Origin of the sequence: Arthrobacter sp. NPDC092385 (assembly GCF_044755105.1) — a bacterium.
Classification (GTDB): domain Bacteria; phylum Actinomycetota; class Actinomycetes; order Actinomycetales; family Micrococcaceae; genus Arthrobacter_D.
This window is the reverse complement of the sequence record NZ_JBIVQL010000001.1, coordinates 1-114,115: the sequence shown is the minus strand read 5'-3', so window position 1 is coordinate 114,115 and position 114,115 is coordinate 1. Positions and strand designations below refer to the sequence as shown.

Here is a 114,115-nt window from a genome sequence, read left to right as displayed (position 1 = left end):
GTCCGCGAACACGTAGATGCGCCACCGGCCGTCCGCCGTCGCGTGGTGGCCCAGGTGCATCGGCACGCCGTCGCAGACGCGCACCACGGGAGCGGACTTGAAGCGCTTGCCGATCGGGAAGCCCCCCGCGAGGTCCTGGTGCGTGGGCTCGGCGATCAGCACGGACGGCGCGTACTGCGTCCTGAATCCCGCCGGGAACTCCGCCGTCTGCACGTAGAAGTCCTCGAGCTCCGAGGGGTCGGCGAACTCCTCGGGCTTCTTCGCCATCAGCGTGGACCACTCCCGGTCGAACGCGATGAGGTCCTTCGCGACGACCTGGCGCTCGGCGGAGTAGGTTGCCAGCAGGCTCTCCGGGCTGCGGCCCTCGAGCACGTGACCGAGCTTCCAGCCGAGGTTGAAGCCGTCCTGCATCGAGACGTTCATGCCCTGGCCCGCCTTGGCGCTGTGGGTATGGCAGGCATCGCCCGTGATGAAGACACGCGGAGTGCGCTCTCCCATCTGCTCCGGCAGGACGTCGTCGAACCTGTCCGTGAGGCGATGGCCCACCTCGTAGACGCTGTGCCAAGCGACGTTGCGCACGTCGAGCGTGTACGGGCTGAGGATCTGGTTCGCCTTTGCGATGATCTGTTCCACCGTCGTGCTGCGGACGGCTCCGTTGTCCTCGGGGTCCACCTTGCCGAGGTCCACGTACATGCGGAAGAGGTGGCCGCCCTCGCGGGGGATGAGCAGGATGCTGCCGCCCGCCCCGGACTGGATGGCGCACTTGCGGCGGATGTCGGGGAAGTCGGTGACCGCGACGGCGTCCATGACGCCCCACGCGTGGTTGGCCTGGTCGCCGGCGAGCGTGCATCCGATGGCCTGCCGCACCTTGCTGCGGGCGCCGTCGGCCCCGACCACGTACTTCGCGCGCACCGTCCGCTCCGCACCCTGGCGCTCGCCCGCCGTGCGCACGAGCGTGACCGACACCGGGTACTCGTGCTCGTCGTCGACCGTCAGGCCGGCGAACTCGAAACCGTAGTCCGGTTCCATCCGGGTGGGTGCGTTCTTCATGAACTCGGCGAAGTAGTCGAGGACGCGGGCCTGGTTGACGATGAGGTGGGGGAACTCGCTGATGCCGGTCGGGTCGTCGTCGGGACGGGCCGTGCGGACGATGCGCGAGGAGTCCTGGGGGTCCGGCTTCCAGAACGCCATCTCGACGATCCGGTAGGCCTCGTCGATGATGCGGTGGGCGAACCCGAAGGCCTGGAACGTCTCGACGCTGCGGGCCTGGATGCCGTCCGCCTGGCCGATGACGAGCCTGCCCGGGCGTCGCTCCACGATGCGCGTGCTGATGCCAGGGAACTGCGAGAGCTGCGCTGCGGCGATCATGCCGGCTGGTCCGGTGCCGATGACGAGGACGTCGACCTCGTCCGGGAGTTCCTCGGGACGGTCGAGGCCGACGCCGGCGGCCGGTTGGACGCGGGGGTCGCCGGACACGTAGCCGTGGTGGTGGAATTGCACGGGCTGGCCTCACTTCATTGTGGTTGTGCCGCTGCCTGCTCGTTCGATAATCGAACACGCCGTTCTTCTTTTGTAGGGCGATGGTAGCCCGCAGGGAGGCGGTACTCAACGGCCGGCTGAGGCTCTCAGCGTCGGATGCCCTTCCAGAAGTACGCCACCGGGCCGGCGAAGTTGATCGCGATGATCGCGGCCCACATGCCCTTGGGGCCGTTGACCGTCTCCCGGGGGCGGGTTGCCAGGTCCGCCCAGGCGGTGGCCGCGAGGGACAGTTGCACGGAGGCGAGGATCATCACCCTCGTCTTCTGTCCGGCCGTCAGGTCACCCCACCGCTTGCGGGTGCCGCGCTTCGAGTGGTGGGTGCGTGCAGTGCGGTCGGCCATGGGTGTCTCCCAAGTCGGAGCCCGTGCCGGAAGCGGAGCTGAAGCCTCGCCCCGGTGAACGGGCCGGGCGGAACTTCGGGTGCCAATTCCACCACGAAACGGGGCCCACCACCATGGCCCCGGTGAGACCGGTCCGCGCTCCGGAGCTCAGCCGGGTGCAGGGACCACCGGACCGGCGCCGCCCTTGACGTGCCGGGGACGCCCGCCTACTCTTCGTATACGATTTCGTACTCGATGAGGAGCAACGGGTGGATCTGCTCGACGACGGCGTCCTGGCCGCAGCCCGCAAGGTGATCGCCGTCCACCTCAACTACCCCAGCCGGACCGCCCAGCGCGGACGCACGCCCGAGCAGCCGTCGTACTTCCTGAAACCGCCGTCGTCCCTGGCCCTGTCCGGGTCGACCGTGGAACGTCCCGCCGGCTGCGAGCTGCTCGGCTTCGAGGGGGAGATCGCCCTCGTCATCGGCGCCCCCGCCCGCGGGGTCCCCCTCGAGACGGCCTGGAGCCACGTCCGCTGGGTCACGGCCGGCAACGACCTCGGCGTGTACGACCTGCGCTACGCGGACAAGGGATCCAACCTGCGGTCCAAGGGCGGGGACGGCTTCACCCCGGTGGGTCCCCGCCTGATCCCGGCGTCCGACGTCGACCCCGCCGCGCTCCGGATCCGCACCTGGCACAACGGCACGCTGGTGCAGGACGACACCTCCGCCGACCTCCTCTTCCCGTTCGCCCGGCTCATCGCCGACCTGTCGCAGCTCCTCACGCTCGAAGCCGGCGACATCATCCTCACCGGCACGCCGGCGGGAGCGTCCGTCGCCGGTCCGGGCGACCTGCTGGAGGTCGAAGTGGCCGCCGCCGGCCTCTCCACGGGGAGGCTGGCCACCACGGTCACCGAGGGCACGACGCCGCTGGCGGCGTTCGGCGCCCGCCCGAAGGTCGACGACCTCCAGCGCGAGGAGGCCTACGGCTCCCGCCAAGCGGCAGGGCTCGGCGAACCGGCAGGGCCGGGTAGGGTCCTCACGCCCGAACTCAGGGAGAAGCTCGGGCAGGTCTCCACCGCGACCCTCTCCGCCCAGCTCCGGAAGCGCGGGCTGAACAACGTCAGCATCGACGGCCTGACCTCCACGCAGCCGGGCCGGCGCGTCGTCGGCCTCGCCCGCACCCTCCGCTACGTACCGAACCGCGAGGACCTCTTCGCTGCCCACGGCGCGGGCTACAACGCCCAGAAGCGCGCCATCGACGCCATCGGTGAGGGCGAGATCCTCGTCATGGAGGCCCGCGGGGAGAAGGGCACCGGCACCGTGGGGGACATCCTGGCCCTCCGGGCCCAGGTCCGCGGCGCTGCGGCGATCATCACCGACGGCGGCGTCCGCGACGTCGCGGCGGTCGCGGCCCTGGACATGCCCACCTTCTACGCCAACCCGCACCCTGCCGTGCTGGGCCGGCGCCACATCCCGTGGGACACCGACGTCACCATCGCCTGCGGCGGCACGACCGTCCAGCCCGGCGACATCATCGTGGCCGATGCCGACGGCATCCTCGTGATCCCGCCCTTCCTCGCGGCGGAACTGGCCGAGGACGCCGCCGTGCAGGAACTCGAGGAGGCGTTCATCGCCGAGATGGTGGCCGGCGGCCACGGCGTGGACGGCCTGTACCCGCTGAACGCCGCCTGGCGGGAGCGCTACGACCGGTGGCGCGAAGGGCACGCCCATGACTGAGCCGGCCTCGATCTCCAACGACGCGCCCGCAGGGGCCAGCAAGTCGCAGCAGGCCTACGACGCCGTCAAGCAGCGGATCGTGGGGGGCAGCTATCCGCCCGGGCATCGTCTGGTCCTCGCCGCGATCGCCCAGGACCTGGGGGTCAGCGTGGTGCCCGTGCGTGAGGCCATCCGCCGCCTCGAAGCCGAGGGCCTGGTCACCTTCCAGCGGAACGTCGGCGCCACCGTCGCGGGGATCGACCCCACCGAATACCTCTACACGATGCAGACCCTGAGCCTTGTCGAAGGCGCCGCGACCGCGCTGTCCGCACCGCTGATCGGCGCCGGGGACATCGCGCGTGCCCGTGCGGTCAACGAGGAGATGCGTGCCTGCCTGCAGGACTTCGACCCCCTGCGCTTCACCCGCCTGAACCAGGACTTCCACGCCATCCTCTTCGAGCACTGCCCCAATCCGCACATCCTGGACCTGGTGCACCGGGGATGGAACCGGCTCGCGTCGCTGCGGTCCTCGACCTTCCGTTTCGTGCCGGAGCGCGCCCGCGAGTCCGTCGAGGAACACGAGGAGCTGCTGGCCCTGATCGGCTCGGGAGCCGACGCCACCACGATCGAGTGGGCGGCCCGGCGCCACCGCGGTGCCACCCTCGACGCCTACCTCGCGCACCACAGCACCCACGACGGCACGGCGCACGCGACCCCGCCCACCCCCACGGTTAGGACCACCCCATGACGATCCCCGGTGCACCAGCAGCGGCAGCGAACCCGCAGCACATCCCGGAGGGACTGCCGTCCTCCCTCCAGCACTACATCGACGGCCGCTTCGTCGACTCCGTGGGCGGGGAGACGTTCGAGGTCCTGGACCCCGTGTCCAACACCGCCTACGCCACTGCGGCGGCCGGGCAGCAGGAGGACATCGACCTCGCGGTGGCCGCTGCCAGGGAGGCCTTCACGAACGGACCGTGGCCGAGGATGAAGCCTCGCGAGCGTGCCCGTGTGCTCAACCGGATCGCCGACGCCGTGGAGGCCCAGGAGGAACGGCTCGCCGAACTCGAGACCTTCGACACCGGGCTGCCCATCACGCAGGCCAAGGGCCAGGCACTGCGGGCCGCGGAGAACTTCCGCTTCTTCGCGGACCTGATCGTGGCCCAGTTCGACGACGCCATGAAGGTACCGGGCTCGCAGATCAACTACGTGAACCGGAAGCCGATCGGCGTCGCGGGACTCATCACGCCGTGGAACACGCCGTTCATGCTGGAGTCCTGGAAACTCGCGCCCGCCCTGGCCACCGGGAACACCGTGGTGCTCAAGCCCGCCGAGTTCACGCCCCTCTCGGCGTCCCTGTGGGCGCAGATCTTCAAGGACGCGGGCCTGCCCGACGGCGTCTTCAACCTCGTCAACGGCCTCGGCGAGGAAGCCGGCGACGCCCTCGTGAAGCACCCGGACGTGCCCCTGATCTCCTTCACGGGCGAGACCACCACGGGCCGGACGATCTTCCGCAACGCCGCCGCGAACCTCAAGGGCCTGTCCATGGAACTCGGCGGCAAATCGCCCTGCGTCGTGTTCGCCGACGCGGACATCGACGCCGCCATCGACTCGGCCCTGTTCGGGGTGTTCTCCCTCAACGGGGAGCGCTGCACCGCCGGCTCCCGCATCCTGGTCGAGCGCCCGGTCTACGACGAGTTCTGCGAGAAGTACGCCGCCCGGGCGAAGACCATCGTCGTCGGCGACCCGCACGACCCGGCCACGGAGGTCGGGGCCCTCGTGCACCCGGAGCACTACGACAAGGTGGCCTCCTACGTGGAGATCGGCAAGACCGAGGGCCGCCTCCTCGCCGGCGGCGGCCGCCCCGAGCACCTCCCGCAGGGGAACTACATCGCGCCCACGGTCTTCGCGGACGTAGCCCCGGATGCGCGGATCTTCCAGGAGGAGATCTTCGGTCCCGTCGTCGCCATCACGCCGTTCGACACCGACGCCGAGGCCCTGGAACTGGCCAACAACACGCGCTACGGGCTCGCGGCGTACATCTGGACGAAGGACCTGACGCGCGCGCACACCTTCGCGCAGGACGTGGAGGCCGGGATGGTGTGGCTCAACAGCCACAACGTCCGCGACCTGCGCACCCCCTTCGGCGGCGTCAAGGCCTCGGGCCTCGGCCACGAGGGCGGGTACCGCTCCATCGACTTCTACACCGACCAGCAGGCCGTGCACATCACGCTCGGCACCGTCCACACCCCGAGGTTCGGCAGCGTCGAGGCCTCCGCCGCCAACGAAGGCTGACCCGTCCCCGTTCGCTCGACGAAGAGAGATTCCCATGTCCCATCCCGTGCCCACGCCGTCGGTCCCCGCCCCGGACATCGTCCGCTGCGCCTACATGGAGATCGTGGTCACCGACCTCGCCCGCTCGCGTGCGTTCTACGTCGACGTCCTCGGCCTGCACGTCACCGAGGAGGACGGCGACGCGATCTACCTGCGCTCCCTCGAGGAGTTCATCCACCACAACCTCGTCCTGCGCCGGGGGCCGGTGGCCGCCGTCGCCGCCTTCGCCTACCGGGTGAGGTCACCCGCGGAGGTCGACGCCGCGGAGGCCTACTACCGGGAGCTGGGCTGCCGGACGGAGCGCCGTGCGAACGGTTTCACCAAGGGTGTCGGCGATTCCGTGCGCGTCGAGGACCCCCTGGGCTTCCCCTACGAGTTCTTCCACGAGGTCCAGCACGTGGAGCGCCTCACCCAGCGCTACGACCTGTATTCCGCGGGGGAACTGGTGCGCCTGGACCACTTCAACCAGGTCACCCCCGACGTGCCGCGTGGACGGGCGTACCTCGAGGACCTCGGCTTCCGCGTCTCGGAGGACATCCAGGACTCCGACGGCGTGACCTACGCCGTCTGGATGCACCGCAAGCAGACGGTGCATGACACCGCGCTCACCGGCGGCAACGGACCGCGCATGCACCACGTCGCGTTCGCCACCCACGAGAAGCACAACATCATCCAGATCTGCGACAAGATGGGCGCGCTGCGCATCAGCGACCGCATCGAGCGCGGGCCCGGGCGCCACGGCGTGTCCAACGCCTTCTACCTCTACATCCTCGACCCGGACGGTCACCGCATCGAGATCTACTGCCAGGACTACTACACGGGGGACCCCGACAACCCCACCATCACGTGGGACGTCCACGACAACCAGCGCCGCGACTGGTGGGGCAACCCCGTGGTCCCGTCCTGGTACACCGAGGCGTCCCTCGTGCTGGACCTCGACGGCAACCCGCAGCCCGTCACCGAGCGGGACGAGCGCAGCGAGATGGCCGTCACCGTCGGCGCGGACGGCTTCTCCTACACCCGCAGGGACGACGGCGGCGCGGCCGAGGGCTTCAAACTCGGCACGCAACTCTGACCACCCGCCCAGGCCCAGCGAAGGAACCCGATGCTCGATTCCCTCACCATCAGCCGGATCGCCGATGAACTGCTCGACGCCGCCCGAACGCGCGCGCCCGTCCCCCTGCTCACCGCACGCCACCCGGGCATGACGGTGGAGGACTCCTACGCCGTCCAGCGGTTGTGGCGGCAGCGCAACGAGGAAGCGGGCCGCCGGCTCGTCGGGCGCAAGATCGGCCTCACCAGCAGGGCCATGCAGGCGGCCACCGGGATCACCGAGCCCGATTACGGCGCCATCTTCGACGACATGGTCCTTGAGACGGGCTGCTCGGTCGAGTGGAGCCGGTACTCGCACCCCCGGGTCGAGGTCGAACTCGCGTTCGTCCTCAAGGCCGACCTCGCGGGCCCCGGCTGCACCATCTTCGACGTCCTCAACGCCACGGACCACGTCGTGCCGGCCCTCGAGATCCTGGACTCACGGATCGAGATGGAAGGCCGGACCATCGTGGACACCATCGCGGACAACGCCGCCATGGGCGCCATGGTGGTCGGCGGGCGCCCGGTCCGGCCCGACGCCGTCGACCTGCGCTGGGTGTCCGCCATCCTCTACAGGAACCAGGTGGTCGAGGAGACCGGCGTGGCGGCCGGCGTGCTCGACCACCCGGCCGCCGGCGTGCACTGGCTCGCCAACAGGATCGCCGCCCACGGCGACGGCCTCAAGGCAGGGGACATCATCCTCGCCGGCTCCTTCACCCGGCCCCTGTGGGTTCATCGGGGCGACACCGTCCATGCCGACTACGGACCCCTGGGAGCCGTCACATGCCGCTTCGTCTAGGACCCGCTTTCGCCGAAGCCCTTGCCGCCGCGGATCGGCCGCTCGCCGGCATGTGGGTCTGCTCCGGCAGCCCGCTCGTCGCCGAGATCTGCGCCGGTTCCGGGCTGGACTGGCTCCTCATCGACGCGGAGCACAGTCCCAACGGGCTCGAGTCCATCCTCGCCCAGCTCCAGGCCGTCTCCGGGTATCCGGTGCAGGCCCTCGTCCGGCCGCCGGTCAACGACACCGTGCTGATCAAGCAGTACCTCGACCTGGGCGTCCAGAACCTCCTGATCCCGATGGTCGACACGGTGGCCGATGCCGAGGCGGTGGTCGCCGCCACCCGGTATCCGCCCGAGGGCGTCCGCGGGGTCGGCTCGGCGCTGGCCCGCGCAGCCCGCTGGAACAGGATCCCCGACTATCTGGCGGATGCGTCCTCCACGATCAGCGTGACCGTGCAGATCGAATCGGCGACCGCCGTCGACGCGGTGGAGGACATCCTCGCGGTCGACGGCGTGGACGCGATCTTCCTGGGCCCCTCCGACCTCGCCGCGTCCATGGACCTGCTCGGGCAGCAGGAACATCCGGACGTGCGCGCCGCCGTCGAGCACTGCCTCGCAGCAGCCCGGCGCGCCGGGAAACCGGCAGGAGTCAACGCCTTCAACCCGGTCACGGCGCGGGGTTACCTGGACGCCGGCGCCCGCTTCCTCCTCGTCGGCGCCGACGTCGCCCTCCTCGCCCGCGGGTCCGAGGCCCTCGCCGCCACGTTCGTCCCGCCGTCCGGGGGGTCCCCGGCGAGCTACTGACGGGCCAACCGTTGCGCCTTCACCTGCAGGCGTGCCCGGCTGCCGCCCGGGCGATCGACGGCCGCTGGGTCCAGGCGACGCGTCGATCCGGCGTCGGCACGGCGCGGGTCGGTACGATCCGAGCATGACCCGACCTCCTTCCCCCGCCCCGGCACACCAGGGCGTCACCGTCCTCGCTGCCCTCCTCCTCACCGTCGTCGCGGCGTTCCAGGCGGCGCTGGCGTTCGGAGCACCGTGGGGAAGAGCCGCCTATGGCGGCATCCACCCGGGTTCCCTGCCCGTCAGGTACCGGACGGCAAGCACCATCTCCTCGGTCGCCTATGCCGCACTGGCCCTGGTCACGCTCGGCAGGGGCCCCGGCGCGACGACGAGGCGTCGCGTCCTGACGGGCGCCTCGGGCCTGATGGCCGTGGGCACCCTGATGAACCTGGCATCACGATCCCGCCTGGAACGGCGTCTGTGGAGCCCGGTGGCGGGAATCCTTGCCGTCACCCTGCTGCACGTGGCACGGCGGGTCCCGGCCGACCAGGACGGATGACGATAAGCGCAAGGGCCATCAGCCGGTGGGATCGCAGGTACACCGAAGGCTAGACTGAGCCTTCCAGGGCCATTCCCCGTTCAGGCGGATCCGTGAAGGATCCCCTGCCCGGCGCCGGCCCTCACCTTTCCCCTCCTCGTCGATGGCGACCGTCCTCGACCCGTTCTTTCCGCGCGCGGAAACAATGCCATCACCCCTCCTCGGAAAGCTGTCGTGCCGTGTCCCGATCCCCAGCCTCGACCCGCCTCGCATCCCTCCGGGCGCTGCTCTTCGACCTCGACGGCGTCCTCACCCCCACGGCCGACGTCCACCGGCAGGCCTGGTCGCGGCTGTTCGGCGCATTCCTGGAGTCGAGGGGGAACCACCAGGCCTACACGGACGAGGACTACTTCACCTACATCGACGGCCGGCCCCGCTACGACGGCGTGCGGGCATTCCTCGCCTCGCGCGGCATCTCCCTGCCGGAGGGACATCCCGAGGACGGACCGGAGCTCGAGACCGTCTTCGGACTGGGCAACCGGAAGAACAGGACCTTCAACGAGACGCTCCGGGACCAGGGCGTCACCGCGTATCCGGGCTCCGTCAAGCTGCTCGACGCCGCCGCAGCGAGCGGCCTGATGATGGCGGTGGTCACGAGTTCACGCAACGGCACCGCCGTCCTGGCGGCCGCCGGGCTCAGCGATCGCTTCGGAGTCGTCGTCGACGGCCTGCTCTCGGTGGAACACGGCGTGGCAGGCAAGCCCGCACCGGACACCTATCTCCACGCCGCGGGCCTCCTGGGGCTTCCCGCCTCCGCCTGCGCGGTCGTCGAGGACGCACCGTCGGGGATCGACGCCGGGAGGGCAGGTCAGTTCGGACTCGTCATCGGCGTCGATCGCGGCGTGGGCGCGGAGACGCTGCTGGCCCACGGCGCCGACCTGGTGGTCGAGGACCTCGCCGAGCTGGTCCCCCTCCTCCCCGCCCGCTGAGTTCTGCCACCACCCCCGCACCCCCAGGACACCCAGGACCTCCCATGAACCTCATCACCGCAGACCCCGTCGACCGCAACCGCTTCCCCGTCGACGAGTGGGCACTCGTCGAGACAGGATTCGATGCCGGGAAGCAGGGCCACAACGAGACGCTCTTCGCCGTGGGCAATGGTTACCTCGGCATGCGGGGCAACCTCGACGAGGGCAGGGACGGGCACGCCTACGGCACGTTCATCAACGGTTTCCACGAGACGTGGCCCATCCAGCATGCGGAGGAAGCCTTCGGTTTCGCGCGGGTTGGACAGACGATCGTCAACGCCCCCGATGCGAAGATCATCCGCCTGTACGTGGACGACGAACCCTTCGTCCTGACGGAGGCCGACATCCTGCGGCACTCACGCCGCCTGGACTTCGCCGACGGCGTCCTGACGCGCGAGGTCGAGTGGCGGACCCCCTCGGGCAAGCGCGTGCTCATCCGGTCCCGCCGCATGGTCTCCCTCACCGACAGGCATCTCGCGATCATCGAGTACGAGGTGGAGATGCTCGACTCCGAGGCGTCCATCCTCCTCTCCAGCCAGATCCTCAACCGTCAGGACGGCGTGGACGAGTATCAGGTCAACCTCCTCCCGGAGGGCGGGGCATTCGATCCGCGGAAGGCCGAATCGTTCCGTGACCGGGTCCTCCAGCCGCGCCTCAAACGCGTTGTCGGCTCCCGTTACCTGCTGGGCTACAGCACGACGAACTCGCAGATGACCATCGCCTGCGGGATCGAACACGACCTGGACACGGACAACGAGTGGGATGCGACGTCCCACATCGAGGACGACCTCGCGAAGCATGTGTACCGGGTCAAGGCCAAGCCGGGCCGGCCGGTCCGCCTCGTGAAGCACATCACCTACCACACGGCGCGCGCCGTACCGGTGCGTGAGCTCGCCGACCGCTGCAGCCGCACCCTCGATCGCGCGCGTGAGACCTCGCTTCCCGAGCACTTCCGGAAGCAGCGCGACTGGCTGGCGGACTACTGGCACCGCTCGGACGTCGAGATCGAGGACCAGCCGGTCATCCAGCAGGCCGTCCGGTGGAACCTCTTCCAGCTCGCCCAGTCCACGGCCCGCACCGATGGCGGGGGCATCGCCGCGAAGGGCGTCTCCGGCTCCGGGTACGGCGGGCACTACTTCTGGGACACCGAGGTCTACGTCCTGCCCTTCCTGAGCTACACCGCGCCCGTCGTCGCGCGGAACGCCCTCCGCTTCCGGCAGTCGATGCTCGAGCCTGCACGGGCGCGTGCAGCCGAACTGAACCAGCGCGGCGCACTGTTCCCCTGGCGCACGATCAACGGCCAGGAGTCGTCGGCGTACTACGCGGCGAGCACCGCCCAGTACCACATCGACGCGGACATCTCCTATGCCCTGATGCAGTACGTGGCCGCGACGGGTGACAGCGACTTCCTCAACCGCGGCGCGATCGACATCCTCGTGGAGACCGCGAGGATGTGGGCCGACCTGGGGTTCTGGCGCAGCAACGGTGATGACAACTTCCACATCCATGGCGTGACGGGCCCCGACGAGTACACGACCGTCGTGAACGACAACCTGTACACGAACGTGATGGCGCGAGCCAATCTGCGTTCCGCGGTGCACGCCGTCGAATCACTCCGGGCCGTCGATCCCGCCGCCTACGAACTGATGGTCGCGCGCCTCGACCTGCAGGATGACGAGCTGTCCGAGTGGACGCACGCCGCGGCCAGGATGCACATCCCCTTCGACGAGCGAGCGGGCATCCACCCCCAGGACGCGGCGTTCCTCGAGAAGGAGCTGTGGGACCTCGAGAACACTCCTCCGAGCAAGCGGCCCCTGCTGCTGCACTACCACCCGCTCGTGATCTACCGCTTCCAGGTGCTCAAGCAGGCCGACGTCGTCCTCGCCCTCCACCTCCAAGGGCACGAGTTCACCATGGCGCAGAAGCGCTCGGACTTCGAGTACTACGAGGCCCTGACCACGGGCGACTCGACCCTGTCCGCCGTCGTCCAGTCGATCATCGCCGCGGAGGTGGGGTACCACGACCTCGCCCTCAAGTACTTCATGTCCGCCCTGTTCGTCGACCTCGCCGACCTCCACCGCAACACGTCGGACGGCATCCACGTCGCTTCGACCGGCGGGGTCTGGAGCGCCCTGGTCTACGGTTTCGGCGGCATGAGGGATCACGGCGGCCGGATCACGTTCGAACCGCGGCTGCCGGAGGGCTGGACACGCGTGAGCTTCCACATCACCCTCCTCGGGACCCGGGTGCGCGTGGATGTTGCGCAGGACGCCCTCACCCTGACGGTGGAGACGGGCGATTCGGCGACGGTCTCGGTGCGGGGCCGCACGGTCCGGGTGACCGCCGGAGCGCCGGTGACGGTCGGTCTCGACGGCCAGGGACCGCGCCTGACCGGAACGCCCACCACCAGTGACATCGAAGGAAGCCGCCGCGCCGACGGTTCACTGGTCACGGCGTCGATCCCGAGGATCACCGTCAACCCCTGACCCGGCGAGGGGAGCGGGCGGTCGAGGGCGGGCTGCTCCCCTCGGCCTAGAGCTGGTCCTCGAGGTGGAAGACCTCGTCCAGCCGCAGGAAGCCCTCGTCAGGCCGCCCCTCGAGCGACACGAAGAACGGCCCCATCTCCGCCTGCCACCGGGCATTGACCTCGGTGTCGGCCATGGCCGCCTGGGACGCCGCGAAGTCCTCGCACTCCACGTATCCGATCAGCAGTCCGTCCGGGCGCAGGAACAGGGAGTAGTTGTTCCACCCGGTGTCCTTGAGGGCACGCGCCATGTCCGGCCAGATCGCCGTGTGGCGCTTCCGGTACTCGGGGATGCGCTCGGGCCGGACCTGCAACTGGAAGCACACGCGTTCCATGGATATCTGTTCCTTCGCTGGTGGGTGTGGTTCAGAGGGAGACGTGGCGGTGCTCGACGCCGAGGAGTGACGCCGCGGCCTTCACCCCGGCGGCACGGTGCCCGACGCACAGCGCCCAATGGTGGCCGATGCCGGTCTGGCTCCACTCGTCGACCCAGAGCCCGGGGTCTCCCCCGAAATCCACGCGCGACGTCGTGTTGCCGATCGACAGCAGCGGCCCGGGAACCACTGTCCCCTCGGACGTGATGAAGACGTAGGAGCCGTCCGGGTCCTGTCCGATGCCGAACGTCGTGACCGGCCCGTGCCGCACATCGAACTCCACCGAGACGCCCCAGCCGCGCTTGCCGTGATAGACGCCGAGCCCGCGCAGCAGCGGGTCCGCGGCGCTGACGGCGAGATGGGCCGGACCGTCGTGGCCCATCTCCACCACGCCGTCGGAGAAGTTCAGCGCCTGGATCTCGGTGAAGGACCCGCCGGCGCCCATGGCCTGTGCGGCGAGCATGGCGATCGACGTCCGCAGCTCGTATTCGCCCGCCATCGGTACACCTCGGGCGGTGAGGATGGAGGCGCCGAGGATCATCCCTGCGCCGAGGCGCTCGTGCTGCTCACCGGCGAGGCCCCGGTGGTAATAGGCGAGGGAGTCGAGGTCGAATTCGCTGACGAGTCGGTCGAGTCCGACGGACACCTTCGCACCCCAGGCGAAGTCCTCGTCGAGCACGGAATCGTCCACGACGAACAGGCTCCGGGCCAGGGCCATCCGCTCGCGTACCTGCTCATCGGTCACCTCCCCGACGAACTCGCGCAGGTCGTCGAACTCGACCACCTCCACGTGCGAACCGAACGTCGTCGACACCGTGGTGAGATCGGTGGAGACGTCGAGCATGCCCGGGTAGACGTGACCCATGAGCCCGTGTCGGGCGTGCCGCAGCCTCCCGCGGACCCCGGCCGCGTGGACCCACTGGCTGATGCGCTGCCACGCCGATTCCTGCTTCAGGTGGCCCGAGACGGACCGGAAGGGGATGCCGGCACGTTTGAAGACGTTCGCCACCTCGGGCACCGGGCACTGGCCGCAGTAGGCGAGCCATCTCCCGGTGTCGAAGTTCGCATGGTCCATGGCCTCGGTGGGCTGCAGGTCGATCACGAGGACCGGTGTCATCGACCGCTGGGCGATCGGCAGCACCATCGAGGATGTCAGGTAGGTGGTGAGGAAGATGACGATCAGGTCGCAGTCCGCGCGGCGCAGCTCCTCCGCGGCGAGCGCCGCCTCCCGCGCGTCGGAGACGAAGCCGACGTCGGTCACCTCGGCATCGAGCCCGTTGAACCTGGCCGTGACGTAGCGCGCCGATTCCTGCAGCTGGGGCAGCAGGGCGGGGAACTGTGGCCAGTACGCAGCGAGGCCGCCCGAGACGAGGCCGAGGCGCGTCGGGCGGCGGCGGATCGGCTCGAGGAGGCCCGCGAGGGCCCGGGGTGCGGTTGCTTCCACCGGAGGATCGGCGGTCATGGCTGCTCCTGGAAGGTCGAGTGGACGTGGGCGGGACCAGGAAGGGGCGGGGCGCCCGTGAGGGCACCCCTCCCCTTCTGGACGACTAGAAGTCGTAGTCGTCGATGTTCTCGGCGTTGAACTGCGTGGGCGGACCCACGAGGACCACTCCGCCGTCGCCGACCTCACGCTCGCCGAGCTCGCCGGCCTCGAAGGTGTCACCGGGTGCGCCGGTGATGTCGCCGTCGGCGAGTGCCTTGCCCGCGAAGGCCGCCACGTAGCCGAGCTGTGCCGGGTCCCAGAGTGCGAACTCCGTGACGGTGCCGTCCTTGACGAACGGGCGCATCTCGTTCGGCAGGCCCAGGCCCGTCAGTGCGACCTTGCCCTTGTACTCCGAGGTGGAGAGGTACCGGGCGGTCGCGGCGATACCGACCGTGGTGGGCGAGATGATGCCCTTCAGGTCCGGGTAGGCCTGCAGGAGTCCCTGTGCCTCCTGGAAGGACTTGGTGTCGTCGTCGTCACCGTAGACCTTGGCCACGAGTTCGATGCCGGCGTAGTCCGGGTTGGACGCCAGCTCCTCCTCCATGAACTTGATCCACTCGTTCTGGTTGGTGGCGTTGGCGGTGGCGGAGAGGATGGCGATCTCCCCTTCTCCTCCGATCTGCTCGGAGATCAGTTCGAGCTGGATCAGGGCCACGTCCTTCGCGTTGACCTGGCTGACGAAGAGGTCGCGATAGTCCGGGTTGGTGTCGGAGTCGAAGGCCACGATCTTGGAGCCCGCCGTGCGGGCCTCCTCGAGGGCGGGTCCAACGGCGTCGGGATCGTTGGCCGCGATCACGATCACGTTGGTGCCGCGCTGGGTCTCGGCGTTGATGAAGGACACCTGGCTGGAGGCGCTGGCATCGAGCGGGCCGACGACCTCGGAGGAGGCGAAGCCCGCTTCGGTCGCACCGTCCTCACCACCGCCCAGCACCACGTCGGTGTAGGGGTTGTTGAGCTGCTTGGGGATGAACGTGATGGTCTGCTCGCCGTCCGACCCGCTGCCACCCTCGCTGCCGCCGCCCTCGGTGGCAGCGCCGCCGCCGCACGCGCTGAGGACCAGTGCGGCGCTCGTTGCCAGGGCCGCGAAAGCCGCCCGCCGTCCGGTGGATCCGGAGTGAATAAACCTCATTGTTTCTTCCTTTCGATGGGCGCTGGGAACCAGGCGCCGGGTGCAACCCCAGGGGAACGGCCTAGGGAAGTGGAGCAGTGCGGACACGCCTGGCATGGCGGGCCCCCTTGATGGCGGACGCGATGTTCGGCGCCACCACCGAGATGATGAGCAAGGAGCCCGTCACGATGATGAGGACCACCTCGGAGACGCGATCCAGCTTCAGGGCGTAGTTGATGGTGCCGATCAGCAGCACACCGGCGAGCACGCCCGGGATGGAGCCCTTGCCGCCGAAGATCGAGACGCCGCCGAGCAGCACCGCCGCGATGACCGCGAGTTCGAGGCCGCTCGCGTTGTCGCTGCGGGCGCTGGAGTACCGCAGGGTCCAGTAGATGCCCGCGAGCGCCGACACGGTCCCGGTGGCCAGGTACAGCAGGAACTTGGAGCGCGCGACGTCGATCCCGACGAACGTCGCGGCTTCCTTGCTGTAGCCGAGGGCGAAGAGGCCGCGGCCGAAGGGCGTGAAGTGCAGGACGACGGCGAACGCGATGATGAGCAGGACGACGCCGACCATGACGGTGGGGATGCCCGTGCCGCCGATCTTCGAGGTGAAGAAGGCGGTGAGGCCGGGAGGGAAGTTCGCCACGGCGTTGTCGCCGATCACCACGAGCGCGAGGCCCCGGAAGAGCGCGAGCGTACCGATGGTGACGGCGAGGGATGGCAGGCCGAGATACGCGATGAGCACCCCGTTGAAGGCGCCCGCGACGAGGCCGGCCAGCACGCAGACCACCAGGACGAGCGCGATCGGCATGCCGCCCTGCCAGAGGACCCCCATGAGGGCGCTGGTGAGGCCGGCGATGCTCGCGACCGAGAGGTCGATCTCCCCCGAGATGATGACGAGTGTCATCGGCAGGGCGATGAGCAGGGTCGGGATGACGTCGAGGAGCAGGAAGCCCACGGTGACCGGTGAGGCGAAGCGCGGGATCACGAGGCTCGCGTAGATCACGACGACGAGCAGCACGTAGATCATCACGGCGTCGCGTCCGAGCAGGATGCGCGCGGCACCGGTGCGACCCTTGGGGACCGCCAGGACCGTGGAGGTGTCGGCCGCGGCCCGCCCCTGCTTCGGGCGCTTCTCCGCTCGCGGCCTGGTGCTTCCGGGTGTTGCGGCCATGCGCCTGCCTTTCGTTTCGGAGCCGCTCTCCGGCTCGTGCCCTTCGTGCCGGACGACGGCCGGTGCGCCGGTGGGATCAGACATTGCGGGCCTCCGCGATCCGGAGTTTGCGGGCCGACCGCACACCGGCGATCCGGTCGATGACGACGGCGGCGAGGATCAGGATGCCCACGATGGCCTGCTGCCAGAACTTGTCCACGCGCAGCGCGGTCAGGGCGCTCGTGATGGTGGTCAGCAGCAGGGCACCGATGGCGGCCCCCACGACCGTGCCGCTGCCACCGAAGATCGCGACACCGCCCACCACCGCGGCGGCGACGACATCGAGCTCGAGGCCCGATCCCGTCGTCGCGCCCACCGAGTTGAAGCGGCTCGCGTACAGGACGCCGGCCAGGCCCGCCAGCAGGCCGTTCACCACGAAGGCGAGCAGGACCCGGCGCGTCACGGGGATGCCGAAGAGCCGGGCGGCGTCGGGCTCGGACCCGATGGCGTAGAGGTCGCGGCCCGGCCTGGTGCCGAGCATGTAGACGGCCACGATCGCCACGACGACCACCGCGATCAGGGTGATCACGGGGAACCCGAGGACGGTGTCCACCGAGAGGTTGCCGAACGCCTCGGGGCGGTCGCCTGCGAAGTACTGGGTGCCGCCGGCCCAGGCGTTGTTGATGCCGCGGAAGATGTAGAGCGTCCCCAGCGTGATGACGAGTGCAGGGACCTTCGCGATGGTGATGAGCAGGCCGTTGAGCGCACCGAGCACCGCGCCGAAGAGCATGCCGAGGACGAACACCGCGATGATCGGCAGGCCCGGTGCGGCGACGAAGATGCTCCCCGTCCCGAACGCCACGAGCCCGAGGATGGACCCGACGGAGAGGTCGATGTTCCGGGTGATGATCACCAGTGTCTGTCCGACGGCGAGGATCATGAGGATGGTGGCGTTCAGGAGCAGGTCCTTGATGCCCTGCTCGCTGAGGAAGAGCGGATTGATGGCCGCGGTCACGGCGATGAGCACCACGAGGGCGAGGATCACCGGGAGTTCGCGGAGCCTCAGGAAGGACGCGAACGCCGAGGGCCGCTCGTGGGCGGTGGGGTGCGCGGGGGCCGCGCTCTTGCTGTCGAGGCTCATCGCGAGGACTCCAGGGATGCGGTGGCGGCGTGCATGACGGTTTCGGCGGTCGCGTCGGCGCGGTCGAGGCGGGCGGTGATCCGGCCTTCCCGCATCACCAGGACGCGGTCGGCCATGCCGAGGACCTCGGGGAGCTCGGACGAGATCATGAGGATCGCGATCCCCCGCCCGGCGAGCTCGGAGATGAGGCGGTGCACCTCGCTCTTGGTACCCACGTCGATACCGCGCGTGGGCTCGTCGATGATGAGGAGCTTGGGGTCCGTGGCGAGCCACTTCGCGAGGACGACCTTCTGCTGGTTGCCGCCGGACAGGGTGGAGACGGCGTGCTCGGGCGAACCCGCCTTGACCTGGAGCCGCTTGCCCCAGGTCTGGGCCGCCTCACGCTCCGCCCGGCCGCTGATGATGCCGAACCTGGCGAGCGAGTGGCGAAGCGTGAGGGCCGCATTCCGCTCGACGGACAGCTCCATGACCAGGCCCTGCTTCCTGCGGTCCTCGGGGACGAAGCCGATCCCGGCGTCGATCGCGGCCCGGGGATCCTTGCGGCGCAGGGGACGACCGGACATCTCGACGCTGCCCGACTCGTAGCGGTCGATGCCGAAGACGGCCCGGGCCACCTCCGTGCGTCCGGCCCCCACCAGCCCGGACAGGGCGACGATCTCGCCTGCCCGCACCTCGAAGTCGACGTCGTGGAAGACGCCGGGGCGTGTCAGGCCGCTCACGCGCAGGACGACGTCGCCGGTCTCGGTCTCGGTCTTGGGGAACAGGGCGTCGATGTCACGGCCGACCATCTCGCGGACGATCGCCTGGACCGACGTCGCCCCCGTCTCATGGGTGGCGATGTAGGTGCCGTCCCGCATGACCGTGATGCGGTCGCACAGGCCGAAGACCTCCTCGAAGCGGTGCGAGATGAAGAGGATGCCGCTGCCGGCATCGCGCAGGCGGCGGGCGACGGCGAAGAGGCGGTCCACCTCGACGCCGCTCAGTGCGGCGGTGGGTTCGTCCATGACCAGGATGCGCGCATCGAGGGAGATGGCCTTCGCGATCTCGATGATCTGCTGGTCCGCGATCGACAGGCCCTCTGCTACGCGGTCGGGGTCGATCGGGACGCCGAGCTGGTCGAAGAGGTCCTTCGCCCGGCGGCGCATCTCGGTCCGGCTGATGAGGCCCAGGCGCCCTTTCGGCTGGCGGCCGATGAAGATGTTCTCGGCGACCGTGAGATCGGGGAAGAGCGTGGGCTCCTGGTAGATGACCGAGATGCCGGCCGCCTTGCTGTCGGCGACGCTGCGGAAGCTGACGGGCTGCCCCGCGACGAGGAACTCTCCGGCGTCGGGCTGGTGGACACCGGCGAGGATCTTCACGAGCGTCGACTTCCCGGCGCCGTTCTCCCCCACGAGTGCGTGGATCTCGCCGGCGGCGAGATCGATGGTCCCGTCCGCCAGGGCGACGACCGGACCGAACGTCTTCAGTGCCCCTCGGAGCGTCAGCACGGGCGTGCGGACCGGTGCGGCGGGGTCCGTGGCGTCACTGCCACGGCCATCAGGATGCGTCACTGCAATCTCCTCGGGAAAAATGAATCGTTTCAGAGGAACGGTTCATACCGAATAGTAGGCGTGACCCGGATCACCGTCAACAGCCCCGGACGGAGGCGGAACCTCCCCGTCAGACCGGCGTGGGCCCTGCCGCGACCCGAGCGGGTGCGGTCGTGCTTCCGCGCTCCACGAGCTCGGGGTCGAAGATCACCTGACGCCGCCGCGAAGCCGGCCGCTCGATCTCCTCGAGGAGGAGTTCGACAGCCGTGCGCCCCATGAGCTCCGTGGGCTTGCGGACGCTCGTCAGCGGGACGACGGCGGAGGCGGAGAAATCGATGTCGTCGTACCCGATGAGCGCCAGGTCCTCGGGGATCCGGAGGCCGCGGATCAGCAGGACCGCCTGCATGACGCCGATGGCGAGGAGATCGTTGGCGCAGAAGATGCCGTCGGGGAGCTCATCCGCCCGGCGCTGGGCGATCACCTCCCCGACGTCGCGGCCCGCGAGGACCGTCATGGCGTCCGCCTCGACGACCTCCAGTACCGCGCCGTCGTGCTCCTCCACGGCCTGGCGCGCGCCCGCCAGCCGGTCCGCCACCTGGCGGTAGTCCGCCCTGGTCCCCACGAAGACTATGCGCCGCCGCCCTGCCGCGAGCAGGTGCCGGACCGCCATGTAGCCGCCGGCGACGTCGTCCACGGACACCGAACTGCAGTGGCGCTGCGGGTCGACGCGGTCCACGAGCACCACGGGCATGCCACGCCTGCGCAGCGCATCGACGCGGGGGCCCACGTCTCCGACCGGCGAGATGAGCATGCCCTGGACGCGCTGCTGCTCGAAGACGTCGATGTACCTCGCCTCCCGCCCGGCATCCTGGCCGCTGTCCCCCAGCACCACCGTGCTGCCGTTCTCGGCGGCACAGTCCTCTGCGGCACGCGCCAGGGACGAGAAGAAGGGGTTCCCGACGTCGAGCACGATCAGGCCGATGGTGCGGCTCTGGCCCGCCCGCAGTTGCCGGGCGGCGTCGTTGCGCACGAAGCCGAGTTCGTCGATCGCCCCCTGCACGCGTTCCCTCGTGGCAGCGGAGACGCGCGCGGGGTGGTTGAGCACGTTGGAGACCGTGCCGATCGCCACACCTGCCCGGTCGGCGACGTCCTTGATGCTGACTGGTCGGCTGTCCATGGATTCCTCGAAGCTCGTGTCCGGTCTCGGCTGCGGCACCGGCAGGACTGTTGACACTCGTCTAGGGCAAGGATAACTTTGAAACGTGCCAATGAAACGATTCAATGGCGCGGCAATTCTGCTTCCCTCTCCCGACCCGTCCGGGGCGGAGGAAGACCCCCGAGAAATCGCCGCCCGAGGTGTGATGGAGCACCCGGTCGCCATCCGAGCTGGAGAGAGTACATGACTGTCATCGACGACATCTCGGCGGAGCTGGAGCAGCTCGCCATCGAAGTGCCCTCGTGGGCCTACGGCAATTCCGGCACCCGCTTCAAGGTCTTCGCCACCCCGGGCACGCCGCGCACGGTGCAGGAGAAGATTGCGGATGCGGGCATCGTCAACAAGCTGACCGGCCTGGCCCCGAGCGTCGCCCTGCACATCCCGTGGGACAAGGTGGACGACTACGGCATCCTCGCCGACCACGCGGCGGAGCACGGCGTGACGCTGGGAACCATCAACAGCAACACGTTCCAGGACGACGACTACAAGTTCGGCAGCCTCACGCACAGCGACGCCGCGGTGCGGAACAAGGCGATCGACCACATGTACGAGTGCATCGAGGTCATGAACGTCACGGGCTCCCGCGACCTCAAGATCTGGCTCGCGGACGGCTCCAACTACCCCGGCCAGGCCGACATGCGATCCCGCCAGGACTGGCTGCAGGAATCCCTGCGGAAGGTCTACGACCGCCTCGGCGAGGACCAGCGCCTGGTGCTGGAGTACAAGTTCTTCGAGCCGGCGTTTTACCACACGGACGTCCCCGACTGGGGCACCTCCTATGCGCACTGCCTGCAGCTCGGCGAGAAGGCGCTCGTCTGCCTCGACACCGGCCACCACGCCCCCGGGACCAACATCGAATTCATCGTGGCGCAGCTGATCCGGCTCGGGAAGCTCGGGTCCTTCGACTTCAACTCGCGCTTCTACGCGGACGACGACCTGATCGTCGGCGCGGCGGACCCGTTCCAGCTGTTCCGCATCATGGCCGAAGTGGTCCGTGGCGGCGGCCTCGACCCGTCCAGCGGGATCGCCCTCATGCTCGACCAGTGCCACAACCTGGAGGAGAAGATCCCCGGCCAGATCCGCTCCGTGCTGAACGTGCAGGAGATGACGGCGCGTGCCCTGCTCATCGACCGGCCTGCGCTGGCCGCCGCACAGGAATCCGGCGACGTCCTGGCCGCGAACGCCATCCTGATGGACGCCTTCTACACCGACGTCCGCCCGGGCCTCGCCTCCTGGCGTGGATCGAAGGGGCTCCCCGCGGACCCCATGGCGGCATTCCGCGAGAGCGGCTACCAGGACCGGATCAACAGCGAGCGACAGGGCGGCCAGCAGGCCGGATGGGGAGCATGACGATGACCACGACGACGGGGCCCATCACCGCCTCCACCAATCCGACCGTGAACGACCTCATCGAGCGCTCGAACAGGCTCGGCGCGGACAAGCGGAACACGAACTACGCCGGCGGCAACACGTCCGCCAAGGGCACGGGCTTCGACCCGGCGACCGGCGAGGACGTCGAACTCCTCTGGGTCAAGGGCTCGGGCGGAGACCTCGGCACCCTGAAGGAGTCGGGCCTCGCCGTCCTGCGGCTCGACCGGATGCAGGCCCTGCGCTCGGTGTACCCGGGGGTGGAGCGCGAGGACGAGATGGTCGCGGCCTTCGACTACACGCTGCACGGCAAGGGCGGCGCCGCCCCGTCCATCGATACCGCCATGCACGGCCTCGTGGACGCAGCGCACGTGGACCACCTGCACCCCGACTCGGGCATCGCGATCGCGACGGCGACCGACGGCGAGGCCCTGACCTCCACGATCTTCGGATCCAGGGTCGTCTGGGTGCCCTGGCGCCGTCCCGGTTTCCAGCTCGGACTCGACATCGCCGCCATCAAGGAGGCCAACCCCGAGGCCATCGGCACCATCCTCGGCGGACACGGCATCACGGCCTGGGGCGACACGTCCGCCGAGGCCGAGGCGAACTCGCTGGAGATCATCGAGACGGCCGAACGGTACATCGCCGAGCACGGCAAGGCCGATCCCTTCGGCCCCGCCCTCGAGGGCTACGCGGCGCTGCCCGAGCAGGAGCGCCGCGCCAAGGCCGCAGCCCTCGCACCGACCATCCGTGGCCTCGCCTCCACGGACAAGGCACAGGTGGGCCACTTCACCGACGACCCCAGGGTGCTCGACTTCCTGGCATCGACCGCGCACCCCCGCCTCGGCGCGCTCGGCACGAGCTGCCCGGACCACTTCCTGCGCACCAAGGTCAAGCCGCTCGTCCTGGACCTCCCCGCGGACGCCGACATCGAGAGCTGCCTGCTGCGCCTGCGCGAACTGCACGCGGAGTACCGGGAGGACTACGCCGCGTACTACAACCGCCACGCCACGCCGGACTCCCCCGCGATGCGCGGCGCGGACCCCGCAATCGTGCTGGTGCCGGGCGTCGGAATGTTCTCCTTCGGTGCCAACAAGCAGACCGCGCGGGTGGCCGGGGAGTTCTACCTCAACGCGATCAACGTGATGCGAGGCGCCGAGGCCATCTCGACCTACTCGCCCATCGACGAGAGCGAGAAGTTCCGCATCGAGTACTGGGCCCTCGAGGAGGCCAAGCTCGCGCGGATGCCCAAGCCCAAGTCCCACGCCGGGCGGATCGCCCTGGTGACCGGCGCGGCATCGGGCATCGGCAAGGCCATCGCCACACGCCTGGCCGCCGAAGGTGCCTGCGTGGTCATCGCGGACCTGAACATCGACAGCGCCAGCGCGGTGGCCGAGGAGCTCGGCGGTCCCGACGTCGCGATCGGCGTGCAGGCCGACGTCACCGACCCCGCCCAGGTGCTCCAGGCCGTGAAGGCCGCCGTGCTGGCCTTCGGCGGGCTCGACCTCGTGGTCAACAACGCCGGCCTGTCGATCTCCAAGCCGCTCCTGGAGACCACCGAGAAGGACTGGGACCTGCAGCACAACGTCATGGCGAAGGGCTCCTTCCTCATGTCGCAGGCCGCGGCGAAGGTGCTGATCGAGCAGGACATGGGCGGTGACATCATCTACATCTCCTCGAAGAACTCCGTGTTCGCCGGTCCCAACAACATCGCGTACAGCGCCACGAAGGCGGACCAGGCGCACCAGGTACGCCTCCTCGCGGCCGAACTCGGCGGGTACGGCGTCCGCGTCAACGGCATCAACCCCGACGGCGTGGTCCGCGGCTCCGGCATCTTCGCCGGTGGGTGGGGCGCCAAGCGCGCCGCCGTCTACGGCGTGGAGGAGGAGAAGCTCGGCGAGTACTACGCGCAGCGCACCCTCCTGAAGCGCGAGGTGCTGCCGGAGAACGTCGCCAACGCCGTCGCCGTCCTGACGTCCGCCGAACTCTCGCACACCACGGGCCTGCACATCCCCGTGGACGCGGGCGTGGCCGCCGCGTTCCTGCGCTGACATGGCCGGTGATCAAGGGCTGGTCTTCGCCGCCGTCGACATCGGGGCGTCCTCCGGCCGGGTGATCCTCGGGAAGCTGACGGATGCCGGTCCGGAACTCGTCACGGTGCACCGGTTCCCCAACGGCGTGCAGTTCCTCGGCGGCGCCCTGCGCTGGGACGTCGAGGCGTTGTTCGGCGAGGTCCTCGTGGGGCTCAGGGCGGCTGCCGAGGCGGCCGCCCTGGCCGGGGATACCGTCGCGAGCATCGGGATCGACACCTGGGCGGTGGACTACGGCCTGGTCGACGACGCCGGTACGCTCCGCCACCTGCCGTTCAGCTACCGGGACGGACGCACCGAGGCGAGCGTCGGCGTCGTGCACGCCGCGCTGCCGCCGGAGCGGCTGTACGCCCGGACGGGCCTGCAGTTCCTGCCCTTCAACACGGTGTACCAGCTGGCGGCCGAGCGGTCCCTGGACGCGGTCCAGGCATTGCTCATCCCCGACCTGCTCGCCTACCGGTTGACCGGCGAGCGCCGCACCGAGGCCACGAACGCGTCGACCACGGGGCTGCTCGACGCCGCCACCGGCACCTGGGCCGCCGATCTCTTCGCACCACTCGGCCTGGCGCCGGACCTCTTCCCTCCGCTCGTGGAACCCGGCGCCGTCGTCGGTACGCTTCTTCCGGAGATCGCCGGAGCCACGGGACTGCCCGGGTCCACGCAGGTGGTCGCCGTCGGATCACACGACACGGCATCGGCCGTCGCCGCGGTACCCGCGAGCTCGCCGGACTTCGCCTACATCTCCTCGGGGACCTGGTCGCTCGTGGGTGTCGAACTCGACGCCCCCATCCTCACCGACGAGAGCCGCGCGGCGAACTTCACGAACGAGCGCGGCGTCGACGGCACCATCCGGTACCTCCGCAACACCGGCGGCCTCTGGCTCCTGCAGGAGTGCCTGCGGGAGTGGGGCATCGAGGGCCCCGCGCCGGACCTGGCGAGCCTGCTCGCCGCCGCGGCGGAACTGCCCGGGGGCGGACCCACCATCGACGCCGACAGCACCGGGTTCCTCGCACCGGACGGCATGCCTGCTCGGATCCGCCGGGCTGCGCTGGCAACGGGGCAGGAGGCGCCGTCCTCACGGGAGGCCGTGGTGCGGTGCATCCTGGACAGCCTCGCCGAGGCCTACGCCCGCACCCTGCAGGACGCCGTCCGGCTGTCCGGCCAGGCCATCGACGTCATCCATGTGGTGGGCGGCGGGTCGCAGAACGCGCTGCTGTGCCAACTGACGGCGGACCGGACCGAGGTGCCCGTCCTCGCGGGCCCCGTGGAAGCCACGGCACTGGGCAACATCCTCGTCCAGGCCCGTGCGGCCGGCCTGGTGGCCGCCGGCCCGGGGCTGGCCGGGATCCGTGAAGCCGCCCGCGCTGCCGCCAGCCCGGTCCGTTACGAGCCCTCCGGACGGGTGACACCGCCGACAGGTGCGCCTTCCGCCCCGATGGGCTATCTTCATGACGCCCCGGCTCGCTGAGAACTCCCCTGCCTTCCCCCCCTCCTCAGCACCTCGACCGACGCCGAAAGGATCACTCCGTGACCAAGCGCCAACTTCCCGTTCCAGCCGAGATGCTCGAGCTGATGCAGTTCAAGAAATTCGAGCTCAATGGCAAGAAGCGGCGCCTGCAGTCGGCGCTCACCATCGCGGACCTGCGCACCATCGCGAAACGCCGTACCCCGAAAGCCGCCTTCGACTACACCGATGGCGCCGCCGAGGGTGAGCTGTCGCTGACCCGCGCCCGCCAGGCCTTCGAAGACGTCGAGTTCCACCCGTCGATCCTCCGTCCCGCCGAACACGTCGACACCTCGGTGGAGATCCTGGGCGGGCCCAGCGCGCTCCCCTTCGGGATCGCACCGACAGGATTCACGCGGCTCATGCAGACCGAGGGGGAGGTCGCCGGCGCATCCGCAGCCGCCGCAGCGGGGATCCCCTTCACCCTCTCCACCCTCGGCACGACCTCCATCGAGGGCGTGAAGGCGGCGAACCCGAACGGGCGGAACTGGTTCCAGCTCTACGTGATGCGGCAGCGGGAGATCTCCTACGAGCTCGCACGCCGAGCAGGGGAAGCCGGCTTCGACACCCTCATGTTCACCGTCGACACGCCGGTCGCGGGCGCCCGGCTCCGCGACAAGCGCAACGGATTCTCGATCCCTCCGCAGCTGTCGATCGGCACCATCCTCAACGCGGTCCCCCGGCCGTGGTGGTGGGTCGATTTCCTCACCACTCCGAAGCTGGAATTCGCGTCCCTGACCGACACCGGCGGCACCGTGGGCGATCTGCTGAATGCCGCGATGGACCCGACGATCAGCTACGACGACCTCGCCGTCATCCGCGACCTGTGGCCCGGCAAGATCGTCATCAAGGGAGTCCAGAACGTCGAGGACTCGGTGCGCCTCGTCGACCTGGGTGTCGACGGCATCATCCTGTCCAACCACGGCGGCCGCCAACTGGACCGTGCCCCCATCCCGTTCCACCTCCTGCCCCAGGTCGTCCGGGAAGTCGGCCGGGATGCCACGATCATGGTCGATACGGGCATCATGAACGGAGCCGACATCGTCGCCTCCATCGCCCTGGGGGCGAAATTCACGCTCATCGGCCGCGCCTACCTCTACGGGCTCATGGCCGGCGGACGCGACGGCGTGGATCGTGCGATCGCGATCCTGCGGGACGAGATCGAGCGCACGATGCGCCTCCTCGGCGTCTCGAACCTCGGCGAGCTCGAACCCCGGCACGTCACACAGCTCACGCGCCTCGTACCGGTGGCCGCGCAGGCCGATCAGCGTGTGGAGGCCCAGGGACGATACTGACGCCGGGGAGCACGCCGACGGCCCAGCCGGCATGCGGTCCCGGTCCACGGGCCGGCGGGCAGCACGTGATCCGGCGTTCCGCCGGCCGTGCCGTCGTCCCCGCCAGGGGCGTCACATGCGGCCGAAGACGGAGCGGATGATGGCGAACACGCCGTAGCAGACGAGTCCCACCGCGATCGCCGTGAGGACGTACACCCCCACGGGGTGGTACTGGAGAGCCTTGAGGCTGCCGTCGAGTCCGGTGGCTTCCTGTGGGTCGCGGTCCAGGCCCGCGATCACGAAGAGCCCTCCGACGAGGAGGAGGGCGAGGCCCTTGGCCACATGCCCCACGACCCCGAAGACCTCGATCACGCGCCCGCGTGCCGTGTCCTCGAAGGTGCGGAGTTCCGGCCGGAATCCGCGACGCGCTCCCTTGACGACGAAGTGGACGCCGATCCCGAGGACGATGCCCGCCGTCGCGAAGACGAGCAGCACCCCGAAGGTCGAGGACAGGAGCGACCGGGTGAAGTCCACGGTGGACTCGGAGGAATCGGGGCCGTCCCCGAGCGCGAAGCGCGCGAACGTCCCGGCCATCGACCCGTAGATGAGGACGAGCGATCCGGAGGAGATGTGCTTGCCGAGCCTCTCACCCGTACCGAGGTGGCGTGCACGCAGGGTCGCCTCGCTGAGCTGCCACAGCGCAAGGCCGGCGCACCCCACCGCACACACCCACATGATCAGCGGCCCGAACCGTCCCTCGGCCACCTCCTCGAGGGCGCCGGTCGGCTCGGCCTCGCCGTTGCCGCCGAAGGCGAGGCGCAGGGCGATCATCCCGATCAGGATGTGCACCACCGCGAGCGCAGCGAACCCGAGCCGCGCGGCGACGTCCAGGGCCCGGGTGTCCGACGCCTGCTCGACGGCGTCTGCGGCCCGGCTCACCACGTTCTGCTGCTCCGCGCTGCTGTCCCCGGTCACGGCACCGTCCTCCCGATGTCCTCACCGAGCCTGCTGTCAGGGGCGGACAGTCAGCTGTACCAGAACCACTGCGGCGGGCGCCAGGATGCGGGCACCGCGTGGGCGTTGAACAGGCCGCACTCGGAGCAGGTGTAGCTCGCGCTCGCCGGGATGAGATCGGTCGAGTGCTCCGCCTGCCGGGCGGGGACGAACTCCTCGAAGATCAGGTATTCGTCGGTGCGGCACCGGGGGCAGAAGGGTGCTTCGCCCTTGTCCGCGGGGATGAGAGGGGAACCGCTCGTGCGCAGGCTCCGCCCGTGATCGATTGTCGTCATGAGATTCACCGTTCCAGTCTTGCAACCGACGCTGGGTGCAAGTAGTAAGGGTACTGATACCTAGAATATAGACGCCCCCTACCCATAGTGGAAGCAACCGTTCGCGTCATCCGTCGGTGGGTACTCGGACGCGTGCAGGCTGGCACAATGGCCCTATGACGGCCAGGGCTCCGAGATCCGCAGCGGCACTTCCGCCCGAGCAGGCGGGACCCCTCCGGCGCACCCTCACCGGCAGCAGCGATGTGACGGTCTTCGTGGACGGTACCGCCCACCGGCTCCCGGAGGAGGCGCAGGCCGCCGTCGTCGATCTCCTCGCCCGCCTCTCCGACGGGGACGCGGTCCAGGTCACCTCGGTGGCCGAACTGCTGACGACCTCGCAGGCTGCCGAGCTCGCCGGCATCTCGCACAGCTACCTGCGCAAGCTCACCGACGCCGGCACGCTCCCGGTCGAGTATCGCGGATCGCACCGGCGCATCCGGAGGTCCGACGTCGAGGAGTGGCTCCGCAGCCAGTTGCGCCGCAAGGACCCCTCACCCGTCGCCGTGGCGGTGGAGGAACCGGAGAACCACGCGGCGCTCTGATCGGCGCCGATCGGTGGCGGCCCCCTAGGAGTGCTCGAACCGGGGCCGGGCCCGCCACCTGCGGGCCTTGAGGGCCAGGTGCAGTTCGAGCCGCACCATCCCGGCGAGCGGATCTGCGCCGATGACGGAACGGATCCTCGCGAGCCGGTTGTACACGCTGCTGCGATGCAGGTGGAGCTGGGACGCGACGTCCTGCACCGAGCCGTTCTTGTCGTAGAGCAGTTCCAGGACCGGCAGGAGTTCGTCCACGCGGTCGGCCTCGCTCAATTCGGCGAAGTGCACGCTGCCGTGCGTGGGCGCCTGCCAGCCCACGGCTCCGAGGAACTGGTAGACGCCGATGTCCGCGTAGGAGGAGACGTCGCCGAGGTGCGGATCCACGGCGGCGGCCTGGACGGCGTGCCGGGCCTGGCGGAAGGCCTCCGCGAGGTCGCGGGGATCGGCGGCCGGCTCACTCACCCCGAGTACGAAGCGGCCCGCCGGCCTGCCCGCCCGCTTCGCCACCTCGGTGCGGTACCTGTCGAGGACCTGGCGCAGGGCACCGGCACTGACCCCGGGGGCGCAGAGGAGGACGGAGTACGTGGACGCTCCGGCACTGAACAGCACGGGGACGACGCCGACCGTCGCCTGCAGCGCGAGGGTGCGCTGGAGCAGGGCGGCCTCCTGCGGGTCGTCGGCGTCGGGACGGCCCGTCGGTGCGGCCAGTTCATGGACCAGCGCCAGGCGCCATGGGCCGCGCCCATCGAGTTCACGCCAGCCGCGGAGTTCGTCGACTGCAGCGTCGACACCGCGGCAGGCCGCGAGGAACGTCGCTTCGCGCTGCGTCCGGCGCCCGGACGATGCCGCATCCGTCTCGAGGAGCAACTCGGCGAGGCGATCGATCGTCGGCCGGACAGTCGGCAGTGCCGCCAGGATCCCGGACGCCGGATCATCGTCCGACTGCTGCTGCACCCACAGGTAGCCGACACGGAAACCGCGCACCAGCAGGGGCACGCAGACGCGCCCCAGCATCCCGAGCTCCTCGTTGGCCGGGACGGCGACGGCGCGGACGGCCTGCGCGATCCCGTGCCGGAGCTGCCACTCGCTGACGTCCTCCGGCACCTTCTTGCTCAGCAGGAAGTTCACGCGCACCCGGTCCGCGGAGGTCTGGTGGCTGCTGTAGGCGAGGAGCACCCCGTCGGGATCCTCGAGGGAGAGACCGCGCCCGAGCGTTCGGGCGATGGACTCGACGACGTCCTCGATGGCCTGGTTCTGCACGGTTCCACGATAGGCGTGCGGGACGCGTCGGACGACACTTGCCGCTCCCGGACTCGACATCTGTCGATGGCGGCGCGGATCGGCACCTGCTAGTGGTCCAGCTCACACAGGGCGCGCGCCCCGGGATGACGGCCCGGATGGGAACACCCCGGGGCGGCGCCGCGTCGGAGCCGTCCGTGCTCGCCCGAAGATCCCCTGACCGGCTCCCCTGGCGGTACCTATTCTTGAGCTACCCCGTCCGCCCCGATCGCACCCCGGAGAACCCCATGATCATCGGCGTCCCCAAAGAAATCAAGAACAACGAGTTCCGCGTCGCCATCACCGCATCCGGCGTCCACGAATTCCAGGCGCACGGGCACACGGTGCTCGTGGAGCGCGGCGCGGGCGTCGGCTCGAGCATCTCGGACGCCGAATACGAGGCGGCGGGCGCCGAACTGGTCGACGCGGCGGACGAGGTGTGGGCGCGCGCGGACATGGTCCTGAAGGTCAAGGAGCCCGTCGCCGCCGAGTACCACCGCTTCCGCGAGGGACTCATCCTCTTCACCTACCTCCACCTGGCGGCCGAACCCGCCCTGACCCGGGCGCTCCTCGACGCCGGCGTCACGGCGATCGCCTACGAGACGGTGCAGGACGGACGGGCCCTGCCCCTGCTCGCGCCGATGTCCGAGGTCGCCGGGCGCCTCTCGGTGCAGGTGGGCGCGCAGGTCATGACCGCTCCCGCCGGGGGCCCGGGCCTGCTGCTGGGCGGCGTCGCCGGAGTCCGGCCGGCCAAGGTCGTCGTGCTGGGGGCGGGCGTCGCGGGCACCAACGCGACGGCGATGGCCGTCGGCACGGGGGCGGAGGTGACCATCCTCGACATCGACATCGCGCGCCTGCGGGAACTCGACGCCCTGTACGCCGGCCGGGTCAAGACCGTCGCCTCCAATGCCCTGGAGATCGAGAAGTCGGTCCTCGAGGCGGACCTGGTCATCGGCTCCGTCCTCATCCCGGGCGCACGCGCACCCAAGCTCGTCACGAACGCGCTCGTGGCCCGCATGAAGCCCGGCAGCGTCCTCGTGGACATCGCCGTGGACCAGGGCGGCTGCTTCGAGGACTCCCGGGTCACCACGCACGAGGACCCCACCTTCACCGTGCACGGCTCGCTGTTCTACTGTGTGGGCAACATGCCGGGCGCGGTCCCGAACACCTCGACCTACGCGCTGACCAACGTGACCCTCCGCTACGCCGTCGCACTCGCGGACAAGGGCGTCCGCGGGGCGTTCGCGGCGGATGCCGCTCTCGCCCGTGGCCTGAACACCGCCTCCGGCCAGGTGGCGCACCACTCGGTGTCGCAGGCGCACGGACTCGAACTGGCGGAGGACTGGTCCGCGCTGGTCTGAGGCAGTACTAGCGGGTCCCCCGCCGGAGCGGGAAGGAGGCGTGGACCTCCTCGATGATGCGCACCACGGCGAGGGCATCCTCCACGGCGACCGGCACGGGAGCGGACTGCCGGAGGGCGGAGGCGAGGCCGTCGTAGAAGGCGGGGTAGTCCCCCGCGCCGACCGCGAACGCCTCCGCCTGCCCGTCCCGGCCGAGGAGCCCGCGATCCGCGTACCGCTGCCCGCCGTGACGCACCGCGCCGGGGATCTCCCCGGGCGGGACTCCTGCTGCCAGCAATGCCTCCTGCGGGTCGGTGCCCGTGACGGTGAGGCCCGCGACCGAGCCCGCCACGCGGAATCGGGGGCGGGCCAGGGGGACGAGCGTGCCCGCGTGGAGGTGGCTCGTGACCCCTCCCGCGTGGCGGAGCACGAGGACCACCGAGTCCTCCGCCGCCGCACCTTCACGGAGTGCCCGCAGTTCCGCGAAGACGGGAACTGCGGGACCGAACAGCGCGAGCGCCTGGTCGATCAGGTGCGGACCGAGGTCGTACAGGACACCGCCGCCGTCGTCCGGCCCCGCATCCCGCTTCCACTGCTTGGTGATGGACGGCTTCCAGGATTCCAGGGCTGATTCGAAGGTATGGACGTCGCCGAGCACCCCGGCTGCCACCATCGACCGCACGGCGAGGAAGTCGCCGTCCCACCGGCGGTTGTGGAACGGCACGAGGAGGCGGCCGGCCTCATGCGCTGCCCGGAGGAGCTGATCCCCCTCCGTGGCGTGCACCACGAAGGGCTTGTCGACGACGACGTGGAGTCCCCTGCCGATGGCCTCGCACGCCAGCGGCGCGTGCGTGGCGTTGGGCGTGGCGAGGACGGCGAGGTCCAGCGCCGGTACCGCCCCGAGCGCCTCCTCGAGGGTCGCGACGACGACGGCATGCGGGTAGGCGGAGCGGGCCTCGTCCTGGCGTTCCGGACCGGGCGTGACGACGACGGCGAGGTCGAACCCGGGGGGCTGCTCGATCAGCGGGGCGTGGAACACCCTGCCACCGTGGCCGAAGCCGACCAGCGCCGTCCTGACCCGTCCATCCGCCGTCGACACCGCGAGCCCTCAGGAAGGGTCGAAGTGCGCGCGGGGTACGGAACCGTTGAGCCCCGCGACCATTCCCGCGGCGAGGACACGGACCTTGACGTTGCGTGAGTTCGAGGCCCGGCGCAGCTTGTCGAACGCTTCCTTCTGCGAGCAGCCGTCCTGGCCCATGATGATCCCCACAGCGAGGTCGATCTCGGTGCGCGTCTGCAGCACGGAATGCAGGTCCTCCGCCGTCGCGGCGTGCTGGGCCACCCGGACGGCCAGTTTCAGTGCCTGCGACGCCTGGACCGAGAAGGCACGGGCGGCCCGGCGGTAGGGCTCGCCGAACACGGATGCATCCTCCGCGTACAGGTTGAGGGCAGCACGCGCCGATCCCTCGAGGTCCAGGGGCAGGCAGAACATGGCGCCGACGCCGGCGCGGGCGATGTGCTCCATGAAGTCGGGCCAGCGGTCCTCGGACCGCACGTCGGCGATGAACACCTCGTCGTGCACGCGGAGGGCGTGCAGGCACGGGCCGTCGTCGTGGTCGTACTGGACCTCGTCCATCGCCCTGGCCTTGTCGTCGCTGCTGCCGACGGTCAGCTGCTCGTTCGACGAGCGCTGCAGCGTGACGCCGCAGTAGGTGTCCCCGTCCACCCCGAGGGTCCGCGCGGTGAACTCGGCCAGCTCCTGGAGGAAGGCCTGCACGTCGGGATGGTCTATCAGCAGGTCCTGGAGGCGCGCGGCCACCTCGGCAGGCGGAACGGTATCGACGCCGTCGTCCACCACGGAGAGGCTGCGGATGGACGGTTCAGCGGCCGCGCGAGGGTCGTCGGACATCACCTCGGGAACTCCTCCCTGCATCCACCTGGCCTTGATACCGCGCGGGGTGCCGGCACGTGCCAGTGTACAAGGGCGAGGACGACCGTTACGCGTCACCGGCATCCGCCGCGAGGCCGGCCACGAGGACGCGCCAGGAGGACGCGAGCCTGGTATTGGACATGCCCCGGTTCTCCTGGAGGTGCATCAGGAGCCCTGCGTTGAGGAAAGCGGCGAGTTGGTAGGCGCCGAGCTCCGGATCGCTGACCCCCACTCCGCGGAGCAGCACGGAAAGGTGCAGGCGGATGAGCTGTTGAGTCGGGTGCTCGAGGTCCGGCCCACCCTGCTGCTCCGCGGCGCGCAGGATCTGCCCGTCGAAGCGCATCCTCTCGATACTCGCCTCGCCGAAGGCGATGAGGCGCTCGAGCGGTGGCGCTCCGGGCCCCAGGGGTGGCGGACCCGCCATGAAGGCTTCCTGGAAGGAGCGGCCGCTCTCGTCGGCGAGCGCGTGCATGAGGCCCGCACGGTTGCCGAACCTCCGGAAGACCGTGCCCTTGCCGAGTCCGGCACGGCGGGCGACGGCATCCGTGGTCAGCTTGTCCGGTCCGCAGGACGCGACGATCTCGGCGGCGGCAGCGAGGAGGAGCCGCCTGTTGCGTGCCGCGTCCGTCCGCTCTCCGTCGTCGCCCGCGACGCGGAGCAATCCCTCGCCCTGCATTCCGCCACTATAGCGGCGGAATAAAGCGGACCAGGGTCCGCTTTACCATGGGAAGACGCAGGTCCTGCGTTCCCGTCAGCCTGACCGCGAGGTCTCACACACTCTGGAGTATGCATGTCCACCACCATCCTGACCCTCGTCGGCAGCCTGCGCGAGGGCTCCATCAACCGCCAGCTCGCGGAAGCCGCCGTCGAACATGCGCCTGACGCCGTGGACGTCGTCACCTTCGATGCACTGAACGACATCCCGTTCTACAACGAGGACATCGACAACGACACCGACCGCCCGAAGGCCGCCGATGACCTCCGTGCCGCCGCCGCCGAGGCCGACGCCGTCCTGCTCGTCTCCCCCGAGTACAACGGCACCATGCCCGCAGTCCTCAAGAACGCCATCGACTGGCTGTCCCGTCCGTTCGGTGCGGGAGCCCTGTCCAGCAAGCCTGCCGCGGTCATCGGGTCCGCCTTCGGGCAGTACGGCGGGGTGTGGGCGCACGACGAGGCCCGCCGGGCGCTCGGGGTCGCCGGCGCGTCGGTGGTCGATGACGCCAAGCTGTCCATCGGCGGTTCCATCACCCGTTTCGCCGACCTCCACCCGAAGGACGACGCGGAGGTCGCCGGGCAGGTGACCGGAGTGCTCTCCGCCCTCGCCGGTGCCGCCACGCCTGCAGCGGCCTGATCCCGGGCGGACGGAACAGGACGCCGGCGCGGGATGCGCCGGCGTCCTCTCCTAGGTGCGGGTCCGTCGTCGGCGGCTTCCTGGCAGGGCCGCCGTCAATGCCAGAGGTTGTCGGCCCAGGCGGCGTCCCGCAGGTAGTCCCGCGCCGGTCCGATCTCCCAGAGCTGGCCCTGGGATTCGAGGACGCCGTCGTTCTGCATGGACTCGACGGCTTCCGACGAACACCCGAGAACCTCCGAGAGATCGGCGTCATCGGCTGCCAGCACGATGGTGTTCCTGGCGTTCATGGTGCAGTCCTTTGCTCGAGGGGCCCGACAGGCCATGGTCTACAGGGGATTCCGCGCCCCGGTCTTCTGGTCGACCTGCGGCTTCCAGGTCCGTGCGTAGAGGCCCAGCGCTGCCTCTTCCCGGGCCACGAACCCGAGTCGGTTCAGGGTCATGTGCGCCTGGTAGACGGTGAGGTGCTGCGCACTGCGACTGACGCGCACCTTGTCCGCCCGGTACAGGTAAGTGTCCAGCGCACGGAACCAGCGGCGCCGCCAGTTGTGCACGGCTGACTCGGAGGCCGTCGCCGCCATGAGCGCGTGGAAGCCGGTCGCCTTGGATGCCACCTGCACCGCCATGGCCTCGCGGACGCCGGAGCCGCGCGGGCCGACGTCCGCGGTGCACGTCCGCAGGTGGCTGTCCCAGTAGAAGTCCCAGGAGAGCCGGCGGCGGTCCGGCCAGCTCGCCGAGCGGGGACCACGCATCATGCTCTGCGCGGCGTCGAACAGCACGAGCGCGCCGAGCGCCGAGCGGCTCTGCATCCGGGGGAACCGCTGGTTCCCCCACACGGCGAGTTCCGAACTGAGTTCGAAGACCTCTTCCGCGAGGTGGAGTCCCTCGACCCCGCCGTACTTCACGAGGTTGGCCTCGAGCTGCGGATCAGCCATCTCCTGCCCGCCGGAGTAGTAGGTGTTGCTCGCCGGAGCCGTGATGTGCTGACGGACGACGAGCAGGGGCAGCTTCCGGGCGCTGCGCGCCTGCAGCGCGCACTGGAAGGCGCGGAGCCTTTCCAGGACGCGGGGGTGTGCGTGGATGCTGAGCCTGATCTGGCTCACGACCCCCGTCGACGGGTCCTCGTATCGCGTGAAGTACCAGCGCTTGGCGCCGAGCGCCTGGGCCTGCGCCACCAGCGGGGTGACCAGCTCCTCGATGATGCCGTCCGCTACATCGAAGCCACCCGTCGAGAGGGAGAGGTGCCACCACTGAGTGCTGACGACCGTTCGTGAGGCGGTTCGAACGGCGGTCACCTGGCTCATGGCTCTCTCCTTCAGGGTTCGTGATCACCCCCGCTGGGGCGGGCTCTGGGTGGGGCCTCCGGGCTCTAGTCCGGAGTTCCCTGTTACTTCGGCCAGTCCCAGCTGCCTGCTGTGATCTGGCCCTTGGGCCAATCCCAGCTCGCTGCGCCGACTGACTGGCCGGCCGGCACGACAGCTCCCACCAGGATCAACAGGCCTGCAGTTGCGCCGAGTACCTTCTTCATGGCGATCCTTTCCTGCCCGTCTCCCGGGAGGTCGAGCTGTCCGCACTGCTGTTCCGCAGTGCCCGTCTCCTCCGGGAACGCCCTCTCGGGCTTCCCTGCGGACCGGCTTCATCAGAATGTCCGGCGCCGACAGGTAGTGTCCAGCAGTACGGGTGGCCGTTTGTGGACATGGCGCGAAGAGGACGTGGACAGGATGCCCGTGGGGTCGTGGGAGTGCGTCCGCCACGAGGAATCCGCGGAATTCCGGGGTTTTCCTGGTCGCGGCGGCACGCCGGATTGCCAGTGCCCACGATCTGTCATTAACTGGACATGTCATGTTTTTCACGACGTATTGACGCCGCTGCCGGTCCGGCGGCCGGGACAAGGACTGCTCATGCTCGATGCGACGTCTCTCGAGGTCTACCGGTACGCCGTCGGACACCCGGGCTGGACCAGGTCCGAAGCCTCGGAAGCCCTCGGCCTGACGCTGCGCCGCATCGACCAGGCGATCGGGGAACTCTCGCAGCGCCGGCTGCTCAGTCCCCAGGCAGGCGACGGCCAGGGACTCGTCGCGGTCTCGCCCGACGTCGCCCTCGCCGACCTGGTGGACTCGGACGAGCGCGCCATGCAGGACCTCAAGGCACGCATCAGTGGCCAGCGGCGCGAGCTGTCCAGCCTCCTGCCCACCTTCCTCGAAGCACGCAAGAACGTCCTCGCCAGCACCTCCGTGGAGACACTCGAGGATCCGCACCTCATCCACCGCGTCCTGATCGACTACGGGCGTGACGTCACGGAGAAGGTCTACATCGCGCAGCCGGGACAGGGCTCGACGGCGGACGTCCACGAGGAGAGCGTCCGGAAGGACCTCGACCTGCTGGAGAACGGGGTGCGGCGTCGGACGCTCTACGACACCAGCACGCGCGACCACGTCCCCACCCGCAAGGCGGTCGAGGCGATCGCCGCCGGTGGCGGAGAGTTCGGGGTCCTGCCGTTCATCCCCCTGCGCATCCTCATCTTCGACGAGAAGCTCGCCCTCATCGGGCGGCAGCTGACCCGCGACGACAAGGCCGCCCTCGTCATCAGGGACCACAGCCTGATCAACATCTTCACGCACCTGTTCGAGATCGCGTGGGAGATCAGCGAGTCCTTCCTCGCACCTGCGCAGGTCGCGTCACCCCTCAGCAGCCTGCAGCGCTCCATCATCCAGGGCCTGGCCAACGGACTGTCGGACGAGTCCATCGCCCGGCGCCTGGACATCAATGTCAGGACGTGCAGGCGGCACATCGCGTGGATGCTCGAGACCCTTCGCGCCGACAGCCGCTTCCAGGCCGCCCTGAAGGCACGCGAGGCGGGGTGGGTCTGAGGCGCTCGATGCGCTGGCTGGAAACACCTGTTGCCTGTAGGTGAACCCGCGCCTAGACTCTGGGCGTGACGTCCTCCAGTGAAGCCTCCGCCGACCTCCTGCCCGCCGAGACCGAAGCAGCTCTCGAACGCGCAGTCGATTCGCACAACCGCCACGAGCAGCTCTTCTCGCTGCGTGCGGCGAACATCAAGCAGTCCGCAGTGCGTGATGTCTTCGACATCTCGATCCGGCCGGGCCTCGTGTCCCTCGCCGGTGGAAGCCCGTACCTGCGATCCCTTCCGCTCGAGGACCTCGGGCGCACCGCACAGACCATCATCGCCGAGCACGGCCTCGAGGCGCTGCAGTACGGCGGCGGGCAGGGCATGCAGGAACTCCGCGAGCTCGTCTGCGAGGTCATGGCGGCCGAGGGCATCGAGGGCGCCAGCCCCGACGACGTCGTCATCACCACCGGCTCGCAGTCCGCCCAGGACGTCGCCGCGAAGGTCTTCTGCAACCCCGGCGACGTGATCCTCTGCGAGGACCCCACCTACGTCGGCGCACTGAACACCTTCGAGGCGTACGAGGTCGACGTCGTCACCGTGCCCATGGACGACGCCGGGCTGATCCCCGACGAGCTCGAGCGCACCATCAAGGAGCTCGAGGCGCAGGGCCGCGCCATCAAGCTGCTGTACACGATCCCCAGCTTCAACAACCCGAGCGGCATCACGCTGGCCGCCGACCGCCGCGGGCGCGTCGTCGACATCTGCCGCGCCCACAACATCCTCGTCCTCGAGGACAACCCCTACGGCATGCTGCGCTTCGACGGCGAGCCGCTGAAGCCCATGCGGGCCGGCAACCCCGACGACGTCATCTACCTCGGCTCGTTCTCGAAGATCTTCGCGCCCGGCGTGAGGCTCGGCTGGGCGCTGGTGCCCAAGCACCTCTACCGCCGCTTCTACCTCGCCTGCGAGGCCGTGGTGCTCTGCCCGTCCCCGCTCACCCAGATGCTCGTGATCGCCTACCTCACGGACTACGACTGGCGAGGGCACCTGCACACCATGCGCGACCTCTACCGGGAGCGGTGCGACGCCATGCTCGGCGCCCTGGCCGAGGAGCTACCGGACGGCGCGCACTGGACCACGCCGGACGGCGGGTTCTTCGTCTGGGTCACCCTCCCCGAGGGCATCGACACCTACCCCCTGCTGTACAAGGCGATCGACGCCGGGGTCGTGTTCATCCCGGGGGCAGCGTTCACGCCGTCGGACGAGCCGTCCAACAAGCTCCGCCTCGCCTTCAGCGCCGTGGCGCCCGAGGACATCGTCGAGGGAGTCCGGCGCCTTGCCCCCATCCTGCGGACGGCCATGGAGGACGTCCGGGCATAGCCGCTCGGCTCGTCAGCGTGGCGGTCGCTTCTGCCGGCTCAGCGTCACGGCGATCGAGATGAGCGCGGCGACGATCACCAGGATGGACAGCCGCGCCACCGTGCCCAGGTCCGGGAAGACCGTCTGGATCACGATGGACGCGATGAACCCGATCACCATCACGAGCAGGAGCCTGCCGACGGTGTAGCGCTGTCGCGGCCCGCGGGCCGGCCCCTCTCCGGGCAACTGCTGGTTCATGACGCCCACCCTAGTCGAGCAGCAGCGCAGGTTCCTCGAGGATGGAGGCGACGTCGGCCATGAAGCGGGCGCTGAGGTCGCCGTCCACCACGCGATGGTCGAACGAGCCGCCCAGCGTGGTGATCCAGCGCGGGATCACCTCGCCGTCGAGCACCCAGGGCTTCTGCTTGATGGTGCCGAACGCCACGATGGCCACCTCCCCCGGATTGATGATCGGCGTCCCGGTGTCGATGCCGAGCGCTCCGATGTTCGTGATCGTCAGCGTTCCGCCCTGCATCTGGGCCGGCTGGGTCTTTCCGGCACGCGCCGTCGTCGCCAGCTCGTTGAGTGCGAGGGCCAGTTCCTTGAGTGAGAGGTTCTGGGCGTCCTTGATGTTCGGGACCATCAGTCCGCGCGGCGTCGCCGCGGCGATGCCGAGATTCATGAAGTGCTTGACCAGGATCTCGTCGTCGGTCCAGGTGGCATTGACCGAGGGGTTCCGCGCGGCGGCCCAGATCACGGCCTTCGCCAGGATCAGCAGGGGCGAGACCCGGATGCCCTCAAAATCCCGGGACGCCTTCAGACGCTTGACGAACTCCATGGTCCGCGACGCGTCGACGTCGACGAAGATACTCACGTGCGGCGCCGTGAAGGCGCTCTGCACCATGGCCTTCGCCGTCGCCTTCCGGACACCCTTCACGGGGATGCGCTCGATGCGCCCGCCGCCGAGGAGCTTGCGGTCCGCCCAGAAGGAGTCGGCCCCGTCCTGTTCGGCGTCGCGCTGCGACTGGTAGCTCATGAGGTCCTGCTTGGTGACCTCGCCCGCCGACCCGGTGGCGGGGACGTCCGCGAGATTGATGCCGAGATCGCGTGCGGCCTTCCGGACAGGAGGCTTCGCGAGGACGCGGTTGATCAGCTGGTTCAGCGGATTGGTCCGTGGGGCCTGCGCCGGCCCCGACCCCGACTCCGACCCTGACGCCGGTGCCGGGCGGGCATCACGGCCCTCGACCGGGGCAGCCTGGGCAGGAAGCTGCCCAGGGTTCCCGATGCTTCGAGCAGCGCCATCGGCGGTCGGCGCGTCGGCAGCCACCGTCGTCGTCGCCGGTGCCCCGTTCAGCCCTGGGCTCGAAGCGGGCTGCGGTTTCCGGGGGCGGCGCTTCACCGCGTCGGCCTTGGGCCCGGTGCCCACGAGCGGTCCGGGTGTGGCCTCGGGAGCGGCTGATCCGGGTGCTGCAGCGTCCGGGGCCGAGTCCGGGTCCCGGTTCGGACCGGCCTGCGGACCCGCGAGTTCACCCGGCATCTCGGGCACGGGCACAGGGGCGTCATCGGCGGGCGCGTCCGCGGATGACGTGGCGGCCTGGCCGCCGTCCTCCTGTGCTGCACCGGCACCCTCGCCGTCGTCACCGCGGGCGGGAGTGCCGCCGTCGTGCCCGCTGACGGGCGCGTCCGCGGTGTCGTCGACGGAGATGATCGGCGTGCCGACCTCGATGGTCTCGCCCTCGGCGACCAGGAGTTCGGACACCGTCCCGGCGTAGGGCGAGGACAGCTCGACGAGGGACTTGGCGGTCTCGATCTCGCAGATCACGTCATTGACCGACACCGCCGCCCCGGGAGCCACCTTCCACTGCACGATCTCTGCCTCGGTGAGGCCTTCACCGACGTCGGGCAGGTTGAACGTATTGAGCGTCATGATGGTCCTTCAGTATGCGAAGGCACGGTCGAGTGCCTCGAGGATGCGGTCGATGTCCGGCAGGTACTGCTCCTCCACGCGTGCCACGGGGTAGGGCATGTGGAAGCCGCCCACGCGGATGACGGGTGCTTCGAGGGACAGGAAGGCACGCTCCGAGATCCGCGCGGCGATCTCGCCGCCGATGCCGCCGAAGGTGGGGGCCTCGTGCGCGACGATCAGCCGGCCCGTGCGGGTCACCGATTCGGTGACGGTGTCGAAGTCGATCGGCGAGATGGATCGGAGGTCGATCACCTCGATGCTCCGGCCGTCCTCCTCCGCCGCCGCTGCCGCCGCGAGGGCCACGGGCACGAGCGGGCCGTAGGCCACGATGGTTGCATCCGTCCCACGGCGCAGGATGTGGGCCGAAAAGGGATCACCCGCCGGCGCCGAGGTGTCCACGTCGCCCTTGAGCCAGTAGCGCCGCTTCGGCTCGAAGACGATGACGGGGTCCTCGCAGGTCACGGCCTGCTGGATCATCCAGTAGGCGTCCTGCGGATTCGACGGCGTGATGATCCTCAGCCCGGCGGTGTGCGCGAAGAGTGCTTCGGGTGATTCCGAGTGGTGCTCGACACTGCCGATGCCACCCCCATAGGGGATGCGGATGACCACGGGCGCGCTCAGCATGCCGTCGCTGCGCGTGCGGAGCTTCGCGAGCTGCGTGGTGATCTGGTTGAAGCCCGGGAAGACGAACCCGTCGAACTGGATCTCGCAGATGGGCCGGTACCCCCGCAGGGCGAGGCCGATCGCCGTCCCGATGATGCCCGATTCGGCCAGTGGCGAATCGACGACCCGCATGGCGCCGAAATCCTTCTTCAGGCCATCGGTCACGCGGTAGACACCGCCGAGTTCGCCGATGTCCTCGCCCATCAGCAGGGTCTTCGGATCGTTCGCCAGCGAAGCGCGGAGCCCTTCGTTGATCGCCTTCGCGATGGTCATCGTCGCCATCAGGAGTGCTTCCCTTCTTCGGCGAAGCCGGCCTCGTACTGCTGGAAGAACCGCAGTTCCTCCTGCACGAGCGGATGGGGCTCGGCGTAGACGGAGGCGAACCGGTCCTCGAGGTCCGGCGCCGTCATGGAGAGCACCGCCTCCCGCAGGTCCGTCGCCATGGCGCGGGCCTCCGCGCCGAGTTCCTCGAAGAACGCCTCGTCCGCCAGGCCTGCTGATCGCAGGTAGCCCTCCAGGCGGGCCAGCGGGTCGCGGGGCTTCCATTCCTGCTCGTCACGCGACAACCGGTACTTCGTCGGATCGTCCGCCGTGGTGTGGGCACTCATGCGGTAGGTGTAGGCCTCGATCAGCACGGGCCCCCTGCCGGAGCGCGCGTGGTCGAGCGCCCAGCGGGTGACGGCCTCCACGGCGACGACGTCGTTACCGTCGACCCGGACCCCCGGGAACCCGTAGCCCTCGGCCCGCCGGGCCAGCGGGACCCTGGTCTGGACCGTCGACGGAACCGAGATGGCCCACTGGTTGTTCTGGCAGAAGAACACCACGGGAGCGTTGAAGGACGCCGCGAAGACCATGGACTCGTGGATGTCACCCTCCGAACTCGCGCCGTCGCCGAAGTAGGCGATGGACGCCGCCGGCGGCAGGGACGGATCGGCGAGCTGGTCGCGCTGCATGCCCATCGCGTAGCCGACGGCGTGCAGCGACTGAGCCGCGAGCACGAGCGTGTAGAGGTGGAAGTTCCGCTCGCGGGGATCCCAGCCGCCATTGGTCACGCCCCTGAACAGGCGGAGGATCTCCGGGAGCGCGACGCCACGCGTCAGGGCGACACCGTGCTCACGATAGGTCGGGAAGGCGTAGTCCTGGGGCTCGAGGGCGCGGCCGGAACCGATCTGCGCTGCCTCCTGGCCCGTGAGGGGCACCCAGAGCGCGAGCTGCCCCTGGCGCTGCAGGGCCGTGGACTCCTGGTCGAAGCGCCGGATCAGGAACATGTCGCGGTACAGGGAGCGCAGGTGGTCCGCGTCGGCCAATGCGAGGTAGGGCGAGAAGTCCACCGGGACACCGGCGATCTCTGCCGTGAGGCTCCCGGCCATGGCGCCGTCCGGGGCGAGGACCTGCAGCATCTCGACGCCCGGCTCCTGCAGGCCCCCGTCATCGGCGGCGTGCGTCGCGCGCACGGCTTCCTCGACCTCGAACTCCGCTGCCGGCAAACGACTGCTGTTCATTCCTGCTCCTCGCCCGACCCTGCACATTCCTCTCGGGGAATGTATGTCGTAAGTCATACACCGAAGAACATATCTTTCGGTGACATACTGACCAAGACTAGCCAGCACAGGCCCTCCGGCCTATTTAAGACGGCCTCAACCAGCAGCGGGGCGGTGCGTGTACTCTCCGCACAGCGCCAGGAAACGGGTGTTGGCCGCTTCCTCGCCGATGGAGACGCGTACGCCCTCCGACCCGAAGGCCCGTACCGAGAGCGCCCGCTGTGCCGCTTCCGCGGCGAAGTCCTGGCTGTGCTCCCCGAGGGCCAGCCAGACGAAATTGCCCTCTGCCTCGGGAACGGTCCAGCCCAGCGCGCGCAGGCCCTCGAGCACCCGGACGCGCTCGTCGACGATCGACTGCACGCGTGCCTCGACGTCATCGATGTGGCGCAGTGACGTGACGGCGGCGTGCTCGGCGATCTGGGAGACGGCGAAGGGGACGGCGCTGACGCGGAGATGCTCGGTGAGCGCCTGCTGGGACACGGAGTACCCCACGCGGAGCCCCGCCAGTCCATGGGCCTTGGAGAACGTTCGGAGCACGATCACGTTCGGGTACTCCCGATAGAGCCCGATCCCGCTCACGGCGTCCGGCCGCCGGACGAACTCCTGGTAGGCCTCGTCGATCACGACCACGACATGCGTGGGTACCTTCGCGAGGAATGCGACCACGTCGTCGTGCGTGAGGATCGGCCCGGTGGGATTGTTGGGCGTGCAGAGCAGGACGACGCGCGTGCGGTCGGTGACGGCCGCGGCCATGGCGTCGAGGTCGTGGGTCCCGTCGGACCGCACCGGCACCTGCACGCCCGCTGCACCGGCGAGGCCCACACTGATGGGGTAGGCCTCGAAGGACCGCCAGGCATAGACCACCTCGTCGGGAGCATCGAAATCGTTCTGCCCGGCGAATGTCGCGAGGATCTGGTTCAGCGCTCCGAGGCTGCCCGCTCCGGTGACGATATCGGTGGCCGGAACGCCCAGGTACCCCGCCAGTTCGGTCCGGAGTGCGGTCGTCAGGGGGTCCGGGTACCGGTTGATCGACGTCTCGGCGGCGATCGCCTCGAGGACGGCGGGCAGGGGTGGCAGCGGGTTCTCGTTCGACGAGAGCTTGAAACTCTCGAGTCCCTCGACGGCGGTGGGAGGCTTGCCTGCCGCATAGCGCGGAAGCCTGCCGAGCACTCCGCGCGGACGGACTCCGGCCACGCGCTGCGCCTCGCCGGACGGTGTTACGGGAAGGTCATCGATCGACGTCATGGCCATAGCCTAGACCCGCCTCCCGGGGCCCCGCGCCGCCTCCGGACCTCCGGCACCGGGGCAGGCCGTGGACCCCGGGTCGCCGTGAAGGAGTAGCGGCGCGCGGTGCCGGTCGCGCCCGCCGTGGCGAGCAGGCCCACGGAAGGAGCCAGTGATGGTGCGCTGCTGGCGTCGATCAGCCGCGCCCCCTCGGCGTAGTTCTCCAGTTTGTGGGCGGGGCCGAGGCCCACGGGTTCCTGCGATCCGTCGTCCCTCCGTGCCAGCGGCGGCACCGGGTTGTCGAGCCTGACCGTCGTCCGGTGGCGGTCGTCCTCATTCGGGGTTGAGTCGAGTTCCGGCACCGCGTCGTCGCGATGCTCGAGATGGAGGTATTCGCTCCGGCCCGTCCCGTGCCAGCCGGTCGGGGAGCCGGCGGTCAGGACGAGCTGCACCTCGTACCGTCCTCCCAGCCGCTGCGAGCCGGCGAGGTTCACCGCATGGAGGCCACCCTGGCTGTAGCCGGCGAGCACCAGGGCGTCCCCTTCCCGGGCGCCCGCCTGCTCGAGGGCCTCCAGGACCACCGCTTCGGTGAAGCGGCTGTCCTCGGCGAGGGCCTCGGCGATCCCGCCGATATCGAAGGGGTTGCTTCCCGTGCCGCCGATGTGCCCTGACTGGGTTCCCGGCAGGACGACGACGTAGACCGGATCCTCGTCGGTCCCCGCGCGCAGCACCTCGAAGGTGCCCGGATCCTCGCCTTCGACCGCGGACAGGCGATCGAGCATGCCCTCGACGGTGCCGTCGAACCGGACCGGAGCGCCCGCGGTTCGCACCCGCAGTCCGATGGGTCCGACGTCGAGCGCTCCCCCATCGATGGCCCCCCGGGCCGCAGCGCGGGCCGCAGCCCCGCCGGCGGCCCGCGTTGCCTCCGTCACCGCCAGCGCGGCGGCGTCAGCCAGGCGATAGGTCCGCAGCGCCGCCCGCAACCTCTCTTCGGTCGACGCCAGCGTGCGGCCGTCCCGCACGGTCGAGGTCCAGGCCCTGTCGAGGTACGCGAGCGCCTGCTGGTACTGGGCGCATGCCACTCCCCCGAGGGGCTGGAGATGCATGACCCGCCATGGGAACTCGGCGACGTCGCGGTCGAGGTAGCCGAGGGCGACGGCGACATCGCCCGTGTCCGCGGCCAGGAGCGCGAGAACCCGGGCCGCTTCCTCCAGTTCCTCCCACTGGAACCGTATTCCGCCCACGCCCCCGCGGACGGACAGTGCGCCGTCCGCCGGGGCCACGGGGCGCAATTCGTCCGTCACCGGCCCGCCTGGCCGTGGAGCGACTCCGCTTCCCGCAGCAGGCGGCCGTAGTCGCCGAGCTCCCGCGCCGCGGTCTCCAGCAGATCGATGGTCCGTGACAGCTCCGCGCAGCGCTCGGCGAGGTAGATCCTGAAAGTGCCGCCCGCCGGAGATTCCCACGACCGCAGGGCGACGGTGAGCGCGCGCCGACGGATGTCGCCGAGCTGCCCGGCATGCCGGAGCACCGCGGCCTCCATCACGGCGACGTCCGCACTGCCGGCCCCACCTGATCCGTAGGCGTCCGCCGCCGGTATCCGACCATCCATCCCCGCACCCCTCCTCCTTCCGTGCTCCCGTGCTCCCGTGCTCCCGTGCTCCGAGGCCCGCGCTTCCCGCCTGCGCCTTCCACGCTAGGAGGACGGCCCGCACGGGCCGGCCGGCCGGCCCGCTATGTGGACAGCAGGGTGAGGTCCCCTGCCCGCTCCGTGAAATAATGGGGCAATGGCTGACTCCGCACTCTCCCGGGTTGAATTCGCTGCACTGTCCCGAGGGGAGGGAACGTCCCTGACCCTGGGGCCGCTCGACGGCCGCTACCGCGAGGCGGTCGCCCCCCTCATCGACTTCCTCTCGGAGGCTGCGCTCAACCGCGACCGCGTCCACGTCGAGGTCGAATGGCTGATCCACCTGACCCGCGGGTCCGTACTGCCCGGGACAGAGCCGCTGGGCCAGGAGCAGGAAGCCGCACTGCGGGCCATCGTCTCGTCCTTCGATGCGCACTCGGTCGCCGAGCTCGGCGAGATCGAGGCCGTCACCGTGCACGACGTCAAGGCCGTGGAATACTTCATCGGCCGTCGCCTCGAAGGAATCGGCATCGGGCACCTGAAGCCCCTCGTCCACTTCGGCTGCACCTCCGAGGACATCAACAACCTCTCCTACGCGCTGGGTATCAAGGGCGCCGTCCTGGACATCTGGCTTCCCGCCGCCCGCAGCCTCGTGGCATCCATCACGGACCTGGCGCGGACGTCGAGGGACACCCCGATGCTCTCGCGCACGCACGGTCAGCCGGCCACGCCCACCACGCTCGGCAAGGAGATGGCCGTCGTCGCGCACCGGTTGACGCGCCAGCTGGACCGCATCGCCGCGACCGAGTTCCTCGGCAAGATCAACGGCGCCACCGGGACCTACGCAGCGCACTACGCCTCGGCCCCGCAGGCGGACTGGCAGGACGTCGCCCGCTCCTTCGTGGAAGGGCTCGGCCTCGGCTGGAACCCCCTCACCACGCAGATCGAGTCGCACGACTGGCAGGCGGAGCTGTACGCGGACGTCGCACGCTTCAACCGGATCCTGCACAATTTCTGCACGGATGTGTGGAGCTACATCTCCATCGGCTACTTCGCGCAGATCCCGGTGGCAGGCGCCACCGGATCCTCGACCATGCCGCACAAAGTCAATCCGATCCGCTTCGAGAACGCGGAAGCCAACCTGGAGATCTCCTCGGCGCTGCTCGACGTCCTCGCGTCGACCCTCGTGACCTCGCGCTGGCAGCGCGACCTGACGGACTCCTCCAGCCAGCGCAACATCGGCGTGGCACTCGGGCACTCGCTGCTGGCGATCTCGAACGTCGCGAAGGGCCTCGCCCGTCTCGACGTCGCCGAGGACGTCCTCGCGGCGGACCTCGACGGCAACTGGGAGGTCCTCGGCGAGGCTGTGCAGATGGTCATGCGGGCAGAGGCGATCGCCGGCGTGCCGGGGCTCGACGACCCTTACGAGCGCCTGAAGGAGCTGACCCGCGGGCACCGCGTGGACGCGGACCGCATGCGCGAGTTCGTCGGCAGCCTCGGTCTCAGCGACGACGCCGAGCAGCGGCTCCTCGCGCTGACGCCGGGCCGCTACACCGGGATAGCAGCGCAGCTCGTGGACCACCTCGGCTGACGCCGCGCCCGCACGACGCCGGGCAGCAGCGAGGACCCACGAGCCGCACCCCGGAAAGGCGCCATGCCACGACCACCTGCAGCACCTGCGCTCCTCAGCGCCAGTGGGACGACCCTCCACGTGATGAGCTTCAACATCCGGTACGACCGCCCTGCCTCCCAGCCCGGCGACGTCGACTACTGGCCGGACAGGATCGCGCCCCTGCAGGACCTGGTGCGCAGGGAGGTCCCGTCGATCCTCGGTGTGCAGGAAGCCCTCCATCACCAACTCGTGGCCATCGAGGCCGCCCTGCCGCCGGCCTACCGGATGATCGGCGCGGGCCGGGAGGGCGGCAGCCGGGGTGAGTACTCACCGATCTTCTACGACGCCGAGCGGCTTCAGCTGCTCGAATGGGACCAGTTCTGGCTCTCGGACACACCGAAGGTCATCGGATCCTCCACCTGGGGCAACGGCGTGACCCGCATCGTGACGTGGGGCCGCTTCCGTGACACCGCAACGGACCGCCAGATCCTGCTCGCCAACACGCACTTCGACCACGAGTCCGACAACGCCCGGGTCCGTGCCGCTGCTGCCGTGCTGGACCTCGTGCGGTTCTTCCGGCCCCGCTTGCCCACGATCGTGATGGGCGACTTCAACACCGACGCCGGATCCTCCTCCGCCTACCGGAGCTTCCTGGCCTCCGGCATCCTCGGTGATGCCTGGGTCCTCGCCAGGGAGCGACTCACACCCGACTACGGGACCTTCCCGCGCTACGGCCCGCCGGTCGAGGGCGGCCGCCGTATCGACTGGATCCTCACGACCCCGGACGTGCTGGTGCTCAAGGCGGCGGTCAACACCTCCACCCTGGACGGCAGGCATGCGAGCGACCACGCGCCCGTCCAGGTCCTCGTCGACATCCCGCGCCAGCGCTCCGAGGACACCCGGGTGGCAGGACACCGCTAGCACGCCGCGAACCTCCGCGGCCCATGGATGCCTCCTTGACCACGGGTCTGCGCGGACAGGACGCTGGATGGATGGAGTGGTTGACCGATGTCCTGGCGGCCGAGGACTACGAGGTGGGCCGGCAGATCGTGCAGCGCGGAGTGGCGGCCGTGTACGTCATCGCCTTTTTGTCGGCGGCGGCCCAGTTCCCCGCGCTCCTGGGCGAGAAGGGCCTGATGCCCGTCCCGGAGTTCCTGGAACGGGCGGGCAGGAGGGCCGGGCCGTCGCTCTTCCACCGCCGCTACTCGGACCGCCTGCTGTTGATCGTCGCGTGGGTGGGTGCGGCCATCGCGGCGTTGCTGGTCATCGGGCTCCCCCAGGCCGGGCCGCCGTGGGTTCCCCTCGTCGCGTTCCTCGGAATCTGGTGGCTCTACACCTCGATCGTGAACATCGGCCAGACGTTCTACGGCTTCGGCTGGGAGAGCCTCCTCCTGGAGGCCGGATTCATCGTCGCCTTCCTCGGTTCCCATGAGGTGGCCCCGCCCCTCCTGGTGTTGCTGATGATCCGCTGGCTCGTCTTCCGCCTCGAGTTCGGGGCCGGCATGATCAAGATGCGCGGCGACCGGTCCTGGCGCGACCTCACGGCGCTGTACTACCACCACGAGACGCAGCCGATGCCGAACCCGGCCAGCCGCTTCTTCCACCTGCTCCCCAAGCCCCTGCACCGCCTCGAGGTGGCCGGCAACCATGTGACGCAGCTGGTGGTGCCGTTCCTCCTCTTCGCCCCGCAGCCCGTCGCAGGATTCGCGGCACTCATCATGATCGTCACGCAGGGCTGGCTCGTGCTCTCCGGCAACTTCGCGTGGCTCAATACGCTGACCATCATCCTGGCCTTCGCCGCCGTCCCCGATTCCTTCTACGAAGCGGTGTTCCCGGCCCTCGACCTGTCCGGCGCCTACCAGCCGACCCCCCTGTGGTTCCTGGTCGTCGTCGTGCTCGCCATGCTGTTCCTCGCCTATCTGAGCTGGCCGTCGCTCGTGAACCTGTTCGCCCGGCACCAGCTCATGAACGCGAGCTTCAACCGCTGGCACCTCGGCAATGCCTACGGGGCGTTCGGGAGCGTGACGAAGGTGCGGTACGAGGTGATCGTGGAGGGAACGCTCGACGACGTCGGACCGGGGGCAAAGTGGCGGGAGTACGAGTTCAAGGGCAAGCCCGGGGATCCGTCCCGGATGCCCCGCCAGTTCGCGCCGTACCACCTGCGGCTCGACTGGATGATGTGGTTCCTCGCCCTCGGCTCGGAGCGTGGCTGGTTCACGCCGTTCCTGGTGAAGCTCCTGCAGGCTGACCCGCTGATCCTGAAGCTGCTGCGGAAGGACCCGTTCGACGGCGCGCGGCCCCGCTACGTGAGGGCGCGGATCTTCCTCTACCGCTTCTCGACCCGGGAGGAGAAGCGGTCCACGGGACTGTGGTGGATCCGGGAACCCCAGGGTGTCCTGGTGCACCCGGCGTCACTGCGCGCCGAGGTCCCCTGAGCCTGCGAGCGGGGCGATCCCGCCCCCACCGAGCAGGATCAGCCGCTTCTCCCCCGCCTCCCAGCGCCGCACGATGCCGCCGCCGAGCCGTGTGGGCGGCCTGTTCCTGAGGATCTCGAGCGCGGCCGCCACCTGCTCCGCGGTGAGGCCGTGGGCGAGGGTGATGTGCGGCGTCCATGCCCCGGGGACCGTGGTCGGCACCACCTCCGGCACACCGTCCAGAGCGGACCAGATGCGGCGGTGCAGGCCGGCGAGTGCGGTGTCCGTCACCACCTGCCGCGCGAGCACGAACTTCCGTCTGGTCGGGAAGATCAGGAATCCTGCGGTCGCCAGCTCCCGCGGGGAGCCCGCCGCGGCTGCTGCGAGGTCGCCGTCGTACCGCTCGTCGATCCGCGCCGCGGCCGCGAGCGTGATGTGGGGGCTGTTGCTCGAGGACTGGTGCCGCGACTGGTTGGGCAGGCCTTCGGCCTCCAGCGCAGCCCAGTCCTCGAGCAGGAGGAGATCCGACGGCGGATCCAGCAGCAGTTCGACGCTATCGGCCATACCGCGCGCCTCCTGCTGACACCGGCGGATCCCCGACCTGCACAGGGGTCAGCGCGGCTGCCGCCGGAAGTCGCCGATACCCGCCGAACCGTCCACCTCGGTGGCGCCTGTCCGCGGATTGCGCTGCGGACGCTGGTAGGACAGCTCTCCCCCGTTGCGTCCGCCGAAGGGCCTGCCGTGGTCCGCGTACTCCTCCCGGAAGAAGGCGAGCGCCCACCCGCCGAGCTGGATGCGCGCACCCGTGCGGAGCACGGAGGGCTCCCTGCCGTTGACGCTGCCCGTGATCGGGCCGCGCGGGTGCAGCACGTACTCGTCGTCCTCGGTGTGCACCACCTCGGCGTGGAGGTCGTCGAGCCCGGCGAGCCTGAGCATGGCGTCCTCCCCGCTCCCGATGGTGGTCCGATCGCCGGAGAGTTCGAACTCGCGTGGCACCTGACCGTCCCAGCGTGCTGAATTCTGCACGAAGATCAGCCGCGGCCGGCCGCTTCCGGGCACGTAGTGCGTGGTCGTGATGGTCCGCCTGATGCGGCGGTTGACCGTCGGTACCAGCGGGAACGGCGTGGTGGGCGGGAGGAGCGACGGCGCATCGCCCTTCTCGAGTGCGCGACGGCTGATGCCGAGCAGCGGAGCGAGGGTTCCGGGGGAGCCCAGCCGGATGTGCGGCGAGCGGGTGATCAGCCGCTGCGTCAGGGAGGGTTTCACCGCGCCGACGCTCACCAGGAGCCCCTTGGGCCCGGTGACCGTGATCGAGAGTCCGCGCTCGGACAGTCTCTTCGCCACGGAACGGACCTGCCCGATGCTGGGGAGGTTGTTCCCACGGAAGGACGCCGGATCGTCGACGAAGATCTCGATGGAGGTGCCGGCGGCCTTCACGGTGCCCGACAGCCCTGCTTCCGGCTTGCCGTCGACCGCCGGTTCACCCAGCGAGAAGTCGATGTCGATATCGAACCTGAGTGTCGAGGCCATGTCGCTGGAGGCGGTTCAGCCCGTGAAGGAGCCGGAGCCGCCGGCTGCGTTGTCGCTCGTGGTGATGCGCAGCGTCCCGTTGAACTTCCAGGTGGCCCGGGGGGCGTCCGGGCCGATATCGCGCGGGACCTCGACGGTCATGTCCTCGAGCGTGTAGTTGATCGCGGCTCCGCGGCCGGTCAGGTAGGACCACATCTCTTCGGCGAGGTCCGTCCAGTCCCGGATGGTGTGCGATTCGCCGGCGCTGACGGGTGAGGTGTTCTCGGTCATGTCGATTCCTTCATCGGTGATTCAACAATGACAGACGTCCTCTAACTCCGTCTGACTTCGGTAGTGCACAGGATAGCCGAGGTCGCTGACATACGGAACCCGCCGCAGCGGGGCGGGTTCCGTACGGCAGGTCACCACTTGGGGTGGACGGTGGCCCTGAAGTAGCGGTCGTAGATACCGGCGACGGCGGTGCTGATCTCGGCTCCCAGGCCGGTGTGATCGGCGGCCGCGGCGTTGGCCCTCGCCTGTTCCGGATTGCGCGCTCCGGGGATGACCGTGCTGACGCCGTCCTGCGCGATGATCCAGGCGAGCGCGGCCTGTGCCGTGGTCACGCCCTCCGGGACGAGGTCGGCGAAGTCCAGCGCCGCCTGCAGGCCGGTCTCGTAGTCCACGCCGGAGAAGGTCTCGCCGACGTCGAACGCGTCACCGTTCCGGTTGTAGTTCCGGTGGTCGTTCTCGGCGAACGCGGTGTCCTTCGTGTACTTGCCCGAGAGCAGTCCGGAAGCGAGGGGCACACGCGCGATGATGCCCACGCCCGCCGCTGTCGCGGCCGGCAGGACCTCGTCGAGCGGCTTGAGGCGGAAGGCGTTGAGGATGATCTGGACGCTCGCTGTGTTCCCGCGGGCGATCGCCGCCAGCGCCTCGTCGGTGCGCTCGACGCTGACGCCGTAGTTCTTGATGACGCCGTCGCCGACCAGGGTGTCGAGGGCGTCGTAGACCTCGTCGGAGCTGTAGACGGCCGTCGGCGGGCAGTGCAGCTGGACGAGGTCGAGGGCATCGACGCCGAGGTTCGTCCGCGAGCGGTCGATCCACTGGCGGAAGTTGGCCAGCGAGTAGTTCTCGGGGGTCTGGTCGACGCGGCGGCCCATCTTCGTGCCCACGAAGATGTCGAGGTCCGGATTGTCGGCGAGGAAGGACCCGATGGTCGCCTCGCTCCGGCCGTCGCCGTACACATCCGCCGTGTCGAAGAAGGTGACGCCGGCTTCGACGGCGGCATCGAGGACGGCGATGGCGTCCTTGTCCTCCACTTCACCCCAGTCCGAGCCGAGCTGCCAGGTGCCGAGGCCGACGACGGAGACGGGACGGCCGGTTCTTCCAAGGGTTCGTTGTTCCATGATTGAAGACTATAGGCCGGGCAACGTGGCCTCCGTCACCGGCATCCTCGGCACGGCTTGCGGCGCTTCCGCCGCCGTCCGCCCACCGTCCGCGAGCCACCGCGCGGCCTCGTGCCGCAGCTCCGCACGCCGCCCGGCATCCATGCGGTCGAACAGCACCACGCTCATGCGGGACCTCGGATTGCGTGCGAACAGTTCCCGGTGGTCGCCCACGAACTCCCAGTAGAGGGCGTCCCAGCTGAAGCGCCAGGGACCGTCCTTGAAGTCGCTCATCTTCCTGATGTAGTTGCTGCCGCTCACATAGGGCTTGGTGGTGATCATGCTGCCGGCCGCGTACTGGCTCATGGCGTACACATTGGGCACCATGACCCAGTCGTAGGCGTCGATGAACATCTCCATGAACCACTCGTAGACGGCATCGGGCTTCGCGCGCATCAGCAGTGCCGCGTTGCCGAGCACCATGAGGCGCTCGATGTGGTGGGCGTAGGCCGTGTCGAGGACACGGGTGATCACGGAGTCCACGGGTTCGAGGCCTGTCTGCCCGGTCCACCACCGCTGGTCGAGGTCCGCGGTGAGGCCCAGCGTGTTGCCGGTCCGCATCTCCCTGCCGCGCAGCACGTAGGACGCCCGCATGTACTCCCGCCACCCGATCACCTGGCGGATGAACCCCTCCACGCTGTTGATCGGCGTACCGTGGCGTTCCGCGAAGTCCAGGGCGAGGTCCACGACGTCGGCAGGGCTCAGGAGGCCGGTGTTCATGCTGGAGCTCAGGGCGGAGTGGAACAGGTAGATCCGGCCCTCGGCGATCGAGTCCTCGTACGGTCCGAAGAGCTCGAAACGCTCCGTCAGGAAGACCTCCAGCGCCTCGAAGGCCTGCCGGTGCGTGACCGGCCAGTTGAAGGACTCGGCGTTGCCCGGGTTGTCCGGGAAGGCGGCCTGCACCCAGGCGATGGCGTCCGCCACGGCCGGCGGCCGTTCGAACTCGGGCGGGTCCGGCAGGGCGAGCTTCCTCGGCAGCCTCCTGCGGTTGTCCGCGTCGAAGCTCCATTTCCCGCCCTGCGGGGAACCGTCGCGCTCCACCAGGACGCCCAGCCGCTTGCGCTGCCACTCGTAGAAGCTCTGCATGCGCCAGTTGTGCGACGAGAAGTAGGTGGCGAGCAGGTCGCGCGGGGTGAGGAACTGCGGGGTCTCGAGGACGCGCCCCTCCACGCCGGCGTCGGCGAGGGTGCGCTTGAGCCGCCGCTCGAGCCAGTCGTCGACGACGTCGTAGTAGGTCACGACCGTGGCTCCACGGTCCGAGAGGAGCTCCGCGAGCCGTTCCTGGCTGGTGGACTCCGCCGACGTCTCCACATAGTCCACCGAGAACCCCGCGGCCTCGACCCGGCGTGCGAAGAGGGTCAGGGAGGCGCGGTGCAGCACGAGTTTCTGCTGGTGGAACCGGAGGCTGCGGAACAGGAGGTCGTCCTCCAGGAACACGAAGTGGGTGTCAGGGGAGGCCCCGAGGTGCTCCTCGAAGAGCTGGTGCGGGAGGACGAGCTGGACGTGCACGGCAGGTGCCTTCCTGGAGGAGACGATCGTCGGGCGCCACCCTAGCGCCCGCCTCCGACAGGGCGCGGAGCCCTTGACTGTAAGCAGGCTTAGTGGTTGCGTGGGATGACCGACCGGCTCCTGAAGGGACCACCATGAGATCTCTCTGGCTCGACACCGCCCCGCACATCCCGTCCGATACGCTGCAGGACGGCGCCGCGTACGACTCCGTGGTGGTGGGGGCCGGACTGACGGGCCTGACGACGGCTCTCCTGCTGGCCCGGGCCGGCCACCGGGTGGCGATCCTCGAGGCGCGGACCGCCGGAGCGGTGACGACCGGCAACACCACGGCCAAGCTCTCGCTCCTCCAGGGCACCAGCATCTCGACCATCCTCAAGCACCACGACACCGAGCTCGCGCGTGCCTACGTGACCGGCAACCGCGAGGGCCAGAGCTGGCTGTTGCGCTTCTGCGACGAGCACGGCATCGGCTACGAACGACGGGACGCCGTCGACTACGCGACCACCGACACCGGTGCACGCAAGCTCGCCTCGGAGCATGAGGCCTGTGTCGAGGCCGGCCTGGACACCGAGCTCGGCAACGCGGCGACACTGCCCTTCCCCGTGCGGAAGACGCTGCGCCTGAAGGACCAGGCGCAGTTCCACCCGCTCGAGGTCCTGGCCGGACTGGCCTCGGAGTTCCGGCGGCACGGCGGCTCGCTGATCGAAGGCGTCCGTGTGGAGGGGGTCGCGAAGACCGGGTCCGACGGCGTCGAGCTGAGGACCAGCGCTGGAGCGGTGACGGCCTCGAACGTAGTGCTCGCCACCGGCATCCCCATCCTCGACCGCGGCGGCTATTTCGCCGTCCTGCAGCCCATGCGCTCGTACTGTGTCGCCCTGACGGTCCAGGACGACGTCCCGGAGGACATGTACCTCAGCGCCGACTCCCCCACGCGGTCGCTCCGCACCGCCGTCGTCGACGGCACGAAGTACCTGATCGTGGGCGGGAACGGGCACAAGACCGGCCACAGCTCGAACACGCAGGCCAAGGTGGACGACCTCACGCGCTGGGCGCAGGAGTACTTCCCGACGGCGCGGCCCGCCTATGCCTGGTCCGCCCAGGACTACGCGCCGGCCGCAGCGGTCCCCTACGTGGGCAAGGTCCCGGCCGGTGGCGGGCACATCTACGCCGCGACGGGCTACAACAAGTGGGGCATGACCAATGCGGTGGCGGCGTCCCTGGCCCTCTCCGGCGAGATCCTCGGAGGCAACATGCCCTGGGCCCAGACGCTCTACCGGACGAAGGTCAGCCCGGCGGACGCGCTGCAGACGGCGCAGGCGAACGCCGTCGTCGGGATGGAGATGGTGTCCGGGTGGCTGTCCGGCCTGGCGAAGACCGGCACATCCGCACCGGCTGAAGGCGAAGGGCGCGTCATCCGCGAGGGCGCGCGGCCCATCGGCGTCTGCACGGTCGACGGCGTGCAGCACCGCGTCTCGGCGGTGTGCCCGCACCTGCGCGGCATCCTCAACTGGAACGACGCCGAGCGGTCCTGGGACTGCCCGCTGCACGGCTCGCGCTTCTCCGCGGACGGAAAACTGCTCGAAGGACCGTCCACGTCGGATCTGGCGGACACGCGGCGGTAGCGTCGCTCTCCTGCGTACTCACTGCCGGACGTCCCGGGCGGCCAACTCCTTCAGGAGGTCGCGCATCTCGGTGAGCAGGGCGGTGTCCACGGGGATGGGCCGCTCCTGCTGCTCCTGGGGGGCGGCGAGGGCGCGCAGGCGGGCGTTGGCGCGGTTCATCGGCACCACGAACAGGAAGTAGACGACCGCCGCGGTGATGAGGAAGGTCACCGCCGCCGTGATCACGGCGCCGATGTCGACGAACGTCGCATCATTGCCGGGACGGATGCGGAAACCGAGGCCCACGGCGTCGATGCCACCCGCCGAGGCGATGACCGGGTTGACGATGTTCGCCGTGAACGCCCCGACGAGCGCCGTGAAGGCGCTGCCGATCACCACCGCGATCGCCAGTTCGACGACGTTGCCGCGCAGGATGAAGTCCCTGAAACCCTTGATCACGTGATGGTCCCCTGCTCGATGGTCCTGCCGGATGGAACTGCACGGACCACTCTAGTGAACGGCGGCTGCACCGGACCCGTTCGCACCCCTTCGGCACCTGCAGGGACCGCTAGGAGGCTCCGGCGGCATGTCCGCGTCCGGCGACGATCAGGTCGACGACGTCGAGCAGTTCGTCGATCTCCGCGCGGCTGGTGCGCTCGGAGCCGGCTGCGGCGAAGAACGCGGCGTCGTAGTAGAGCCCGTCGCCGAGCAGCTTGATGGCGCGCGCCGTGGTCCGGTCCCCCAGCTGATGTTCCAGGGCGTCCAGCCACCGGTCCTGGATGTCCCCGAGGGAGGCCTTCGCGATCGGGTGGCCCTGCTGCGCGAGGCGGGCCATCGAGACGAGGGCCCGGTCCAGCGCACTGTCCTCGAAAACCGACGTCCGGATGTAGTAGCGCGCCGCCCCGTCCGGAGCCGAGGTCATGGACTCGCGGTCCTTGTCGGCGAGGCCCTGGAGCCGCTCCGCAAGGCCTTCCACGAGTGCTTCCTTGGAGGGGAAGTGGTACAGCAGGCCGCCCTTCGAGACCTCGGCGGCGGCAGCGACGGCCTCCATGGTGGCGGCCCTCTCGCCGTCGCGGATCAGCGCGTTTTCGAAGCTGTCGAGGATGCGCTCGCGGGAACTGGACACCCCCTGATGATACCGGTCACGTTTGTTGTACTGTACCGGCTGGACGGTATAGCTTGGAGGCATGACCTCTTCACCTTCCTCCTCTGCACGTGTATCCGGGGTGAACCCGCGTGCCGCCTCCTCCTCCCCCGTCTCCCTTGCCGGTCGGCGCGAATGGTTCGCCCTTGCCGTGCTGATGCTGCCGGTGCTGCTGGTCTCGGTCGACAACACCGTGCTGAGCTTCGCGCTGCCGGAGATCTCGCGCCACTTCGCCACGAGCGGCACCATGCTGCTCTGGATCGTGGACAGCTACCCCCTGGTCCTCGCCGGACTCCTCGTGGCGATGGGCAGTTTCGGTGACCGCTTCGGCCGGCGCCGCCTGCTCATGATCGGCGCGGCAGGCTTCGCCCTGTTCTCCGTCGCGGCGGCCTTCGCCCCGACCGCCGGATTCCTCGTGGCGTCCCGTGTGGGCCTCGGCGTCTTCGGCGCCATGCTCATGCCCTCGACGCTGTCACTCATCCGCAACATCTTCACGGACAGGAATCAGCGCCGGATCGCCATCGCCGTCTGGGCCGCGGGCTTCTCGGCCGGTGCCGCCCTCGGCCCCCTGCTCGGCGGCGCACTCCTCGAGCACTTCTGGTGGGGCTCCGTGTTCCTCCTCGCGGTGCCCGTCCTCGTGCTGATGCTCGCGCTGACCCCCGCCGTGGTCCCCGAGTCCCGGGACGCGAACCCTGGGCGCGTCGATTACGCCAGTATCGTCCTGTCCATCGCGACCATGCTGCCGGTCGTCTACGCGATCAAGAACCTCGCCAAGGGCGGGCCGCTGCTCGTCTCGGTGACGGCCGCGTTCATCGGGCTCGCGTCAGGAACGGTGTTCGTGGTGCGCCAGCTCCGGCGGCGTGATCCCATGCTCGACGTCCGCCTGTTCACCGTGCGTGCCTTCACCGGCGCGGTCCTGGTCAACCTGCTGGCGATCTTCTCGCTCGTCGGGTTCCTGTTCTTCGTCTCGCAGCATCTGCAGCTGGTCCTCGGCTACAGCCCGCTCGATGCCGGGCTCGTCCTGCTGCCGGGCCTGTTGGTGACGATCGTCGCCGGCCTCGCCGTCGTCCCGCTCGCCCGCCGCCTGGCACCGCACGTCGTCGTCTCGGTGTCGCTGCTCTTCTCGGCGGCCGCCTACGGGATGATCGCCTTGTTGGGCGAGGGTGGGTCCGCAGGTTTCCTGATGGTCGCCTTCGTCGTCCTCGGGGTCGGCGTGGGTGCGTCCGAGACCGTCTCGAACGACCTGATCCTGTCCACCGTGCCTGCCGCGAAGGCGGGTGCGGCGTCCGCCGTCTCCGAGACGGCCTACGAGGTGGGCTCCGTACTCGGCACGGCCGTGCTCGGCAGCATCCTGCTCGCGTCCTACCAGCGCAACCTGATGCTCCCCGCAGGCCTCAGCAGCGCCCAGGCGGACACCTCCACCGAGACCCTCGGCGGCGCCGTCGAGGTCGCCACGCACCTCGGTCCGAGCAGCGCATCCCTCCTGCGGGATTCGGCGTTCTCCGCCTTCGACAGCGGGGTGACCGTGACCTCCGGGATCGCCGCGCTGCTCATGGTCGGCGCCTCGGCGCTGGCAGCATGGAGCCTGCGGAGCAGGACGACGCTACCGGACGGAGCTGCGGCCCGCCGCTGAGGGCGACGGCGGCAGGGGTTTCTCAGGCGGATGCGCGGCCGGAGTCGAGGTCGTGCTGCACCGACTTCGCTTCGAAGAACTCGCACAGCGCCGCAGCCTTGGTGAGTTCCTGCGCAAGACCCCGGAGCTTCCGGGCAGTCATCGTGAGATCACGCTCGCGTGGCCCGAAGTTCACCGTCCAGTCTGGGGCGCCGGGACCCACCGGGTGGAGGTAGACGTCCGAGGGCAGATCACCCATCCGCATCACGACCAGCCCGGTATCCGCCCCTGCACCCTCGTCATGCGTCAGGACTTCGATCACACCCGGCGATCCTTCGCCCGCCCCGGCGTACTCCTCGACCCACTGCTGGAGTAGTTCCTTGCTGCGATACGGCACGATGAAACTCCTTCGATGGTCAATCCACACCTGTGCGGGCAGGAGTCCGCGATGCCACCGTCCTGTGGGGTCCCCCACCAGGTGGCGCCCTTTTCGAGGCGTCGCGACCGTTGCTCCTTCTGGCCCTGCTCCAAGCGTGCCACAGCGCGCAGCGGCCCGTGGCCAGGTTCCCCCCTTGGCGGTGTCAGGACGACCAGGGACCGACGTCGCCGTCAGGTGTCGCGGACCTGCGGCAGGACGTCCGCGCCGAAGGCCTCGATGAAGGCGCGCTGGTCCTGACCGACGTGGTGGAGATACAGCTCGTCGAAGCCCAGTTCCGCGTACTCATGGAGCCACTGGGCATGCTGTCCCGTATCGGCGGAGATATTGACCGTCCCGCCCACCTGCTCCACGGAGACCCGCTCCTGTTCGGCGTACTCATCGAACTCCAGCGCTGTGGCGATGTCCCACGCCGCAGGAGGTCCGACGGAGTTCGTGCGCCACTGGTGCATGGCGATCGACGCGGCCTCGTTCTCCGTCGCCGCCCAGCTGAGGTGAACCTGCAGGACCGCCGGGCCGGTGCCCCCTTCCTCCCGGTAGGCGCCGAGGAGTTCCTTGAGCCGCTCAGGAGGTTGATTGGTCGTGATCAGGCCGTCGGCCCAGGTTGCAGCCCGACGTGCGGTCTCGACCGACATCACCGGACCCAGAAGGGGCGGTGGCGTTTCGGGCAGGTCCCACAAGCGGGCCCTGTCCACCGTCACCAACCCCTGGTGGGTGACTTCCTCCCCCGCGTGCAGGCGCCGGATGACCTGCACGCACTCCTCGAGGCGTTGTTGCCTCACTTTCTTGTCCGGCCAGGGGTCGCCGGTGATGTGTTCGTTCATGTTCTGGCCGCTGCCCAGAGCCATCCAGAAACGTCCCGGGAACATGCCGGCCAGGGTGGCGGAGGCCTGGGCCGTGATAGCAGGGTGGTACCGCTGGCCCGGGGCGGTGACCACGCCGATTCGAAGATCGGTGCTGGCAAGCGCCGCACCGAGCCACGCCCAGGCGAATCCTGCGTGTCCCTGCGTGAGGGACCACGGTTCGAAATGATCCGAGCACATGGCCGCCTCGAACCCCACCGACGCGGCCGACCGGACATCCCTCAGGAGCCGCGCGGGCGAAATCTGCTCATGCGAGGCATGAAAGCCGATGGTAGGCACCATCAGCCCCTCCTTTCCTGGCTGTGGCCCCGACCACCGATCCGTCGGTGGCGGGGGCTGTTCACACGACTCCGAGTGCGAGCATGGCGTCCGCGACCTTCACGAAGCCGCTGATATTCGCACCGGCCACATAGTTCCCTGGCATTCCGTATTCCTCAGCCGTAGCCGCGCACCGGTGATGGATGCCGACCATGATCTCCATGAGGCGCTCCTCCGTGTGCTCGAAGGACCAGGAATCACGGCTGGCGTTCTGCTGCATCTCCAGCGCGGAGGTGGCCACACCACCGGCGTTCGCCGCCTTGCCCGGACCGAAGAGGACCCCTGCCTGCTGGAAGACCTCCACCGCCTCCGGAGTGCAGGGCATGTTCGCTCCTTCAGCAACGGCGAGCACCCCCGAACGGACGAGTGACCCGGCAGCGGCTTCGCCGAGTTCGTTCTGTGTGGCACAGGGCAGCGCGACCGTCGCCCCTACGTCCCAGATCGAGCCGTCCGCCACGAAATGGGCGCCTGACCCTCGCCGGTGCGCGTACTCGGAAATCCGCCCGCGCTCGATCTCCTTCACCTCACGCAGGAGGTCGACGTCGATGCCGGCCTCGTCCACGACGTAACCGGAGGAATCAGAACAGGCCACGACGGTCGCGCCGAAGTGTTGGGCCTTCGCGATGGCATGAACCGCCACGTTCCCGGAGCCGGAGACGATGACCCTTTGTCCCTCGAACCCGAGGCCCTTGGTCAGAAGCATTTCGCGCGCGAACAGGACTGCGCCGTAGCCGGTCGCTTCAGGACGCACGAGGGATCCGCCCCAGCTGATGCCCTTCCCGGTCAGCACCCCCGACTCGTACCTGTTGGTGATCCGCTTGTACTGCCCGAACAGGTAGCCGATCTCCCTTCCGCCGACCCCGATATCACCCGCCGGCACATCGGTGTATTCGCCGATGTGCCGGTACAGCTCCGTCATGAAGGACTGGCAGAATCGCATCACCTCTGCATCGGACCTGCCCTTGGGATCGAAGTCCGAACCGCCCTTGCCCCCGCCGATCGGCATCCCGGTGAGCGAATTCTTGAAGACCTGTTCGAAGCCCAGGAACTTCACGATCCCCAGGTACACCGACGGGTGGAACCGCAGGCCACCCTTGAAAGGTCCCAGGGCGGAATTGAATTCCACCCGGAAGCCCCGGTTGATCTGCACGGTCCCCCCGTCATCGATCCACGGGACACGGAAGATGATCTGCCGCTCTGGTTCGCAGAGCCGCTCCAGCACCGCCGCGTCCACGAACTCGGGGTGTTTCAGCAGCACCGGGCCCAGCGAGTCGAACACCTCGATCACGGCCTGATGGAATTCCGTCTCACCGGGGTTGCGCCGGAACACCTGATCACGCACAGCGGACAAAGCCGGATCCATGGAATCCCCTGATCTCGAGAACGGGGTCCTCCGGCAAACGAAGGACCAGTGCCTCCCGTCCCGCCTCCGGGACCCGAGGATGGGCGCCCGTTGGAAGGACCGGGGGACACTACGTGCACTGTATATCGCTGCTTCCTCCAGTGCTGCCCCCTTGTTGGGCATTGCGCTTCACGCCGTGCCGAGCACGTGCAGACATCGGACCAACCATTAGCCTTCCGTGTTGCCTATCTTTCTAGCAGATAAAGGATTCACGCAGCATTTCGCTAGATGAATGAGATATATCGGCGACGAAAAGGGTTGCGGGGAGGAATTTATATCCCACACCAACAGTCATGCCCAACCTATTTATCGCATCGCACTACCTGCTTTCTACCCATTGCACTACCTATAGGCCGAGGCGAAAAGAGCGTACATACTGTGGTCAGCAGATTGCGATCCCGGCACTACCGCACCGAACGCCCCTTTGTGCAGAATCTGCTCAAATCAAACGAGGTGAGCTTTATGGCTTCAACACTGATATCTGTCGACGTGCCTTCCTGCACTACCTGTGGAACCGATCAGTACCTGGCATACGAAGATTTCATTCCTGCCCGCACACTTCCCACCGGCGAAGTGGTTCCCCCGAGCGTCAACTACACCTGCACGAAGTGCGAGCAATACAGCGGCCACGGCGTCCCCGAAGGATGGGAACCACCGGGGTGGTTCTGGTACTCCTGAACATGTTGATCCCAGACGCCGCCGCCACGCACATGCGGCGCGACGAAAGGGTTTCCATGCATGATCCACTCGACGTCCTCGACCTCGTCTCGGACGAACTGCGGCAACTCGGCGAAACCGGTCATGACATCAGTGCGCCGGCCGGACGACTGGCAGGCGCGGATCCCCACGACCGGGAGGCACTGGAGAGCCTCCTCGCCGAGCTGGCGGACCTTCCGCGGACCGGCACCTGGAACTACGAGGAGCCCAGCGCCCTGCACGACATCCTGGACAGCATGCCGGCGGCGCCCCATCCGACCAGCACCACCCGCCCCGGACTGCACGATCGGATCCTGGGTGGATGGCTGGGCCGCATCGCCGGGTGCAATCTCGGTAAGCCCATCGAGAACGGGGACTACTGGACCACGGGCCGGATCCGCTCCTATCTCGAGCTGACCGATTCGTACCCCCTCCGGGACTACGTGCCGGCGATGGACCCGATGCCGGACGGCTATCGCCTCGTGGAGAACTGGGTCAACACCACACGGGGAAGGGTCGAAGGCTCCGACCGGGACGACGACATCGATTACTCCATCCTCGGTCTGCATCTGCTCGAGCGACACGGCGCCGGCCTGACAGCCGCCGACGTGGCTGGTACCTGGCTGGCGTACATCCCATACCTCCGGGTGTACACAGCCGAGCGGGCCGCCTACGTCAACCTCCTCCGGAATGTGCCCGTCGACCGCGTCGGAGACACCCGCAATCCCTACCGCGAATGGATCGGAGCCCTCATCCGTGGCGACGCCCATGGCTGGGTCCGGCCCGGGCGCCCGGAGCAGGCCGTCCTCACCGCCTATAGCGATGCGACCCTCTCCCACCGGGCCAACGGCATCTACGGTGAGATGTGGTCGGCCGCCCTCCTTTCCTGCGCTGCCACGGCCACCACCGTCGCCGAGGCGTTCGAGCAATCACTCAACTACGTGCCGGCGCGCTCCAGGCTGGCCGAGGCCCTCCGCCTGGTCCGGGACCTGCATCGGCAGGGGACATCCTGGGACGAAGCCCTCCAGGACATCCAGCACCGCCACGGGCACTACAGCTGGGTCCATGCGGTCAACAACGCGGCCGTCATCGCGGCCGGCCTCCTGTGGGGGGACGGCGAGTACGCCGCGACGGTCGGCCTCACCGTTCAGGGTGGCTGGGACACCGACTCGAACGGAGCCACCGCAGGCGCCGTCGCGGGAACCGTCCTGGGCGCCGCGGTACTGCCCGAACACTTCATCAGGCCCCTGCAGGATCGCACCCGATCAGCAGTCTTCGGCTACGACAACTCCCGCATCTCCGACCTGGCCCACCGCACCGTCACGCTCGCCCTCCGCATGCCCGGCGCCCACGCGCACAGCGAACAACCGGCCGCCCCGGCAGGTGCCCCACCTGGATCGGGGACAATGGGTGTGTGGCCCTGTTAACCGAATCCCCCGTCCTCGACGCCGACGCGATCCGCCGCGAGGCCGGACGCCGTCGTACCTTCGCCGTCATCTCCCACCCCGACGCCGGCAAGTCGACCCTCACGGAGGCGCTTGCCCTCCTCGCGCGCGCCATCCAGGACGCCGGTGTCACGCACGGCAAGTCGAGCCGACACGCCACCGTGTCGGACTGGATGGGCATCGAGCAGGAACGCGGCATCTCCATCAGCTCCGCGGCACTGCAGCTGACCTACCGCGATACCGTCCTCAACGTCGTGGACACCCCCGGCCACGCCGACTTCTCCGAGGACACCTACCGCGTCCTCGCCGCCGTCGATTCCGCCGTCATGCTCATCGACGCCGCGAAGGGCTTCGAACCGCAGACCGTGAAGCTCCTGGCCGTCTGCAAGGCGCGCAACATCCCGATCATCACGGTCATCAACAAGTGGGACCGCCCCGGCCTGGACGCCCTCGGCCTGATCGACGACGTCGGCGAGCGCACCGGCATGACGCCGGTCCCGCTGACCTGGCCCGCCGGGATCGCAGGCGACTTCCAGGGACTGCTGGACCTGCGGGCGGAGCGCGCCATCGCCCTCGAGGCCGTCGAAGCGGGCGCACAGGCCGCGGCCGAGACCGAGATCGACATCGACGCCCTCGATCCCCGCGACGCCGGCGCCTGGCTGGACGCCCGCGAGGAGTCCGGCCTCGTCGAATCCTCGAACGGCTCCTTCGACCGCGAGGAGTTCGAGGCCGCCCGCCAGACACCCGTCCTGTTCGCTGCCGCGGCGAAGAACTTCGGCGTCTCGCAGCTCCTCGACATCCTCGTGGACGTCGCTCCCTCGCCGACCCCGCGCCCTTCCAAGGAGGACGAACCGAGGCCGATCGACGCACCGATGTCCGGTTTCGTCTTCAAGGTCCAGGCCGGCCAGGACAGCGCGCACCGCGACCACATCGCGTACCTGCGCATCTGCTCGGGCACGTTCGAGCGCGGCATGGTCATCACGAACCAGCGCACCGGCAAGCCCTTCGCCACTAAGTACGCGCACCGCGTCCTGGGCCGCAGCCGCGAGGTGGTGGACACCGCCTGGCCGGGCGACGTCGTCGGGCTCGTCAATGCGACCAGCCTCCGCGTGGGCGACAGCCTCTTCGCCGAGCAGCCCGTCCAGTTCCCCGACATCCCGCGCTTCTCACCCGAGCTCTTCGCCGTCGCGCGGGCCAAGGATCCCGGCCGGTACAAGCAGTTCCGCCGCGGCATCGAGCAGCTCGAGCACGAGGGCGTGGTGCAGGTGCTGCGCTCGGATCTCCGTGGCGACCAGGCGCCCGTGCTCGCCGCCGTCGGAGCCCTGCAGTTCGAGGTCGCCGCACAGCGGCTCGGCACGGAGTTCAACGCACCGACGTCGCTGGACAACCTCCCCTACACGCTGGCCATGCGCGTGGCTCCGGAGAGCGAGGGCGTCCCCCAGACCTTCCGGGGCGGAGAGATCATGTTCCGCGCCGACGGCGAGGTCGTGGCGGTCTTCGGCGACAAGTGGAAGGTGGGGCACTTCAGGAAGGACTTCCCCGACGTCGTCCTCGAGCCGATCGGCGCCGCCGTCGACCAGTAGAACCCTTCCATCAGGGCGGGCCTCCTTTCCGGGGCCCGAATAGACTGAGGGTGTGCGCTACCCCGAGTCGGCTCGCAAGCACGGCGGTGGCTTCGTGCTTTATGGGGCGGCTGCCGTGATTGCGGCAGTCGCGCAGCTCGTGGCCGGGTATTTCTATGTGACGAGTGGCCTCCTCGCCCCGCTGTGGGCTGTGGCGTTGTTCCTCGCCTGGTGGCTGATCCTCACGCGCATCGGCGTGAAGCTGGCGCTGCTCCAGTCGTATTGGCTCCTTCTCGTGCCGGTGGTGGCGGTGGCCACCTGGTTCGCCGTGATGTGGGCCGGCGGCACGTTCCTCGGCTGGACGCCGTGAGGGGCCTCGCAGTCCCGAGTGTCCCGACCGATCGGGACCTTCGACACTGGGCGGCCCCCGCCGGTGCGACGAGGGTTGGTCCATGACGACCATCCAGATGATCCAGCACAGTGAGCAACCAACGGCGGGCGTCCGCGAGCAGGTGCCGATGACCGAGCTGCCCGGGTTCTTCTCCCGCGCCTACCGGGACACTCTGGCGGCGTTGCGGGCCCAGGGCGTGCACCCCACCGGGGCCCCCTTCGGGAAGTACTACGGCCGGCCGGGCGCCGTAGTCGACGTCGAAGCGGGCTTCCCCGTCGCCGCGGCCATCGCGCCCGCCGGGAACGTGGTGTCGGGGACCCTGCCGGCAGGGACCGTCGTCGAGGCCACCCACACCGGCCCGTACGACACGATGACGGACACGTATGCGGAGCTGGACCGCTACTTCAGCGACGCGAAGCTGACGTCCGGATCTGTGATGTGGGAAAGCTACCTCAGTGGCCCGGACGCCGAGCCGGATCCCACGAAGTGGCGGACCGAGATCTGCTGGCCCGTCGACCGGGACTGAGCCGCCGGCGGTCCTCCCCGAACGTGGGGGCAGCAGCCGCCGGAGCCTACCTGGACGGTCTGCCCGACATCGGCGTGCGCCCTCGCCGCACCTGCCGTGGAAGCAGGAGGATCGCCACGGCGGCCATGGCCAGAGTCACGAGCGCTTCGGCGGACCGTTGCCCCGAGACGGAGACGAGCTCTCCGGCCGCGTTGGCCGCAGCGTGGAGCACCACCACAGCGAGGATGCTGCGCCCGGTGGCGAAGTAGACCGCCGCGTACACGAAGGACAGCGCGAGAAGGACCACCATGAACAACCAGAAACCCGTCGACCACCGACCCAGTCCGTGCTGGTAGGAGCCGACGAGGAAGAACAGCGGCAGGTGCCACAGCGCCCAAACGGCGCCCACGATCGCGGCTGCTGCCACCGCACCGTGCCGGTCGCTGAGCGCATCCAGGGCGTACCCGCGCCACCCCGGTTCCTCAAGGACTCCGGCGACAACAGCGGTGACCAGCACGAGCGCGGCCCCGGGCGCGAGCCACGGGCCTTCACCGCCCATGACTGCCCGTCCGAGGACGGAGGGCAGGAGCGCCACGACCGCGACAAGGACCCACCAGTGCGGCCGGACCCGGCGGACATCGAACACGCGCCGCCAGAAGTCGCGTTCCGTCTGCCCGCGGCCGGCTACCCGTAGCAGCAGCGCCGCGGACAGGAGCGGCCCGCTCCCGCCGAGGACGAAGAGCGCGAAGGGCAGCGGATCAGCCCAGCTCCCGCCGGACCATGCGGCGAACCACCAGAACGTCCAGCTCCATCCGAGGGTGATGGCCAGGAACCACCATGGGCGCAGGGCCGGACGGCGAGAGGTCGTCATGGAGCCCGCACCGGAGATACCCCTCGCCATGTTCATCCGCCCCCGCCTTCCGGATCATCCAGGCTGTCATCCGGTGGTGCGTACCGGCGCAGCCCGAAGCCGGTGAGGACCACCGCTCCGGTGGCCACCACGGCCATCACTGCCGCTGCGAGGACACCGACAACCGGCACCAGCCCCAGGAGTTGCAGGGACGCAACCACCAGGGCCGCACCCAGCGCCGCTGCCCGTGGGGCCGGCCACTGCCTGCCGGTTCGCCGTGCAAGGCGTCCACCCAGAACCAGGCCCAGGCCGACAGCCCCAAAGAGAAGACTCACCCCGGACAGGATGAGGACGACGGCCGCCAGCGGGATCAGGAAGAGGGTGAAAGCCATTGCCACGACCAGGGGCAGGACCGTGATGAGCACCAGCGTGCCGAGGGCGCCGCTGACCAGGGGGAACCCGGCTGCGGCCGCGGCCACGCGGCGGACCGGGCCTGGCACCAGCCGGGTGAGCAGCCAGGCGAGGGCCGCCGCAGCCAGCACGGAAACCGAAGCCCGCAGGGCACGCTCGGCAGGGGAAGCGGGCGTGGACGCCCCACCGAGTACGCCCGCAGGTGTGCCTTCCTCCACGATCCGCCCCTGCACCACCGCGCCCGGCGCCCGGATCATCTCCCCGCCGGAGGCGCTGAGGTCACCGGTGACCACGGCAGTCTCCCCGAGAGTCACCGTGCCGCCAAGGATGAGGACATCCCCGGTGACCGTGCCCTCCAGGCGGGCCTCGCCGTCGAGCACCGTGATGGATCCATGATGCTCGGCAGCAGACCCGAGCGTCATGGACCCTCCGACCACCACGGTGTCCCCGACCAGGGACTCGTTCCCGGAGAGATCATGGCGGCCCTGCGTGAACAGGGTGAACGAGTAACGCCCGGCCTGATCCTGGGGCCCACACCCGGTGATCACACACGCGATCATCACTCCCAGGAGGAGCGACACCCCCGGCCTCAGTGCGGCGCGGGCGGTCATCCTCGCTCCTCCTGCGTCGCCCGCCGGTTGCCGGAGGGCAGGACCAACAGGACCAGGACGACACACAACAGGGCGATGCTGATCGCCGACACCAGCCGCAGGTGCTCGGCGAACGGCACGCCCCCTGAGCGCAATGCCAGCGACAGAGAGGTGCTGAGGAAGGTCGCGAGCCATCCGGAGACGCCCACGCCCAGTGCAGAGTTGCGGGCGATGGTCTCGGGGGTTGAGAAATCCGCCCAGAGCGCGAAGTTCACGACGGTGTAGATACTCACCGCCACCGCGTAGAGCAGGGGCATCCCCAGGGTCGCGGGCAGCTCCGGGGTGGTCAGCGCATGCAGGACGTAGCCGACCTGGGCCAGGGCGAACAGTCCGAAGATCCAGGCCAGCAGGGCCCGCAGCCCCAAGGCCGGATAGAGGATGCCGGTGGCCACGGCCGCGAGCACGTGGGTGAGGCCGATGGCCCAGAGGATGCGCGGATCCGTCGAGTGCCAGGCCGAGCCGATGTAGACGGGCGTGTCCACGATGCGCAGGAACCCGAGGCTGTCCACGAAATACACACTGAACATCAGCACCAGGGCCAGGGTGAAGTTCCGGCCCGGCCATCCCGTGACCCCGACGCGGTCCCGCACGAACCGCCCGGCTCCGTAACGGCGGAGCTGGTGCTGCCGGGCCAGCTCCGCGGTCACCGGCAGGGGCGCAAATGCCAGGAGCGCGAGGCCTGCAGCACCCGGGACCATCAGCCACAGGAGCTGCGCGGCGAACTGCTCAATCCGCCAGTCCGACGAGAATACGGCTGCGGGCAGGAATGCCGCCGAGGTCACCGCGGCAGCGACAGTGCCGCGGTGACGAACCGGGACCAGGTCGCAGGTCAGCCCGAACATGGACGGCACCCCACAGCCCAGCACCACCGAGGCGGCCACGACCCAGCCCACGAGCGAGGCTTCATCGCGCAACCCCGGAGCCAGGGCGGTGAGCGCCGTCTGCAGCACCACGACGACGGACAGCAACCGCAGCTTGATCACGAAGACCCCACTCCAGCGGCGGAGGTGCATCGCCATTCCCGTGCCCAGCGCCACAAGCAGCGTCAGCCCTGCCAGCAGGGCCATCAGGCGCGCAACGCGGTCCTCCGGGAGCCCGACGACGCGTGTACCAAGGTCGGTCAACCCCAGCTGCACGAAGGTGAGGTTATAGAAGTAGCCCGCCGAAGCTGCGCCCACGAACAGCAGTATGCCGAATCGGGCCGTCCACTCCGCGCTCCACCACCGGGCGCCGAGCATCCGGCGCCGATGAGAAGTGTGCAGCGCCCACACCGCCGACCCCCTTGGCCACGGCCCCATCCCGTTCACGCGCCGGACGAGCCCGATGTTCTAGGGCCGGGACCAGGCGTTCGAGCCGGCCGATGGACTGGGTATTCCAGCTCCAGTACATGGCCGGCCGGCACACCGAGAACCGTTGCTGTCACCGGCCGTCGACCGACCCATAGCTGAAATCTGGAACAGCTGCGACTATACCGCAGCACCCCGAACCACGAGGAGGGAGCCTCAGCCGTTCCGGCCCCGCGCCGCGACACCCCAGCACTCCTCCACGACGCCGTCGCGCACCACCTGCACCTCGTCCACGAGGTTGACGGTCAGGCAGACATGGTTCGGGACGACCCGCAGCCGGGTCCCCAGCGGTGGAAGAACCTCCCCGCCGGGCCACTGAACGGTGGCGTGGTGCTCGGACAGCGCGACGATCCTGGCTCCCGGGTGGTCGAGGAGCCGCCCGAACCCCGAGGCCCAGGCGGCACGGTCGCTGCCGAGGACCTTGCTGCCGGCGTCGACGATGAGGTGGTCACGCTCCCCGGCCGCCCCGCGTCGATGGCTCACGACCGTGCTCTCGACCGTCAGCGCGATGTCTTCGGGACGGCAGTGTCCGAATTCCCACTGCTGTGCGTCGCCGAAGACGTAGACACCCGGACGCAGTTCGGTCAGGGTGCCGCCGACGGACAGGACCGACGACGGCGTCGACCCTCCGCTGACCGTGAGGTCGTGGAAACCGGCGGTCCGCAGCGAAGCGGCGGCCGCAGCCAAAGCTGCCTCCTCATCCGCCACCGCCGGGCCGGCCGCCCCCGGTCCGTAGCTATGACCGGGAAACGTGAAGATCCCGTCGACCTTCAGGCCGGCGGACCCGGCGGCCTGCGCGACGCCGACCGCTTCCGACGGCAGCGCCCCGCTGCGGTGGTGGCCGCAGTCCACTTCGACGCGGACCGGGACCCTCGCGGCAGCGGGGCCGAGTGTTCGGCCCAGCTGGCGAGCGCCCTCCGCCGAATCCACACCCACAGCCACCCGTGCGTGCTCGGTGAGGGCGAGCAGCCTCCGCGCGGCGCGGTCATCGACCCACAGGGGATAGGCGATGAAGATGTCGCGGATGCCGCTGTCCGTGAAGACCTCCGCCTCGCCGATGGTGGCGACCGTCAGGCCCACGGCACCTGCAGCGAGCTGCCGGTGCGCGATCTCCGGGATCTTGTGCGTCTTCGCGTGCGGCCGCAGGGCGATTCCCTGCTCTCGGGTCCAACGCGCCATGGCGGCGATGTTGCGGTCGAGCACGTCGCCGTCCACGACGACGGCCGGTGTGGCGACTCCGGTCAGGATCGGGCGCACGAGCGGGGGTCAGGCTTCGAAGTGCGTCTCGGGGAGCTGCTGGCCGATGGACGTGACGACGGCCGCCGCGACATCGGCGAGCTTCTTGTTCCGCCCGCTGGAGGCGGCCTTGAGGATGGTCATGGCGGTGTCGTGGCTGCAGCGGTTCTGGCCCATGATGATGCCGGCGGCCACGTCGATCGTGGTGCGCGAATTCATCGCGGCCTTCAACTGTTCGCTCGTGTCCGAGAGGTGCGCGACGCGGACGGCCATCCGGAGCGATTTGGAGGCCTCCCGGGCGAGTTCCACGGCCGCCGCGATGTCCGCCTCGTCGAAGGCGTTCGGTTGCGGCGAGTAGAGGTTCAGTCCGGCGGCAGCGAGCCCGTCGAGGGGGATCGGCACGCCCAGCGCCGAGCGGACCCCGTGATCGGCGATGGCCCGGGTGTAGTCACCGAAGCGGAATTCGCTGCGGAAGTCGGGCACGACATAGACCTGGCCCTCGCGGGCGGCCCGGAGGCAGGGGCCGTCGTCGAACTGGTACTGGACCTCGTCCATGAGCCGGGCCTGGTCGCTGCTGCTCGCCACCGTGCCCTTCGAGCGTGGCCGGAGGAGGGTGATGCCGCAGAACATCTCGCGGTCCTCGGAGGACAACGCATCCGCGGCAAGCTTCGCCAGCCCGTCGAGGAACTCGTTTACGTCGGAGCTCTCCAGCACCATGTCCTGCAGCATCCCGGGCAGGGACACGTCACCGAGTATCTGGTTGTCAGCCACTGCTCTTCACCTTCTGCTCGCGTCAGGGCCGCCGGTAGAACGGCCCGTGGGGCCACGTTACCGGCGCGGCACCCCTTGGGGAAACAGCGCGCGGGGCGCACGTTGCCGTGGGCAGGGCCTACGCTAACGGGTCCTGCCCACAGCCACGCCCTCGCATGCGGAGGGAAGGTCCTAGGAGGCGCGCCCTGCAGGAGTGATTCCGCCGGAGCAGGCAGCCCCGGGCTCGCGGGTCTGCTCACCCTGGATGTACTTGTCGAGGAAGGTGGCCAGCCGGGGATCGTCCGCGGAGTCGACCTTCAGCTGCAGGCCCCAGGCGCTGGCGGCGATGGGCCGATCGAGGCCCGGGTACGGGCTGAGCAGCACGTAGGACCGCGTTCCCACGAGCTCGGTCAGCTTGTCGATCCCTTCCTGGCCGATCTCCGGGTCGTACGTGATCCAGACCGCGCCGTGCTCCATCGAGTGCACCGAGTTCTCGTTCGGGATGGCCTCGGTGTACACGCCGCAGTTCGTCCAGACGGGGCTGTGGTCTCCGCCGACCGGAGGCGACTGCTCGTACTGGACGGCGTTCTCGACATGGTTGAACGTGACGTCGGGGTACTCCTGGATGCCGTCGATGGGCTGCGAGGCAGCAGCATCCCGCTCCCGGTTGTCCTGCACCTGGTTCACGATCACCAGGGTCACCGCGAGGATGACCGCGAGGATCACCGCGCCGATGCCGCCGAAGATCAGGGCGTTGCGCTTGCGCTCACCCGCACGCTGCTGGGCTTGGACGGCGGCCAGGCGCGCCTGGCGGTCCTGGTTTTCCTGAGACCGTTTCTTGTTCAACGAGGTGTCCTTCGGTGCTGGGGATGGCTGCGGCGGTCGCCGCGGGGTGGGATGGCGCCGGAGACCAATGTACCGGCGGGGCCGGGCAGTTCCGTGGACCGACCCTGCGGGGAGGCCACGCACGGGCGCAGCTACAGGGCGTCGAGCATGGTCTGCATGAGGGTGATCTCGGCCTGCTGGCCCGACTGAATCTTGGTGGCCAGGGTGCGGACCTGCTTGGTCTCCGCTGTTTCCACACCGGCCCCGGCCATGTCCACTCCGGCCTCGTGGTGGCTGATCATGAGGGTGAGGTAGAGCCTCTCGGCGTCCTCCCCACGGGCGGCCCGCAGTTCGTCGAGCTGCGCCTCCGTGGCCATGCCGGGCATGAGCCCGTCGGGCGTCAGCATCGACGCGGCGTCGGACCCCGAGCCCATGTCCATCCCGCCGTGCTCTCCCGAACTCCCCGCCATCCACTCCATGCGCGGCCGGGAACTGCTCTGGCCCAGGCCCCACTCCTCGAGCCAGGCGTACATCTGGCCTGCCTGTTGCTGCTGGGTGAGGGCGATGTCATAGGCGATGGAGCGGAGCGTCTCGTCGCTCGTGTTGTCCCGCACGATCATGGACATCTCGACCGCCTGGTTGTGGTGCACCTGCATGTCGCGGGCGAAACCCGCGTCCGCGCTGGCGTTGTCCGGATAGGAGGGGCCGGCCGAGACGCGCCCGGCCGTGAACGCCAGTGCGAAGAGTGCGAGTACCGCGATTCCCGCGAGGATCAGGAGGGCTCGCTTCTGCCAGCCCGACAGCGAGAGGGTCATGGACGTCCTTGGGTTGGAGGTGTGCCGGTTAGCCAACGTACGGCATCCGGCTGGATGTTCCCTCACAGCCTGCCCCGAGGGCGTCCGGGCCGGGAATAGCCCCGAGGACTGGCCCGTTATACCCCCGTAGGGTATGCTGAGCGACATGCGAGGAACCACGACATGACCACCACCAGGACAACCGCGGAGAACGCCGCACCGTACGGCTACACCGCGGACAAGGATGCCTACCTCAAGCGCCTGCGCCGCATCGAGGGCCAGGTGCGCGGTATCGCCCGGATGGTCGAGGAGGACAAGTACTGCATCGACATCCTCACGCAGGTCGCGGCCGTCAACAAGGCGCTCCACGCCGTCTCCATGGGACTGCTCGAGGAGCACATCTCGCACTGCGTCGTCGGAGCCGCCCAGGAGTCCCAGGTCTCCGGCAGCGACGACGCCGTGCAGGAGAAGGTCCAGGAAGCCACCGCGGCCATCGGCCGCCTCCTGCGCTAGCGAACACCCACCACCCGTTCCATCAACCGAGGAGAACACCATGAGCACCACCACCATCAACATCACCGGCATGACCTGCGGCCACTGCGTCAGTGCCGTGAAGAGCGAGCTGTCGGAACTCCCCGGCGTCGAGACCGTCGACGTCGAGCTCGTGAACGGCGGCACGTCGACGGCCACCATCTCCTCGTCCGCGCCGCTGGAGGCCGCCGCGATCGACGGCGCCGTCACCGAAGCCGGCTACACCGTGGTGCACGCCGGTTCCTGACATGTCCACGCAGCAGATCCCGGTGCAGGGCGCCGCGCAGGAGCAGCGCGTCGTCGAACTCTCCATCCAGGGCATGACGTGCGCGTCGTGCGTGGGGCGCGTCGAGCGCAAGCTCGGCAAGCTCGACGGCGTCGAGGCGAGCGTCAACCTGCCGCTCGAGAGCGCCGTGGTCAGGGCGCCCGCGTCCGTCAGCGACCAGGACCTCATCGACACCGTCGTCGCCACGGGGTACGGCGCCCACGTGGTGCACCCCGAGCACGCGGGCATGGACGGCCACGACCACGATTCGGCGCCGTCGCTCCTCGGAGCGCGCCTGATCCTCGCGGCCGTCCTGTCCGTGCCGGTCCTGCTGATCTCGATGGTGCCCGCCCTCCAGTTCGCGAACTGGGGGTGGGTGGTCTTCGCCCTGTCCGTGCCGGTGGTGACGTGGTCGGCATGGCCGTTCCACCGCGCGGCGGCCATCAACGCCCGCCACCTGTCCTCCACCATGGACACGCTGGTCTCCATCGGGGTCACCGCGGCGTTCCTGTTCTCGGCCTGGCAGCTCGTCGCTGATCCTGCCCTGACCCGGCATGCGGGCATGGCCGGGATGGAGATGGACGCACACTCCCTCTACTTCGAGGTGGCCGCCGTCGTCGTGACGTTCCTGCTGCTCGGCCGCTTCCTCGAGGCGTCAGCCAAGAACCGCGCCGGGAACGCCCTGAAGTCGCTGCTCAGCCTCGGGGCGAAGGAGGCCCACGTGCTGCGCACCGTCGACGGCGAGCGCACCGAGGTCACGCTCCCCGCGGACGCGCTGATACCCGGCGACGAATTCGTCGTGCGCCCGGGCGAGAAGATCGCGACCGACGGCGTCGTCGTCGCCGGCTCCAGCGCCGTGGACACGGCCCTGCTGACGGGCGAGAGCGTCCCGGTCGAAGTGGCGCCGGGTGATGCCGTCACGGGCGCCACGATCAATACCTCGGGCCGGCTCGTGGTGCGGGCCACGCGTGTCGGTTCCGACACCGTGCTGTCCTCCATGGGCCGCCTGGTGAGCCAGGCGCAGAGCGGGAAGGCGCGGATCGCCCGGCTCGCCGACCGCATCAGCGCGGTCTTCGTGCCGGTGGTCCTGGTCCTCGCGGTCCTCACGTTCGTGCTCTGGCTCGTCCTGACCGGGGACCTCGACGCCGCGTTCACGGCGTCCGTGACCGTGCTGGTGATCGCCTGCCCGTGCGCCCTCGGCCTCGCGACGCCGACGGCGCTCCTGACCGGGACCGGCCGCGGTGCGCAGCTCGGCATCCTCATCCGCGGACCCCAGGTCCTCGAGGACACCCGCACCGTGGACACCATCGTGCTGGACAAGACCGGCACGGTCACCACCGGCACCATGGCCGTGGACGACGTCGTCGCGCTGTCCGAGGTGCCCGCCGCCGAACTGCTCCGCCTCGCCGGTGCCGTCGAGGCCGCGAGCGAGCACCCGATCGCGCAGGCCATCGCACGGCGCGCGGCCGGCGAGGGCCGGCTGCCGGAAGCGGGGAACTTCTCGAGCGCACCCGGCGGCGGTGTGCGCGGCGAGGTGGACGGCGTGACCGTCACCGCCGGCCAGGCCGGCTGGCTGGAGCAGCACGGAATCCGCCCCACCGCAGGACAGGCGGCAGCCTTCGGCGCGGCGCAGGACGCGGGGACGACGGCGGTGTGGGTCGCCGTCGGCGACGACGTCGCGGGCTTCATCACGCTGTCCGACACCGTGAAGGACGGATCCGCCGTCGCCATCGAGCGCCTGCGACGGCTCGGGCTGCGGCCCGTCCTGCTCACGGGGGACAACCGGGCGGTCGCCCTGCAGGTGGCGGCCCTGGTGGGCATCGACGCCGAGGACGTCCGCGCCGGCGTGACGCCGGCGGGCAAGGTCGACGCCATCCGCGAACTCCAGGCGGCAGGGGCAACCGTGGCCATGGCCGGTGACGGCGTCAACGACGCCGCGGCACTCGCCCAGGCGGACCTCGGCATCGCGATGGGCTCGGGTACCGACGTCGCGATCGAGGCGGCCGACCTCACCGTGATGGGCAACAGCCTGGGACAGGTGGCCCAGGCCATCGAGCTCTCGCGCCGCACGCTGGGCACCATCAAGGGCAACCTCTTCTGGGCCTTCTTCTACAACGCCGTGGGCATCCCCGTTGCGGCGCTGGGCCTGCTCAACCCGATGCTGGCCGGGGCAGCCATGGCCGCGAGCTCAGTGCTCGTGGTCGCCAACTCGCTGCGGCTACGGAGTTTCGGCAGGTAGCACCCCGACGGCCATGGCCGGCACCCGATCGGTGATCGCCGACCGGGTGCCGGCCATCGCCCGTTCCGGGCGACGGGGATGCCGTCCTCAGCGGAGCGCGGATGCTGCCAGATCGGACAGCGTCGTGAGGGGGACCTCCCTGGGTCGCTCGGCGGTGCTCCGGACGGGGATGGAGATCCCGCCCACCGTCGACTGCAGGAGCGACTCCATGACGTCGAGGACGTGGTAGGCGAGGTCACCGTTCGCGCGGTGCTGCTCTCCGGCCGGAGTCAGGGCCATGTCCGCGAGGCCGTAGCCGCGGCCCGCCCCGATGTAGCCGGCGCTCGCGGGCAGGACCTCCCACCCGACCTCCCGGTTCGGGAGGGTGCAGATCGACACCTCGCCGTCGAAGTAGTTCGGGTCGGGGACCGTCAGGCTCGCGAGTTCACCGTGGATCTCGATGTTGGAGGACCGCGTCTGGACGGCGTCGAAACTCATGACCAGGGTGGAGAGGGCGCCGGACTCGTGGACCAGCACCCCCGTGACGTGCGTGTCGATGGAGACGGGTACGGATTCGCCGGCACGCGGACCGGATCCGATGGTCCGCTCCTTCCGCGTGTGGCTGGCCGCACCGATGACGGACGTGACCGGCCCCAGCAGGGTGACCAGCGCGGTGACGTAGTACGGGCCCATGTCCAGCAGGGGTCCGCCACCGGGAACGTAGTAGAAGTCCGGGTTGGGGTGCCAGCGCTCATGGCCGGGCGTGACCATCGTCGCGGTGGCCGAGATAGGACGGCCGATCAGGCCGTCGTCGATGGCGTGGCGTGCCGTCTGGATGCCCGTCCCGAGCACGGTGTCAGGAGCGCAGCCCACCCGGACCCCGGCGGCCTGCGCGAGGGCGAGTACCTCCCGGGCCTCGGTCGTGTTCGCTGCCAATGGCTTCTCGCCGTAGACGTTCTTGCCGGCGGCGATGGCCCGGGAGGCCACCTCCGCATGAGCGGCAGGAATGGTGAGGTTCAGGACGGTGTCGATCCCGGGATCGGCCAGCAGTTCGTCCACGGTCAGTGCCCGCACGCCCTCCTGGGAGTCCGCGACGGCTTGCGCCCTGCCCGGGTCCAGGTCGGCCACCGCCCTCAGGTTCACCGATTCCAGCGACGGCAGGGTCTTCAGGTACTGGGCCACGATCGCTCCGCAGCCGATGATTCCGACGTTCAACGGCTCGCCCACAGCAAACCCCTTTCGATGATGGTGCGTACATTCGGGTCGTCGAGGATCTCGACGCGGTGTCCCGGGGTGGAGACGAAGATCCGGCCGCTTCCCCACTGCCGTGTCCAGATGGCGGGCGAGGTGACCGGGCGGTGCCAGGGATCCCACTCGCGGACCGCCTGGGTCGTGGTCGCCAGGACGTCGATGTAGTCGTCCGCGAGCACCCAGTACTGTTCCGTGACGAGGTCGAAATCACCGATCCCGGCGGTGATCGGATGATCCGCCGCGGCCGGCAGCATGGTGACCCGGTACGGCACGTAGTTGTCGGACTGCTCGCCGATCCTCTCGTCCGGATGCTTGCCCGGATGGCACGCGAACTGCCCCCCGATGAGGTGGAGGTAGTCGGACTCGTTGCGGTACGAATCGGCGATGCCGCCGTGCCAGCCCGCGAGTCCGGTCCCCGCCTCGACGGCCGCCCGCAGTCCGGCGAACTCGTCCTTCTCGATGGTGTTCATCGTGTTGCACTGCAGGATCAGGTCCACCGTGGACATGTAGTCCGCATCCGCGTAGATCTTCGGCGACTCCTCGATCCGGACCTCGAACCCGTTGTCCCTCAGGAACGGGATGAACCGGTCCGTGGCTTCGATGGGCTGATGGCCGTCCCACCCGCCTCGGACGACGAGGGCTTTTCTGCTACTCATGGGGTCTCCTTCAAGGGGCTATCGGGCGTTGTTCGCGGGGGCTGAGAAGGCGGCATCGAAGGCGGCGGCCGGGGGCGCGATCCCGGCGAGGTCCCGCACGAGCCGCAGGGCCCGCGGAGCGCCGACCAGGCGGTCCATGCCGGCGTCCTCCCATTCGATGCTCGTGGGTCCGTCGTAACCGATGGAGTTGAGCATCCGGAACACGGGCTCCCAGGGGACGTCCCCGTGACCGGCCGTGACGAAGTCCCAGCCCCTCCGGGGGTCGCCCCACGGCAGGTGCGACCCCAGCCGTCCGTTGCGTCCGTTCAACTGCCGGACGGATTCCTTCACGTGGACGTGGAAGATGTGCGGAGCGAAGTCCTGCAGGAACATCACCGGATCGAGGTCCTGCCAGATGAAGTGGGAGGGGTCGAAGTTGAGCCCGAACCCGGGACGGTCGCTCATGACCTCCAGGGTGCGCCGCGTGGTCCAGTAGTCGTAGGCGATCTCGGACGGATGCACTTCGAGGGCGAACCGCACCCCCTCGGCGTCGAACACGTCCATGATGGGATTCCACCGCGCGGCGAAGTCCTCGTACCCCCGGGCGATCATCGATTCCGGTGCCGGTGGGAACATCGCCACGCACTTCCAGATCGACGACCCGCTGAAGCCGGTCACCGTTCTCGCGCCGAGACGGGCGGCTGCCCGGGCGGTGTCCTTCAGGACGCCGGCCGCCCGCTGCCGCACGCCCTCGGCATCGCCGTCACCCCAGACGTCGGGCGACAGGATGGCCTGGTGGCGTTCGTCGATCGGATCGTCGCAGACCGCCTGCCCGGTGAGGTGGTTGGCGATCGCGTGGACGGAGAGGTTGTTCCGCTCGAGGATCTCGAGCCTGTTCCGCACGTAGTCGTCGTCCTGCGCGGCCCTCACCGGGTCCAGGTGGTCCCCCCAGCAGGCGATCTCGAGGCCGTCGAAGCCCCAGCTCCCGGCCAGCCGGGCGACCTCCTCGAACGGCAGGTCCGCCCACTGGCCGGTGAACAGGGTCACCGGGCGGAGCGGGCGGCTTCCGGCCTGCCGTGCCTCAGACATGCTGCCACCCCGAATCGGCGGAGGCGCTCTGCTCGACGGCGTGCAGGACCTTCTGGACCCGCAGCGCCTCGTCGAAGGACGGCGACGGCGTGGCGCCGTCCGCGATGGCCTGCACCAGGTCCACGACCTGGTGGGTGAAGCCGTGCTCGTACCCGAGGCCGTGCCCCGCGGGCCACCAGTTGCCGGTGTAGGGGTGCACCGGCTCGGTGACGTTGATGGTGCTGAACCCGGCGGTCTCCGAGGGCTGCGAGCCGTCGTAGAACTCCAGGGAGTTCATGTGCTCGAAGTCGAAGGCGAGCGAACCGAGGGTGCCGTTGACCTCCAGGCGCATGGAGTTCTTCCTGCCGAGCGCGAAGCGGGTGGCCTCGAAGACGCCGACCGCTCCTCCCTCGAAACGCGCACTGAAGATCGCCGCGTCATCCACCGTCACCGTTCCCGTGCCGCCGTCGCTGGAGCCCTGCCCGCCGAGGCCCACCAGGGTTCCTCCGAGGGGGCGTTCGTGGACGAAGGTGGTGAGGAGGGCGGAGACCCCCTGGATCGGCAGCCCGGTCACGTACTGGGCCGCATCGATGCTGTGCGCGCCGATGTCCCCGAGCGCACCCGATCCCGACTTGCTCCGGTCCAGGCGCCAGGTCATCGGTGCGGTCTCGTCCGACAGCCAGTCCTGGAGGTACTGCGCCCTGACGTGCCGGATGGTCCCGATCCTCCCCTGCTCGACGAGCCGCCGGGCGAGGGTCAGGGCGGGTGTGCGGCGGTAGGAGAACCCGCACATGGCGAAGACCCCTTTCGCCTCGGCGGCCCGGGCGGCCTCGGCCATGCGTTCCGCTTCCTCGACCGTATTGGCGAGCGGCTTCTCGCAGAGCACGTGCTTGCCGGCCTCGAGCGCCGCGATGGCGATCTCGGCGTGCGTGTCCCCCGGGGTGCAGATGTCGATCAGGTCGACGTCGTCGCGCTCGATCAGGGCCCGCCAGTCCGTCTCGGTGTCCCGCCAGCCCATCTTCTCGGCCGCGGTCTTCACCGCCGCCGGGTTCCGCCCGGCCAGGACGGCGAGTTCGGGGTGGAGCGGGAGGTCGAAGAAGCGCGGCGCGGTGCGCCAGGCGTGCGAGTGCATGGCGCCCATGAAGGCGTAGCCGACCATCCCGACCCGCAGTGCGGGCTGTTCCGTAGGAGTCATCAGGCTGGAGTCCCCTTTCGATCTACTTGTTGAAGCCGGCGGTCAGTCCGCTGACGAGCTGGCGGCGAGCCAGCGCGTAGAGGACCACCAGCGGGAGGGTGGAGAGCACGACGGCGGCGAGGACCGCCGGGATGTTCACGCTGAACTCGTCCTGGAACGCCCAGAGCGAGAGCGGGAGGACCCGCTTGTCCGGACTCTGCGTGAGGATCAGCGGGAAGAGGAAGCCGTTCCAGACGTGCAGGGCGTTGTAGATGGCGATCGTGACCACCGCAGGGCGCACCAGCGGCAGGGCGAGGCGCCACATCATGGTGAACTCCGAGCAGCCGTCGAGCCTCATGGATTCGAAGAGCTCCCGCGGAACGTCCCGGAGGAAGTTCGACAGGATCAGCACCGAGATGGGGATGGCGAAGGCGATCGACGGCAGGATCAGCGCGAGCAGGGTGTCGTACAGCTGCGCTTTGGTGATCATGAAGTAGATGGGGATGATGGTCGCCTGCAGGGGGATGGCGAGCCCCATGAGGAACAGCGTGTGCGCGGAACCGATGATGCGCCCGCTCCCCCTCACCACCGCATACGCCGCCATGAACGAGACGATCACGGCCGGGATGACACTGCCCAGCGTCACGACCACGCTGTTGACGAAGTACCGGACGAAGTCCGCTTCCAGGACCGTCCGGTAGTTGGCCAGGGTGGGGGCCGTGGGCGGAGCCAGCGGGTTGGACCCGAAGAACCCTGCCTGGTTCTTCAGGCTCGTGATGATCACGTAGTACACGGGCAGGATGATCAGGGCGAGCCACACCCATCCCCCGAGCCCGCCCAGGACGTTGGGCGTGCTCCTGCCGAGCCGCTTCCGCTGCGCTCGCTCCTTCGCGTGCGCCGCGGTTCCCTGCGCCGTGTCCGTTGCCAGTGCCATGGTTATGCTCCTTCCAGCTGGCTTGAACTGCGGCTGTTGCCGCCGAGCCGCTGCAGCACCAGGGCGAGGCCCAGGCCGATCACCACGAGGATCACGCCGAGGGCGCTCGCGGCTCCCATGTCATTGGCCCGGAATCCCGTGAGGTACATGTGCAGCGGGAGGAGCCGGGTGGCATACCCCGGGCCACCGGCCGTGAGGACGAAGATCAGGTCGAAGTACGCCAGCGATCCCAGGACCATGAGGGTGGACGAGGTGATGATGGTGTATTTCAGCTGGGGCAGGGTGATGTGGAAGAACTGCTGGATCCGCCCTGCCCCGTCGATCTGGGCCGCCTCGTAGAACGACGCCGGGATCTGCCGCACGCCGCCCTGGTAGATGAGCGTGTGGAAGGGGACGAACTGCCAGGCGATGACGAAGATGACCACGAACAGCACCAGGTCCGCGCTGCCGAGCCAGTTCTGGGCGAGCACCGGGATACCGAGGCCCGGCCCCATGCCGAAGTTCGGGTCCAGGAGTGCCTTGAACGCGATGGCCACTGCAGCCGAGGAGAGCAGGAGCGGGACGAAGTACAGGACGGCCAGCAGGGCCCGGTAGCGCTGGTTACCCGCTGTGAAAACCCCCAGCAGGAGGCTGATCGGTACCTGCACCACGAGCGAGTAGACCATGATCTTCAGCGTGACGATCAGGGCATTGAGCGTCACCGAATCCGTGAGGGCCGTCCGCCAGCTCTCCAGGCCGGCCCAGGTGATGGCACCCAGGCCGTTCCAGTTGGTGAAGCTCAGGAACAGCACGCCGAGCAGCGGCACGACGGCGAAGGTCAGGAAGAAGACCAGCGCCGGGACGACCATCCAGGCCGAGGGGCCCTCGGCCCGCGCGCCCCGCACCTTCATCGCGGGCTTGGGCTTCAGCAGCGTGCTCATTTGCCCAGCGTTGCGTTCATGTTCTCGGCGAACTGCTCAGGGGTGATCTCGCCGATGAAGATCTGGTCGAGGTTCGCGAGCATGGCATCGCCCTGGGCGGGGCTCAGTGCCTGGTCCCAGGAGAGCTGGAAGCTCGGCGCGTCCTGCGCGAGACCGTAGACGAACTCCACGAAGTCCTTGTCGTCCGAGGCCGCGAGCTGGTCCTCGATGCCGTTGACGGCGGGAACCGCACCGGAGTCGATCATGGCCTGCGTGTACTCCTCGCTGAACAGTCCGTCCTTGAGGTACTTCAGCGCGGATTCCTTCTGCTGGTCCGAGGCGGTCGAGGAGAGGGACCACATGTTCGCCGGGTTGCCGACGACGTTCGCGGGATCACCCGCACCGCCTTCGACCGAGGGGAAGGTGGTGAAGCCGACCTCGCCCGACTCGACGAACTCCGGGGCGTCGTTCTTCAGGTTCTGGTACACCCAGCCGCCATGGAGCATCATCGCTGCCTTGTCGGTGTACAGGAGGGCACTGTCCGCGCCGGCGTCGGCCGCGATCGAGGAGAAGCCGTTGATGAACCCGCCGGCGTCGACCAGTTCCTGGATCTTCGTGAGGGCCTCGATGACGGCCGGATCGGACCAGGCGTCCTCTTCGCCGTCCAGGATCGCCTGGAAGACCTCCGGCCCACCGATGCGGTCCACGAGGTAGGACAGCCACATCAGGTTCGGCCACTTGGACTGGCCGGCCAGGGCGAAGGGCGCGATCCCCGCCTCGTTGAACGTGGGGACCAGGTCCATCAGGTCTTCCCACGTCTCGGGGGGCTCGACGCCCAGGTCATCGAAGACCTGCTTGTTGTAGTACAGGACGACCGGCTGCATGTTGTTGTTCGGCAGGGCGTAGGTCTTGCCGTCGATCACCCCGTTCTCGAGGACGGAGGGGATGTAGCGGTCCTTCACCTCGGGGTTGTCGGCGAGGAACTGGTCGAGGTCGCTGACGTGCCCGGCATCGACGTAGGACTTCAGCACTCCGCCGCCCCAGCCGTAGATGAACGTGGGCCCCTCGCCTGCTCCGACCGCGGTGCGTACCTTGGTCTTGTAGGCGTCATTGGCAAAGAACTCCTGGTTGATCTTGTCGTCCGCATTCGCCTTGTTCCAGTCCTCGACCGACGAGCGGAAGATGTTCTCACTGCTTCCGGTCAGGGCCCACATGGTGGGGGAATCGGAATCCGCGGCGGGATCGGCAGGACCGCTGGAGCCGCAGGCGGACAGGCTGAGGGCGAGGGTGAGGGCGGAGGCCGCGGCGATCATGGAGGTGGTTGTTCGCATTTTCATCAGTTCTTCCGTAAGTCGACTCAGGACGGGGCACGAGGGCCGGCTGAGGTGGGCAGGTCAACTCCGCGGGTATGCGGTCGCTGACCGCCACGCTGCGGAAGAGATTTCGAAATGTTTTCGATAAGAACAAACTAACAAGCGTAAAGTTACCTGCATCACATCTATCGGTCAATGCCCCGCGATTAAAGGCCTCGAACCAGGCACAACGCGCTCCGCAGGGCGCGTTCTGGCTCAGGCAGCAGGCAGACGACGACGGCCCTGGAGAGGATTTCGAAACATTGTCGGAAAGTGAAGTTCGGACGAGAGCCACCCTGGCGTCCGTCGCAGCCCTTGCCGGAGTCTCCACTCCGACCGTCTCGAAGGTCATCAACGGGCGTGAGGACGTGGCGCCCGCGACCCGGAAGCGCGTACTGGAAGCACTCAGGACGTCCGAGTACCAGCCCCCCGGACAGCGCCTCGCCCTTGCGCCTCCGACGTCCGTGCTGATCGACGTCGCCGTGGACAGCGTGACGACGGCGTACTACTCGGAGGTGATGGACGGGATCCTCGAGTGCGCGGAGATGCAGGGGGCGGAGATCGTCCTGTCGAAGACGGGGCTGACGCATCTCTCGGCCGGCGAGCGGGCCGAGAAGATGCAGGCGTCGGGACGCCGCGGCCTCCTCCTCGTCACGTCGCGGTGGTCTCCGCGGGAGATCAAGGACGTGAAGAAGCGCGGCATCGCGGTGGTGGTCATCGACCCCATCAATCCGCCCGGGCCGGGCGTGGCGAGCGTGGGTGCCACGAACTGGGCCGGAGGAAAAGCCGCCACGGAACACCTGCTCGGCCTGGGGCACACCCGCATCGCCTTCATCGGCGGGCACCCCAGCGCCGAGTGCAGCCAGGACCGCGAGCATGGTTACGTCGCCGCCCTCCTCGAGCGGGGTATCCCCATCTCGGAGGAGTACGTCCTGGCAGGCGCGTTCGATCCGGAGACGGGGCGGCGGAGCCTGGCCCGGTTCCTTGCCCTGGAGAATCCGCCCGAGGCCATCTTCGCGGCCTCCGACAGCATCGCGCTGGGCGTGCTCGCCGAGGCGCACGCGAGGGGGATCGGGGTTCCAGGAGAACTGAGCGTGGTCGGTTTCGACGGGACGTACCTCAGCGAACAGTCGTCGCCGCAGCTCACCACCGTCGCGCAACCGCTGCGGGACATGGGCCGGACGGCCGTCCGTGCGCTCCTCCGGGAGATGGGCGGGGAGCAGCCCGATTCCACCCGGGTGGAACTGGCCACACACCTGATCGTGCGATCGTCGACGGCGCCACCGAGGTCCTGATGCCCCCCCGGGAAGCACGAGTCCCGACGGTGACCCCCTGCTGGATCAGGCGCCTCCCGCCGGTTATCCTATAGAATCTACGAAAATCGGAAGGGATCGCAATGACGCGTCTGTTCAATGAACCGGAGAACTTCGTCGACGAGATGATGGGCGGATTCGCGGCCGCCGCCTCTCGCTGGGTCCAGCAGATTCCCGGAGGCGTGGTGCGCGCGGGCCGGCCAGCAGAACCGACGGTCTCCCTCGTCATCGGGGGCGGCAGCGGACACTATCCCGCCTTCGGGGGGCTCGTGGGTCCGGGCCTGGCGCACGGAGCGGTGATGGGCAACCTGTTCGCCTCACCGTCGGCACACCAGGTGCGCACCGTCGCACGGACGGCGGACCAGGGCCGGGGCGTCCTCCTGTCCTACGGGAACTACGCGGGCGACGTCCTGCACTTCGACGAGGCCCAGGCCGAACTGCGCGAGGCAGGCATGGATGTCCGCACGGTCACGGTGACCGACGACATCATCAGCGCACCGCGGGGCGAGGAACACAAGCGCCGCGGGATCGCCGGGGACCTCACCGTGTTCAAGGTGGCCGGCGCGGCCTGCGAACAGGGCTACGATCTCGACGGCGTCGAGCGCGTCGCCCGCCTCGCCAATGACCGGACCCGCTCCCTCGGAGTCGCCTTCGGCGGCTGCACCCTCCCCGGTGCGGATGCCCCCCTCTTCGAGGTCCCCCAGGGGCGCATGGCCGTGGGCCTGGGCATCCACGGGGAGCCCGGTATCGACGAGGTGGACGTCCCCACGGCCGCGGGGCTCGCCGAACTGTTCGTGACCAGCCTCCTCGAGGAGGTACCGGACGGGGTCGACCCGGCGGACGCGCGGGTCGTGCCCCTGCTGAACGGCCTCGGCAGCGTCAAGTACGAGGAACTCTTCGTCGTCTACCGCACCGTGCACGAACTGCTCCTCGAACGCGGAATCAGCATCGTCGATCCCGAGGTCGGCGAACTGTGCACCAGCTTCGACATGGCCGGCTGCTCCCTCACCCTCCTGTGGCTCGACGAAGAACTCGAACGGCTGTGGACGACCCCCGCGGACACCCCCGGATTCCGCCGCGGGCAGGTCGCCGAGCAGCAGCGCGTCGACGTGGTGGTGAAGGACGACGCCGAGGAGATCGTCGGAGCCTCCTCCGCCGAGTCCCGCGCCTGCGCCGCGACCATCGTCACGGCCCTCGAGGCCCTTGCACGCACGGTGGACGAGCACGCCGACGAACTCGGCCGCCTCGACCAGGTTGCGGGTGACGGCGACCACGGGATCGGGATGCAGCGCGGCGCCCATGCGGGGCGAGACGCAGCACGTGCCGCCGTCGAGCAGGGCGCCGGCGCCGAGACAGCACTGCGGCACGCCGCCAGCGCCTGGAGCGACCGCGCCGGTGGCACCTCGGGAGCCATCTGGGCCACCATGCTGAAGGCGTTCGGAGCGGTTCTCGGCGACGACGCGCGGCCCACCCCGAAGGACCTCGCGCGCGGAGTATCCGCAGCCCGGGACGCCGTGATGGCCTTCGGCAAGGCGAAGGTCGGCGACAAGACCATGGTCGACGCCGTCGTACCGTTCTCCGACGAACTGTCGGCACGCGTGGGGGACGGGTCCGGGCTCACCGAGGCATGGGCGGGAGCCGCCGCCGCGGCCACGGCCGCCGCGGGAGCCACCGCGTCGATGCGGGCGACCCTGGGGCGCGCGCGGTCCCACGGCGAGAAGTCGGTCGGCACGCCCGATCCCGGCGCGGTGTCCTTCGCGCTGATCTGCACCACCATCTCGGACGTCATCAGTCAGGCACCGGGCGCCCGCCCGGAGGATCACTAGGAGGAAGACATGGCCCTCAGGCTCATCGTCGGTTGCGACGACGCGGGATACCAGTACAAGGAGATCCTCAGGCAGGATCTCGAGCAGAACGACCTCGTCGAGTCGGTGGTCGACGTCGGAGTCGGGCCGGACGGCCACACGTCCTACCCCAGGATCGCGATCGAGGCCGCCGAGCGCGTCGCCAGGGGAGAGGCCGACCGCGCACTGCTCATCTGCGGGACCGGGCTCGGCGTCGCCATCGCCGCCAACAAGGTGCAGGGCATCCGCGCGGCGACGGCCCACGATCCCCTCTCCGTGGAGCGGTCCGTCCTGTCCAACGACTGCCAGGTGCTCTGCATGGGGCAGCGCGTCATCGGCATCGAGCTCGCCCGCAGGCTCGTCCGGGAATGGCTGACCTACACGTTCGACACCTCGAGCGCATCCCAGGCGAAGGTGGACGACATCTGCGCCTACGAGGGCGTGTAGCACACGCATGCCGAGGTTCACGATCGGCTCGAGCCTCAAGATGTACTTCGGCCACCAGCGCCAGCTCGAGTGGACGCGCCGGGTCGCCGAAATCGCCTCCACCCACCCGGCGGTCCAGCAGGGCGTGGTGGAACCCTTCGTAATCCCGACGTTCCCGTCCATTGCCGCGGTACGCGATCTCGCCACTCCCGGGGGGCTGCTCGTGGGAGCGCAGGATGTGCACTGGGAGGACGCGGGAGCCTACACCGGTGAGGTGTCGGCTGCGGAGCTGGCGGAGATCGGGGTCCGGCTCGTGGAGATCGGCCATGCGGAGCGGCGCTCGATGTTCGGCGAGACGGACTCCTCCGCCGCGCTGAAGGTCCGCGCGAGCCTCCGGCACGGGCTGGTGCCGGTGCTCTGCATCGGCGAGGAGGAACGCGGCGAGTACGCGTCGGCGATCCGGGCGTGCCTGCGGCAGCTCGAGGCGTGCCTCGCGGTCACGCGCCGTGAGGGGGTCGGCGGAGAGCTGATCGTGGCCTACGAGCCCGTGTGGGCGATCGGCCGCTCGGAGCCCGCACCCGATACCCATATACGCGCGGTCACCGGCGCCCTGCGCGCGCACCTGGCCGATGACGGCCTGGTACGGCAGGGAAGGGTAATCTACGGAGGTAGTGCCGGCCCTGGCCTGCTGACGCGCATCGCTCCCGATGTCGACGGCATGTTCCTCGGCCGGTTCGCACACGATCCGGCTGCATTCGAGGACATCCTGGACGAGGCATGGGAGATTGGGTTCGGTGATGACAGCAGCACATTCTGACCGTCCGGTGCCGGATATCGACCGGCGCGGCCTTCGGGACCGCGTGTACGACCGGATCCTCGATATCCTCCTGTCGAGTGAGATGGAGCCGGGGGCGAGGCTGTCGATCGACACGGTCGCCAAGCAGCTCAAGGTCTCCCCGACGCCCGTCCGTGAGGCCATGGTCCAGCTCGAGCGCACCGGGCTCGTGACCCGCGAGGCACTCAAGGGCTACCGGGTTGCCCCTCCCCTCGGCCCCGCGCAGCTCGACGAGCTGTTCGAGGCGCGCATCATGCTCGAGGTCGAAGCGGCCCGGCTCGCGGCGCCACGCGCCGCCTCCTTCCTCCCCGCCCTCCGGCAGGCGCACGAACACCACCGCGAGATGGGCGAGAGGGTGACCGCCGCCATGATGAACGGCGATGTCCCGATCCGGACCATCCATGACTACTTCGACGCCGACAACGCGTTCCACCTGGTCGTCCTGGACGCTGCGGGCAACCGCTACGTGCAGGACATGTACGCCAACCTGGGCGCCCTGACGCACAGGATGCGCCAGGCCGTCATCAGGGGTACGAGCGATGTGTCCGAGGCTGCCGCGGAGCACGCCGCGATCCTGGACGCGTTCGCCGGCGGGGACGCGCAGGCGCCCGTCGAAGCCCTGCGTGCCCACCTCGAGGGCGTCCGCGCGCGTTCCCTGCAGGACTCCCCCGACTCCTGAGCCCCGGTGCACCGAAGCCTTGCAGAGGCAGGAACCTGCGTCTATATTTCCTATAGGATCTTTCCTCTTTCCTTTTCCCCTGATTGCAATGGAGCAAGAAGATGACGCTGCAACCCGCGTTCTCGGCGCAGGACTGGCCGATCGCCACCTGCCTGCACGGCATTCCGACGGTCAGCAAGGATGGCATCGCACTCCACGACGCCGGCCCCGAGGCGTGGGACGACATGTTCAGCCAGGTGGAACACGTCGGATTCGCGCTGGCCGAACTCGCCGACAGCCACGTCCGGCCCGCCGATCTCGAACCGTCCCGACGCGACGAATTCCTGTCCATCGCCGCCTCCCACGGCGTGCGGATCCCGTCCGTCCACCTGCAGCGGCAGAGCGTGATCATGCCCGGCCATGAGGAGCGCAACCTGGCCTACGCGCACCGGACGATCGACGCGGCGGCCGAGTGGGGCATGGAGGTGTTCTCCACCGGGCTCCACCAGCCCTTCAGCGAGGCACAGCGGCGAGCGCTCTGGTTCTGGACGGCGCCGGGCCCCAAGGACCCGGACGATCCGGAGGTGTGGCAGGCGGCGGTCGCCCGCCTGCGTGAACTCGGCCGGCATGCCGCCGACGTCGGCCTGAAGATGTCACTGGAGCTCTACGAGGACACGTACCTCGGCACCGGCGACAGCGCCGTGCGGCTCGTGGAGGAGATAGGCCTCGCCAACGTGGGCATCAATCCCGACATCGCCAACCTGATCCGCCTGCACCGCCCGGTGGAGGACTGGCGCGAACTCCACGCGAAGCTCCTCCCCTACGCCAATTACTGGCACGTGAAGAACTACACACGGGACGAGGCCGCGGACGGATCGTGGGCCACGAGCGTCCCCAGCTCGATGGAGGCCGGGCTGATCAACTACCGCCAGGTGATCCGCGACGCCGTCGAGCTCGGGTTCGACGGCATCTTCCTGTGCGAGCACTACGGCGGGGACAGCCTCGGCAACTGCGCCACCAACCAGACCTACATCCGCTCACTCCTGCCTGGGAAGAAGGACGCATGACACCGAAGAGAATCGCCGTCGTCGGATCGGGATACATGGGCGGCGGGATCGCCCAGGTGCTGGCCCTGGCCGGGCACACCGTGCGCATCGCCGACGTGAGCGCCGAGATCGCGGCGTCGAACCTCGAACGCCTGCTGGCCGAAGCGGAGCAATTCACCGCCGACGGCCTGTTCCCGGCGGATGCCCGCGAGCGCATCGAGGCGAACGTCTCCGCCGCCGACTCCATCGAGGACGCCGTGTCGGACGCGGAGTTCATCGAGGAGGCCGTGCCGGAACGCATCGAGATCAAGCACGAGACACTCCGGCGGATCTCCGCGGCGGCTCGCCCCGACGCCATCATCGGCTCGAACACGTCCACCATTCTGATCGCGAGTCTCGCCGAGGCAGTGGAGCGTCCGGAGCGGTTCCTCGGTGTCCACTTCTCCAACCCGGCTCCCTTCATCCCCGGCGTCGAGCTCATCCCGCACCCGGGGACGGACGACGCCATCATCCCGGTGGTCGAGGGGATCGTCGCCTCCACCGGGAAGGAGACGGCGCGCGTGAAGGATGCCACGGGCTTCGTGCTCAACCGGCTCCAGTACGCCCTGTTCCACGAGGCCACGCAGCTCGTCGAGGAAGGCGTCGCGACGGCGGACGACGTCGACACGATCGTCCGCACGACCTTCGGCTTCCGGCTCCCCGTCTTCGGGCCCTTCGCCATCGCCGACATGGCCGGGCTCGACGTCTACTCGTTCTGCTACGCCTCCCTGCAGACGCGCTGGCCCGAGCGCTTCGCGACACCCGCCTCGCTGAAGCAGCTCGTGGACGCCGGGAACTTCGGTACGAAGACCGGGTCCGGCTACCTCGACGTCCCCGCGGAACGCACCGCGGAGCTGATCGCCTACCGCAACAGGGCGTACGTGGCCATCAAGAAGCTCATGGACGAACTCGGTCCTGCACCCATCCACTGATCGCAAGGAGATTCCACCGTGGCATCAGCATTCCCCGACTCCAGGTCGGTCATCCTCACCGGCGCCGCCTCGCCGCGCGGCATCGGACGCGCATCCGCGCACTACCTCGCCGGACTCGGCTGGAACATCGGCGTCATCGACCTCGACGACGAGGCGGCGAAGGCGGTCGCCCGTGAGATCGCGGAGGAGCACGGTGTCACGGCAGCCGGGGCCGGGGCCGACGTGGCGGACGAATCCCAGGTACGGGCAGCCTTCGACAGCCTGGAGGCCGGGCTCCCGCAGGTCGTCGCCCTGGTGAACCTCGCCGGCGTCTCCAGCCCCGTGCCGTATCTCGAGGTCACCGCCGACGAGTGGAACCGCGTCATGGGCATCAACATGAACGGTGTCCACTACGCCACCCGGCGGGCCGTCGAGTCCATGGTCGGGAACGGCGTCGGACGGGTCGTCAACCTGTCCTCGGTGTCGGCGCAGCGAGGTGGCGGGACGTTCTCCAAGACCGTCTACTCCGCCGCGAAGGCCGGCGTCATTGGATTCACGCGGTCCGTGGCGCGTGAGCTGGGCGGGGCGGGCATCACGGTCAACGCCATCTCGCCCGGTCCCATCGACACGGACATCATGGGTGGCACGCTCACGGAGGAACGCAAAGCCGCCATGGCGGCCGACGGCGTCCTCCCGCGCATCGGCACCCCCAGGGACATCGCAGCAGCCATCGCCTACCTCATCAGCGAGGACGCAGGATTCGTGACGGGCCAGACCCTGAACGTCGACGGCGGCCTCTACATGCACTGACATGGGCGACTGGTCGAAATCCCGCATCCTGTTCCTCGCCGTCGGCGTCATCCTCGTCGGTATCGGGGCCTGGCTCATCTTCCCGTCCCTCGTGGGCTGAGCCGCACACCACCACTACAACAACCGCACTTAGGAGAGTCCCATGTCCGCTACGGACGCGGTCAAAGACGACCTGGACAGCCCCGCGCTCGCCTCCGCCGTCAAGAAAGCCGCACGGCACCTGATGCCGATGCTCATCATCCTGTACTTCGTCGCGTTCCTGGACCGCACGAACGTGGGATACGCCGAAGCCGCCCTCGAGATGGACCGCGGCATCAGTGCCGGCGCGTTCGCCCTCGGCGCCGGCATCTTCTTCATCGGTTACGCGATCTTCGAGATCCCGTCCAACCTGCTGCTCAAGAAGTTCGGGGCGCGCTGGTGGCTGGCCCGGATCGCGGTGACCTGGGGCATCGTCGCCTCGGCCTTCGCCTTCACGACCGGCGACACCATGTTCATCGTCCTGCGGTTCCTGCTCGGCGTGACCGAGGCCGGGCTCTTCCCGGGCGTCATCATGTTCCTCTCGGAGTGGTTCCCCAACAAGGTCCGCGTCCAGATGTTCGCGCTGTTCTACCTTGCGCAGCCCTTCTCCCAGATGCTCGGCAATCCGATCTCGGGCGCACTGATCTCGTTCGGCGACACCTACACCCCGTGGCGCGGCTGGCAGGTCATGTTCTTCACCGAGGGCATGATGGCCGTCATCGCCGGCATCGCCGCCATCTTCTTCCTCATCGACAGTCCGCAGAAGGCGAAGTGGCTGGACAAGGACGAGAAACGCGCACTGCTGCGGGTCATGGAAGCGGAGGACGAGGTACGCAGCACGGACGGGCCCTCGGGCATCCTGCGCGCCATGGGCAACTGGAAGGTCTGGTACTTCACCGTCATCTACTTCTGCCTCCAGGTGGCCGTGTACGGCACCACGTTCTACCTGCCGCAGCAGGTGCGGCGCATCATCAGTCCCGACGCGGAGTTCTGGCAGATCGGCCTCATCTCGGCCATCCCGTGGTTCGTCGGGCTGTTCGTCTGCTACTTCGTGGGCAAGAATGCCAACACCATCCGCCGTCGGCGTACGTGGGGCACCATGTTCTACGTCTCGACCGGCCTGGCGACCATCGGTGCTGCCTTCGCCGGCGAGAACGGGATGCCCGTCCTCGCGATCGCCTTCCTCGTGGTCTCGGTCTCCAGCTTCCTGGCGTGTGGTCCCATCACGTGGTCCTACCCGACGGCGTTCCTCACCGGCACGGCGGCGGCAGCGGGCATCGGGCTGATCAACTCTCTGGGCAACCTCGGCGGGTTCGTGGCCCCGATCATGCGCACCGCGATCGACGAGCGCTACGCGACCGAGACAGGGCTCTACGGCACCATCTCGGTGGGCGTCTTCGCCTTCTTGGCCGCGGTGATGTTCATCCTGACCCGCAACATGCGGTCCCGCTCGGATGCCCTGCTGGTGGCCGAGGAGAAGGAAGCCGCCGTACCCGGCCACTGACGGGGACTGACCGCCGGTGGCGGCGCGGTACGACCCGCCGCCACCGGTGGTTCCCCGGACCACCTCCCACGCTTCCACCCACGGCACGACGGAGCGCTGCATGCCCACTGAATCGTCCCTGTTGTCCGGCTACCCGCCAGAAGTGTCCATCTCGGCACGGGAGGTGGCCGCGGTCGTGCAGTCCGGGCGCCCGGCACGGATCTTCGTCGTCCTCGATGACGACCCGACCGGGACGCAGTCCGTCGCGGACCTCCCGGTCCTGACGCGCTGGGACGTCGAGGACTTCTCCTGGGCGTTCAGCCAGGGCAAGCCGGCGGTGTACGTGCTCACGAACACCCGCAGCCTCGACGCACCGGAGGCGAAGGCCCGGAACGAGGAGATCGTCCGGAATGCCCTGACCGCGGCAGCCGCAGAACCTGTGGCACCACCCCTCGGCTTCGTCAGCAGGTCGGATTCGACGCTGCGCGGGCACTATCCCCTCGAACCGGACACCATCGCCGCGACCGTCCTGGACGCCACGGGGGAACCCACCGACGGCGTCGTGATCGTTCCGGCCTTCCCCGACGCCGGGCGCATCACGATCGGTGGCGTGCACTACGTGCGAGCGCCGGAGCTCGGCGAGGACCAGCTCGTTCCCGTGTCGGACACGGAGTTCGCCCGCGATGCCACCTTCGGTTATCGGAACGCCTCCCTCGCGCGGTACGTGGAGGAGAAGACCGGCGGACGTGTCCCGGCGGATTCCGTGATCGTGCTGGACCTCGGCATCATCCGCGCAGGCAGCACCGGCGGCGGTGCCACGGCATCGGCCCACGCGATCGCGGATGCCCTCTCCGATGCGACCGAGGCGGCACCCATCGTCGCCGACGTCGTGACCGAGAACGACCTCCGGGCCCTGGCGCTCGGCCTGGAGGAAGCGGAACGACGCGGCAAGAAGCTCCTGTACCGCGTCGGGCCGCCCTTCATGCGGGCGCGGATCGGCCAGGACATCCGCGCCGAACTCACCGGTGCGGAGGCGTACGCCGGACATCAGCCGTCCGCCGCCGGCGGGCTGATCGTGGTCGGCTCCCACGTCGGCGTCACCACCCGGCAGCTCGGCGTCCTCACCGCCCAGCACCACCGGGCGCACACCATCGAGATCGACGTCGAACACCTCCTCGACGAACGCTCGGCCCACCACCTCGACGAGGTCGTGGCGGACGTCGTCGCGCAGCTCGGACAGGGCGACGTCATCCTGCACACGAGCCGCCTGCTGGTGCGGACCAGCGACGCGGCCGCCAGCCTCGGGATCGCCCGGACCGTCTCGGCCGCCGTCGTCGCCGTCGTGAACCGCACCCTGGGGCTCTTCCCACCGCGCTTCGTGATCGCCAAGGGAGGGATCACCTCCTCGGACGTCGCCGCTCACGGGCTGCAGATCAGGCACGCCATGGTCCGGGGCCCCATGCTGCCGGGCATCGTGAGCCTGTGGGAGCCGGTGGACGGACCCGCGCAGGGCATCCCGTTCGTCGTCTTCGCCGGCAATGTGGGGGACGATTCGTCCCTCGCCGAGGTGACGAGGAAACTCAGCTCCACCTTCTGACCAGTACCTCCCGACAGCTCCTACCCAGCATTGGATGGCGAACCCCATGACCGGAAGCTACTCCGTCACAGTCCTCGGCCTCGGCGCCATGGGCCTGCCGATGGCCACGCGCCTCGCCACGGCCCTCACGGTCCACGGCTTCGACATCGCCGAGCCGAGGCTCGCTCTGGCACGCGGGGCGGGGATCCGCACCTTCGCCTCCGCGCGGGAGGCAGCGGCGGGAACGGACGCGCTGCTCCTCGCCGTGCGCAACGGGGAACAGCTCGACGACGTCCTGTTCGGCGACCAGGGGGTGGCCCCCGTGCTGAGGGACGGCGCCGTCGTCATCCTGACCAGTACGGTCGGGACCGACGCCATCCCGGCGACCGTGGCGCGCCTCGCCGAGCACGGCGTCGCCCTGGTCGACGCACCGCTCTCCGGAGGTCCGAAGCGCGCCGGCGAGGGTGACCTCCTGATCGTGGTGGGAGCCGAACCGGCCGCGCTCGAGGTGGCCCGGCCCGTGCTGGAACTCCTGGCGTCCACCCTGACCGTGGTGGGGGACAACCCCGGGGACGGACAGGCGCTCAAGACGGTCAACCAGCTGCTGTGCGGCGTGCACATCGCAGCCGCAGCCGAGGCTCTGGCGCTCGCGGACGCACTCGGACTCGACCCCGCCAGGACCCTCGCCGCCCTCGGGGCCGGGGCAGCCGGATCCTTCATGCTCTCGAACCGGGGACCGCGCATGCTGGAGGCCTACTCGGAGGAGGGTGCCGAGGTCCTCAGCCGGCTCGACATCTTCGTGAAGGACATGGGCATCGTCGGCAAGGCGACCCGGGCCGCGGGCCTCGCTGCGCCCGTGGCCTCGGCCGCGGAGCAGCTGTACCTGCTGGGACAGGCACAGGGCCTTGCTGCAGAGGATGATTCAGCGGTGATCAGGGTGATCGCTCCCACCAGGCGTTCCTGAGCGACCGGGTGCATCGGGCGTCCGTTCCGCAGGGGCGGCGCGCCGTTCCTGGCCCTCGGCGCGATCCGGTCGGCCGGACGCCGTCGCGGCGTTCCTGGCCGCGAGCCGCGCGAAGGCCTCGGTGAGTTCAGGAGGGCCCACGACGTCGATCCAGGTGTCGAAGCGATTGAGGGACGCCGCGAGGGCCAGCCAGGACCAGGATCCGGCGTCGAGGCCGCATCGGTGGGGCCCAGGTCTTCCACGATGCCGTCGCCCGCCAGGGGCAGGACCTCCCCGGCCGGTCGGCCGAGGATGACCCTGCCGTTGCAGGGCCACCGGTCGGCGTGCTCCGAACCCTTGAACCGTGCGGACACGTACCCGGCCACGTCGCCGCCGGGGATATCCCGAGGGGTGAAGCGGGGTCCGTTCGGGATGCGCGGAGCGATCCGGTCGGCGCGGAAGATGCGCCAGTCCTCGCGCCCGAGGTCCCACGCGACGAGGTACCAGCGGCCCTGGGACGTCACGAGATGATGCGGTTCCACCCTGCGGGCGGCGCCGGATCGGCCCCGCCCGTCGGTCGGTGACCCGCGTAGTCGAAGCGCAGCACCTCGCACGCGCGGACTGCCATGGACACCGTGACGAGCACGTCCGGCGCGGCCGGGGCGGGCGTCGCGCTCCCGGGGCGAGCCGGGATCGTCGTGACCTCGAGGGCGTCGAGGCGATGGCGCAGCCGGGAGGGCATCACCTGCCGGACCGTCGTCAGGGCGCGGACGGCCCCTTCCTCGATGGCCGCCCCGGAGGCAGCCGCCGTCTGCAGGGCGATCGCCAGGGCGACGACCTGGTCGTCGTCGAACAGCAGCGGGGGCAGCTCGCTGCCGGAGCCGAGCCGATATCCGCCGTCCGGCCCCATGGTCGCCTGGATGCTGTAGCCCATCTCGCGCAGGCGGTCGACGTCACGTCGGACGGTGCGATGGCTGATACCCAGCCGCTCGGCCAGCAGTGCGCCCGGCCAGTCGCGCCGGGCCTGCAGGAGGGACAGCAGGTCGAGGAGCCGGGAGGTGGTGGCCATGGTCTGATCGTAGATCGGATGTAGGACAGAAACTGACCTGCACTCCTGCGAGCGTTGTTGCTGCCGGGACAGGCCCGGCACCTTCAGCACTGGGAGCATCCATGAGCATCACGACCACCACGCACCTCAACTTCCGCGGGGAAGCACGTGCCGCCCTCGAGTTCTACCGGTCCGTCTTCGGGGGCCGGACCGTCATCGCCACCTATGGTGACGTCGGTGCGCCTGCGGGGACGCCCGGCGCCGAGGACGTCGTGTTCGGGCAGGTCGAGACCGAGCAGGGCTTCCGTGTCATGGCCTACGACATCCCCGGTCAGGCAGGAGTGCCGGCGGACTCCTCGGGCTCCACGCGCCGGGAGAACGGCGCCACCATCACCGACCAGCCGTTCTTCGTCTCCGTGCGCGGCGAGACGCTGGATGAGGTGCAGGACTACTGGGCGCGGCTGTCCGTCGGCGCGTCGATCATCGACGGCCTCAGCGCCTCGGCGTGGAGTCCCGGCTTCGGCATGCTCACCGACACCTTCGGGGTGACCTGGATCCTCGACGTCGCCGCCGGTGACGTGCGGTAGAGCCGCTCGGTGCCGCGGCGGGCGACGACACGCGCCGCGGTCAACGGATCAACCGGCCGGGCCAGGACCGTTGCAGCGGACGCGGCGATCATCGTCGCGGCTGCCCGGAGCCGAGTACGAGTGACCGCCGCCAGAACTGCAACTCGAGCTCGAACGGTGCGCGTTGACCGGTGCATCGAGCGTCTGCGAGCCCGCCGCAGGAGGTGAGTTCACCTCACGTTTCATGGCAAGCGGACGTCCGTTCATGAGGTAGGAGGACTGTTGATCGTTGCACCAATCCTGAAAGCGGGCTTTTTGGCTACTTTTGTGCGAGGTTGGTGCAAGCAGTGTCGCTACTAGGGAATCGAGTTCTTCCGTGTCAAAGAGAATTAGCTACGTCGCTCTTACCGCTTCGGCAGCCCTGCTGCTGACGGCCTGTGGTGGGTCCTCCGCCGAGAGTGAGGCTGGTTCCACGGCTGGTGCCGGTGAGCCGTTGATCGTCTACACGAACTCCAATTCCGAAGGGCGTGGCGAGTGGCTGCAGGAGAAGGCCGAGGCAGCCGGATTCGAGATCGAGATCGTCGGCGCAGGTGGCGCGGACGCCACGAACAAGCTCGTCGCGGAGAAGAACAACCCGGTTGCCGACGTCGTATACGGCTTGAACAACGTGTACTACGAGCAACTCAAGAGTGAGGACGTTCTCGAGACGTACACGCCTGCGTGGTCCTCGGAAGTCGACGAGGCCCTTGCTGATCCCGGAGACGAGAAGGCGTACTGGCCTCTGGTCGAGCAGGCGATCGTCCTGGCCTACAACGCAGACGCTGTGTCGGAAGCCGACGCCCCGGAGGACTGGACGGATCTGTGGTCCAAGGATGAGTACAAGGACCGCTACGAGCGGGTCAGCGGCATGGGAGCGGCAACCACCCAACTCGTCATGGCCGGGATCCTCAGCCGGTACAAGGATGAGTCCGGCGACCTCGGGGTGAGCGACGAGGGTTGGCAGCAGATCGAGCAGTACTTCCAGAACGGTGTTCCTGCTGTCACGGATCTTGATCTCTTCGCCCGTTTCGCCGAGGGTGAGGTCGATTTCGGTCAGATGCCTTCCTCCTCCATCCCCGGGCGTGAGGAAGCCTACGGTGTGACCTCGGGGGTCGTGAGCCCGGAAGACGGAGTCCCCTATGCAATCGAGCAGGTAGCCCTCATCAAGGGATCAGACAACCAGGACGAGGCCAAGGAGTTCATCGACTGGTTCGGCAGTGGTGACGTCCAGGGCGAATGGGCGGCACAGTTCAACTCGCTGCCGGTCAATGAGACAGCGCTCAAGAGCGCGAAGCCGGAGACTGTCGAGTTCGACGAGCAGTTCACCCGCCAGGACATCGACTGGGCCTTCGTTCAGGAGAACCTCGGCTCCTGGATCGAAAAGATCGAGCTCGAGTACATGCCTTAGCGGGCTCGGCCGCCGCAGCCGTGTCAGCCATGACCCCTGACTTGGAAGAGGGGTGCGCGACCTGGATCCAACAGATCCGGTGGCGCACCCTGCTTTCCTCTCCCCAGCCCACGTGAAGGAAGACCCCCATGATCCGCTTCGACAATATAAGCGTCACCTTCGACAGCTTCACGGCGATCAGTGACTTGAACCTCGAAGTGTCAGAAGGCGAGTTCTTCACCCTGCTGGGCCCATCCGGTTGCGGCAAGACGACCGCGCTGCGCACCCTCGCCGGTCTGGTGAGCCCGTCCTCGGGTGACATCCACATCGATGGGAAGAAGGTCACCGCCCTTCCCAGCGACAGACGGGGAGTGGGAATGGTCTTCCAGAACTACGCACTGTTCCCCTCCATGAGTGTTTGGGAGAACATCGCTTTTGGTCTGAAGGTCCGCAAGACGGGCTCCAGTGAACGCACCGAAATGGTTCGCGATATCGCACGGCGCGTGGACCTGACCGAGAACCAACTCGACAAGAATGTCTCCGAACTCTCGGGCGGTCAGCAGCAGCGGGTCGCCATCGCCCGCGCACTGGTCCTCAAACCCAAGATCCTGTTACTGGACGAACCACTGTCGAACCTCGATGCCAAGCTACGACAGCAGCTGAGGGTGGAACTGAAGGACCTTCAGGTCCAATCCGGCATCACCACGGTCTATGTCACGCACGATCAGGATGAGGCCTTGACGATGAGTGACCGTATCGCGGTCTTCAACAAGGGCAAGGTCGAGCAGATAGGTACCCCGCAGGAAATCTACGAACGCTCTGCCACGGAGTTCGTCTGCAACTTCATCGGTGACAGCTCGAAGCTTGGCCCGGGCTTCGTCTCCCGCGTCAGTTCGACTTCTGGAAGGCACCTGGATCCGCATCAGCTCTCCTACCTCCGGGTGGAGAAACCATCCATCGCTGCGGGCAAGGGCACGATCCTCGGCAATACCTCCGAGCCGGACGGCCACACCGTCCCGATAGAAGGCCGAGTGGTTGCACGCAGCTATCACGGCCAGCACAGCCGATACACAGTGCGAAGCCACGACTCCGATGTGAAGGTGCTCGTCAAGGAAACCGGAGCTCCTGCCCTGGACATAGGACACACCGTCCAACTCCACGTTGATCCCGCACACATCCTGCAGTACCAGGGAACACCGTGAGCCGCGGGACGAGCTCACGAATGTTCAGGTCGCCCCTGGTCATCGTGACAATGCTCGTTCTGACGTGGTTCAGCGCCGCGTTCCTGCTCTGGCCGAACCTGAACCTGCTCGCCGAGACGTTCTTCCCCGGGGGCGAGTTCACCGGCCGCGCCGTGGAACGGCTGCTGTCCTCCGACCGGGCGATGAAATCACTGGCCAACAGCTTCCTCCTCGCCGTCGTCCTCGCCGTCACGGTGAACATCGTGGGCATCTTCGTCGTCCTGGTCACCCAATACTTCCGGATCCGCGGCTCCAGGATCCTGTGGCTCGGGTACGCGACGACCTTCCTGTTCGGGGGGATCGTTCTCGCGGCCGGGTACAAGTTCATCTACGGCGCAGACGGAATCGTCACGAAACTGGTCGCCAACTACTTTCCCGACATGAACCGGGAGTGGTTCGGCGGGTTCTTCGCAGTCCTGTTCGTCATGACCTTCGCCACCACCACGAACCACCTCCTCTTCCTCGGCAACGCAATCCGCGATGTCGACTTCCAAACCATCGAAGCGGCGAGAAACATGGGCGCCTCGGACTGGACGACGCTCCGCAGGGTGGTCCTACCCGTTCTGAAGCCAACGCTCTTCGCAGTCACCATCCTGTCTTTCCTCACCGGACTCGGTGCCCTCAGCGCGCCTCAGGTTCTCGGGGGTGAGGACTTCCAGACCATCACGCCCATGATTCTCACCTTCGCGAACACGTCCACCTCCCGCGACATCGCAGCCCTTCTTGCGCTCATCCTGGGCGTGGCGACCATCGCGATGCTCGCCATCATGACGCGCCTGGAACGCGGGGGAACCTACTACTCGGTGGCGAAGGTATCGGCGCCCCTGCAGAAGCAGGCCATCAGGAACCGGCCGATGAACATCATCATGCACGTCCTCGCCTACCTCCTGTTCCTCCTGTACGTCTCGCCCCTGCTCCTGATCCTGCTGTACTCCTTCATGGACAGCGCCGCCATCAGCACCGGCGTCCTGGCACCGGATCGATTCACTCTCGAGAACTACGCCCGCGTCCTCTCCCAGGAGTCGGCGCTCCGCCCCTTCATCGTGAGCATCGTCTACAGCGGTCTCGCCGCGATCATCACCGTCGGCGGACTTCTCTTCGTCGCACGAATCATCCAGAAGTACCGCACGAGGATCACCTCGACCTTCGAGTACCTGCTGCACATCCCGTGGATCCTGCCGGCCGCCATGATCGCCCTCGGGCTCGTCATGACCTACGACGAACCCAACCCCCTCCTGGGCGGAGCAGTGCTCAGTGGCACGACAGTGATTCTCCTGATCGCCTTCGTGGTCGTGAAGATCCCCTTCACCCTCCGTATGCTCAAAGCCGCCTTCAGCTCGGTCAACGACTCCATGGAAGAAGCTGCAACCATCATGGGCGCGGGCGCGCTGTACACCTTCCGCAGGATCCTCCTGCCGGCCGTGCTTCCCACTGCCGCCGCCATCGCTGCCCTGAACTTCAACAGCCAGCTCGACGACTACGACACCGCGGTCTTCCTCGCACACCCGCTCTACCAACCCCTCGGGCTGCAGATCAAGGCCAACACCGACGGAGGAGCTGACGTCAATGCGATCGCCAACACCTTCGTCTACACCGTCCTGCTCATGATCCTGATGGGCCTGACCATGTATCTCGTCTACGGCCGGGGCGGGAGACGGCGGCCAGGAAGGCGTCGACCCGGTCAGCCCACGGTCAGCACCGGACCGGACAGCCCGCCGGAAGGCAGCGCCAACGAAGCTCATGTTCCACTCGGGCCGGCAGCGTCCGAGGAGAACCAGCCTGTGCCCATCGCTCCGTCCAGGGTCCTTTAGAGGCCTTCGGACAGCCACCTTCGCCGCGCACAGGTCGGAGGGAGCGCTTGCGCTCCCTCCGACCTGCACCTCGGGATCCTGGCGCTGGATGCACCATCACGCGTCTTGCGGTCAGCACCTTGGCGCAGCCGATGACTGTGCGCTGGAGGACCGCGCTGTTCTGCTGTTGGCCTGCGCCACGCCCCGCCTGCGGCGTCGCCGTCGGATCCCTCCGTATGATGGAGCGCTGTGTGGCTGCTGCAGCAGCGAGCGCGACGATCAGGAAGGGAGGCACATGGCGCAGGGTCCCGACCCGGTGGCTCCCCGGCCGATCCGGAGCCAGGAGTTCCGTTCGCGACGACGGCGGGACCTCCCGTGACCGGGCCGACGGTGCGGCAGCCCGGTCGCCGCCCTCCCTCCCGCAGGGTCCGCCGCATGCGGACGATCTGGGCCGCCGTGGCCCTGGCCGTCATCGTCGTCGTCGTGTACCTCCTGGTGCGCTCGCCGTCGGTCATACCGACGGAGGCCATGCCCCCGGCCGGAGTTCCGACCGCCCCCGTCGCCGCTGCACCCGCTTCCCTGGACGACGACATCGCCGCGATCCTCGAGGAAGCAGGTGACTACCGGGTAGGGGTGGCACTCGCCGATGTCTCCGGGGACGCCACGCGGACCTTCGGGGACGAGACCGCCTTCTTCGCGGCCAGCACGGCCAAGATCATCACCGCCGCGGCTTTCTACCACCTCGTCGAGATCGGTGAGGCGAGCCTCGACGACAGCCTGGGCGACTACGATGCCGCCTTCCAGATCGAGGCGATGGTCAACAACAGCAACAACGATTCCTGGCTCCTGCTCATGGATGCCGTGGGCCACCCGCGGCTCAAGGAGTACGCGGAGTCCATCGGCATCACCTACGATCCCGAGGAGAATCTCCTCACCGCCGCGGACATGGCCGTCGTGCTGGAACGGCTGTACACGGGGGACCTGCTCGACGAGGACAACACCGCCCGGTTGCTCGGGTACATGCAGGACACCAACAACGAAGAGCTCATCCCCGCAGGTTCGCACCCCGACGTCACGGTCCACCACAAGTACGGACAGGTGGACGGGGAACTCCATGACGCCGCGCTCCTCAGCTACCGCGAGTCGACCTTCGCGCTGGTCATCTATACGGAAAGCGCCGGGGGCAACGTCGAGGACGATCAGGTCCAGCTCATCCGCTCCCTGACCCGCGCCGTCGAGGACGCCCTGTTCCCACCGGCTGCCTGACGGGGACACCGGCGAGCCCACGCCACACTCACGCGCGCGGCAGCGGCTCCACAGGATTGGGCTGATCCGGCGCGGCGGCACCGGCATCGGCGGTGCGCAGTTCATCGAAGCGCACGCACACCACTCCCGCGACGATCAGGAGCCCGCCGAGCAACTGGATGGCACTGGGCAGCTCGCCCAGGATCAGCCAGGACGCGAGCACGGCGAACATCACCTCGGTCAGCGCCACGAAACTGGCCACCTTCGAGCCGAGGCGCTGCGCGGCCACGATCCCGGTGACGTAGGCGGCCACCGTCGCCACGAGCACGAGGACGGCCACGGGGACGATCCAGCTGTAGGTGGCACCCGCGAGGGACACATCCGAGAACACGAACCGGAACGGCATGATGTTCGTCAGCCCGAGGACGAGGATGGTCGCCGCCGCGACCACCATCCCTCCGCCGGCCATCACGAGCGGCGGCAGTGATTCGTCCACCCTGGCGGACATGAGGAAGAACACCACGAGGCACACGGCGGCGGCGAGCCCGAAGAGGACACCCACGGGATCCAGGCGCGCGTCGCCCGTGAGGTCCAGGACCAGCAGGAGCCCGAGGATGGCCGTGACGGACCCGATGATCGTGAGCGCCTGCGGTGCCTTGCGGCTGCGCAGCCACAGGAACCCGACGATCAGCACGGGCGCCAGGTATTCGAGCAGCAGCGAGACGCCGACGGACATGCGCTGTACGGCATTGAAGTAGAACAGCTGGCACAGGGCGATCGCCGTCGTCCCGTAGACCCCGATGGTCAGCGCGTTGCCGCGCAGCGTGGACCAGCGTCCGCGCATCGCCATCAGGACGGGGATCAGGAGGACGACGGCGGCACCCCCGATGCGGAGGCCGACGGCGGCGCCGGGGCTCCAGCCGATCTCGAGGAGGGACTTGGCGAACGGGCCCGAGACCCCGAACGTCGCAGCGGAGACGAGTGCTATCCAGAGGCCGGCGGCGGGGCGCAGGGTCACGTCCACTCCCTTCGGGTCGGTTGACTGGTGTCATGAGTGACAAATGGTTATGGTCGTGACACTAGGGGCCGCGATGTCAGGAGTCAACATGTCTTTCACCTATGACACCGAGGTGGCGCTCTCCTCTGCCGCCGCGTTGATCAACACGGCCAAGGACGACGTCGACCCGCTCGACACCCTCGAGGGCCTCGACCGTTTCCTCGAGGAGCAGCGCTTCACGGGCTCGAGGACGCACACGGAGGACGAGCTGCGCTCGGTCCGGGCACTCCGTGCGGAACTCCAGGTGATCTGGTTCGCCGAGGAGGACGACGCCGTCGGGCTCGTCAATGCCATCCTCCGCAGGGCCAACGCGCTCCCCCAACTCGTCCGCCACGACGAGTGGGACTGGCACCTCCACGCCACCGCTCCCGAAGCCCCGCTCGAGGAGCGGATGGCCACCGAGGCCGCCATGGCCCTCGCCGACGTCATCCGCGGGCACGAACTCGACCGCCTGCGCTCCTGTGCGGCCGAGGACTGCGACGGCGTGGTCCTGGACCTGAGCCGCAACCGCTCCCGGCGCTTCTGCGACACCGGAAATTGCGCCAACCGCACGCACGTGAAGGCCTACCGCGCCCGGAAGGCCCAGGGCGCCTGATCCTCCGCGGCACGTTTCACTTCGGTAACGTTTCCGAGTCCCCTTGATGTAACCCTTGTCACATGGATAAGTTGTCTTCGCCTACATATCGTCGATGGCAACATCGGCCGGGCGCTACAGCGTTGTATCAGCTCGATCCAGCCATCAGGCGAACCAGGGCCACCCGCCGTCACCACCGGCCCGTACCCCGGTTCACCCGCCACCGGTCGGATCCTTTTCAAAGGCTCAACCCATGACCACGATCAAGAATGTCTCGGCCTTCCTGCTGGCAGTCGGTGTCGCAGCGGGCATGTCGGCCTGCGCGCCCGCTGGATCGACCCCCGAAGCCGAGGGCGACTCCGCCAGCAGCTGCAACGTCGGCATCTCCATGCCGACGCGCAGCCTCGAGCGCTGGATCAACGACGGCGAGGGGCTCAAGGAGAAGCTCGAGGCCGCGGACTGCACCGTCGACCTCCAGTACGCCGACAACAAGACCGACCAGCAGATCAGCCAGATCCAGAACCAGGTCGCCGGTGGGGCGAAGATCCTCGTCATCGCGGCCATCGACGGACAGACCCTCGGACCCGCCCTCGAGGACGCTGCGTCCCAGGACGTCAAGGTCATCGCCTACGACCGCCTCATCAACGGCACCGAGGCCGTGGACTACTACGCCACGTTCGACAACTACAAGGTGGGCCAGCTCCAGGGCCAGTTCATCGAGGAGCAGCTCGGCCTCGCCGACGGCAAGGGCCCCTTCAACCTCGAGCCCTTCGCGGGCAGCCCGGACGACAACAACGCGGCCTTCTTCTTCGCCGGTGCGTGGGACGTCCTCCTGCCCTACGTCGAATCGGGCCAGCTGGTCGTCCCCTCCGGGAAGTCCCCGGCGGACAACGACGGCTGGAAGGCCATCGGGATCCTCGGCTGGGGCTCCGACGACGCGCAGGCCGAGATGGACAACCGCCTGCAGTCCTTCTACACCGGCGGCGACAAGGTCGACGTCGTGCTCTCCCCCAACGACAGCCTGGCGCTCGGCATCGAGGCGTCCCTCGACGCCGCAGGCTACAAGCCCGGTAGCGACTGGCCCATCATCACGGGACAGGACGCGGACGTCGCCAACGTCAAGGCCATCCTGGCCGACCAGCAGTCGATGACCGTCTGGAAGGACACCCGCGAGCTCGGCAGCCAGGTCGAATCGATGATCGCGTCGATCGTGGCCGGCGACGAGGTCGAGGTCAACGACACCGAGACCTACGACAACGGCACCAAGGTGGTGCCGTCGTACCTCCTCGACCCCGTCGTGGTGGCCAAGGACGACGTCGAGCCGACGCTCGTGGAGTCCGGCTTCGTCAAGGCAGCAGACATCGGTCTCTGACCATCGAATGGGCAGAACGGGGCGCGGTCACGAACCGCGCCCCCTTCTGCCCGAGAGCGAAGCGAGAACAGCATGAGTGACGTAATCCTCAAGATGGACGGCATCGTCAAGGAGTTCAACGGCATCAGGGCCCTCGACGGAGTCTCGGTGAGCGTGGAACGCGGCGAGGTCCACGCGATCTGCGGCGAGAACGGCGCCGGCAAATCCACCCTGATGAAGGTGCTCAGCGGTGTCTACCCGCACGGCAGCTTCGACGGGACGATCACGATCGACGGAGAGCCGGTGGCCTACGGCTCGATCAACGACAGCGAGCGCGACGGCGTCGTCATCATCCACCAGGAACTGGCGCTCAGCCCGTACCTCTCGATCGCCGAGAACATCTTCCTGGGCAACGAGGTGCAGCGCGGCGGAGTGATCGACTGGAACAAGACGAACCTCCAGGCCACCGAGCTGCTCGCCCGGGTGGGACTGCAGGAGAACGCCGCCACCAAGGTGCTCGAACTGGGCGTGGGAAAGCAGCAGCTCGTGGAGATCGCCAAGGCGCTCTCCAAGGAGGTCAAGATCCTCATCCTCGACGAGCCCACGGCTGCCCTGAACGACGACGACTCCGCGCACCTGCTGAACCTGATCGAGCAGCTGCGGACCCAGGGCATCACCTCGATCATCATCTCCCACAAGCTCAAGGAGATCCGCGCGATCGCCGATACCGTGACCGTCATCCGTGACGGCCAGACCATCGAGTCCTTCCGCGTCACGGACAGCGACGACATCGAGACCCGCATCATCCGTGCCATGGTCGGGCGTCCGCTGGACCACCAGTTCCCCCCGCGGGAACCGGATATCGGCGAGGAGAAGTTCCGGGTCGAGGACTGGTCGGTGCACCACCCCATCGATGTGGAGCGGATCGTCGTGGACCGCGCGTCCTTCCACGTCCGCGCCGGCGAGATCGTCGGCTTCGCGGGACTCATGGGCGCCGGCCGCACGGAACTCGCCATGAGCATCTTCGGGCGGTCCTACGGGAGCGGGATCTCCGGCCGGGTCTACAAGGACGGCGTGGAGATCCAGACCCGCACCGTCGGTGAGGCGATCCGGAACGGGATCGCCTACGTCACCGAGGACCGCAAGCGCTACGGCCTGAACCTGATCGGCAGCATCACGGTCAACGTGTCGGCTGCGGCGCTCGGGAAGCTCGCGCGCCTGGGCATCATCGACCGGCACAGGGAGTACGCCGTGGCCGACGAGTACCGCAAGCAGATGAACATCAAGACGCCGAGCGTCTCCTCCGTGGTGGGCAACCTCTCCGGCGGGAACCAGCAGAAGGTCGTCCTGAGCAAGTGGATCTACTCGGGACCGGACGTGCTGATCCTGGATGAGCCGACGCGAGGGATCGACGTCGGCGCCAAGTACGAGATCTACGGGATCATCAACGAGATGGCGGCCCAGGGCAAAGCGGTGATCGTCATCTCCAGCGAGCTGCCTGAACTGATCGGCCTCTCGGACCGCATCTACACCATCGCGGAAGGCAAGCTGACCGGCGAGCTGGACCGCGCCGACGCCACCCAGGAGGAGCTCATGCGCCACATGACCGCCGCCAGGAACCAAGGAGCACAGGCCTCATGACCACCACCACGCCCGAGCAGGCCACTGCTCCCGTCCCGCCGCGGCCCGACCCCGTGAAGAAGAAGCGGCGCCGGGTCGACATGCGCCAGTACGGCATCCTCGCCGCCCTCGCCGTCATCATCCTCCTGTTCCAGGTCCTCACCGGCGGCCGGCTCCTGTACCCGGGCAACGTCAGCAACCTGATCCAGCAGAACGCCTACGTGCTGATCCTCGCCATCGGGATGGTGATCGTCATCATCGCGGGGCACATCGACCTGTCCGTGGGTTCGATCGTCGCCACGGTCGGCGCCGTGGCGGCACTCTCCATGAACAACTGGGGGCTCCCGTGGGGTGCCGCCGTCGCACTGTCGCTCCTCGTGGGCGCACTCATCGGTGCGTGGCAGGGCTTCTGGGTCGCCTTCGTGGGGATACCGGCGTTCATCGTGACGCTCGCCGGCATGCTCGTGTTCCGCGGCGTGGCCCTCGTGCTCCTGACCGGTGGAACCATCAGCGGACTGCCGCGGGCCTTCAACTCGATCGGCTCCGGAACGCTCCCGTCAACCGGCACGCCGGACCTCATCACGCTCGGCATCGGCGCCCTGGCCTCGCTGGCCCTGGTGGTCCAGCAGCTCAAGGGACGCGCGGACCTGCGCCGGCTGAACCTGCCCCGCGAGCGGACGCTGTCCTTCGTCCTCAAGATCGCCATCGCCGTCGTCGCCATCATGTACCTGTGCTACCTGCTGGCGTACAACCGGGGCACGCCGATCATCCTCGTCATCCTCGCGACGCTCGTCCTGCTCTATTCGTTCCTGCTCTCGCGGACGGTGTTCGGGCGGCACGTCTACGCGATGGGAGGGAACCTCTACGCGGCCATGATGTCCGGCGTGAAGACGAAGTGGGTCAACTTCTTCATCTTCGTGAACATGGGCTTCCTCGCCGGCCTCGCCGGCGTGGTCAGCACGGCCCGCGCGGGCAGCGCCGTGGCTTCCGCAGGCGGAAGCTTCGAACTCGACGCGATCGCGGCCGTCTTCATCGGAGGAGCCGCCGTGCAGGGCGGCGTCGGAACGGTGGTGGGCGCGGTGATCGGCGGACTGGTCATGGGCGTCCTCAACCAGGGGCTGTCCATCCTCTCGGTCGACGCGGCGTGGCAGCAGGTCATCAAGGGCCTGGTGCTGCTGCTCGCGGTGGCGTTCGACGTCTACAGCAAGCGCCGCACGGGCCGCTGAACCGACCGGCCACCGGCCGGCTGGTCACTTCCCCGGGAGCGACCAGCCGGCCGGCCCCGCGAACGCGGGGAACCAGCGCAGCTAACGCCCGACGTCGCCCGCTGTGCCCTCGGCCAGGCCGCCCGGACCGTACTGGAAGGTCGGCTGTCCGTCCGGTCCGCCATCCTCCCGTCCCGCACCGTTGCTGCCGAGCAGGCTCCTCGTGAGGGACGCGCTGTCGGCCATCAGTTCGTCCACCGCGGCCAGCAGGTGGGCATCCGCCACCGGTACGCCCTGCAGCGCGGCACCGAGGACGGCCCGCCGGACGAGCTCCCGCGTGAACGACGCCGTCGTGCCGTCGATCCTCCCGGCGGCCGTCCCGATCACGTCCGCACTGAAGGGCAGCCCGCGGGCGTAGAGCCGCAGGAGGGCTGCGCGCTCGTGCTCGGCGGGAAGCGGTACCTCGACTGCCAGGTCCACGCGGCCGGGCCGCTGCGCGAGTGCCCGCTCGAGCATGTCGACGCGGTTGGTGGTCAGGACGAACGTGACGTCCGCATCGGCGTCGAGCCCGTCCATGGCATCGAGCACCTCGAACAGCAGGGGCTTGGGTCCCTGGCCGAAGCTGCGGTCCTCGGCGATGAGGTCGCAGTCCTCGAGGACGACGATCGACGGCTGCAGCGCACGCGCCATGCGGGCCGCCTCCCCCACGTTGACGAGACTCCCGCCGGACAGGAGGATCGCCGTCGTCCCCTCGCTCCGGCTCAGCAGGAAACGGACCGTGTGCGTCTTGCCCGTGCCGGGCGGCCCGTACAGGAGGATGCCGCGCTTGAGGTGCTGGCCGGCCGCGACGAGCGCTTCCCGGTGGGCTGCGATGCCGAGCGCGTGCTCCGTGACCCGGGCCAGGAGACCGTCGGGGAGGATGACGTCGTCGACCGTCAGGCCCGGCCGCGGGTGGAAGGTCACGCCGGCGCTGCTCGGGCCGAAGTCCTCCATGGTCAGGGACAGGATCTGCCCCTTGAGCACGCTCTCGTGCTGCATCCGCCGCCGGAATTCCGCGAGGAGGCCGGCCGTCACCACTGCGTTCGCGCAGAGCACTTCGATAAACGCCGCCTGCCTGCCGTACCCCGGCTCGGCCTTGCGCTGGAGCAGCGCAACCGGCACGCCGTCCCGGTGCAGGAGGCGCAGGCCCAGCGCGACGGTCTGCCGCTGCTCGTTCGGGCCCACGGGGAGATTGGCGTAGTCCGGTTGGGAGAGGGGGAAGTTCGAATACGCGTCCGCCTGCTGGAGCATGTCGGACAGCGACAGGTGATGGCGCTGGTCGCCTCCGCCGATTCCGACCAGGCGACCCTCCCCGTCCATGAGGGAGGAGAGGACGATATCCGCATCCACGAAGCGGCTGGACGGGACGTCCTCCACCACGACCGGCACCGTACCCGGTGCGGCGCCGAGATGCGCGGTGAGTTCGTCGAGGAGTTCCCTGCCCCGCGAGGAATGCGGCTGCGCTTCCTGAGCGAGGCGCACCATGCTGCTGAAACTATGAAGAAATCCTGCGATGTCGTCCCCCATGAGGGGAGGCCAACAGCGCCGTCAAGAGGCGCGCGCTAGCCGTCCTGCTTCGGCAGGCGCACTCCGTAACGGGGTTCGTCGCCGGGTTCGTCGCCGGGTTCGTCGCCGGATTCGTCGCCGCGCTGTGCGGGCTGCGCCTGGCGATCGGGATTGGCGGAGGAACGATTGACGCCGGAGCCCTTGCTCAGGTGCTCGGAGTTCGGTGTCTCGGCCATCATGAGCATCGCGCAGATCACGAGGGAGGCGATGAAGGCGATCCCGGCCGCCGTCAGGCCGAGATCCACGCGCAACTCGTTGGTCCCACCGCCCGTGGCGAAGATGGACGTCGCCACCCCGGCCACCACGGCGAGGACCGCGGAGAAGACGAGCGGGGCCTTGATGCCGTGGCGGAACCGCCCCTGCGTGGGTTTCCCCGGCTGGCGCTTGGCCACGGGCACTCCTTCCGGTGAAGCAATACTTCTACGAGACGTAGAGCATCTAGTTTACGGGGTCCGGCTCGCCGAGGGCGCCGGAGGCGGAGGGTGCGCTGAGCGCTGAATCGTGCCGGTAGCTGAGGGCGGCGATACCGAGGACGACGGCGGTGAGCAATGCGCCTCCCCCGGTCACGCCGAGCAGAGCATGGGCGCCGAGTCCATCGACGAACGGGAGGATGGCCCCGGTGACCAGGCCGATCGTCCCGACCGTGATGAGATCGCGAGCGGCCGCGTGGCCCCGCACCGCCGACCCGCGAACCAGTTCGGCCCCTCCCGCGACGACCAGGGCGACGGCGCCCGCGAAGGCGAAGCTGCGATCGTCGATGAAGACGAGGCTCGCGATGCCCGCGCCGAGGAGCAGCCCCCCGCCGACGTCGGTCAGAAGCTTCGCCCGGGGTCCCCAGTGCTGCATCCGGTGCGTCCAGAGGTACGCCGCGCCGGTGAGCAGGAGGTAGAGCCCGCCCACGACCGACAGGACCAGCGTCGAGGGCTCCCGCCAGAAGATGGTCATGAGCCCGAACACGGCGCTCACCACGGCCCGGGCCAGGAAGGGCTTCCAGGCGAGGAGTTGGGCGGTATCGGGGCCGGCACCCGGTGCAGGCGATGCAGCAGCCATCAGGGGCCTCTCTGGAGGGGGACGCGGGGGCCGGGCGATCTCCGGCAGAACCAGTTTAGTCCTCTACCCCGGCGGATATCAGGCGGAAGCGGGACCGCTGGAGGGGACACCGGGATCGGTGCGTCGCCCGACGATCTCCCGGATCCAGATCGGCGCGAACGGTGACGTGCAGTTCGGCGGCGTCGGATAGTCCTTGAGGACCTCGAGCCGCTCACCGATGTCGAGGGCCCGGGCCCGGTGTTCCTCGTGCTCTATGCCGATCTGCGCCAGCGTATGGTTCATGGCCCACTGCAGGCGGTCCGGGGCCGCCTGCATACCGGCCTCGATCGTGTCCAGCAGGCCCGACAGATCGAGCCCACCGGGCGCCTTGGCCACGCGCTCGGAGGTGAGCTCCCACCCGGCGCCGGCCACCACCGGCTCGGTGTCCGCCATCCACTCCAGGCGGAGGTGCTCGGCGTGCGGGCTCTTCTTCACCACGTAGTTCACGAGCCAGTCCTGAACCTTCGGAGCGCGCGCCGCGCGCAGCATCGTGTCGAGTTCCTCCGCGCCGAGGTCCTTCGGACGGAAGATCAGCAGTGCGAGGAGCCGCGCCACGGTGTCACCGGTGGCCCAGAGCTCGTGTGCCAGGTCCTGCTGGCCCTTCAGCCGCTTCGCCAGGGTGCGCAGCGACGAGAGGTTCACGCCGTGGTCGTCCCCGTGCCTCTCGTTGACCGCGCGCATGCGCGGATCCTCGAGCGTCGCCAGTTCCGCCAGCACGTCTGCCACCGTCGGGGCGCCGGGCTCCACTGACATTCCTACCTCCGATACCCTGCTCGCTGTCACAACATCCTCCCGCTACCGGAGGGGATGCGCCAGCGGTCGAGACGGGGGTCAGTTCTGATGGGGATCGAGTGATGTTCCGGTTTCTCGGCGAGGGCTCGTCGGAGCTCCTCCTGGAAGGCGTGGTCGTTGACGGCAGGATACGTCTGCTGGAGTTGTTGGTGGAACCAGCACCCCCCCACTGGTGAGCGGGTGGTGGTTCTTCCCCTGAGTTGAGTGCCCTCCGCTCAACTACGAAAAAATGCTAGCACTCGAACCATTCGAGTGCTAGAAGTCCTGCCAACCCGAACGGGCACCGCTTGTATGTGTAAGCCACCGATCTACGGACGACCTGTACCGATAATGCACAGCTCTGATCAGTGAGGTCTTTCAGCGCCTGGTTCCTCCAGGTGCCCGAGGGATTTCTCCTGAAGGAACTGACACAGCGAAGCCGCGACGAGGAGCTCTGCGGCAAGCCCATGCATCTGTGCTGGACTCAACGTTGTTTCAGCGTCCCGCATGCCGATGGTGATCGACCACGCCGGGTCCCCGACGGCTACGGGCTGCATGAAGATCTCCGTTCCGTCATCGCGCAGCGGGACGGTCACGAGCCCGGTATCAGCACCCTCGTCACCGTCCTGCACCAGGACGGTGATCAGCGCACCGCCCTCCCTGGTGGTCCGGAACTCTTCAACCCACGCTTCAAGGGTCTGCTTACTGCGAAAGGGCATCGGAAACTTCCTGTCCTTACTGCGGAAGGCGCGCAGCAAAGGCACCGGCCGGAACGTACATATCGGGTCGGCCGCTTGAGTGGCATGAAGATCTCCTTCAAGCGGCGCTACCGCGACGCGCTGACAGCACGGTGCGCGGCTTACCCTCCCATCCTGCAGCGTATGCCGCCACTCCCACACCCCTGTTCGCTGCAAGACGACCCTCGAATGCCGGAGTTGACAGGCGAAAGGTCACGTCAGCGCTACTGCGCATGCACAATCAGCAATCTGATAGCAGGACAGCATGATGGTCGCACCGGCATCACTGGTTATAGAACTGACGGAGGTTGTTGACAGTCGGGTCTTCCAGTTGAGAGGAAGACTTCATGACATCAAGACCGTCCGCGTCGGCCCTTCGAGCAATGGAGCGTCGAGCCAATCACAAGCTCGCGATCCTGCGTCACGTTGAGGAGGTCAGCGGGAGCGTCGCGGCGACGCGTCGTTACTACGGCGTCAGCCGGCAGGCGTACTACAGGTGGCTCAAGCGCTACGAGGCCGAGGGCTTCGAAGGGTTGAAGGACCGCTCGAGCGTTCCGCACCATTCACCGACGGCGACAGAGGTGGACGTGGTCGAGAAGATCCTCTGGCTGCGTCAGCAGTACCACTTCGGGCCGGCGAAGATCACGATGTACCTGAAGCGGTATCACGAGATCACGATCAGCGCCTCCGGTGTCTGGCGGAACCTAAAGAAGGTCAACCTGAACCGCCTCCCTGCATCCCAGCCCCACAAGCGTACTGAGACCCGCTGGAAGAGGTACGAGAAGCAGCGGCCAGGGCACGCGCTGCAGGTTGATGTGAAGTTCATTGAGCCCCTCGGGCAGACCGTGCCTGTCCGACGCATGACCAGAAGACCGCGATTCGCTTCATCGATCATGTGCTCTCGAAGCTGCCGGTCAAGGTCGAGAAGGCCCAAACCGACAACGGCAGCGAGTTCGGGCAGTCCTTCCACTGGCATCTGCTCGACAAAGGCATCGGGCACATCCGTATCAGGCCGGCCACGCCCCGCCTCAACGGCAAGGTGGAGCGTTCACACCGGATCGACTCCGAGGAGTTCCACCGCCTCCTCGAGGGACAGGTCATCGATGATGTGAACCTCTTCCAGGACCGTCTTCAGCAATGGGAGGACCACTACAACTACGATCGACCCACCCGGAGCTCTTGCCGGGATCACACCCTACGAACGCCTCAAGCAGAAAACCCTGGATCCGCTGTCATAAGCCTCGGTCAGTTGCACACCTAGGGCGTGTCTCCCAATGCTTGGAGCCAGAGTGTGATGGCTCTGAGGACGGCTGCGCCGCGGTAGGTGAGCGAGAGCTTGTCGTAGCGGGTG

Annotated in this window: 106 protein-coding genes and 2 pseudogenes (1 of these 108 cut by a window edge); 52 read left to right on the top strand and 56 right to left on the bottom strand. The window is 68.8% G+C overall.

What is annotated here, in order from left to right:
• Window positions 1–1,500 carry the 5' portion of an FAD-binding monooxygenase gene (locus ACIQCY_RS00540; RefSeq protein ID WP_400481936.1) on the bottom strand. Its footprint begins 417 nt before the window's first position, so 1,500 of the gene's 1,917 nt are visible here — the first part of the coding sequence; the start codon lies at window positions 1,498–1,500; the stop codon falls past the left edge of the window.
• 125 nt (window positions 1,501–1,625) lie between these two features.
• Entirely contained in the window at window positions 1,626–1,880 is a 255-nt protein-coding gene (locus tag ACIQCY_RS00535) for a hypothetical protein (protein ID WP_400481935.1), read from the bottom strand.
• 248 nt (window positions 1,881–2,128) lie between these two features.
• Between ACIQCY_RS00535 and ACIQCY_RS00530 the strand changes: the two genes are divergently transcribed.
• From ACIQCY_RS00530 to ACIQCY_RS00490, 9 genes are all read left to right on the top strand, one after another.
• Entirely contained in the window at window positions 2,129–3,598 is a 1,470-nt protein-coding gene (locus ACIQCY_RS00530; RefSeq protein WP_400481934.1) for a fumarylacetoacetate hydrolase family protein, read from the top strand.
• Window positions 3,591–4,325, top strand: coding sequence for a GntR family transcriptional regulator (locus ACIQCY_RS00525; RefSeq protein ID WP_400481933.1), 735 nt, complete (start codon window positions 3,591–3,593; stop codon window positions 4,323–4,325). The genes ACIQCY_RS00530 and ACIQCY_RS00525 overlap by 8 nt, the downstream gene beginning before the upstream one ends.
• Window positions 4,322–5,872: a 5-carboxymethyl-2-hydroxymuconate semialdehyde dehydrogenase gene (hpaE, locus tag ACIQCY_RS00520; RefSeq protein ID WP_400481932.1), complete on the top strand. Its 1,551-nt coding sequence runs from the start codon at window positions 4,322–4,324 to the stop codon at window positions 5,870–5,872. Before ACIQCY_RS00525 ends, hpaE begins: the two co-directional genes overlap by 4 nt.
• A gap of 34 nt (window positions 5,873–5,906) precedes the next feature.
• The gene (gene hpaD / locus ACIQCY_RS00515; protein ID WP_400481931.1) at window positions 5,907–6,986 is read left to right on the top strand and encodes a 3,4-dihydroxyphenylacetate 2,3-dioxygenase; all 1,080 of its coding nucleotides are present in this window, start codon (window positions 5,907–5,909) and stop codon (window positions 6,984–6,986) included.
• 30 nt (window positions 6,987–7,016) lie between these two features.
• The gene (hpaH, locus tag ACIQCY_RS00510; RefSeq protein ID WP_400481930.1) at window positions 7,017–7,802 is read left to right on the top strand and encodes a 2-oxo-hept-4-ene-1,7-dioate hydratase; all 786 of its coding nucleotides are present in this window, start codon (window positions 7,017–7,019) and stop codon (window positions 7,800–7,802) included.
• Window positions 7,787–8,587, top strand: coding sequence for an HpcH/HpaI aldolase/citrate lyase family protein (locus ACIQCY_RS00505; protein ID WP_400481929.1), 801 nt, complete (start codon window positions 7,787–7,789; stop codon window positions 8,585–8,587). The genes hpaH and ACIQCY_RS00505 overlap by 16 nt, the downstream gene beginning before the upstream one ends.
• 124 nt (window positions 8,588–8,711) lie before the next feature.
• Window positions 8,712–9,125 carry a hypothetical protein gene (locus ACIQCY_RS00500; RefSeq protein WP_400481928.1) on the top strand — a complete coding sequence of 138 codons (414 nt, stop codon included), beginning with the start codon at window positions 8,712–8,714 and terminating at the stop codon, window positions 9,123–9,125.
• A 218-nt stretch (window positions 9,126–9,343) separates the two neighbouring features.
• Window positions 9,344–10,093, top strand: coding sequence for an HAD family hydrolase (locus ACIQCY_RS00495; protein WP_400481927.1), 750 nt, complete (start codon window positions 9,344–9,346; stop codon window positions 10,091–10,093).
• Window positions 10,094–10,137: 44 nt separating this feature from the next.
• The gene (locus tag ACIQCY_RS00490) at window positions 10,138–12,618 is read left to right on the top strand and encodes a glycoside hydrolase family 65 protein (RefSeq protein ID WP_400481926.1); all 2,481 of its coding nucleotides are present in this window, start codon (window positions 10,138–10,140) and stop codon (window positions 12,616–12,618) included.
• A gap of 46 nt (window positions 12,619–12,664) precedes the next feature.
• On the opposite strand, the gene ACIQCY_RS00485 is transcribed toward ACIQCY_RS00490, so the two are convergent.
• The 7 genes from ACIQCY_RS00485 to ACIQCY_RS00455 all read right to left on the bottom strand — a co-directional run bounded on the left by ACIQCY_RS00485 (window position 12,665) and on the right by ACIQCY_RS00455 (window position 20,621).
• A complete protein-coding gene (locus ACIQCY_RS00485) occupies window positions 12,665–12,991 on the bottom strand; it encodes an L-rhamnose mutarotase (RefSeq protein ID WP_400481925.1) in 327 nt (108 codons plus the stop codon).
• A gap of 31 nt (window positions 12,992–13,022) precedes the next feature.
• Complete coding sequence (locus ACIQCY_RS00480) at window positions 13,023–14,492, bottom strand: arabinose isomerase (protein ID WP_400481924.1); 1,470 nt, start codon at window positions 14,490–14,492, stop codon at window positions 13,023–13,025.
• An 85-nt stretch (window positions 14,493–14,577) separates the two neighbouring features.
• Entirely contained in the window at window positions 14,578–15,642 is a 1,065-nt protein-coding gene (gene rhaS, locus ACIQCY_RS00475) for a rhamnose ABC transporter substrate-binding protein (RefSeq protein WP_400481923.1), read from the bottom strand.
• A gap of 61 nt (window positions 15,643–15,703) precedes the next feature.
• A complete protein-coding gene (locus tag ACIQCY_RS00470) occupies window positions 15,704–16,879 on the bottom strand; it encodes an ABC transporter permease (RefSeq protein ID WP_400481922.1) in 1,176 nt (391 codons plus the stop codon).
• Window positions 16,872–17,915: an ABC transporter permease gene (locus ACIQCY_RS00465; protein ID WP_400481921.1), complete on the bottom strand. Its 1,044-nt coding sequence runs from the start codon at window positions 17,913–17,915 to the stop codon at window positions 16,872–16,874. Before ACIQCY_RS00465 ends, ACIQCY_RS00470 begins: the two co-directional genes overlap by 8 nt.
• The gene (locus ACIQCY_RS00460; protein ID WP_400481920.1) at window positions 17,912–19,465 is read right to left on the bottom strand and encodes a sugar ABC transporter ATP-binding protein; all 1,554 of its coding nucleotides are present in this window, start codon (window positions 19,463–19,465) and stop codon (window positions 17,912–17,914) included. Before ACIQCY_RS00460 ends, ACIQCY_RS00465 begins: the two co-directional genes overlap by 4 nt.
• 109 nt (window positions 19,466–19,574) lie before the next feature.
• A complete protein-coding gene (locus tag ACIQCY_RS00455; protein WP_400481919.1) occupies window positions 19,575–20,621 on the bottom strand; it encodes a LacI family DNA-binding transcriptional regulator in 1,047 nt (348 codons plus the stop codon).
• A gap of 222 nt (window positions 20,622–20,843) precedes the next feature.
• Here ACIQCY_RS00455 and rhaI point away from each other — a divergent pair, with 222 nt between their 5' ends.
• From rhaI to ACIQCY_RS00435, 4 genes are read left to right on the top strand one after another with little or no spacing between them, the layout of a single operon-like run.
• The gene (rhaI, locus tag ACIQCY_RS00450; RefSeq protein WP_400481918.1) at window positions 20,844–22,010 is read left to right on the top strand and encodes an L-rhamnose isomerase; all 1,167 of its coding nucleotides are present in this window, start codon (window positions 20,844–20,846) and stop codon (window positions 22,008–22,010) included.
• Window positions 21,998–24,079, top strand: a complete 2,082-nt coding sequence (locus ACIQCY_RS00445) for a bifunctional aldolase/short-chain dehydrogenase (protein WP_400481917.1) — start codon at window positions 21,998–22,000, stop codon at window positions 24,077–24,079. Before rhaI ends, ACIQCY_RS00445 begins: the two co-directional genes overlap by 13 nt.
• A 1-nt stretch (window position 24,080) precedes the next feature.
• Window positions 24,081–25,586 carry a rhamnulokinase family protein gene (locus ACIQCY_RS00440; protein WP_400481916.1) on the top strand — a complete coding sequence of 502 codons (1,506 nt, stop codon included), beginning with the start codon at window positions 24,081–24,083 and terminating at the stop codon, window positions 25,584–25,586.
• Between the two features lie 59 nt (window positions 25,587–25,645).
• The gene (locus ACIQCY_RS00435) at window positions 25,646–26,917 is read left to right on the top strand and encodes an alpha-hydroxy-acid oxidizing protein (RefSeq protein WP_400481915.1); all 1,272 of its coding nucleotides are present in this window, start codon (window positions 25,646–25,648) and stop codon (window positions 26,915–26,917) included.
• Window positions 26,918–27,028: 111 nt separating this feature from the next.
• Here ACIQCY_RS00435 and ACIQCY_RS00430 read toward each other — a convergent pair whose 3' ends face one another.
• Together ACIQCY_RS00430 and ACIQCY_RS00425 are read right to left on the bottom strand one after the other, a co-directional pair.
• The gene (locus ACIQCY_RS00430; RefSeq protein WP_400481914.1) at window positions 27,029–27,871 is read right to left on the bottom strand and encodes a DUF1206 domain-containing protein; all 843 of its coding nucleotides are present in this window, start codon (window positions 27,869–27,871) and stop codon (window positions 27,029–27,031) included.
• 50 nt (window positions 27,872–27,921) lie between these two features.
• Window positions 27,922–28,185, bottom strand: coding sequence for a hypothetical protein (locus tag ACIQCY_RS00425; protein ID WP_400481913.1), 264 nt, complete (start codon window positions 28,183–28,185; stop codon window positions 27,922–27,924).
• 155 nt (window positions 28,186–28,340) lie between these two features.
• On the opposite strand from ACIQCY_RS00425, the gene ACIQCY_RS00420 reads away from it, so the two are divergent.
• On the top strand, window positions 28,341–28,766 hold the full coding sequence (locus ACIQCY_RS00420) for a helix-turn-helix domain-containing protein (protein WP_400481912.1): 426 nt from the start codon (window positions 28,341–28,343) through the stop codon (window positions 28,764–28,766).
• A 24-nt stretch (window positions 28,767–28,790) separates the two neighbouring features.
• On the opposite strand, the gene ACIQCY_RS00415 is transcribed toward ACIQCY_RS00420, so the two are convergent.
• Window positions 28,791–30,020 (bottom strand): PucR family transcriptional regulator, encoded by a 1,230-nt coding sequence (locus ACIQCY_RS00415; RefSeq protein WP_400481911.1) that lies wholly within the window; start codon window positions 30,018–30,020, stop codon window positions 28,791–28,793.
• Between the two features lie 266 nt (window positions 30,021–30,286).
• On the opposite strand from ACIQCY_RS00415, the gene ald reads away from it, so the two are divergent.
• Window positions 30,287–31,399: an alanine dehydrogenase gene (gene ald, locus ACIQCY_RS00410; RefSeq protein WP_400482422.1), complete on the top strand. Its 1,113-nt coding sequence runs from the start codon at window positions 30,287–30,289 to the stop codon at window positions 31,397–31,399.
• Window positions 31,400–31,406: 7 nt separating this feature from the next.
• On the opposite strand, the gene ACIQCY_RS00405 is transcribed toward ald, so the two are convergent.
• From ACIQCY_RS00405 to ACIQCY_RS00395, 3 genes are all read right to left on the bottom strand, one after another.
• Entirely contained in the window at window positions 31,407–32,477 is a 1,071-nt protein-coding gene (locus tag ACIQCY_RS00405) for a Gfo/Idh/MocA family oxidoreductase (protein ID WP_400481910.1), read from the bottom strand.
• Window positions 32,478–32,486: 9 nt separating this feature from the next.
• A complete protein-coding gene (locus tag ACIQCY_RS00400; protein ID WP_400481909.1) occupies window positions 32,487–33,287 on the bottom strand; it encodes an ANTAR domain-containing protein in 801 nt (266 codons plus the stop codon).
• 88 nt (window positions 33,288–33,375) lie between these two features.
• On the bottom strand, window positions 33,376–33,984 hold the full coding sequence (locus ACIQCY_RS00395) for a TetR/AcrR family transcriptional regulator (protein ID WP_400481908.1): 609 nt from the start codon (window positions 33,982–33,984) through the stop codon (window positions 33,376–33,378).
• 114 nt (window positions 33,985–34,098) lie between these two features.
• Between ACIQCY_RS00395 and ACIQCY_RS00390 the strand changes: the two genes are divergently transcribed.
• Entirely contained in the window at window positions 34,099–34,659 is a 561-nt protein-coding gene (locus tag ACIQCY_RS00390; RefSeq protein WP_400481907.1) for an NAD(P)H-dependent oxidoreductase, read from the top strand.
• A 95-nt stretch (window positions 34,660–34,754) separates the two neighbouring features.
• Here the strand turns inward: ACIQCY_RS00390 and ACIQCY_RS00385 are convergent, their stop codons facing one another.
• The 3 genes from ACIQCY_RS00385 to ACIQCY_RS00375 form a co-directional block, all read right to left on the bottom strand.
• On the bottom strand, window positions 34,755–34,946 hold the full coding sequence (locus tag ACIQCY_RS00385) for a hypothetical protein (protein ID WP_400481906.1): 192 nt from the start codon (window positions 34,944–34,946) through the stop codon (window positions 34,755–34,757).
• 39 nt (window positions 34,947–34,985) lie between these two features.
• On the bottom strand, window positions 34,986–35,960 hold the full coding sequence (locus tag ACIQCY_RS00380) for a lantibiotic dehydratase C-terminal domain-containing protein (RefSeq protein ID WP_400481905.1): 975 nt from the start codon (window positions 35,958–35,960) through the stop codon (window positions 34,986–34,988).
• An 83-nt stretch (window positions 35,961–36,043) separates the two neighbouring features.
• Window positions 36,044–36,184 (bottom strand): hypothetical protein, encoded by a 141-nt coding sequence (locus ACIQCY_RS00375; protein ID WP_400481904.1) that lies wholly within the window; start codon window positions 36,182–36,184, stop codon window positions 36,044–36,046.
• Window positions 36,185–36,557: 373 nt separating this feature from the next.
• On the opposite strand from ACIQCY_RS00375, the gene ACIQCY_RS00370 reads away from it, so the two are divergent.
• Window positions 36,558–37,526 (top strand): LuxR C-terminal-related transcriptional regulator, encoded by a 969-nt coding sequence (locus ACIQCY_RS00370; protein ID WP_400481903.1) that lies wholly within the window; start codon window positions 36,558–36,560, stop codon window positions 37,524–37,526.
• 65 nt (window positions 37,527–37,591) lie between these two features.
• Window positions 37,592–38,887 carry a PLP-dependent aminotransferase family protein gene (locus tag ACIQCY_RS00365; protein WP_400481902.1) on the top strand — a complete coding sequence of 432 codons (1,296 nt, stop codon included), beginning with the start codon at window positions 37,592–37,594 and terminating at the stop codon, window positions 38,885–38,887.
• Between the two features lie 12 nt (window positions 38,888–38,899).
• Here the strand turns inward: ACIQCY_RS00365 and ACIQCY_RS00360 are convergent, their stop codons facing one another.
• From ACIQCY_RS00360 to ACIQCY_RS00330, 7 genes are all read right to left on the bottom strand, one after another.
• Window positions 38,900–39,124: a hypothetical protein gene (locus tag ACIQCY_RS00360; RefSeq protein WP_400481901.1), complete on the bottom strand. Its 225-nt coding sequence runs from the start codon at window positions 39,122–39,124 to the stop codon at window positions 38,900–38,902.
• A gap of 10 nt (window positions 39,125–39,134) precedes the next feature.
• On the bottom strand, window positions 39,135–40,793 hold the full coding sequence (locus ACIQCY_RS00355) for a 2-oxo acid dehydrogenase subunit E2 (RefSeq protein ID WP_400481900.1): 1,659 nt from the start codon (window positions 40,791–40,793) through the stop codon (window positions 39,135–39,137).
• A gap of 9 nt (window positions 40,794–40,802) precedes the next feature.
• Complete coding sequence (locus tag ACIQCY_RS00350; RefSeq protein ID WP_400481899.1) at window positions 40,803–41,777, bottom strand: alpha-ketoacid dehydrogenase subunit beta; 975 nt, start codon at window positions 41,775–41,777, stop codon at window positions 40,803–40,805.
• Window positions 41,777–42,997, bottom strand: coding sequence for a pyruvate dehydrogenase (acetyl-transferring) E1 component subunit alpha (pdhA, locus tag ACIQCY_RS00345; RefSeq protein WP_400481898.1), 1,221 nt, complete (start codon window positions 42,995–42,997; stop codon window positions 41,777–41,779). Before pdhA ends, ACIQCY_RS00350 begins: the two co-directional genes overlap by 1 nt.
• Window positions 42,998–43,132: 135 nt before the next feature.
• The gene (locus ACIQCY_RS00340) at window positions 43,133–44,281 is read right to left on the bottom strand and encodes a histidinol-phosphate transaminase (protein WP_400481897.1); all 1,149 of its coding nucleotides are present in this window, start codon (window positions 44,279–44,281) and stop codon (window positions 43,133–43,135) included.
• Complete coding sequence (locus ACIQCY_RS00335) at window positions 44,278–45,564, bottom strand: hypothetical protein (RefSeq protein ID WP_400481896.1); 1,287 nt, start codon at window positions 45,562–45,564, stop codon at window positions 44,278–44,280. The genes ACIQCY_RS00340 and ACIQCY_RS00335 overlap by 4 nt, the downstream gene beginning before the upstream one ends.
• On the bottom strand, window positions 45,561–45,869 hold the full coding sequence (locus tag ACIQCY_RS00330; protein WP_400481895.1) for a hypothetical protein: 309 nt from the start codon (window positions 45,867–45,869) through the stop codon (window positions 45,561–45,563). Before ACIQCY_RS00330 ends, ACIQCY_RS00335 begins: the two co-directional genes overlap by 4 nt.
• A 175-nt stretch (window positions 45,870–46,044) precedes the next feature.
• Between ACIQCY_RS00330 and purB the strand changes: the two genes are divergently transcribed.
• The 3 genes from purB to ACIQCY_RS00315 all read left to right on the top strand — a co-directional run bounded on the left by purB (window position 46,045) and on the right by ACIQCY_RS00315 (window position 49,931).
• A complete protein-coding gene (gene purB / locus ACIQCY_RS00325) occupies window positions 46,045–47,475 on the top strand; it encodes an adenylosuccinate lyase (protein WP_400481894.1) in 1,431 nt (476 codons plus the stop codon).
• Window positions 47,476–47,538: 63 nt separating this feature from the next.
• Entirely contained in the window at window positions 47,539–48,417 is an 879-nt protein-coding gene (locus ACIQCY_RS00320) for an endonuclease/exonuclease/phosphatase family protein (RefSeq protein WP_400481893.1), read from the top strand.
• Between the two features lie 71 nt (window positions 48,418–48,488).
• Window positions 48,489–49,931: a lipase maturation factor family protein gene (locus tag ACIQCY_RS00315; RefSeq protein WP_400481892.1), complete on the top strand. Its 1,443-nt coding sequence runs from the start codon at window positions 48,489–48,491 to the stop codon at window positions 49,929–49,931.
• Here the strand turns inward: ACIQCY_RS00315 and ACIQCY_RS00310 are convergent.
• The 5 genes from ACIQCY_RS00310 to ACIQCY_RS00290 form a co-directional block, all read right to left on the bottom strand.
• Window positions 49,908–50,474: a 2'-5' RNA ligase family protein gene (locus ACIQCY_RS00310; protein WP_400481891.1), complete on the bottom strand. Its 567-nt coding sequence runs from the start codon at window positions 50,472–50,474 to the stop codon at window positions 49,908–49,910. The two genes, ACIQCY_RS00315 and ACIQCY_RS00310, sit on opposite strands and share 24 nt — an antisense overlap.
• 48 nt (window positions 50,475–50,522) lie before the next feature.
• A complete protein-coding gene (locus tag ACIQCY_RS00305) occupies window positions 50,523–51,440 on the bottom strand; it encodes an FHA domain-containing protein (RefSeq protein ID WP_400481890.1) in 918 nt (305 codons plus the stop codon).
• 15 nt (window positions 51,441–51,455) lie between these two features.
• Complete coding sequence (locus ACIQCY_RS00300) at window positions 51,456–51,710, bottom strand: hypothetical protein (RefSeq protein ID WP_400481889.1); 255 nt, start codon at window positions 51,708–51,710, stop codon at window positions 51,456–51,458.
• A gap of 131 nt (window positions 51,711–51,841) precedes the next feature.
• Complete coding sequence (locus ACIQCY_RS00295) at window positions 51,842–52,825, bottom strand: aldo/keto reductase (protein ID WP_400481888.1); 984 nt, start codon at window positions 52,823–52,825, stop codon at window positions 51,842–51,844.
• A 9-nt stretch (window positions 52,826–52,834) separates the two neighbouring features.
• Window positions 52,835–54,373 (bottom strand): cryptochrome/photolyase family protein, encoded by a 1,539-nt coding sequence (locus ACIQCY_RS00290; RefSeq protein WP_400481887.1) that lies wholly within the window; start codon window positions 54,371–54,373, stop codon window positions 52,835–52,837.
• A gap of 134 nt (window positions 54,374–54,507) precedes the next feature.
• Here ACIQCY_RS00290 and ACIQCY_RS00285 point away from each other — a divergent pair, with 134 nt between their 5' ends.
• A complete protein-coding gene (locus ACIQCY_RS00285) occupies window positions 54,508–55,995 on the top strand; it encodes an FAD-dependent oxidoreductase (RefSeq protein ID WP_400481886.1) in 1,488 nt (495 codons plus the stop codon).
• An 18-nt stretch (window positions 55,996–56,013) separates the two neighbouring features.
• Here ACIQCY_RS00285 and mscL read toward each other — a convergent pair whose 3' ends face one another.
• Together mscL and ACIQCY_RS00275 are read right to left on the bottom strand one after the other, a co-directional pair.
• Window positions 56,014–56,433 (bottom strand): large conductance mechanosensitive channel protein MscL, encoded by a 420-nt coding sequence (mscL, locus tag ACIQCY_RS00280; protein ID WP_400481885.1) that lies wholly within the window; start codon window positions 56,431–56,433, stop codon window positions 56,014–56,016.
• Window positions 56,434–56,542: 109 nt separating this feature from the next.
• Window positions 56,543–57,100, bottom strand: a complete 558-nt coding sequence (locus tag ACIQCY_RS00275) for a TetR family transcriptional regulator (RefSeq protein ID WP_400481884.1) — start codon at window positions 57,098–57,100, stop codon at window positions 56,543–56,545.
• Window positions 57,101–57,161: 61 nt separating this feature from the next.
• Between ACIQCY_RS00275 and ACIQCY_RS00270 the strand changes: the two genes are divergently transcribed.
• Window positions 57,162–58,751, top strand: a complete 1,590-nt coding sequence (locus ACIQCY_RS00270) for an MFS transporter (RefSeq protein WP_400481883.1) — start codon at window positions 57,162–57,164, stop codon at window positions 58,749–58,751.
• 22 nt (window positions 58,752–58,773) lie between these two features.
• Here the strand turns inward: ACIQCY_RS00270 and ACIQCY_RS00265 are convergent, their stop codons facing one another.
• From ACIQCY_RS00265 to gdhA, 3 genes are all read right to left on the bottom strand, one after another.
• The gene (locus tag ACIQCY_RS00265; protein WP_400481882.1) at window positions 58,774–59,127 is read right to left on the bottom strand and encodes a hypothetical protein; all 354 of its coding nucleotides are present in this window, start codon (window positions 59,125–59,127) and stop codon (window positions 58,774–58,776) included.
• A 212-nt stretch (window positions 59,128–59,339) separates the two neighbouring features.
• Window positions 59,340–60,308 carry a TIGR03885 family FMN-dependent LLM class oxidoreductase gene (locus ACIQCY_RS00260; protein ID WP_400482421.1) on the bottom strand — a complete coding sequence of 323 codons (969 nt, stop codon included), beginning with the start codon at window positions 60,306–60,308 and terminating at the stop codon, window positions 59,340–59,342.
• Window positions 60,309–60,369: 61 nt separating this feature from the next.
• A complete protein-coding gene (gene gdhA, locus ACIQCY_RS00255; RefSeq protein WP_400481881.1) occupies window positions 60,370–61,710 on the bottom strand; it encodes an NADP-specific glutamate dehydrogenase in 1,341 nt (446 codons plus the stop codon).
• Window positions 61,711–62,483: 773 nt separating this feature from the next.
• Here gdhA and ACIQCY_RS00250 point away from each other — a divergent pair.
• The 4 genes from ACIQCY_RS00250 (at window position 62,484) to ACIQCY_RS00235 (ending at window position 66,369) form a co-directional block, all read left to right on the top strand.
• Entirely contained in the window at window positions 62,484–63,872 is a 1,389-nt protein-coding gene (locus ACIQCY_RS00250; protein ID WP_400481880.1) for an ADP-ribosylglycohydrolase family protein, read from the top strand.
• Window positions 63,860–65,473, top strand: a complete 1,614-nt coding sequence (locus tag ACIQCY_RS00245) for a peptide chain release factor 3 (protein WP_400481879.1) — start codon at window positions 63,860–63,862, stop codon at window positions 65,471–65,473. The genes ACIQCY_RS00250 and ACIQCY_RS00245 overlap by 13 nt, the downstream gene beginning before the upstream one ends.
• 52 nt (window positions 65,474–65,525) lie before the next feature.
• A complete protein-coding gene (locus ACIQCY_RS00240; protein ID WP_400481878.1) occupies window positions 65,526–65,822 on the top strand; it encodes a hypothetical protein in 297 nt (98 codons plus the stop codon).
• Between the two features lie 82 nt (window positions 65,823–65,904).
• On the top strand, window positions 65,905–66,369 hold the full coding sequence (locus ACIQCY_RS00235; RefSeq protein ID WP_400481877.1) for a GyrI-like domain-containing protein: 465 nt from the start codon (window positions 65,905–65,907) through the stop codon (window positions 66,367–66,369).
• 46 nt (window positions 66,370–66,415) lie between these two features.
• Here the strand turns inward: ACIQCY_RS00235 and ACIQCY_RS00230 are convergent, their stop codons facing one another.
• From ACIQCY_RS00230 to ACIQCY_RS00200, 7 genes are all read right to left on the bottom strand, one after another.
• Window positions 66,416–67,255, bottom strand: coding sequence for a type II CAAX prenyl endopeptidase Rce1 family protein (locus tag ACIQCY_RS00230; protein ID WP_400481876.1), 840 nt, complete (start codon window positions 67,253–67,255; stop codon window positions 66,416–66,418).
• Window positions 67,252–68,220: a hypothetical protein gene (locus ACIQCY_RS00225; RefSeq protein ID WP_400481875.1), complete on the bottom strand. Its 969-nt coding sequence runs from the start codon at window positions 68,218–68,220 to the stop codon at window positions 67,252–67,254. The genes ACIQCY_RS00230 and ACIQCY_RS00225 overlap by 4 nt, the downstream gene beginning before the upstream one ends.
• Entirely contained in the window at window positions 68,217–69,437 is a 1,221-nt protein-coding gene (locus ACIQCY_RS00220) for a hypothetical protein (protein ID WP_400481874.1), read from the bottom strand. Before ACIQCY_RS00220 ends, ACIQCY_RS00225 begins: the two co-directional genes overlap by 4 nt.
• Window positions 69,438–69,761: 324 nt before the next feature.
• Window positions 69,762–70,862 (bottom strand): alanine racemase, encoded by a 1,101-nt coding sequence (locus ACIQCY_RS00215; RefSeq protein ID WP_400481873.1) that lies wholly within the window; start codon window positions 70,860–70,862, stop codon window positions 69,762–69,764.
• A gap of 9 nt (window positions 70,863–70,871) precedes the next feature.
• Window positions 70,872–71,612 (bottom strand): ANTAR domain-containing protein, encoded by a 741-nt coding sequence (locus ACIQCY_RS00210; RefSeq protein WP_400481872.1) that lies wholly within the window; start codon window positions 71,610–71,612, stop codon window positions 70,872–70,874.
• Window positions 71,613–71,783: 171 nt separating this feature from the next.
• Window positions 71,784–72,437, bottom strand: a complete 654-nt coding sequence (locus ACIQCY_RS00205; RefSeq protein ID WP_400481871.1) for a DUF3105 domain-containing protein — start codon at window positions 72,435–72,437, stop codon at window positions 71,784–71,786.
• Between the two features lie 131 nt (window positions 72,438–72,568).
• Window positions 72,569–73,231, bottom strand: a complete 663-nt coding sequence (locus tag ACIQCY_RS00200; protein ID WP_400481870.1) for a DUF305 domain-containing protein — start codon at window positions 73,229–73,231, stop codon at window positions 72,569–72,571.
• Between the two features lie 162 nt (window positions 73,232–73,393).
• Between ACIQCY_RS00200 and ACIQCY_RS00195 the strand changes: the two genes are divergently transcribed.
• From ACIQCY_RS00195 to ACIQCY_RS00185, 3 genes are read left to right on the top strand one after another with little or no spacing between them, the layout of a single operon-like run.
• Window positions 73,394–73,723: a metal-sensitive transcriptional regulator gene (locus ACIQCY_RS00195; RefSeq protein ID WP_400481869.1), complete on the top strand. Its 330-nt coding sequence runs from the start codon at window positions 73,394–73,396 to the stop codon at window positions 73,721–73,723.
• 40 nt (window positions 73,724–73,763) lie between these two features.
• Window positions 73,764–73,988 (top strand): heavy-metal-associated domain-containing protein, encoded by a 225-nt coding sequence (locus ACIQCY_RS00190; protein WP_400481868.1) that lies wholly within the window; start codon window positions 73,764–73,766, stop codon window positions 73,986–73,988.
• Window position 73,989: 1 nt separating this feature from the next.
• Entirely contained in the window at window positions 73,990–76,245 is a 2,256-nt protein-coding gene (locus ACIQCY_RS00185) for a heavy metal translocating P-type ATPase (RefSeq protein ID WP_400481867.1), read from the top strand.
• Window positions 76,246–76,332: 87 nt separating this feature from the next.
• On the opposite strand, the gene ACIQCY_RS00180 is transcribed toward ACIQCY_RS00185, so the two are convergent.
• Genes ACIQCY_RS00180 through ACIQCY_RS00150 form a run of 7 tightly spaced genes read right to left on the bottom strand, consistent with a single transcriptional unit; the run spans window position 76,333 to window position 83,522 of the window.
• Window positions 76,333–77,451 carry a Gfo/Idh/MocA family protein gene (locus ACIQCY_RS00180; RefSeq protein WP_400481866.1) on the bottom strand — a complete coding sequence of 373 codons (1,119 nt, stop codon included), beginning with the start codon at window positions 77,449–77,451 and terminating at the stop codon, window positions 76,333–76,335.
• Window positions 77,436–78,131 carry a ThuA domain-containing protein gene (locus tag ACIQCY_RS00175; RefSeq protein ID WP_400481865.1) on the bottom strand — a complete coding sequence of 232 codons (696 nt, stop codon included), beginning with the start codon at window positions 78,129–78,131 and terminating at the stop codon, window positions 77,436–77,438. The genes ACIQCY_RS00180 and ACIQCY_RS00175 overlap by 16 nt, the downstream gene beginning before the upstream one ends.
• 18 nt (window positions 78,132–78,149) lie before the next feature.
• Window positions 78,150–79,199: a sugar phosphate isomerase/epimerase family protein gene (locus ACIQCY_RS00170; protein WP_400481864.1), complete on the bottom strand. Its 1,050-nt coding sequence runs from the start codon at window positions 79,197–79,199 to the stop codon at window positions 78,150–78,152.
• The gene (locus tag ACIQCY_RS00165) at window positions 79,192–80,373 is read right to left on the bottom strand and encodes a Gfo/Idh/MocA family protein (protein ID WP_400481863.1); all 1,182 of its coding nucleotides are present in this window, start codon (window positions 80,371–80,373) and stop codon (window positions 79,192–79,194) included. The genes ACIQCY_RS00170 and ACIQCY_RS00165 overlap by 8 nt, the downstream gene beginning before the upstream one ends.
• A 22-nt stretch (window positions 80,374–80,395) precedes the next feature.
• Window positions 80,396–81,286, bottom strand: coding sequence for a carbohydrate ABC transporter permease (locus ACIQCY_RS00160; protein ID WP_400481862.1), 891 nt, complete (start codon window positions 81,284–81,286; stop codon window positions 80,396–80,398).
• Window positions 81,287–81,288: 2 nt separating this feature from the next.
• Window positions 81,289–82,176 carry a carbohydrate ABC transporter permease gene (locus ACIQCY_RS00155; RefSeq protein ID WP_400482420.1) on the bottom strand — a complete coding sequence of 296 codons (888 nt, stop codon included), beginning with the start codon at window positions 82,174–82,176 and terminating at the stop codon, window positions 81,289–81,291.
• Window positions 82,177–82,202: 26 nt separating this feature from the next.
• Window positions 82,203–83,522: an extracellular solute-binding protein gene (locus tag ACIQCY_RS00150; RefSeq protein ID WP_400481861.1), complete on the bottom strand. Its 1,320-nt coding sequence runs from the start codon at window positions 83,520–83,522 to the stop codon at window positions 82,203–82,205.
• Window positions 83,523–83,800: 278 nt separating this feature from the next.
• Here ACIQCY_RS00150 and ACIQCY_RS00145 point away from each other — a divergent pair, with 278 nt between their 5' ends.
• The 11 genes from ACIQCY_RS00145 to ACIQCY_RS00095 all read left to right on the top strand — a co-directional run bounded on the left by ACIQCY_RS00145 (window position 83,801) and on the right by ACIQCY_RS00095 (window position 95,460).
• Entirely contained in the window at window positions 83,801–84,832 is a 1,032-nt protein-coding gene (locus ACIQCY_RS00145) for a LacI family DNA-binding transcriptional regulator (RefSeq protein WP_400481860.1), read from the top strand.
• A 101-nt stretch (window positions 84,833–84,933) separates the two neighbouring features.
• Entirely contained in the window at window positions 84,934–86,676 is a 1,743-nt protein-coding gene (locus ACIQCY_RS00140; RefSeq protein ID WP_400481859.1) for a dihydroxyacetone kinase family protein, read from the top strand.
• Window positions 86,677–86,685: 9 nt separating this feature from the next.
• The gene (locus tag ACIQCY_RS00135; RefSeq protein ID WP_400481858.1) at window positions 86,686–87,141 is read left to right on the top strand and encodes a ribose-5-phosphate isomerase; all 456 of its coding nucleotides are present in this window, start codon (window positions 86,686–86,688) and stop codon (window positions 87,139–87,141) included.
• A gap of 7 nt (window positions 87,142–87,148) precedes the next feature.
• On the top strand, window positions 87,149–87,937 hold the full coding sequence (locus tag ACIQCY_RS00130) for a triose-phosphate isomerase family protein (RefSeq protein ID WP_400481857.1): 789 nt from the start codon (window positions 87,149–87,151) through the stop codon (window positions 87,935–87,937).
• On the top strand, window positions 87,918–88,634 hold the full coding sequence (locus ACIQCY_RS00125) for a GntR family transcriptional regulator (protein WP_400481856.1): 717 nt from the start codon (window positions 87,918–87,920) through the stop codon (window positions 88,632–88,634). The genes ACIQCY_RS00130 and ACIQCY_RS00125 overlap by 20 nt, the downstream gene beginning before the upstream one ends.
• Window positions 88,635–88,735: 101 nt before the next feature.
• The gene (locus ACIQCY_RS00120; RefSeq protein WP_400481855.1) at window positions 88,736–89,680 is read left to right on the top strand and encodes a sugar phosphate isomerase/epimerase family protein; all 945 of its coding nucleotides are present in this window, start codon (window positions 88,736–88,738) and stop codon (window positions 89,678–89,680) included.
• Window positions 89,677–90,630, top strand: a complete 954-nt coding sequence (locus tag ACIQCY_RS00115; RefSeq protein ID WP_400481854.1) for a 3-hydroxyacyl-CoA dehydrogenase family protein — start codon at window positions 89,677–89,679, stop codon at window positions 90,628–90,630. Before ACIQCY_RS00120 ends, ACIQCY_RS00115 begins: the two co-directional genes overlap by 4 nt.
• Window positions 90,631–90,648: 18 nt before the next feature.
• On the top strand, window positions 90,649–91,419 hold the full coding sequence (locus ACIQCY_RS00110; protein WP_400481853.1) for an SDR family NAD(P)-dependent oxidoreductase: 771 nt from the start codon (window positions 90,649–90,651) through the stop codon (window positions 91,417–91,419).
• 142 nt (window positions 91,420–91,561) lie between these two features.
• The gene (locus ACIQCY_RS00105; RefSeq protein WP_400481852.1) at window positions 91,562–92,941 is read left to right on the top strand and encodes an MFS transporter; all 1,380 of its coding nucleotides are present in this window, start codon (window positions 91,562–91,564) and stop codon (window positions 92,939–92,941) included.
• 100 nt (window positions 92,942–93,041) lie between these two features.
• On the top strand, window positions 93,042–94,517 hold the full coding sequence (locus tag ACIQCY_RS00100; RefSeq protein ID WP_400481851.1) for a four-carbon acid sugar kinase family protein: 1,476 nt from the start codon (window positions 93,042–93,044) through the stop codon (window positions 94,515–94,517).
• Between the two features lie 46 nt (window positions 94,518–94,563).
• Window positions 94,564–95,460: an NAD(P)-dependent oxidoreductase gene (locus ACIQCY_RS00095; RefSeq protein ID WP_400482419.1), complete on the top strand. Its 897-nt coding sequence runs from the start codon at window positions 94,564–94,566 to the stop codon at window positions 95,458–95,460.
• Between the two features lie 66 nt (window positions 95,461–95,526).
• Here ACIQCY_RS00095 and ACIQCY_RS00090 read toward each other — a convergent pair.
• Window positions 95,527–96,508 (bottom strand): annotated as a pseudogene (locus ACIQCY_RS00090) (helix-turn-helix transcriptional regulator); the annotation flags it as partial.
• Between the two features lie 101 nt (window positions 96,509–96,609).
• Here ACIQCY_RS00090 and ACIQCY_RS00085 point away from each other — a divergent pair.
• The 5 genes from ACIQCY_RS00085 to ACIQCY_RS00065 all read left to right on the top strand — a co-directional run bounded on the left by ACIQCY_RS00085 (window position 96,610) and on the right by ACIQCY_RS00065 (window position 102,776).
• A complete protein-coding gene (locus ACIQCY_RS00085; RefSeq protein ID WP_400481850.1) occupies window positions 96,610–97,074 on the top strand; it encodes a VOC family protein in 465 nt (154 codons plus the stop codon).
• 355 nt (window positions 97,075–97,429) lie between these two features.
• Window positions 97,430–98,500, top strand: a complete 1,071-nt coding sequence (locus ACIQCY_RS00080) for an extracellular solute-binding protein (RefSeq protein WP_400481849.1) — start codon at window positions 97,430–97,432, stop codon at window positions 98,498–98,500.
• Between the two features lie 128 nt (window positions 98,501–98,628).
• Entirely contained in the window at window positions 98,629–99,681 is a 1,053-nt protein-coding gene (locus ACIQCY_RS00075; protein ID WP_400481848.1) for an ABC transporter ATP-binding protein, read from the top strand.
• 50 nt (window positions 99,682–99,731) lie between these two features.
• Entirely contained in the window at window positions 99,732–101,531 is a 1,800-nt protein-coding gene (locus ACIQCY_RS00070; RefSeq protein ID WP_400481847.1) for an ABC transporter permease, read from the top strand.
• 414 nt (window positions 101,532–101,945) lie between these two features.
• On the top strand, window positions 101,946–102,776 hold the full coding sequence (locus tag ACIQCY_RS00065) for a serine hydrolase (RefSeq protein WP_400481846.1): 831 nt from the start codon (window positions 101,946–101,948) through the stop codon (window positions 102,774–102,776).
• A 28-nt stretch (window positions 102,777–102,804) separates the two neighbouring features.
• Here the strand turns inward: ACIQCY_RS00065 and ACIQCY_RS00060 are convergent, their stop codons facing one another.
• The gene (locus ACIQCY_RS00060; RefSeq protein ID WP_400481845.1) at window positions 102,805–103,773 is read right to left on the bottom strand and encodes an EamA family transporter; all 969 of its coding nucleotides are present in this window, start codon (window positions 103,771–103,773) and stop codon (window positions 102,805–102,807) included.
• 88 nt (window positions 103,774–103,861) lie between these two features.
• Between ACIQCY_RS00060 and ACIQCY_RS00055 the strand changes: the two genes are divergently transcribed.
• From ACIQCY_RS00055 to mmsB, 4 genes are all read left to right on the top strand, one after another.
• Window positions 103,862–104,407, top strand: coding sequence for a CGNR zinc finger domain-containing protein (locus ACIQCY_RS00055; protein ID WP_400481844.1), 546 nt, complete (start codon window positions 103,862–103,864; stop codon window positions 104,405–104,407).
• A 232-nt stretch (window positions 104,408–104,639) separates the two neighbouring features.
• Window positions 104,640–105,758 (top strand): multiple monosaccharide ABC transporter substrate-binding protein, encoded by a 1,119-nt coding sequence (gene chvE / locus ACIQCY_RS00050; protein ID WP_400481843.1) that lies wholly within the window; start codon window positions 104,640–104,642, stop codon window positions 105,756–105,758.
• Window positions 105,759–105,830: 72 nt separating this feature from the next.
• Window positions 105,831–107,378 (top strand): multiple monosaccharide ABC transporter ATP-binding protein, encoded by a 1,548-nt coding sequence (gene mmsA / locus ACIQCY_RS00045; protein WP_400481842.1) that lies wholly within the window; start codon window positions 105,831–105,833, stop codon window positions 107,376–107,378.
• A complete protein-coding gene (mmsB, locus tag ACIQCY_RS00040; protein ID WP_400481841.1) occupies window positions 107,375–108,583 on the top strand; it encodes a multiple monosaccharide ABC transporter permease in 1,209 nt (402 codons plus the stop codon). The genes mmsA and mmsB overlap by 4 nt, the downstream gene beginning before the upstream one ends.
• A gap of 81 nt (window positions 108,584–108,664) precedes the next feature.
• Here mmsB and ACIQCY_RS00035 read toward each other — a convergent pair whose 3' ends face one another.
• From ACIQCY_RS00035 to ACIQCY_RS00015, 5 genes are all read right to left on the bottom strand, one after another.
• Window positions 108,665–110,086, bottom strand: a complete 1,422-nt coding sequence (locus tag ACIQCY_RS00035; protein WP_400481840.1) for an AAA family ATPase — start codon at window positions 110,084–110,086, stop codon at window positions 108,665–108,667.
• A 77-nt stretch (window positions 110,087–110,163) separates the two neighbouring features.
• A complete protein-coding gene (locus ACIQCY_RS00030; RefSeq protein WP_400481839.1) occupies window positions 110,164–110,559 on the bottom strand; it encodes a hypothetical protein in 396 nt (131 codons plus the stop codon).
• Between the two features lie 46 nt (window positions 110,560–110,605).
• Window positions 110,606–111,217: a hypothetical protein gene (locus ACIQCY_RS00025; RefSeq protein ID WP_400481838.1), complete on the bottom strand. Its 612-nt coding sequence runs from the start codon at window positions 111,215–111,217 to the stop codon at window positions 110,606–110,608.
• Between the two features lie 78 nt (window positions 111,218–111,295).
• Window positions 111,296–112,009 carry a DNA alkylation repair protein gene (locus ACIQCY_RS00020; protein WP_400481837.1) on the bottom strand — a complete coding sequence of 238 codons (714 nt, stop codon included), beginning with the start codon at window positions 112,007–112,009 and terminating at the stop codon, window positions 111,296–111,298.
• A gap of 383 nt (window positions 112,010–112,392) precedes the next feature.
• Complete coding sequence (locus tag ACIQCY_RS00015) at window positions 112,393–112,791, bottom strand: hypothetical protein (RefSeq protein WP_400481836.1); 399 nt, start codon at window positions 112,789–112,791, stop codon at window positions 112,393–112,395.
• 320 nt (window positions 112,792–113,111) lie between these two features.
• On the opposite strand from ACIQCY_RS00015, the pseudogene ACIQCY_RS00010 reads away from it, so the two are divergent.
• Both ACIQCY_RS00010 and ACIQCY_RS00005 read left to right on the top strand, forming a co-directional pair.
• A pseudogene (locus ACIQCY_RS00010) lies at window positions 113,112–113,456 on the top strand (helix-turn-helix domain-containing protein); the annotation flags it as partial.
• Window positions 113,457–113,659: 203 nt separating this feature from the next.
• Window positions 113,660–114,025 carry an integrase core domain-containing protein gene (locus tag ACIQCY_RS00005; protein WP_400481835.1) on the top strand — a complete coding sequence of 122 codons (366 nt, stop codon included), beginning with the start codon at window positions 113,660–113,662 and terminating at the stop codon, window positions 114,023–114,025.
• The last annotated feature ends 90 nt before the right edge of the window (window positions 114,026–114,115 follow it).

Coding starts and splice junctions, on each gene's coding strand:
- mmsB (WP_400481841.1), top strand. CDS start 107,375: ATGACCACCACCACGCCCGAGCAGGCCACTGCTCCCGTCCCGCCGCGG.
- ACIQCY_RS00100 (WP_400481851.1), top strand. CDS start 93,042: ATGCCCACTGAATCGTCCCTGTTGTCCGGCTACCCGCCAGAAGTGTCC.
- ACIQCY_RS00225 (WP_400481875.1), bottom strand. CDS start 68,220: ATGACCGCCCGCGCCGCACTGAGGCCGGGGGTGTCGCTCCTCCTGGGA.
- ACIQCY_RS00200 (WP_400481870.1), bottom strand. CDS start 73,231: ATGACCCTCTCGCTGTCGGGCTGGCAGAAGCGAGCCCTCCTGATCCTC.
- rhaS (WP_400481923.1), bottom strand. CDS start 15,642: ATGAGGTTTATTCACTCCGGATCCACCGGACGGCGGGCGGCTTTCGCG.
- ACIQCY_RS00150 (WP_400481861.1), bottom strand. CDS start 83,522: ATGAAAATGCGAACAACCACCTCCATGATCGCCGCGGCCTCCGCCCTC.
- ACIQCY_RS00380 (WP_400481905.1), bottom strand. CDS start 35,960: ATGAGCCAGGTGACCGCCGTTCGAACCGCCTCACGAACGGTCGTCAGC.
- ACIQCY_RS00500 (WP_400481928.1), top strand. CDS start 8,712: ATGACCCGACCTCCTTCCCCCGCCCCGGCACACCAGGGCGTCACCGTC.
- ACIQCY_RS00055 (WP_400481844.1), top strand. CDS start 103,862: ATGTCTTTCACCTATGACACCGAGGTGGCGCTCTCCTCTGCCGCCGCG.
- ACIQCY_RS00140 (WP_400481859.1), top strand. CDS start 84,934: ATGACGCGTCTGTTCAATGAACCGGAGAACTTCGTCGACGAGATGATG.
- ACIQCY_RS00400 (WP_400481909.1), bottom strand. CDS start 33,287: ATGTCCGACGACCCTCGCGCGGCCGCTGAACCGTCCATCCGCAGCCTC.
- ACIQCY_RS00485 (WP_400481925.1), bottom strand. CDS start 12,991: ATGGAACGCGTGTGCTTCCAGTTGCAGGTCCGGCCCGAGCGCATCCCC.
- ACIQCY_RS00425 (WP_400481913.1), bottom strand. CDS start 28,185: ATGACGACAATCGATCACGGGCGGAGCCTGCGCACGAGCGGTTCCCCT.
- ACIQCY_RS00445 (WP_400481917.1), top strand. CDS start 21,998: ATGGGGAGCATGACGATGACCACGACGACGGGGCCCATCACCGCCTCC.
- ACIQCY_RS00105 (WP_400481852.1), top strand. CDS start 91,562: ATGTCCGCTACGGACGCGGTCAAAGACGACCTGGACAGCCCCGCGCTC.
- ACIQCY_RS00235 (WP_400481877.1), top strand. CDS start 65,905: ATGACGACCATCCAGATGATCCAGCACAGTGAGCAACCAACGGCGGGC.
- hpaE (WP_400481932.1), top strand. CDS start 4,322: ATGACGATCCCCGGTGCACCAGCAGCGGCAGCGAACCCGCAGCACATC.
- ACIQCY_RS00310 (WP_400481891.1), bottom strand. CDS start 50,474: ATGGCCGATAGCGTCGAACTGCTGCTGGATCCGCCGTCGGATCTCCTC.
- ACIQCY_RS00230 (WP_400481876.1), bottom strand. CDS start 67,255: ATGAACATGGCGAGGGGTATCTCCGGTGCGGGCTCCATGACGACCTCT.
- hpaD (WP_400481931.1), top strand. CDS start 5,907: ATGTCCCATCCCGTGCCCACGCCGTCGGTCCCCGCCCCGGACATCGTC.
- ACIQCY_RS00395 (WP_400481908.1), bottom strand. CDS start 33,984: ATGCAGGGCGAGGGATTGCTCCGCGTCGCGGGCGACGACGGAGAGCGG.
- ACIQCY_RS00160 (WP_400481862.1), bottom strand. CDS start 81,286: ATGGCACTGGCAACGGACACGGCGCAGGGAACCGCGGCGCACGCGAAG.
- ACIQCY_RS00155 (WP_400482420.1), bottom strand. CDS start 82,176: ATGAAGGTGCGGGGCGCGCGGGCCGAGGGCCCCTCGGCCTGGATGGTC.
- ACIQCY_RS00270 (WP_400481883.1), top strand. CDS start 57,162: ATGACCTCTTCACCTTCCTCCTCTGCACGTGTATCCGGGGTGAACCCG.
- ACIQCY_RS00370 (WP_400481903.1), top strand. CDS start 36,558: ATGCTCGATGCGACGTCTCTCGAGGTCTACCGGTACGCCGTCGGACAC.
- ACIQCY_RS00285 (WP_400481886.1), top strand. CDS start 54,508: ATGAGATCTCTCTGGCTCGACACCGCCCCGCACATCCCGTCCGATACG.
- ACIQCY_RS00535 (WP_400481935.1), bottom strand. CDS start 1,880: ATGGCCGACCGCACTGCACGCACCCACCACTCGAAGCGCGGCACCCGC.
- ald (WP_400482422.1), top strand. CDS start 30,287: ATGATCATCGGCGTCCCCAAAGAAATCAAGAACAACGAGTTCCGCGTC.
- ACIQCY_RS00115 (WP_400481854.1), top strand. CDS start 89,677: ATGACACCGAAGAGAATCGCCGTCGTCGGATCGGGATACATGGGCGGC.
- gdhA (WP_400481881.1), bottom strand. CDS start 61,710: ATGGATCCGGCTTTGTCCGCTGTGCGTGATCAGGTGTTCCGGCGCAAC.
- ACIQCY_RS00020 (WP_400481837.1), bottom strand. CDS start 112,009: ATGTCAGTGGAGCCCGGCGCCCCGACGGTGGCAGACGTGCTGGCGGAA.
- ACIQCY_RS00075 (WP_400481848.1), top strand. CDS start 98,629: ATGATCCGCTTCGACAATATAAGCGTCACCTTCGACAGCTTCACGGCG.
- chvE (WP_400481843.1), top strand. CDS start 104,640: ATGACCACGATCAAGAATGTCTCGGCCTTCCTGCTGGCAGTCGGTGTC.
- ACIQCY_RS00505 (WP_400481929.1), top strand. CDS start 7,787: ATGCCGCTTCGTCTAGGACCCGCTTTCGCCGAAGCCCTTGCCGCCGCG.
- ACIQCY_RS00350 (WP_400481899.1), bottom strand. CDS start 41,777: ATGGCGACGATGACCATCGCGAAGGCGATCAACGAAGGGCTCCGCGCT.
- ACIQCY_RS00170 (WP_400481864.1), bottom strand. CDS start 79,199: ATGTCTGAGGCACGGCAGGCCGGAAGCCGCCCGCTCCGCCCGGTGACC.
- ACIQCY_RS00025 (WP_400481838.1), bottom strand. CDS start 111,217: ATGGCTGCTGCATCGCCTGCACCGGGTGCCGGCCCCGATACCGCCCAA.
- ACIQCY_RS00360 (WP_400481901.1), bottom strand. CDS start 39,124: ATGAACCAGCAGTTGCCCGGAGAGGGGCCGGCCCGCGGGCCGCGACAG.
- ACIQCY_RS00190 (WP_400481868.1), top strand. CDS start 73,764: ATGAGCACCACCACCATCAACATCACCGGCATGACCTGCGGCCACTGC.
- mmsA (WP_400481842.1), top strand. CDS start 105,831: ATGAGTGACGTAATCCTCAAGATGGACGGCATCGTCAAGGAGTTCAAC.
- ACIQCY_RS00185 (WP_400481867.1), top strand. CDS start 73,990: ATGTCCACGCAGCAGATCCCGGTGCAGGGCGCCGCGCAGGAGCAGCGC.
- ACIQCY_RS00470 (WP_400481922.1), bottom strand. CDS start 16,879: ATGTCTGATCCCACCGGCGCACCGGCCGTCGTCCGGCACGAAGGGCAC.
- ACIQCY_RS00070 (WP_400481847.1), top strand. CDS start 99,732: ATGCTCGTTCTGACGTGGTTCAGCGCCGCGTTCCTGCTCTGGCCGAAC.
- ACIQCY_RS00120 (WP_400481855.1), top strand. CDS start 88,736: ATGACGCTGCAACCCGCGTTCTCGGCGCAGGACTGGCCGATCGCCACC.
- ACIQCY_RS00095 (WP_400482419.1), top strand. CDS start 94,564: ATGACCGGAAGCTACTCCGTCACAGTCCTCGGCCTCGGCGCCATGGGC.
- ACIQCY_RS00320 (WP_400481893.1), top strand. CDS start 47,539: ATGCCACGACCACCTGCAGCACCTGCGCTCCTCAGCGCCAGTGGGACG.
- ACIQCY_RS00165 (WP_400481863.1), bottom strand. CDS start 80,373: ATGACTCCTACGGAACAGCCCGCACTGCGGGTCGGGATGGTCGGCTAC.
- ACIQCY_RS00195 (WP_400481869.1), top strand. CDS start 73,394: ATGACCACCACCAGGACAACCGCGGAGAACGCCGCACCGTACGGCTAC.
- ACIQCY_RS00130 (WP_400481857.1), top strand. CDS start 87,149: ATGCCGAGGTTCACGATCGGCTCGAGCCTCAAGATGTACTTCGGCCAC.
- hpaH (WP_400481930.1), top strand. CDS start 7,017: ATGCTCGATTCCCTCACCATCAGCCGGATCGCCGATGAACTGCTCGAC.
- ACIQCY_RS00355 (WP_400481900.1), bottom strand. CDS start 40,793: ATGACGCTCAATACGTTCAACCTGCCCGACGTCGGTGAAGGCCTCACC.
- ACIQCY_RS00175 (WP_400481865.1), bottom strand. CDS start 78,131: ATGAGTAGCAGAAAAGCCCTCGTCGTCCGAGGCGGGTGGGACGGCCAT.
- pdhA (WP_400481898.1), bottom strand. CDS start 42,997: ATGAACAGCAGTCGTTTGCCGGCAGCGGAGTTCGAGGTCGAGGAAGCC.
- ACIQCY_RS00315 (WP_400481892.1), top strand. CDS start 48,489: ATGGAGTGGTTGACCGATGTCCTGGCGGCCGAGGACTACGAGGTGGGC.
- ACIQCY_RS00300 (WP_400481889.1), bottom strand. CDS start 51,710: ATGACCGAGAACACCTCACCCGTCAGCGCCGGCGAATCGCACACCATC.
- ACIQCY_RS00250 (WP_400481880.1), top strand. CDS start 62,484: ATGCATGATCCACTCGACGTCCTCGACCTCGTCTCGGACGAACTGCGG.
- ACIQCY_RS00385 (WP_400481906.1), bottom strand. CDS start 34,946: ATGAACGCCAGGAACACCATCGTGCTGGCAGCCGATGACGCCGATCTC.
- ACIQCY_RS00035 (WP_400481840.1), bottom strand. CDS start 110,086: ATGGTGCGCCTCGCTCAGGAAGCGCAGCCGCATTCCTCGCGGGGCAGG.
- ACIQCY_RS00305 (WP_400481890.1), bottom strand. CDS start 51,440: ATGGCCTCGACACTCAGGTTCGATATCGACATCGACTTCTCGCTGGGT.
- ACIQCY_RS00455 (WP_400481919.1), bottom strand. CDS start 20,621: ATGGACAGCCGACCAGTCAGCATCAAGGACGTCGCCGACCGGGCAGGT.
- ACIQCY_RS00375 (WP_400481904.1), bottom strand. CDS start 36,184: ATGAAGAAGGTACTCGGCGCAACTGCAGGCCTGTTGATCCTGGTGGGA.
- ACIQCY_RS00490 (WP_400481926.1), top strand. CDS start 10,138: ATGAACCTCATCACCGCAGACCCCGTCGACCGCAACCGCTTCCCCGTC.
- purB (WP_400481894.1), top strand. CDS start 46,045: ATGGCTGACTCCGCACTCTCCCGGGTTGAATTCGCTGCACTGTCCCGA.
- ACIQCY_RS00390 (WP_400481907.1), top strand. CDS start 34,099: ATGTCCACCACCATCCTGACCCTCGTCGGCAGCCTGCGCGAGGGCTCC.
- ACIQCY_RS00420 (WP_400481912.1), top strand. CDS start 28,341: ATGACGGCCAGGGCTCCGAGATCCGCAGCGGCACTTCCGCCCGAGCAG.
- ACIQCY_RS00440 (WP_400481916.1), top strand. CDS start 24,081: ATGGCCGGTGATCAAGGGCTGGTCTTCGCCGCCGTCGACATCGGGGCG.
- ACIQCY_RS00480 (WP_400481924.1), bottom strand. CDS start 14,492: ATGACCGCCGATCCTCCGGTGGAAGCAACCGCACCCCGGGCCCTCGCG.
- ACIQCY_RS00295 (WP_400481888.1), bottom strand. CDS start 52,825: ATGGAACAACGAACCCTTGGAAGAACCGGCCGTCCCGTCTCCGTCGTC.
- rhaI (WP_400481918.1), top strand. CDS start 20,844: ATGACTGTCATCGACGACATCTCGGCGGAGCTGGAGCAGCTCGCCATC.
- ACIQCY_RS00125 (WP_400481856.1), top strand. CDS start 87,918: ATGACAGCAGCACATTCTGACCGTCCGGTGCCGGATATCGACCGGCGC.
- ACIQCY_RS00135 (WP_400481858.1), top strand. CDS start 86,686: ATGGCCCTCAGGCTCATCGTCGGTTGCGACGACGCGGGATACCAGTAC.
- ACIQCY_RS00330 (WP_400481895.1), bottom strand. CDS start 45,869: ATGGATGGTCGGATACCGGCGGCGGACGCCTACGGATCAGGTGGGGCC.
- ACIQCY_RS00525 (WP_400481933.1), top strand. CDS start 3,591: ATGACTGAGCCGGCCTCGATCTCCAACGACGCGCCCGCAGGGGCCAGC.
- ACIQCY_RS00340 (WP_400481897.1), bottom strand. CDS start 44,281: ATGACGTCGATCGATGACCTTCCCGTAACACCGTCCGGCGAGGCGCAG.
- ACIQCY_RS00085 (WP_400481850.1), top strand. CDS start 96,610: ATGAGCATCACGACCACCACGCACCTCAACTTCCGCGGGGAAGCACGT.
- ACIQCY_RS00465 (WP_400481921.1), bottom strand. CDS start 17,915: ATGAGCCTCGACAGCAAGAGCGCGGCCCCCGCGCACCCCACCGCCCAC.
- ACIQCY_RS00065 (WP_400481846.1), top strand. CDS start 101,946: ATGCGGACGATCTGGGCCGCCGTGGCCCTGGCCGTCATCGTCGTCGTC.